Here is a 115,343-nt window from a genome sequence, read left to right as displayed (position 1 = left end):
TTGGCCTGACCAGCACCATCAAGGACTCCGACCGCGCCGTGCTGTCCTTCGCCGTCGTGGCGCTGGCGATCTGCGCCACCATGCTGGTCACTTACCTCTCTTTGGCCTACGCCAACAACATCCTCAAGAAGATTGGCCCGCAAGGCATCGATGCCGCGACCCGCATCGTCGGTTTCTTCGTTTCGGCGATGGGCGTGGGGCTGATCTTTCACGGGACGGTGGAGTTTCTGCAGTCGTATGGGGTGCTACTCAACGGTGTAACAAAGTAGGAGTGAAAGCTCTCCCGCAAAAAAACGGGCGCCTGTTTGGGGAATGTCAGTTAAGGAGATAAACCTGTAGGAGCCGGCTTGCTGGCGATTACGCAGGTACAGTCGACACAATTGTCGTCTGATCAAGCGCTATCGCCAGCAAGCCGGCTCCTACAGTGATTGCCGTTTTCTCACGCTTAACTGGTCGGCCTTACGCCTGTTTAATCGTGCCCGTTATGACCACTCTGCCGCATGGCTTTGAGAATGCCGTCCAGGTTGTAGGTTTCCGGCGCCTGCATGGGTGGGAAATCCTTGTACGACATCAGCTCCTTCTCCCAGAGCAACTGTCCGATCGGCAGCATGTTCCAGTTGTAGACATAGGCGTTACCCGGTGAGCCCAAGGCACCGCCATAGCCGGTGATGGACTTGGCGTCGGCACCGACCGTTGTTTCAAAAGGGTCGCGCTTGAGATTGAGCAGTTGGGTCCAGTGGAAAGTGGTCGCGCCATACAACCCGCCCGTCGCGGTATCCGGCACCATGGTGTAGTACATCTTCCAGTTCTTGTAGCGCACCGCCGAAGGTTGCGAGCCGGTGTAGTAGAAGAAGGTATCGCGCGCCGACTTGTCGGACTTGCCGGTCAGGTAGTCCGTCTGATCCACGCCATCGAGCTTGGTCTTGACGATGCCGGGGTAATTGCCCGCCATGATCTGCTCGTTCAGCTCAGTGCCCTTCTTGCCGCCAGCGATACTGACCAGTGTCGGCACCCAGTCGAGTGAGGCAAAGATGTCGGTCAGGACCGTGCCTGGCTTGATCACCCCAGGCCAGCGGATGACCAGCGGAGCGCGCATGCCACCTTCCCAGGTGGTCAGCTTGCCGCCCTTGAACGGGGTCGTACCGCCGTCGGGGAAGGTAATGGTTTCCGCACCGTTGTCGGTGGTGAAGACGACTATGGTGTTGTCCAGTTGGCCCATGTCCTCGAGTTTCTTCAGGACATAACCAATGTTGTCGTCCAGTTGTTTCATGCCTGCTTCGTTGGTGCCCCAGTCTTTTCCGCCGGGCTCACCGACCATGGCGTCATACTTGGGTGGCAGTACCGTGGTGATGTGCATGCGTGCCGGGTTGTACCAGACGAAGAAGGGTTTACTGGTCTTCTTCGGATCGTTGCGGTCGAGGAAGTCGATGACCTTGGCGGAGATTTCTTCATCCACGGACTTCGAGCGTTCCAGCGTCAGCGGCCCTTCGTCCTTGCACGTGGTGTTCTTCTGCGTACCGTCGCTGGAGACGCAGGACATGACCGGACGAGGTGGCGTCAGGCAGGTACCTTCCCGCGGATCGATGGCGCCGGGCACGTCCGGCAGCCCGTTGATCGGTGTGGCCTTGCAGGGTGGGGCGATGCCCTGCACCTGCGGCGTCTTGTTGATGTCGACAAAGCTCACGCCTTGCATCGCGTCGAGGTGATAGAGGTAACCCCAGAACTCCTGGAAGCCATGGGAAGTCGGCAGTGCCTCAAAATTGTCACCCAGGTGGTTCTTGCCAAATTCGCCCGTGTTATAGCCCAGATCCAGCAGGAACTTGGACAGTGCGGGGGTACCAGGGCGCAGCCATGACGGGCTGCCGGGCAATTGCGGTGGGATCATGCCGGTTCGCAGCGGGTGCATCCCGGTAAAAAAAGCGTTGCGCCCCGCCGTACAACTCTGCTCGGCGTAGTAGGTCATGAATTTCGCGCCTTCCTGGGCGATGCGATCGATATTCGGCGTTTCACCCACCGCCAGGCCCTGGTGATAGATGCTCGGCTGCATCCAGCCGATGTCATCGGCCATGATGAACATGATGTTGGGTTTCTTGTCGGCCGCTTGAGTCACTGTCGACAGGCTGGCTGCACCGGCAAGACTGCTTAACGCCAATCCCGTCAGTACAAGTTTTCTCAGTTTCATGAACTTGATCCTCTTCCAGTTGATTCACATAACTACCCATCTCGGATACGTCGTGCTCTCATCTCTCAAGGCTCAAAAACTTCAACTGCCCCATCCTTAATACTGACGGTCATCCGTCACGGGGGCGGCTTCCTTAAATATGTTGAGCTTTGACCGCAATGGTGTTTGGCTCCAGTCATTTGCATACCCAGAATTCAGCCCTACCACTAACCGGATGGTGAGTATAGACGCGCATTTACAAGGAGTCGGCCACAAGGCCGCCCTCCTTGGATCACCTCATTTCAGCGCTTTGCCTGCGCGACATCGCCGCAGAAAATATCGACGCTGCCATCTTCGGGTGATGTACGCACGACGATGGAATATTTTCCGGAAAGCAACTCTGACGTTGCGATAGGCGCATTACGGTAAAAACTCCAACCATTGGACCCGGCTTCATTTTTTGTATTGACCTTATCGTTCATTGCATAGGCGACAGGTCCGGGTTGCTGACAGCTGCCTTTGTTGATGAAGGTGTAAATGCGCGGCGGCAGGAGGGTTCCGGTCGGAACGCCAGTGATATAGAAATCAAAATTGGTCTGGTTGCCTTCGGCCGTCAATGTGGCGTTACCCGTCTGGCCCGCATTTCTGTGGGTGGCAGCCAGAGGCAGATTCATTGAATGGTTTGAAGCCGTGCTGCAACCGAAGAGACCTGCCATGAGTAGCGCGAGTGGAACGATGCGGGCATTCATAACAACCTCCAAAAGTGGAAGAAGTGCATGGGGGAACATTGGGTATAGCTCATTAATAAATGGGCTGTACCTCAATAAATCCGCATTGGACAACTTCGTACCTGTCACCCGGCGATCAGGCAAAAAATAGAAGAACCGCTGTCATTGCCATCTGCCCCTGGCTTTCACGCCCCCATGATCTTGACCAACAGACTTTCGCGCTGGCAAACGTCGGCCTCCACTGCCCTCACTTCTTTCATGAACACCTCTACCGCGGGTGGCAGCGAACGTTCCTTGAGGTAAATGAAGCCGTACCGGGTACGCAGTGCGAGGTCCTGAACGGGTAACGACGCGATTTCTCCCGCCGACAATTCGCGCTCGAACGTCGACAGATTCCCCAGCGCCAGGGCGTTGCTGTTCTCGACGAACTTCACGATTTGCATGGGGACATCAATTTCGATGGCCGGTACGAAGTCTCCGGTCAGCGCATCATAGGCACCGGCACAGCCCAGTGTTGCCGGAAGCAAGTGGGTCGCCAACCGCAAGGGAATGCGCGAAGCCACCCAGGGGTAATCGAGTGTTTGTGCCAGCGTCAGGGAACGGTTTTGCGCAAGCAGCGGATGGTCCGGGCGGCAGAACAAGCGGCCTTCATGCTCCCCCAACAGCTCGCAGGTGAGTTCTTCCCGGCCTTGCAACGTGCTGATTTCAGCGATGCCCAGATCCACCACGCCGGTTGTGACCTGGTGAGCCACCTCGCGCCACCCGGCCACATGTGCCGTCACCCTGATTTGCGGGTGCCGGGCATGCATCCGCGCGATGCCGGCGTAGCCGCTGATAATGCTGGGGTAAGGACCGAAAGCGACTTTCAGTGCGCCGATATCCCCGCCCGCCAGCAAGGCGATGTCACGCCGCAGATCCTGCTCGGCCACCAACAGGCGCCGACTCTTCTCCCGAAGCAAATGACCAAATGCAGTCAATACAACGCCGTCGGTGCGTCGATCGAACAACGTGACCCCCAGTTCGCGCTCCAGCAACTGGATGCTTTTGCTCAGCGCCGGCTGGGAAACACCCAGAGCCTTTGCCGCCCGGCCAAAGTGTGCGTGCTCGATCAATGCCAAAAACTGACGTAGACGGTTCGGCGTCACCTCATAACCTTTATGTTATCGAATGTCTTTAAAACGGAATTTTTCGGAATTGACTCAATATGCTATTCATGGTTCGACGGGTCAAGCCGAGAACGCAGAACACTTGCGTTGCCTTGGCGCCCTTGGACATTTCATCTGGCGCAGGAACCTTTCATGTACAACAAGACCCTCCATCTGGCACTGGCGATCACACTGGGCGGTGGCATCAGCCCTTGCGTTTTCGCTGCCGATGTAAACGGCGCAGCTTCCGATCCGGCTCTATCGCAAAACGTGCACTTCGACAGCAAGGGCAAGGCGCCTTCGTCCTACACGGTCGATATGCAGAACACTGTGCGCAAGACACTCCCCTTTGCAGACAAGCGCGACCTTGAAGAAGCGAAAAAAGGCTTCATCGCCGCACCGCCCTACAAGAAGATCATGGCCGACGCCGGGAACGTCGCGTGGAACATGGGGAGCTACAACTTCCTGAATGAAGGCAAGGATTACGACAGCATCAATCCGTCGCTGCAGCGTCAGGCGGTGCTCAACACGGCCTATGGCCTCTATGAAGTCGTTCCGGAAAGGATTTACCAGGTGCGCGGGTTTGACCTGGCCAATATCACGTTCATCAAGGGCGACACCGGCTGGATTGTCTTCGACACGCTGCTGTCGAAGGAGACCGCCAGGGCCGCCCTGGACTTCATCAACGAAAAACTGGGCAAGCGCCCGGTCGTGGCGGTGGTGATCTCCCACTCCCATGCCGATCACTTTGGCGGAATCCGCGGCGTGGTGGACGAGGCCGATGTCCGCAGCGGCAAGATCCCGCTGATTGCGCCGCAAGGCTTCATGGAGCACGCCGTGGCTGAAAACGTCTACGCCGGCAACGCCATGAACCGGCGGGCGTTCTTGCAATATGGCGTGCTGTTGCCCCACAGCCCGTACGGTCATGTCGACATGGCCATTGGTAAAAATGCTTCGATTGGCAACATGGGGCTGATCGAGCCCAACCGTTACATTGCCAAAGATTTCGAAACCCTGACCATCGACGGTATCGAAATGGAGTTCCAGAGTACGCCCGGCACTGAAGCGCCTGCGGAGATGAATACCTGGTTCCCACAGTTCAAGGCGTTCTGGGCCGCCGAAAACATCACCGGCACCATTCATAACATCTATACCCTGCGCGGCGCCCTCGTCCGCGACCCGCTGGTCTGGTCGAAGAACATCAACAATGCCCTGTATCGTTACGGTCAAACGGCAGACGTCATGTTCGCCTCCCACAGTTGGCCACGCTGGGGCAATGAGCGGATTCAGGATGTGATGCGCGCGCAACGCGATGCCTATGCCAACCTGAACAACGCCGTGCTGCATGCCGCCAACCAGGGCGTCACCATCAACGAGATTCAAAACGTCTACAAATTGCCCGAAAGCCTGAAAAACAACTGGGCGACCCATAGCTACCACGGCTCGGAAGAGCACAACAGTCGCGCCGTGATCAACCGTTACCTGGGTTACTGGGATGCCAATCCGGCGACGCTGATGCCGTTGTCGCCGAAGGATTCGGCACCCTTGTATGTGGAAATGATGGGCGGCGCCGACAAGATCATGGCCAAGGGGCAATCCTTGTTCGACCAGGGCAAGTACCGCGAAGCCTATGAAATCCTCAACAAGCTGGTGTATGCCGAACCGCAGAACAGCAAGGCCAAGGACTTGCTCGCGGATGTCTATGAGCAAGTCGGTTATCAGAAGGAAAGTGCCGGCGTGCGCAACAGTTTCCTCTCGGCCGCGTATGAACTGCGCCATGGCATGCCCAAGGGACTGCCGCCAAAAACCGGCGGACCCGACATGATCCGCGGCATGAGCACAGAGTTATGGCTCGAATACCTGGGCATCGCCCTCGATGGCAGCAAAGTCGCCGATCAACACTTCATCTTCAATCTCAAGACGCCCGATAACGGCGAGCAGTTCGTGGTGGAGTTGAGCAACTCGACATTGACCAGTATCAAGGGGCAGCAAGCCAGCAATGCCGACCTCACCATCACCCTTGACCGTGCTGATCTGGAAGGCGTGATGGCCCGCAAGACCGGATTTGAGCAACTCGTCGCAACCGGCAAGGCCACTTTCGAAGGCAACCGCAAACCGTTCGAAGTGTTAATGGCGGCGATCACCCCGTTTACCCCGACCTTTGAACTACTGCCAGGCACCCTCCAGTAATCCACCAGGGCTGCGCTTCACCCTGCCCCGGGGTGAAGCGCTTTGGCGTTCTACTTCGCGCCCCTGAATAAACAATAACGAGCAAGGATGGCGCTATTCATAAGTTGCTCCTTCCAATATCGAGAATATGAACTACCACTTATATGTGACCCCACCAGGCCGGTTGAACGTAATTCAGGTTTCTCGACGTTGGTTAATTCACCCTTATTCGAAAATGCACATTTGCCGGGATTTAATCCATGCAAACCAGAATAGGTGCACTGCCTGCCTTTACGGTCGGAGTTCGGCGATGTCGCAGTGCGGGAAGTGTCTTGCCACCCAAAAGCGACTTCATCCAAGGAGCACACAGCATCATGAATCTGTCCCGAAACCTGCTTGTCGGTGCCGCCATGGCCGGGCTTCTGCTCGGCGGTTGCACCTCCAAAGTCACTGAACAGACGCAGTACTCCGGCTACCTGTCCAACTACGACAATCTGCAGGAGGTCACCACGCCCAGCGGCGGCACGGCGATGCGCTGGGTGAGCCCGTCATGGAACCCTAATGCCTATGACACGGTAGCGTTCGAGCGACTGGAACTGTATCCGGCGCCCAAGCCCAATGAGCGGGTCAACCAGCAGACACTCGATGACATCCGGGACTACATGTCCAACAGGGTCAAGGCGACGCTGGGGCAGAAATACCGGATGGTCCACCACACGGGTGCCGCGCCAAGGGGTTCGAAAACCTTGATCCTGCGCGCCGCGATTACCGGCGTGAGCGCCTCCAACGAAGGCATGAAATGGTATGAAGTGGTGCCCGTCGCCGCTGTCGTCGGGGCGACACAGGCGGCCACCGGTCACCGCGATCAGGACACCGAGCTGTATATCGAGGCCGAGCTCGTCGACGCGAAAGACAACCAGACCGTGGTCAGGGTTGTGCGCAAGGTGTTCGGCAAGCAGCTGTCCAACGAAACCCAGAAAATCACCGCCCAGGACTTCAAGGCGGCGATCGACAAGTTGAACGTCGATCTCTGGGCATTCATCCGCAGTTGAATCTCTTCCCGGTAGAGGAATAGCTGACATGGCTTCCCATGCATTGCTTCAACTCACAAATCTGCACAGACCTTTAATCGTCGCAGCGCTCATTGCCAGCGCGCTTGCGTTAAGCGCTTGCGCAACGGTGGATGCCCAGACGACCGCCTACGTGGGGGTCGAGCACCCTGCCCCGACCCTGCCCAGCGAAGTCCAGATACTACGCACGGAACCGACGCGACCCAGTGTGCGTTTGGGCGAAATCCTGATCGATGCCAGTGTCGACCCGGCGCCCCCCATTACCCAGGTCGAACAGAAGCTGCGTGAAGAAGGCGCCAAACTGGGTGCAGACGCGGTGGTGGTGGTTTACGACCGGATCCAACCCGTCGCCGCTTACGTGACCGGTCCTCTGTGGAACCGCGACATCGATACGATCCAGGGTCGCAAGCTCAAAGGCATTGCCATCAAATACCAATGACGAGGTGCACAGCAATGAAAGCAATCCTGTCCTGGCTGACGGTCACGTTGGCGACTGTCTTGATCAGTGCTTGTTCCGCCGTGGGATCGAACGATGGCGGTGCTGGTGAAATGGAGATTCGCTCGGGCAAGATCGAGCAGATATCGCTGACGCAGATGCAGACCAATCACGACAGTGGCGTGGGCGCCGTACTCGGAGGCCTCGGCGGTCTCGGCATCGGCAGCCTGATCGGCAGTGGCACCGGACGCGACGTCGCCATGGTCGCCGGCGCACTCGCCGGTGCGGTGGGCGGCAATTATGCAGAGAAGAAAAAGTATGACCAACCGGTAGCGGCGCAGCAGGTCATCGTGCGGGTGAAAAGTGGCGTGCTGGTATCGATCACCCAGCCGATCAATCCGGCCCTGAGCAAAGGCATGAACGTTTACATCGAAGGCTCGGGGAATAATGCCCGGGTGCTGCCACAGGGTGGGTAGTGGCCACGCCTGGAGCGGTAAACGGCCATTGATCAAGCAACCCAAGGTATCTTCGCTGGCAAGCCAGCTCCCACAGAGAACGCCTATTCACCCTCGTTTTGTGAGCGACGCAAAACCCTGTGTGAGCCGGCTTGCCAGCGAAGGCGTTTTCCAGGCCGGTGCATGACCCGAGGCCGTCTTCGCTGGCAAGCCAGCTCCCACAGAGAACGCCTATTCACCCTCGTTTTGTGAGCGACGCAAAACCCTGTGGGAGCCGGCTTGCCGGCGAAGGCGTTTTCCAGGCCGGTGCATGACCCGAGGCCGTCTTCGCTGGCAAGCCAGCTCCCACAAAGAACGCCTATTCACCCGCGTTTTGTGAGCGACGCAAAACCCTGTGGGAGCCGGCTTGCCGGCGAAGGCGTTTTCCAGGCCGGTGCATGACGCGAGGCCGTCTTCGCTGGCAAGCCAGCTCCCACAAAGAACGCCTATTCACCCGCGTTTTGTGAGCGACGCAATACCCTGTGGGAGCCGGCTTGCCGGCGAAGGCGTTTTCCAGGCCGGTGCATGACGCGAGGCCGTCTTCGCTGGCAAGCCAGCTCCCACAAAGAACGCCTATTCACCCTCGTTTTGTGAGCGACGCAAAACCCTGTGGGAGCCGGCTTGCCGGCGAAGGCGTTTTCCAGGCCGGTGCATGACGCGAGGCCGTCTTCGCTGGCAAGCCAGCTCCCACAAAGAACGCCTATTCACCCGCGTTTTGTGAGCGACGCAAAACCCTGTGGGAGCCGGCTTGCCGGCGAAGGCGTTTTCCAGGCCGGTGCATGACGCGAGGCCGTCTTCGCTGGCAAGCCAGCTCCCACAAAGAACGCCTATTCACCCGCGTTTTGTGAGCGACGCAATACCCTGTGTGAGCCGGCTTGCCGGCGAAGGCGTTTTCCAGGCCGGTGCATGACCCGAGGCCGTCTTCGCTGGCAAGCCAGCTCCCACAAAGAACGCCTATTCACCCGCGTTTTGTGAGCGACGCAAAACCCTGTGGGAGCCGGCTTGCCGGCGAAGGCGTTTTCCAGGCCGGTGCATGACCCGAGGCCGTCTTCGCTGGCAAGCCAGCTCCCACAAAGAACGCCTATTCACCCGCGTTTTGTGAGCGACGCAATACCCTGTGTGAGCCGGCTTGCCGGCGAAGGCGTTTTCCAGGCCGGTGCATGACGCGAGGCCGTCTTCGCTGGCAAGCCAGCTCCCACAGAGAACGCCTATTCACCCTCGTTTTGTGAGCGACGCAAAACCCTGTGGGAGCCGGCTTGCCGGCGAAGGCGTTTTCCAGGCCGGTGCATGACCCGAGGCCGTCTTCGCTGGCAAGCCAGCTCCCACAGAGAACGCGTATTCACCCTCGTTTTGTGAGCGACGCAAAACCTGTGGGAGCCGGCTTGCCGGCGAAGGCGTTTTCCAGGCCGGTGCATGACGCGAGGCCGTCTTCGCTGGCAAGCCAGCTCCCACAAAGAACGCTTATTCACCCGCGTTTTGTGAGCGACGCAAAACCCTGTGGGAGCCGGCTTGCCGGCGAAGGCGTTTTCCAGGCCGGTGCATGACCCGAGGCCGTCTTCGCTGGCAAGCCAGCTCCCACAAAGAACGCCTATTCACCCGCGTTTTGTGAGCGACGCAATACCCTGTGTGAGCCGGCTTGCCGGCGAAGGCGTTTTCCAGGCCGGTGCATGACGCGAGGCCGTCTTCGCTGGCAAGCCAGCTCCCACAGAGAACGCCTATTCACCCGCGTTTTGTGAGCGACGCAAAACCCTGTGGGAGCCGGCTTGCCGGCGAAGGCGTTTTCCAGGCCGGTGCATGACGCGAGGCCGTCTTCGCTGGCAAGCCAGCTCCCACAAAGAACGCCTATTCACCCGCGTTTTGTGAGCGACGCAAAACCCTGTGGGAGCCGGCTTGCCGGCGAAGGCGTTTTCCAGGCCGGTGCATGACGCGAGGCCGTCTTCGCGGGCAAGCCAGCTCCCACAGAGAACGCCTATTCACCCGCGTTTTGTGAGCGACGCAAAACCCTGTGGGAGCCGGCTTGCCGGCGAAGGCGTTTTCCAGGCCGGTGCATGACCCGAGGCCGTCTTCGCTGGCAAGCCAGCTCCCACAGAGAACGCCTATTCACCCGCGTTTTGTGAGCGACGCAAAACCCTGTGGGAGCCGGCTTGCCGGCGAAGGCGTTTTCCAGGCCGGTGCATGACGCGAGGCCGTCTTCGCGGGCAAGCCAGCTCCCACAGAGAACGCCTATTCACCCGCGTTTTGTGAGCGACGCAAAACCCTGTGGGAGCCGGCTTGCCGGCGAAGGCGTTTTCCAGGCCGGTGCATGACCCGAGGCCGTCTTCGCTGGCAAGCCAGCTCCCACAGAGAACGCCTATTCACCCGCGTTTTGTGAGCGACGCAAAACCTGTGGGAGCCGGCTTGCCGGCGAAGGCGTTTTCCAGGCCGGTGCATGACCCGAGGCCGTCTTCGCTGGCAAGCCAGCTCCCACAAAGAACGCCTATTCACCCTCGTTTTGTGAGCGACGCAAAACCTGTGGGAGCCGGCTTGCCGGCGAAGGCGTTTTCCAGGCCGGTGCATGTCCCGAGGCCGTCTTCGCTGGCAAGCCAGCTCCCACAAAGAACGCCTATTCACCCTCGTTTTGTGAGCGACGCAAAACCTGTGGGAGCCGGCTTGCCGGCGAAGGCGTTTTCCAGGCCGGTGCATGACCCGAGGCCGTCTTCGCTGGCAAGCCAGCTCCCACAAAGAACGCCTATTCACCCGCGTTTTGTGAGCGACGCAAAACCCTGTGGGAGCCGGCTTGCCGGCGAAGGCGTTTTCCAGGCGAGCGCATGACATAAGGCCGTCAACCTGATAATTACAACAAAAATGAATTAACTTACCATTGTGTAATATTACACAGCACGATAGATTTATTCGCAATCTGTAATGATCTGGAAAGACAATGAAACCTTGCGTAAAAAGCCTGGTGCTCGAACTGCTGGTCGCTAAAAACGGCGTTCCCTTGCAGGTCAGGGAAGCCATCGTCGCCTGCGAGCTATTCGGCATCAGTGAAAACAACGTCCGGGTCACCTTGGCGCGCCTCACCATCGAAGCATTGCTGGAAGGTGCGGGCCGAGGAAGTTATCAGCTAGGGCCGCAGGCCCGGGACATCTCGGCGCAGTTGTTCGAGTGGCGCAACGTGGAGCAGCATCTGCGGCCGTGGGACGGCAGTTATCTGATGGTGGCGTGCAACGCCCTGGGGCGCAGTGATCGCAATATCTTGCGCCAGCGTGAACGTGCCCTGCACATGCTGGGTTTCGCGGAGCTGGACAAAGACCTGTACGTGCGCCCGAACAATATCTCACCTGATATCGAGTCGTTGCGTCGACGTTTGATCGAACTCGGCCTGGAACCGGCCGCACTGGTTTTCCAGGCCCTGGACTTCGAAGAGGCGCAGGCGCAGCGAATACAAAACCTGTGGAAGGGGGAGTTGCTCGACGACAGCTACCGTCGCCATTGCGAGCAATTGGAAAGCTGGACGCTGCGCGCCGGGCAACTGAAACCGGACATGGCCGCACGCGAATCTTTCATCCTCGGCCGCGAAGGCATCCGCCAGATCGTCTTCGATCCCCTGCTACCGGAACCTATGGTCGATGTGGCGCTGCGCACGGAGTTCTTTGCCTGCACCCAGCGTTTCGTGGATCGCGGCCACCAGATCTGGCGCACCTTTCTGCAACAGCCCTGAAGACTCAACTGACTCATCACCCGGACCGGTACCTGGCCCTTGATGTCGAGGATAGACATGCATAACAAAACCAAAATCAGCGATATTCTCAGCCGCGACGAAATCAAATCCTTCAGCGAACGCTCAGACCTCTGGGGTGCCTGGGCGGTGGTGTCTACCTGGGGTGTGTTGGCCTTGACCTTTACAGGCCTGGCCTGGGCCCGCGAACTCTTGCCCTGGTGGGGATTCAGTCTCGCCCTGATCGTGGCTGTCGTGATAATTGCCGGACGCCAGTTGTGCTTTGGCATTTTGCAGCACGACGCCGCGCACGGGACATTGTTCAAGAGCAAATGGTGCAATGACGTACTGGTCGATTGGTTGTGCGCCCGGCCGATCTGGAACGAGCTGCGCAAATATCGTCCCTATCACCTGACTCATCATGCCAGGACCTCATCCGTCGACGATCCCGATCTCTGCCTGGTTGCCGGATTGCCTACGACGCGCCGCTCCTTGATGCGCAAGTGCCTGCGTGATCTTTCAGGCATTACCGGCCTCAAGTTCCTGGCGGGACGCGTGCTGATGGATGCCGGCGTGCTGCAGTGGTCGCTCACCAGTGATATCCGCCGCCTGCCGCAGGCAGGTCGTCGCTGGTGGGACTACCCACGGACCTTCTTCAGAAATGCCAGCGGCATGCTGCTCACCAACGGCCTGCTCCTTGCCGCATTCTGGATCAGTGGACAGGCGTGGTTGTACGGCGTGTGGGTGCTGGCCTATGTCACGCCGTTCCCGTTGTTCATCCGCATTCGCTCCATGGCGGAACATGCCTGCCTGGAATCAGGCACGGACGTCGTTCGCAATACGCGAACCACACAGGCCGGGTTGATCGCCCGCGCTTGCGTGGCGCCTATCCGGGTCAATTTTCACATCGAGCACCATCTGATGGCATCGGTGCCGTATTTTCGCCTGCCGAAGTTGCATGCTCTTTTGCGGCAGCGCGGCATCGTGCCGCCACCGCCCACTTACTTGCAGGTGCTCAAGCGTGTAAGCCAGCGAACTCACACCGCCTGATGGATGAATACTGTTCGCCTCAGACTCAAAAGCCGAAGTACACAAATGCCGTAGCTGCCGCCATACCCCACGCGAACAACGCCATGACCGTTGAATTTTGCGGTACCCCGGATTCGCTCAATCGCTGCAAACCGGGCTTCGCAACACCGGCCTGTACGTAATAACCCTGCCTGATTGCCCGGTAGGTATACCGCAGGCCGACCAACAGAAACAGGGTGATCAGGCCAAGGGCTAGTCCTCGCCTGATCGCCGGTTTAGCCAATGCGGCAAGGCGATCCTGCTCGCAGGCAACACTATTGAATTGCACAACGGTAATTCGTTGATAGTCCGTCGAAGTGCGCTTTTGCCCCACTTGAATCGCCGCCTGTTGCTCCAGATCCAGCACCTGATACTTCCAGAGTGTTGACGATCCTTCTCGGCAGAAGGTGAACGCGGCAGGACTTGATACGGAGATAATGCAAGCGTCGTTGATATCCAGTTTTTCCAGCGTTTCCATGGCTGACCTGGTGAAGTCCAGGTCGAAGACCGAAGCGGCCCCGGTAGCAGAAGCCGCGACCGAAACCAGTAGGCTGCTCAAGATGCAGATGGCTGAAATGTTCACGGCCAGGTTTCCCCTTTTCCATTTTTTGATTTCGCAGCTCGGTTCCAGCCTGCTTTGTTGAGCTCCAGTCCGCTGCTGGCACCCCGATACACGATGGGTCATTGAGTGGAAAAAAAAGGGAGGGCATCCATTGCCCTCCCCTCCGTGGTCCACGCTCCTTGCGACAGTGTTTGTCAGAACCTCAAGAGGCCAGAATGAAGTCTGCGGCCGAGACGGTGTTCGGGTCGGCCACACCTACCAGGGTGATAGAGCCGGCACCGAAGTTGAGCAACGTATCCGCACCGAGATCGACGACATTGACACTGGTGTTGAAGGTCGCAGCCGTGATGTTGAGTGCGGCGAAATTGAGCAGATCCTGGCCTCCGGCCGCGTTGGCATCAAAGCCGATGATCCGATCGTTGCCGAAGGCCAGTCCGAACACGAAGACATCGTCGCCACTGCTGGCATTCATCGTGTCGTTGCCGGCACCACCCGTAATACTGTCGTTGCCGGCACCGCCATCGATGATGTCGTTGCCAAGGCCGCCCAGCATAAAGTCGTTGCCGTCAGCACCGTTGAGGTTGTCATTGCCCGCTCCACCGGTAATGACGTTGTTCGACGCGTTGCCGGTGCCGACGAAGTTGCCGGCTCCGGTGTAGAGCAGATGCTCGGTATTGGCGCCCAGTGTGTAACTGGACAGCGAGGTCTGGATGGAGTCCTCTCCGCTACCCGCCAATTCGATCACCCCGTCCGCGGCCGAATCGACGTGATAGGTGTCATTGCCAACTCCGCCTTCCAACCGGTCAGCCCCCACACCACCATCGATGTCGTCGTTGCCGAGGCCACCCAGCAATGTGTCGTTGCCGTCACCGCCGTTGAGCGTGTCATTACCGGCCCCACCGGTAATGATGTTGTTCAGCGCGTTGCCGTTGCCGACGAAGTTGCCGACTCCGGTGAAGAGCATGTGCTCGACATTGGCACCCAGCGTGTAGCTGTTCAGCGTCGTTTGTACGGAGTCCGCTCCGTTACCCGTCGTCTCGGTCACCAGGTCCCCGGCTGAATCGACGCGGAAGGTATCGTTGCCGGCTGCGCCGACCATCGCGTCATTACCCGCACCGCCCGTGAGGACGTCGTTGCCGGCGCCACCCATCAATGTGTCGTTGCCGTCACCGCCGTTGAGGGTGTCATTACCCACCCCACCGGTGATGACGTTATTCAACGCGTTGCCGGTACCGGTGAAGTTGCCGGCTCCGAGGTAGAGCAGGTGCTCGACATTGGCGCCCAGTGTGTAACTGGCAAGGGTCGTCTGTACGGAATCGGAACCTTCACCCGCTGCCTCGGTCACCAAGTCCCCGACCGAGTCGACGCGGAAGGTATCATTGCCGGCTCCGCCGACCATTGCGTCATTACCCGCACCGCCAGTGATGACGTCGTTGCCGGCACCACCGATCAATGTGTCGTTGCCGTCACCGCCGTTGAGAATGTCATTACCCACCCCACCGGTGATGACGTTGTTCAGCGCATTGCCGTTACCGGTGAAGTTGGCGGCTCCAAGGTAGAGCAGATGCTCGACATTGGCGCCCAGAGTGAAGCTGGCCAGCGAGGTCTGTACCGAATCCTGCCCCTCACCCGTCAACTCGATCAGCACATCGCCGACTGAGTCGACGCGGTAGGTGTCGTTGCCGACACCGCCCAGCATCAGGTCATTACCCGCACCACCGTTAAGGAAGTCATTGCCTTCCTCGCCATTGAGGAAGTCGTTGCCGTCCCCGCCGCTCAGAGAGTCATCGCCAAGGCCGCCAAACAACTGGTCGACACCACCCAGGCCGTTGAGCGTATCGTTCCCGCCCAAGCCAAACAGCACATCGCTACCTGCGGTACCGTTGAGGGTGTTCGCCAGGGCGTCACCCGTTTGCACCGCACCCAGCAGCACGACCAGCGCCGTCGCCGCAGAGGTCACCGACTCCAGCGTGCCGAAGCCATCGGTGTAGCGCGCGATCACCCGCAGTTGCTGGTTGATCTGCGCCGCACCCGGGGTGAACGTCGCGTTGGTCGCGCCGGCAATATTGGTGAAGGTAGTCCCGGTACCTTGCTGCCACTGGTAGCTGAATGTGCCCAGCCCATCCGGATCGGCAATCCCGGCCGTCTGTGCGGTCAGCACCTGCCCTTGAGTCGGTGTGGTATCGCTGATCAGCAACGCGCCTGTCGGTGCATCGTTGACGTTGACCACCGGTGCCGTGGCATCGGACGCAACGCTTTCGGCGACACCGAAGTCATCGACGTAACTGACCACCACCCGCACCTGATTACCGACCTGAGCCTGGGCAAGCGTGAGCGTGCTACCGGTGGCCCCGGCGATGTTGACGAAGTTGACGCCGTTGGTCACCTGCCACTGGAAGGTGAACTGCGGATTGCTCAGGCCATCGACATCGATGATGGTCGACGGGTCAGCGGTCAACACCTGGTTCTGCGTCGCCAGCCCGAGGATGGTCGGACCTGCCGTCGGTGCGTTGTTCGCCGACGAACTGACGAACTCCAGCGTACCCTTGGCATCCTGATACACCGCCCGAACACGGATATTCAGACCGGCGACATCATCCGCCACCAGATAGGTGGTACCGATCGCCCGCGATGCCTCGCCGGCGGCGATAAAGGTGATGTCTTCATAGATGCCCGAACCGGCAACGTTTTCGACCTGCCAGTAGTAAGACACCGCCCCGGTAACCGCACCGGTCGGATTGGTTGCACTCACGCTGTCCAGATCGCGGATCGACTGATCGCTGACGCGCAACAACTGGCCGGCGACAGGCGTATCCTCACGCGCACCGGTGGCATTATCAAGGATCGCCAGACGCCCCACAGGACCGCTGTTCACCGCGGTGCCGACGCCGGACGCCTGTGCCTGGTCAGCGAACTGCAGACGCTCGATGCCGGTCAGGCGATCGACGCCATCACGGCCCGCCACCAGGTCGGTCACGATGACGGCATTGCCGTCGAGGGTGACGCTGTACTCCGACGCATTACCGGAATACACCGCGGTGTCGAAGTTGTCAGTGCCGGTCAGAATCTCCCGCACGATGACCAACTGGCCCGGGTTGTAAGTACCATTGAGCATCAACGGCACCAGTGGTTCCATGCTGTTGAAGGTGGCGATTTCCGCGCCGCTTCCATCAGCGTTCGCCCGTACGCTGATGCGCACGTTCAGCCACTTGTCACCATCGATGATGTCGTCACCACCGCGACCTTCGATAAGGTCGCTGCCGCTGCCACCGAGGATGATGTTACCGCCGTCGAAGAACGTCGCTCCGACTGGCAACAGACCTGCCAGGCCGTCGATCAGGCTGATGTTGGTCAGCACACTGCCGGTTGCACCCGCCGTAGGCAGCGATGTCGCATCTTCGTTGTCACCGCGCAGGAAGTCACCGTGGGACGACCCCGACAGACCTTCCATGATGTCGAAACGCACCAGCGCCGAGGCTCCCGAACCTGGCATCGGTGGCACATCGAAGAAGCGGTCGCTGTAATCGATGCTCACGCCCTGGGCGAGATCCTTGAAGGTCGCCCAGTCATAGCCGGAGCCGCCGATATAGCGGTCACCCATGCCGAGACTGCCGACCATGATGTCGTCACCGCCTTCGCCGTTGAACTTGTCGTTCTCGTTACCGCCGACGAATACATCGTGACCGATCACAGGGTCGTTGCCGAGTGGGTCGAAGTTGTCGCCAGGTGCACCGTCCGAGGTGCCCTTCTCGATCCAGTCGTCGCCTTCGTTACCCATGTCCTGTTCGTTGGCCTTGCTACCCAGGATGAAGTCGTTGCCCTGGCCACCAATGGCTTCGGAGGCGTCCTCACCGGTCACGATGAAGTCGTTGCCGAACCCGCCAATGATCAGGTTGACGCCGTTGCCTCCGTGCAGCACGTCGTTGCCGTCGCCACCCTGGATGTTATCGTCGCCACCGGTGTCGGTGATGATGTCGTCGCCGGTACCACCACGCAGTTGGTCGTTGCCGTCACCGCCATCGATGCGATCGTTGCCGCCATCGCCCCAGACCGTGTCATCACCTTCACTGGAGATGAGGATGTCGTTGTTATCGGTGCCACCCAGCACGATGTGCTCGGCACCGTTGTAGCGGATGTAGTTGGTGTCTGCCCCCACGGTCAGCGGGTTGTCGCGGAACACCACCTGCTCGCCGTTCGGGCCGAGCGGATCAACGGAGACCAGGCCTTCGTTGAATTGCTTGCCCTGGTCCACTTCCAGGTAGAACCCCGGATCGGAGAACACCAGGCCCGGCAAGTGCGTGGCCGACGTGTTGGCCATGATCAGCTTGGCGAACGAGTTGCTTTCAAGTTCGGCATTCATCGACAGGCCAGAGGTACGCTCCAGGTAGTAGAAGCGATCGCCGTCCTGCAGTTTTTCCAGCTGGTTCTCGAACACGAAGTTGAAGGTCGAGCCGAGCATGCCGCCGAACGGAGTTTTCTGTTCGGCCAGGCCGCCAATCCACATATCGATGGCATCGACGCCCGTGATCGTGACATTTCTCAGGTCATCGGCAGTGCCCGCGATCCCATCCCTGCCGGGCAGCGTCACGTTGGCAAAGGCACCGGTGCTGTTGAGGAAGTCCAGGCGGTCAGCCGGCGCCCCCGCACCACCAAAGACCAGCGCCAGCGCTGCAGCGCGTTTGCCTTCCAGTGTGGTCGCCCCGGTGATCGTGTCATGCGTGCCATAGGCGGCGATGAAGTTGATCAACGACTCCGGATGCTTGAGGTGCTGCACCAGGTCGACCCAGCTGTTGTACGGCTTGAGTTGGGTGTCACCGGTTTGACTGTAGATGTCGCGGCGGAACGCGTTGAGTGAAGGAATCCCCACATCGCGGCCACGGGCGATGTTGAGCGCCGGCAGGTCGAGCGGCAGGCCGAGCAGGTTGTTGCGCAGCGCTTCGGTGACGAACTCATCGATTTCGTTACCGGTTTGCCGAGTCACCCCACGCACGATCGCACTGGTCGCATCCTCTGGGGATACGCCACTGGCGGCGTACGCCAACGGGTTGAGGAACGCCGCGATCAAGCCCATTTGCTGATCGGGATTAGCGCTGGCCGGATCGCCTATCACATTGAAGTCGATATCGTAGCGATCGACAGTCTCGGTCAGCATCGAGTGGCCAAACCGGTACACGGTATGGGCGAACTCGGCGACGATCGAGGCATCGAGGTCGACGTCGTAGACCTGGGTCGGTGCGAAGAACAGGTCGATGTTGGGCTGGATGGTCCGCGCAAACTCCTCGAACACCAGGTGCTGATACTGCATCTCGGTGCCGAACTTGGCAGCCTGGAACAAGCGCTCGCCATTCCACTGCAGCGCATCGAACTCGGCTTGGGTGGCAGGCAATGCGGTCACCGGATTGAGCAGCCACTCGTTGAGGAAGGCCACGTCACCCGAATCGAGCACGGTGTCCTTGGTCTGCTGGACCAGGCGGTTGTGCTCGGAGTGGAAGATCGCATGCACCGCAGTCAGGCCGATGTTCTCGTTGACCCGACCGTCGCCGGCGATGTAGTGAGCGTCGAGCAGTTCGTTGTCATAGGTCAGGTTGTTGCCGCCAGGGCCAACAGGCTGCGCATTGCCGACATCGGCGTCAGCGTCCGCCAGCAGAACCCCACCGACAACGACCGGCACAGCGTTGTGAGCGATGTCGTTAAGGAAGGCATGGCCCGTGCGCACTGCGTTCACGAGGCTGACCGGACTGGCCGGATTGCCTTCGACAAGCGTAGTGACGTCATCGGCGGTGCCGGCAATGCCGTCTACCCCGTTGTTGACCCGAATGACAATCTGCGGGAAGCCGTTCGGCCCCTTGAGGAAATTGCCATAGGCGTCAGTCGCCAGCAGCGGACCGCTGTCGATATCGGCGTCGGTCAGATTGATACCGAGAACGTCACGGGCTTGCGCCTTGACCACCTTCCAGGTCGCCATGCCACCGATTTCGGTGTCGTCTGCGGTTCCATACTTGCCATCCAGCCCCAGGTCAACGTTAGTGATCAACCTGCCGGTCGCGACAGGGCCGTCGGCGGTCAGTTCATAACCGCGCAGGAACACCTGATGCGACGGGTGCGAGCTGTAGGTCTGGTTCTGGTCCACGAACGGCGTGGTGGTGTTGGTGTGCTCATGGATATCGTCGGCCGTGCCGAGAACGCCATCAGGCCCTGGCTGGTTGGTCGCGCGGGTCAGGACCATGAAGTTGGTCGGGCTACCTGGGACAAACAGTGGATCATCCGGCTGAAGCGGAATGAAGACAGTGCCCGAGCCACCTTTGGTCACCAGGTCCAGGCCATGGTCGAAGAACTGCCCGAAGAAGGTCATCCAGGCGTTGAACGGAGCTGACAGCCCCGCATCCGCCGCGGTGTTTTCGAACAGGTACACATCGTGATCATCGGCAGTACCGAACTGACCATCCATGCCTGGGCTTGCGACTATCCGTACGCCATCCTTGAGTACGTCGTCATTACCCGCACCCACCACGCCGAAGTCGAGATGACCGTTCAAGCCCGGGTCGAATGCCGTGGCATAGGCCGCCGGGTTGTTCGACGTCTGGTCGACGATCAGGTTACTGATGGTGCGCGGCTGTGAGTCAATCACAAGGCCGCCGTTGCTCGCATACGTCGTTCCCCCTTCCGCCGGATTGAAGACCGGATCGCTCAAGCGCGGAAAGACGTTGTCGGCAGCACCAAACTCGGTGTGATTGTTGCCGTTGAGGTTCAGCAGGTTGTTGTTCGACCCGTCGACCGCCCGCAGGCCCAATGGCGCGCGAACGTTCGGGATCAGCGAGAGGATGTCCTGACCGGACGCTTCAGCCTCGGCAATCTTGATCTGGTCAAGAATGAAGTTGAGGTCGGAGCGAACCATGTGCAGGCCCGCGCCACCCGCGGTGGCATCCACGACCGGTACTGGCGCCGTCGGTACGACCGGTGTGCCCGGAGCCACCACGGAGGTCGGCTGCGAGAACATCATTTCAGTGGTGCCATGGGCATCCTGGTAGATCGCCTTGACCCGCAACGACAGCCCGGCAAGGTCGGGAGAGACCTTGAACGAGGTGCCATCGGCACTCTGGAACGCCAGGTCACCGGCCGGCAACAGGATGATGTCCTCGAAAATGCCACTGCCTGGAGTTGCCTCGAACTGCCAGTAGTAGGACACGGAGCTGTTGATCAAGCCCAGCGGATTACCCGCCGTGATGTTGTCGGCATCGCGCAGCCCGGCCACGCTGACAGTCAGCGTGTCGCCCACGACGATCGCGCCGCCGTTGCCATCGGTGATAGTCGGACTGCCAGTCGGTTGGGCATTGAGCCCCGGCACCAGCACTTGCTGGTTATCGGCGAACTGCAGGCGTTCGATATGCAGCAGGGTATCGGTGCCGTCACGGCCCGCTACGCTGTCTGTCACCGTATAGACGTCGTCCGCCAGATCGACGGTGCCGCGGTCGTCGACGGTCACCGTGTACTCGTCCTGAAGCCCGGAGTAAATGGCGGTGTCGAAGGCCGCACCGCCGGTCGAGGTGCCGGGCAGGATTTCCCGCACGGCCTTGAGCTGACCGGGGTTAATGGTACCGTCCAGCATGAGCGGAATCATATCGACCATGCTGTCGAAGGAGGCGATTTCGGGACCGGTATGGTTGACGTCAGCCGGATCATAAACGGCAATCCTGACGTTGATCCATTTGTCACCGTCGATCAGGTCATCGCCACCGCGGCCCTCGATCAGGTCGCTGCCATCGCCGCCGAGGATGATGTTGCCAGTGGCAAAGCCAGTGGTCGGCAAACCGGCATCTGTCAGGAACTGGGCCAGTCCGCGGATCAACGCGACATTGGTCAGCGCACTGCCTGTGGCACCACCGTGGTTGATGATGGTGTCGGCATCGACATCATCGCCTTTGAGCACATCGCCAAAACTCGAACCGGACAAGCCTTCGACCTCGGCAAATCGGTCAAGAATCGAGGCCGGCGAGGCGCCGACCGGATTGAACACCCCGGCGTTCTGGTTTGGCGTATTGCCGTGTGGCTGCGCCAGCGCGGCCAGGCTCAGGTCAGCAGTCACGCCGATCTTGTCATTTTTGTAGGTGATCCAGTCGAAACCGGACATGCCGTCCATCTTGTCCTGGGCATCGCTGCCGACAAAGATGTCATCGCCACCCTCGCCGATCATTTCGTCGAAGCCACCGCCGCCGACAAAGATGTCGTTGCCGATCACATCGTCATTGAGCAATGGCGAGAAGTTATCGCCAGGCGCACCGTCCTGGGTGCCCTTCTCGATCCAGTCATCACCTTCGTTGCCGGTTGGAGGCAGGTTGGTCTTGGCACCGAGGATGAAGTCGTCACCCTGGCCGCCGAAGGTAGTGGTGATGTCTTCGGTGGTGATGATGAAGTCCTGACCATCGCCCCCCAGCACCAGGTTGCCCAAGGCAAGCATGCTGCCGACCACGATCACATCGTTACCGGCATTACCTTCCAGACGGTTGTCGCCGAACGAGTCGGAGATGATGTCATCACCCGCGCCGCCAAGCACCGCATCGTTCCCGGCACCGCCTTCGAGGCGGTCGTTGCCGGCGTCACCGTAAACGGTGTCATCGCCTTCGCCGGAAATGATGATGTCATTGCCGGCGGTGCCGCCCATGACAACATGGTCTTCACCGGTGTACTGCAGATAATTGGTGTCCGCACCCGGGGTCTCGGGGTTGTCGCGGATCACCAGCGGCACGATCTCCACGCCGTCGATCATGATGCCGCCTGTCGGATCATCGCGGCCGGCCACGCCCAGGCCGGTGAACTGATGGGTCTGATCCACTTCGAGGGTGAACGTCGGCGTCAGGAACACGGTGTTCGACAGGTGGGTGACATCGGAGTTGAGCATGATCAGCTTGGCAAAGGAGTTGTTCTCAAGCTCAGTGCCGAAGTTCAGGCCCGCGGTACGCGACAGGTAGTAGAAGCGGTCGCCGTTCTGCAACGCTTCCATCTGGGTTTCAAACACGAAGTTGAACGTCGAGCCGAGCATGCCGCCGAACGGCATCTTCTGTTCGGCGAGGCCGCCGACCCAGAAGTCGATGTCGTCGACGCCTGTGATCGTCACACCTGTCTGGTCATCTGCGGTTCCCAGTATCCCGTCCTTGCCGGCCGTCGTTACGTTGGCATAGGCACCGGTGCTGTTGAGGAAGTCCAGGCGGTCAGCCGGCGAACCCGCACCACCGAGTACCAGCGCCATGGCTGCAGCGCGTTTTTCTGCCAGCGTGGTCGCCGCCGTGATCGTGCTATGCGTGCCAAAGGCCGCGATGAAGTTGACCAGTGACTCGGGGTGCTTGAGGCTGTCCGCCAGGTCAGCCCAACTGATGTAGGGCTTGAGTTGGCTGTCACCGGTTGATGCATAGAACTCACGCCGCGCCTCATTCAAGGTGGGAATGCCAGTGTCGCGACCACGCGCCAGGTTCAGGGCCGGCAAATCGAGCGGCAGACCGAGCAGGTTGTTGCGCAAGGCTTCAGTGACGAACTCATCGATCTCGTTGCCGACCTGGCGGGTCACACCGCGAATGATCGCCCCTGCCGCCTGGTCCGCCGTCACCCCGCTGCCGGCGAACGCCAGCGGGTTGAGGAAGGCCGCGATCAGCCCCAGTTGCGAGTCCGGGTTGGCCGGGTTAGTGAGCAGTGGATTGAACGCGGGATCGAAGCGATCGACGGTCTCGGTCAACATCGAGTGGCCGAAGCGGTACACCACGTGGGCGAACTCGGCGAGGATTGCCGGGTTGATCGAAGTGTCATAACCGTTGGGTGCAAGGAATTCGTCGACCTGCGGCTGAACGGTCCGCGCGAACTCTTCGAACACCAGGTGCTGGTACTGCATCTCGGTGCCGAACTTGGCGGCCTGGAACAAGCGTTCGCCGTCCCACACCAACGCCGCGATCCCGGCGGGTGTAGTCGGTATCGCGGTCACGTCGTCAGCCAGCCACTCATTGAGGAAGGCCAGGTCGCCGGAGGCAAGGATGGTGTCCTTGGACTGCTGGACCAGGCGGTTGTGCTCGGAGTGGAACACATGGTGCACGGTGGTCAGGCCGATGTTCTCGTTGACCCGGCCGTCGCCGGCGATGTAGTGGGCGTCGAGCAGTTCGTTGTCGTAGGTCAGATTGTTGCCGCCCGGGCCAACGGGCTGCGCATTGCCGACAGCGATGTCGGCATCCGCCTGCAGAACGCCACCGACGACGACCGGCGCAGCATTGTGGGCGATGTCGTCGAGGAAGGCATGCCCGGTGCTCACTGCGTTGGCCAGGCTGATAGGAGCAGCCCGGTTGCCTTCGACCAGTTGAGTGACGTCATCAGCCGTCCCGGCGATGCCGTCGGCACCGTTGCTGATGCGAATCACCACTTGCGGCATGCCGTTCGGCCCACGGATGAAGTTGCCGTAAGCATCGGTTGCCAGCAGCGGAACGTTGTGTACATCGGCGTCAGTCAGGTCGATGCCGAGCATGTCACGGGCCTGGGCCTTGACCACCTTCCAGGTCGCCATGCCATCACCGGCGCCATCATCGGCAGTGCCGAATACGCCATCGGCGCCGAGATCGCGGTTGGTAATCAAGCGTCCTGTTGCAACAGGATCGCCTGCGGCGTTGAGAACGTACTCACGCAGGAACACCTGATGCGATGGGTGCGAGCTGTAGGTCTGGCTCTGGTCGACGAACGGCGAAGTGGTGTTGGGCTGGCCATCATCGGCAGTGCCGATTACTCCGTCCGCGCCCGCGGTACGCACGGCACGTGACAGCACCATGAAGTTGGTCGGGCTGCCCGGGACGAACAATGGATCGTCCGGCTGCAGCGGAATAAACACGACGTCGGTAGCGCTCTTGGTGACCAGGTCGAGACCGTGGTCGAAGAACTGGCCGAAGAAGGTCATCCACGAGTTGAAACTGGCGGTCAGGCCGACGTCCGGCGACACGTTGGGCATGAAGAACACGTCCTTGTCATCGGCCGTGCCAAACACCCCATCCAGCCCGGGGCTGGTGACTATCTGTACGCCATCCTTGAGTACGTCGTCATTACCCGCACCCACCACACCGAAGTCGAGATGACCGTTCAAGCCCGGGTCGAAAGCTGAGGCATAGGCCGCCGGGTTGTTGGCGGTCTGGTCGACGACCAGGTTACTGATAATCCGTGGTTGCGGGTCGATCACCGTCCCGGTCCCGGCGTATGCCGGCGATAGAAAGGAAGGATCAAGCAGGCGCGGGAAGGCGTTGTCCGCGGCGCCAAACTCACTCTGGCCGTTGACCAGGTTGTTGAAGCTGCCATCGACGGTACGCAGGCCGAATGGCACCTGACTGTTGGGAAGCAAATCACTGAGGCTGGCGCCGTCGGCATTCGCCTCTGCGATGAAGATTTGCTTGAGGATGAACTCCAGGTCCGACTTGTTGAAATTGGCCATTTTGGATTGCCCTCGATCTGTCTGGGTAAAGGCGCGGGACGAGAAGGTCCATCCGCGCCAAGTCACGTGCTGGCTTGTGCAGTTTGTTGGTCTTGTTTTCTAGCGAGAGAGCTGGCGTTACCCGGGACCCGGGATACGCGCCTGGAATTCGCGTAGTGAATGGCTCGCCGAACAGTCAGGCAGAGCGAGTACGCGCCCTGGGCGGGCCATGGAAACAGGAGGTAAAGGCAAACTTGCTGGTAAGCCCCTTCACTCTGCAAAAGAACGCAATGATCGACATGCTCTGCTCCTTCCGGGATATCACCGCACCTTGCGTTGCCAAAACGATGACAAGCTTCAGGCGGGCGGGCCCCCCGATAACTAAGACTAAAGTTCCATAGCAAATCTTTGTCAATATTACGTCGTTAAAACAGACGACTGGTGTTTGGTGATCACAACTAGCTGTTTTTAAAAGACATATAGAAAGTTGAGTGCAGGTATAGAGCGAAATGTTATTTCGGAGTGTTTCAACGCGACCTACGCTCCTGCATAAGGGAGCAACGCAGAGATTTCGGAAGACTCGCCATCCACAGAGCGACCAGCCTGCGCGTGCATAAGTCGTTTAAGGGACTACATTTACTGTTAGCTGTTGCGCCCCTAGGGCAACCGCCTTTTCGAAGTGGGAGGATCACCATGCCCAAGCAGTCGAGCATCCGTTCCGAACTGTCCGACGCCCTTTTTCGCATGCGCCGCAGCTTTTACATGCTGGCGGCGTTCAGCGGCGTCATAAACGTCATGATGTTGACGCCAGCCGTTTATATGCTGCAGGTCTATGATCGAGCCCTGGTCAGTCGCAACGTCACGACACTGACGATGCTGACGGTGCTGGTGGTGGGTCTTTTCTTGCTGATGTCCACGCTGGAAATGATCCGCACCAAGGTGCTGATCCGGGTCGGCAACTGCCTTGACATGGAACTCAACCGACGCATTTTCAACGCGGCATTCGAGCGCAACCTGAGCCGCGCCGGGGGTAATCCGGCCCAGGCCCTGCAAGATCTCTCCCAGGTTCGTCAGTTCGTCACCGGCAATTCCCTGTTCGCTTTCTTCGATGCACCGTGGACGCCGATCTACCTGTTGGTCGCCTATCTGATCCACCCGCTGCTCGGACTGCTCACGCTGATCGGTTCCCTGATTCTGATGGGCCTGGCTTATCTCACCGAAAAGGCGACGCAGAAGCCGTTGGCCGAAGCCAATCAGGCCGCCATGTCCTCCGCCCAATACGCCAATAACAACCTGCGCAATGCTGAGGTCATCGAGGCCATGGGCATGCTGCCGTCGATCAGCAAGCGCTGGTTCCAAAGCCATTTGCGCATTCTGGAAATGCAGACCCTGGCCTCCGACCGCGCCGCCTTGATCAGCAGCACCGGACGCTTCGTGCGTATCACGCTGCAGTCACTGATCCTCGGCGCCGGCGCACTGCTGGCGATCGAAGGCAAGATCACCCCGGGGATGATGATTGCCTGTTCGATCCTCACCGGCCGCGCACTGGGTCCGGTGGAACAGGTCATCGCTTCGTGGAAGCAACTGCTCGGTTGCCGTTCGGCCTGGGGCCGGCTCAACGAAATGCTGCACGACTATCCGCGCCGGCCACCGAGCATGTCGCTGCAGCGGCCGCAGGGCATGTTGGCGGTGGAGAATGTGTATGCCGGTGCCCCTGGTACCACCAACACGATCCTACGCGGCGTGGGCTTCAGCCTGGTTCCCGGTGAAAGCCTTGGCATCATCGGCCCGTCCGCCTCGGGCAAATCCACCCTCGCCCGCCTGCTGGTCGGGGTCTGGCCGGCGCAGGCCGGCAAGGTGCGCCTGGACGGCGCGGACATATTCACCTGGAACAAAGGCGAACTGGGCCCCTGGCTCGGCTACCTGCCACAGGACGTGGAGCTGTTCGAGGGCAACATTGCCGACAACATTGCGCGCTTTGGCGAAGTGGACAGCGAAGCGGTCATCCGCGCCGCCAAGATCACCGGGGTGCACGAGATGATCCTGCGTTTTCCACAGGGTTATGACACCCGCCTGGGCACCGATGGCAGTCCGCTGTCCGGTGGCCAGAAGCAGCGCATTGCCCTGGCCCGCGCACTGTATGGCGAGCCCAATCTGATCGTGCTGGATGAGCCGAACGCCAACCTCGATGACGTCGGCGAAAAGGCCCTGGTCGATGCGCTGGCCGAACTCAAGGGCCGTGGCGCCACCGTCGTCCTGATTTCCCACCGTCCCAACGTACTCTGCGCCGTCGACAAGGTGCTGATGCTGCGTGACGGCGGCGTGCAGATGCTCGGCACGCGCGATGAAGTATTCGCAGCGCTGCGCAAGGCCAGTGTGATGCCTGCAGGCGCGTCGACTCCGCTGGCCTCCGTCAAAGCACGGGAGTGACCGATCATGCAAATGAGCCAACATACCGAAATGATTCCTGCCGATCCCCGTAGCATGGTAGATCTGGACGTCGGCAGACCCGCGCGATGGGGCGTGTGGCTGGTGATCGCCGGCTTCGGCGGCTTCCTCCTGTGGTCCTGGCTGGCACCGCTGGATGCCGGCGTGGTTGCGACCGGCACGGTCAAAGTCACCAACAATCGCAAAGCCGTACAGCACCTCACCGGCGGTACCGTGGAGGCCATTCTGGTTCGCGAAGGCGATTTGGTGAAAAAAGGACAGGAAGTGGTCCGCCTCGATTCGTTGCGGGCCACTGCCGAAGAAGGTGCGATCAGCGCCCAGTACATCGTCAGCAAGACCGTGGAAAACCGCCTGGAAGCGGAACGGGACGGTCGCGATGTGGTGACCTACGATCCCGAACTGCTCAAGCGCTTCAAGGGTGACTACCGCCTGGAGGCCGCCATGGACCTGCAGCAGCGCCTGCTCGACACCCGCCGTGCCGGACTCGCTGGCGAAATCAGCATCCTGCAGGAGAACCTGGCAGCATCGGCAGTGCAGCTCAAGGGCCTGCAGCAGGTCTACAGTGCACGCGCCTCGCAGATCGGTTTCCTCAACCAGGAACTGCAAGGCACCCGCGTGCTGTCGGCTGAAGGCTATGTGCCGCGCAACCGCCTGCTCGAACTGGAGCGCAGCAACGCGGACCTGTCCGCTGGCCAGGCCGAGAACCTCAACAACATCGCCCGTGTGCGTAGCCAGACTACTGAAATCAAGCTGCGCATCCTGCAGCGCCAGCACGATTACCTCAAGGAAGTCGAATCGCAGCTGACTGAAACCGCCAAGGAAAACACTACCCTGGCCGACCGCCTGCGCGCGCTCGACTATGAAGTGACCCACACGGTGATTCGCTCGCCGATCGACGGTATGGTCCAGGGCCTGAGCATTGCCACCGTCGGCGGGATCATTCAGCCCGGCTTCAAGATCATGGAAATCGTTCCGCTCAACGAACCGCTGCAGGTCGACGCGATGATTCCCGTGCAAGCCATCGACAAAATGATCCCCGGCCTGCCCGTGGACATTTCTTTCCCGGCCTTCAACCATGCCAGGACGCCCAACATCCCCGGCCGCGTGATGACCATCTCCGCCGACCGCCTGATGGACGAGGAAAGCAAGCAACCCTTCTATCTGGCCCAGGTGGAAGTCACGCCCGACGGCATGAACCTGCTTGGCACCAATCACATTCGCCCCGGCATGCCCGCCAGCGTCACCATCAAGACCGGCGAACGCAACATGATGAGCTATCTTCTTAAACCAATGCTCGAACGCGTGGACAGCTCATTCAAGGAACAATGAAATGGAACGTCATTGCCTGCTCTTCTGCCTGCTGGGGTTGGCCCTGCCGGCTGACGCCATGGACCTCAAGCAAGCCTGGGACCTGTTGCAGTACCAGGGCCCTATCTACCAGGCCGCCGTGCATGAAAAAGAAGCCGGCGGCGAAAACCGCGCCATCGGCAAGGCCGGCCTGCTGCCGCAGATCAATGCCTCGGCCTACGACAACAAGGTCAACGGTTCCCAAAGCCAGAGCGGCATCGAGAGGGATCTGCACTACGACTCGAAGGGCGCCAACGTGCGCTTGCGCCAGCCGCTGTTCAACAAACAGAAGATGGCCGAGTACCGCCAGGGTCAGCAGCGTGCCGACTACAGCAACGCGGTATTCGATGCCAAGAGCCAGGATGCCGCGGTGCGCCTGGCCGAAAGCTATTTCGACGTGCTCCTGGCCAGCGAAACCATCACCCTGGCCAAGTCCAAGCTGAGCGCCTTCGACGAGCAACTCGCCTCGGCGAAACGGCGCATGGAGTTGGGGGCCGGCACTGTCACCGACATCGACGAGTCGGCCGCCCGCCGCGACCTCGCCGAAGCCGAACTGATCGAAGCGCAGGACAATCTGGTCAACGCGCGCGCCAAGCTTGAGGAATATATCGGTGAGACGCCCGAATCCCTGACCACCTTGCGTCCGAGCTTCGATACACCGCCGCTGCTGCCGAGCAACCTGCAGGACTGGTTGGTCAAAGCCCAGACCGACAGCCCGCTGATCCATGCGCGCCGATATAGCCGCGACCTTGCCGAAGAAGAAGTGAAGCGTGCCAGCGCCGGCCACTGGCCAACGCTGGATTTCATTGCCGGCTACACCGCGGGTGAGAGCCAATCGCTTTCCGAGCTGAACCAACGCAACCACTACGGCTCGATCGGGCTGGAAGTCAATATCCCGCTGTACAGCGGTGGCGGCGTCAGCGCGTTGACACGCCAGGCCAGTGCCAATAGCAACAAGGCCCTGGATGAGCTTGACGCCGCGCGTCAGGAAGTCATCACCGGAACCACCCGTGAGTATCAAGGCATACTGAGTGGCGCCAAACGCATTCGCGCCCTGGAGAAGGCCGTAGTGTCCAACGAACGCTCACTGTTATCGACACGCAAGGGCTTCAAGGAAGGCGGCACCAGCACCAACTCGGACGTCCTCAATGCCGAAGAACTGCTCTTTGTTGCACGTCACGATCTGTTCGAGGCCAAAGTGCGCTATTTGCTGTCGCGTCTGCGCCTCGCTTCTTCGGTGGGCAGCCTGGGCGACGACGATATCGACCAGATCAACAACTACCTCGGCCCGGAACTGCTGGTCACCAAATAACGTTCACCTGCCGGCCGGTCGAGCAACATGATGGCGACCGGCGCCCCCCTCCCCGTCAATTCCCCTCGCGTTCAACCCGGTCATTCATTGCTGCATCTCGATGCGCAAAGGCCGCCGATCGCGAAAAAACCGTCAGCGTTGAAATTTGCCCACCAGGCCCTTGAATCCCTTTATGCTCGATCCGATTCCAAATGAAAAGCCACGCCCGGCTCCAGGCTGTAAACTGTGTCCCCATGCGCAAACTTTTGTACCTGACATTCTCCATGGCATTGCTCGCCGCCCTCACGACCTACGCGATGTGGGCCGCGGACCGGCCGGTAGGTCATTACCTTTCGGACCTGCGGATCAACCTGGCTGTCGACCAGGGTACGCCTGCCGATCGTGGCAATCTGCTGGGCATTCAGCCCGAACTGTTTCCTACCGATTATCAAAGCCCCGAGCGTTTGCACCGCAAACTCGCCGCCTATCTGCAAGCAGCCCGGGACCAGGGTTTGTTGAACGGCAAGACCGTCGTCGTGTTGCCGGAACACGTCGGTACCTGGCTGATGGTCAGCGGCGAAAAGGATGAGTTGTATCAGGCCAGCACCCTCAAGGAGGCCATGAACTGGCTGGCGGTGAGCAATCCCCTGAAGTTCGCCAAAGCGTTGATCAGCGCCGAGGGTGGCAACCGTTTGGACGATGCCCACCTGCGCATGAAAGCCAAGGCGATGGCCAGAGACTACCAGGCACTGTTCGGAGGATTGGCCAGGGAATTCCACGTGACGCTGGTCGCGGGTTCCATCGTGCTGCCCGAACCGAGCATCATTGACGGCACCTTGAAAATCGGTCGCGGCGCGCTGTACAACAGCAGTGTGGTATTCAACAACGATGGCCTGCCGATCGGCCAGCCCCAGCGCCAGATGCACCCGTTCTTCGCAGAACAGAACGGGGTCAAGGCGAACGCCGAACATTCGCTCAATGTCGTGGATACCCCGGCAGGCAAGTTGGGCGTATTGATCGGCCACGACAGCTGGTACCCGGAAAACTACCTCAAGCTCAACGACCAGAGCGTACAGCTGGTTGCGGTACCGGCCTTTGTTCCCGGCCGTGGCACCTGGGAGCAGCCGTGGCGTGGCTACAGGGGGTCATCGGAGCCGGCGTCGGTCAACCTCAAGCCCGGAGAAGTCAGCGAAGGCCAGGCTTGGCAGCGCCTGACCCTCACGACCCGGGTACCGGCCAGTCAGGCTGTCGCAGGCATGAGTGTGTTCCTGCGGGGGCAATTCTGGGATCAGGGCAGCGCCGGGCACAGTTTCCTCAGCCGCAACGGCCAGCAGTTTGCCGACGGCAACGCCCAGGGTGCGCGTTTGCTGAACCTCTGGTTGTAAGCCATGAAACCGCAGCCGATGCGCCTCGGCGATCTGTCGGTGGGCTTTGTTCATAGCCTGGCCGATGCCGTGCGCAGTCATGGCGTCGATCCGCAGCCACTGCTCGATCAATACGGCCTCGATACAGCACGACTGAGCGAGGCCGGTGCCCGCCTGTCAATACCGCGCTACATGCGCCTGGGCCACGGCGCCATTCAACTGACCGACAACCCGGCCCTTGGCTTGCGCATGGGTCAACTCAGTCGCCTGAGCCAGGTCGGCCTCGCAGGGGTCACCGCCGCCCAGGCACCCACAGTACGTGAAGCCGCGCGCTGCCTGATCCGCTTCGAAGCCTTGTACGGTTCCAATTATCGCGGCCAATCGAGTTTTCACGAAGACGCCCAGGGCGCCTGGCTGCGTTTCTATTCGATCAGCCCCTACAACGCCTACAACCGCTTCGTGGTGGATTCGATCATTGCTGGCTGGTTGCAGCAATTATCCAGTGTCAGCGCCATTGCGCTGCGCGCCGAACGTATCGAGATCGAATTCGACGAACCCGATTACCGCGCGGCGTATGACGTCCTGGGGGACTGTCCGATCCAGTTTGGCAGCGAACGCAATCAACTGCGCTTGAGTCTGGCAAGTCTCGCCCAGCGCAACCCCGAGCATTGCCCGAGCACCTGGCGGCATTTGCTGCAACTGTGTGAGCAGGAGCTGGAACAACTGACACGCACCCGCAGCCTGCGTGAACGCATCATCGCGCTGCTGGGACCCTTGCTCAATGGTGGCCGGGAGCCCGACCTGGAAGAAGTAGCGGCACGCCTGAAGCTGCCCACCTGGACCCTGCGCCGCAAACTTGCCGAGGAAGGCACGCAATTTCGCGCAATCCTCAATGAAACCCGTCGCGATCTCGCCATGACCTACATACGCGACACCGAACTGGCGTTCGGGGAAATCGCCTACCTGCTGGGCTTTGCCTCAGCCGAAGCGTTTCAACGCGCATTCAAACGCTGGAGCGGGCAGACGCCCGGCGAATTTCGCCGCAGTCATCGCCAGTCCGCCTGATGCCTACAGCTCGGTAGCGTCTTCCGCCGGCTCCAGTGGGTCCAGTTCGAAAGCCTGGTACTCGAGCAGCTCTTCTTGATAATCGTCCATTTTTGAATCCCCCAACCCGTATTGAAAAACGTCTGAACAAATGACCAATGCCTTGAGCATAAGGTGTCCGCATGAAAGAAAAATGACGCGGACACGACACTCCGTCGCTACTGAATAAAACGTAGCAGTTGGTCAGGAATTTATCATGGGTTTTTTCGCGGGAGGCCGCAGGACAACGGCCTTGTTTGACGCGGATCAATCGATGCGCTCGCTACGGGATCGTGACTCGTCGGCCGATCCCGTAACGCGAACAATCACTGGCCGGAGACGGGCATCGCCGGAATCGCCTCGCTCGGCGGCGGCATGTCGGTCGGATTTGCCGGTGGCGTGATGGTTTCTACCGACGGTGCCGGATCCATGTTCTGAACCGGGGTAATCGGTGCCGCTTCAGGCGGCGGCATGACCGGTTCAGAGACCGTTGGAGCGGGTTCCACTGGAGCAGGCGTCGGGGTTGACGGGGTTGGCTCTGCGGCCGGTGCAGTGGTCGCGGCGGGCGCCAGGGGAGCCGGCGCCACCTTGGCTTCAGGCATGCCCAGGTCTGTTTTCGGCTTTTCGGTGATGTGCGCAGCCTTTTTTGCTTCCGGCGGCAGGAACAGCTCGACCAGTGCGAAGAAACGCTCGTAGAACTTGGCAGACGATACGGTTTCGCTGGCAACCTTGACCATCGAGTCGTCAGAGGATCCGATCGGCATCGACACCGAGCCCAGCACACCCACACCAAGACTGGCGGAGTTGTTGGTTTTCTTCAGCGCGTAACGATCCTGCAGGGCGTTGGCGAACACGGTCGCGTGGTGCCCTTCGCTACCGTCATCGGCACACACCACACTGAAGCTGATCTCCATGTGGTTCTCGCCAGTCTGCTGGAAGCTCTTGTGACCGCTGACCAGCTTCGGATCGTTGCTGGTGATGATGTAACCCTGGCTGAGCAAGGCACGACGGGCGGCTTCACAGCTCTGGGTATCGGTGACCGGGTAATTGCGGGAAAACGTTCCGGAATCGTCGAAGTTCTCATGCTCGTAGATGGCGCTTTTGTTCGATGAACAACCAGCCGCTGTGACGAGCACGGCTGCCAGCCCGACAACCCGCATGGGAAGTGATTTAAACATTGAACATCCTGAGGAAAACGGTTCGGGGCGTATTGTGCAACAGATCGATGCTTAGCGGAGCATCGATCGTGTCTTAAAACGGTTACAGGCTGATTGACCCCGGTTTTGCCTAAAAGTCACCGCGGCAAATGACGTACGGCCAAACAAAAAGACCCCGGCGTTTCGGCCGGGGTCTCCTGTGTAGCGCTAAACCTGGTCAGGCATCAGTATTTCTTGATGTCCGCCTGGCTTTCCAGCTGCTTGCGATACGCCGCAAAGTCTTGCTGGCCGATGCGCGAAGCGAGGTAGCGACGGTACTGCGCTTTCTCTTCTTCGGTCGGTGCCGCTGCTTCGTTCACGCCATTGAGGCGCACGATCATCAGGCTGCCATCCGCCAGCGTTACGCTGGTGAAGGTCGGCTTGTCCTTGGCCACAGGCTTCGCCATGCGGAACAGCGCTTGCAGCACAGCAGGATCAACCCCTTCCTGAGCGCGAGTCGCCGCCTCGGTGACTTTCCAGGCCTGGCCGTCGACGGCCTGATCCAGCGGGGTCTTGCCATCGCGCAGGTTGGCGATCAAGGCTTCAGCCTTGGTCTTGGCATCGGCGCTGGCGTGTTCCTTGGCCAATTGCACGCGGATGGCCGCATCAACGCTTTCCAGCGGCAGCTGCGAAGGCTTCAGGTGCTCCTTGGCACGCAACACGACCACGGTTTCCGGATCGAGCTCGATGGCGGTGCTGTTCGCACCCTCATCCAGGACTTCCGGGCTGAACGCGGCAGTGATCACGGCACGGTTGGCTGCAATACCCTCACCGCCTTCGCGGCCGAACGGCTTGGACGTGTGTACGGTCAGTTTCAGGTCCTGCGCCGGCTGAGCCAGATCGGACGCTTCGAACGAGGCGTCTTCCAGCTGCTTGCTCGCCTCAACGAAACGCTGCTCGACCTGCTGGGTTTTCAGCGCGCGGGTCAGCTTGTCTTTCAGGCTGGCGAAGGTTGGCACTTCAGGTGCTTCCACACCCAACAGCTTGATCAGGTGGAAACCGAAGTCGGTGCGAACCGGCGCCGAAACCTGGTCCTTGGCCAACGAATACAGGGCTTTTTCGAACGCCGGGTCGTAGACGCCAGGACCGGCATAACCCAGGTCACCGCCGTTGTTCGCCGAACCCGGATCCTGGGAGAACTCCTTGGCCAGCGCCTCGAACTGCTCACCCTTGGCCAGACGGGCCTGGATCTCTTCGATCTTCGCCTTGGCTTGCGCCTCGGTGGTCTTGTCGTTCACTTCAATCAGAATGTGCGCAGCCCGGCGTTGCTCGGACAGGTTCGCGATTTCTTTCTGATAGGCCGCTTGCAGCTCTTCGTCGTTGACGCTGACCTGATCGAAGAAGGAAGCCTTCTTCAACTCGAGGTAATCGATGACCACCTGATCCGGCGTCATGAACTCCTTGGCGTGCTCGTCGTAATAGGCCTTGACCTCTTCATCGGTCAGTTTCACAGCCGCCGGGTCAGCCTTGATGTTCAGCGAAGCGAAATCGCGGGTCTGTTTTTCCAGACGGGCAAATGCCAGCACCTGCGCATCGGTCACGAAACCGCTACCGGCCAGACCGGCACGCAGTTGGCCAATCAGCATTTCCTGAGCCAGCATCTGGCGGAATTGCATGCGGGTATAGCCGAGTTGGCGAATCACCTGGTCAAAACGCTCGGAGCTGAACTTGCCATCAACCTGAAATTCCGGTGTTTGCAGGATGACCTGATCAAGTGCCGCTTCGGAAAAGGCAAACTTCGATTGCTCTGCGCCTTGCAGCAGCAGCTTGCGATCGATCAGGCCCTTCAGAGCCGATTCGCGCAACATTTTTTCGTCCAGCAAGGAAGCATCGAAATCCTTGCCCAGCTGTTGCATGAGCTGGCGGCGTTGCATATCGACCGCCTGGCTCAGCTCGTTCTGGCTGATTTCATCGCCGTTGACCTTGGCCGCATCATTACTGTGCGACGTAGCCTTGAAAATGGCGTCGAAACCGGTCAAGGCCATCAGAACAACGATGACCCCGATAATAGTCTTGGCAATCCAGCCTTGTGAATTGTCCCTGATATTCTGCAGCATGCGTCCCCCAGAAACGGTTGAACTTCAAAATTAGGCAACCGTGGAGCGTGGGTAGAATCCGGATAGAAGAAAGGCGCATCCGAGGATGCGCCTTCTCGTAACTGGCGGAGCGGATCAAGGACTCGAACTGGCGACCCTTGGTGTCTTGAACCGGCGACCTGCAGTCAGGACTGCCGCTCCGCTGCCAAGTCAGGCATGACCCCGACCCGGATGGGTAAAAACCTGAATCGAACTTAGTTGACAGCTTCTTTCAGTGCTTTACCGGCTTTGAAACCTGGTTTTTTGGCTGCTGCGATTTCCAGCGTCTTACCGGTCTGTGGGTTACGACCGATGCGAGCTGGACGATCGGTTACGGAGAAGGTACCGAAACCAACCAGAACAACAGAGTCGCCGGCCTTGAGAGCGCCAGTGACGGATTCGATTACAGCGTCCAGCGCACGGCCAGCAGCAGCTTTCGGGATATCAGCGGATGCAGCGATAGCATCAATCAGTTCCGACTTGTTCACTCTAAGTCCCCTTATATCTATTTGAGTATGATTCTAAGTTTTTTTGGTGAAAGCAAAAACGAGTGCTGAATGGCCTACAGACACTTAAGAGCCGCTTTATAACAAGGGCTCTAAAAAACTGTCAAGGAAGCCCCCCAGGCAAATACGTACTAATGCGTGCTAATTCTTTCCTTAGAATCCGCGTCGCGCTTCTCATCCTTCGCGACTATCTCCGGAGCCACGTCCGGCAAGGGCTCCGGCGCGTATTGCAACGCAATTTGCAGGACCTCGTCAATCCATTTAACCGGTTTAATCTGTAGATCCTGCTTGATATTGTCCGGAATCTCTTTGAGATCGCGCACATTCTCTTCAGGAATGATCACCGTCTTGATTCCGCCACGATGGGCCGCCAGCAGTTTTTCTTTCAAGCCGCCAATGGCCAGCACCTGGCCACGCAAGGTGATTTCGCCGGTCATGGCGACATCGGCGCGCACCGGAATGCCGGTCAATGCCGAAACCAGGGCCGTGCACATGCCCACGCCGGCGCTAGGGCCGTCTTTCGGGGTCGCCCCTTCCGGCATATGGATGTGCGTGTCGCGCTTCTCATGGAAGTCCAGGGGAATGCCTAGGCTCTTCGCCCGACTGCGAACAACGGTCAACGCGGCCGTGATCGACTCGACCATCACATCACCCAGAGAACCGGTCTTGATCAACTGGCCCTTGCCCGGTACCACAGCGGCTTCGATGGTCAGCAGTTCGCCACCCACCTGAGTCCACGCCAGCCCGGTCACCTGACCGATCTGATCCTGCTGCTCGGCCAGGCCATAGCGGAATTTACGCACGCCCAGGAAGTGCTCCAGCATGTCTGCGGTGACCTTCACCGAGAAGCGTTTTTCCAGCGCATGCTCCTTGACGGCCTTGCGGCAAACCTTGGCAATCTGCCGCTCGAGGCCACGCACACCGGCTTCACGGGTGTAGTAGCGAATGATGTCGCGAATCGCTTCGGCGTCGAATTCCAGCTCGCCTTTTTTCAAACCGTTGGCAGTGATCTGCTTCGGCGAAAGGTACTTCACGGCGATGTTGATCTTCTCGTCTTCGGTGTAGCCCGGCAGACGGATCACTTCCATCCGGTCGAGCAGCGCCGGCGGAATGTTCATCGAGTTCGAGGTGCACAGGAACATCACATCGGACAGGTCGTAATCGACTTCCAGATAGTGATCGTTGAAATTGTGGTTCTGCTCGGGATCGAGCACTTCCAGCAACGCCGATGCCGGATCGCCGCGCATGTCGCTGCCCATTTTGTCGATTTCATCGAGCAGGAACAGCGGGTTGCGCACGCCCACTTTTGTCATCTTTTGAATCAATCTTCCTGGCATCGAACCGATGTAAGTACGGCGATGACCACGAATTTCCGCCTCGTCACGCACGCCACCGAGGGCCATGCGCACGAACTTGCGGTTGGTGGCATGCGCAATCGACTCCGCCAGGGACGTTTTACCCACCCCGGGAGGACCGACCAGGCACAGCACCGGACCACGAATCTTCTTCACGCGTTTTTGCACGGCGAGGTATTCGAGGATGCGTTCTTTGACTTCTTCGAGGCCATAGTGGTCGGCATCCAGAATGTCTTCGGCACGCGCCAGATCCAGGCGCACCTTGCTCTGGGCCTTCCACGGCACCTGAACCAGCCAGTCGATGTACGAACGCACCACGGTCGCTTCCGCGGACATCGGTGACATCTGCTTGAGCTTGTTCAGTTCGGCCGTCGCCTTGGCCAGGGCATCTTTGGGCAGGCCGGCGGCATCGATACGCTTTTTCAGCTCTTCGACTTCATTGTGACCTTCATCACTGTCGCCGAGCTCTTTCTGAATGGCCTTCATCTGCTCATTCAGGTAGTACTCGCGCTGGCTGCGCTCCATTTGTTTCTTGACGCGGCCGCGAATGCGTTTTTCGACTTGCAGCAGATCGATCTCGGCATCGAGCAACGCCAGAACGTGCTCGACCCGGGCCGACAAATCGATGATTTCGAGGATTTCCTGCTTCTGCTCGATCTTCAGGGCCATGTGCGCGGCCATGGTGTCCACCAGGCGGCCTGGCTCATCGATGCTGTTGAGCGACGAGAGGACTTCAGCCGGGACTTTCTTGCCCAACTGCACGTATTGCTCGAACTGCGACAGCAGGCTGCGAACGAATACCTCCGACTCGCGCTCTGGTGCGTCAACTTCGTCGATCAGGGAGACTTCGGCACGGCAGTGGCCGTCCACTTCGCTGAAGCGCTCGACAGCGCCCCGCTGCTCACCTTCGACCAGGACCTTGACCGTGCCGTCAGGCAGCTTCAGCAGCTGCAAAACGGTGGCAATCGTACCCACGCGATACAGGGCATCTTCACCAGGATCGTCGTCAGCCGGGTTTCTCTGGGCCAGCAGAAGAATCTGCTTGTCACCCGTCATCGCAGCCTCGAGGGCTTCGATGGATTTCTCGCGCCCCACGAACAGCGGGATAACCATGTGCGGATAAACCACGACATCACGCAATGGCAGGAGAGGCAATTCGATGGTTGTCTTCATGATTTCGCCTCTACGGCGGCCGTAAGGCCGTAAACAGATGGAAGTAAGCTTGAAACCAAGATGGGGGCTAGTTTCGAAAAAAACAAGCGGATAAAAAGTACCACTTAAAAGATTGTCCGATTGCGGCCCGCAATCTGTGGCAGCTTCAGAAAATAGTCGATTGCAAGGCCGTCTTCGCGGGCAAGCCACGCTCCCACAAAAGAAAAGGGGCCCGAAGGCCCCTTCTTTGTTCAAGCTGCGTGACGCTTAAGCGTCTGGCGCGGCCTTGGCGGTCGGCTCACTGTTTTCATAGATATACAGTGGCTTGGACTTGCCTTCTATCACGCTTTCATCGATCACTACTTTGCTCACCTCGGATTGCGAGGGGATTTCATACATAGTGTCGAGCAATACACCTTCGAGAATCGAACGCAGGCCACGGGCACCGGTTTTACGCTCCAGGGCACGCTTGGCGACCGATTTCAGAGCGTCGGAACGGAACTCCAGATCAACGCCTTCCATCTCGAACAGCTTGGCATACTGCTTGGTCAGAGCATTTTTCGGCTCGGTGAGAATCTGCATCAACGCAGCCTCGTCAAGCTCGTCCAGCGTCGCAAGCACCGGCAGACGACCAACGAATTCCGGGATCAGACCGAACTTGACCAGATCGTCAGGCTCGACTTCACGCAGGGACTCACCGACTTTCTTGCCTTCTTCCTTGCTGCGCACTTCCGCGTTGAAACCGATACCGCCCTTGGTGGAACGGTTTTGAATAACCTTTTCCAGACCGGAGAACGCACCGCCGCAGATGAACAGGATGTTACGAGTGTCGACCTGAAGGAATTCCTGCTGCGGATGCTTGCGACCACCTTGAGGCGGAACGGAAGCGACCGTGCCTTCGATCAACTTGAGCAGGGCCTGCTGCACGCCTTCACCGGAAACGTCCCGGGTGATCGACGGGTTGTCGGATTTGCGTGAAATCTTGTCGATTTCATCGATGTAGACAATGCCCATCTGGGCCTTTTCCACGTCGTAGTCGCATTTCTGCAGCAGCTTCTGAATGATGTTCTCGACATCTTCACCCACGTAACCCGCCTCGGTGAGGGTGGTTGCGTCGGCGATGGTGAACGGAACGTTCAGCAAGCGGGCCAGGGTTTCGGCAAGCAGGGTCTTACCCGAGCCTGTCGGGCCGATCAGCAGGATGTTGCTCTTGCCGAGTTCGACGTCGTCATTCTTCTTGTCACGCTGATTCAGGCGCTTGTAGTGGTTGTACACCGCTACGGCCAGAACCTTTTTCGCACGTTCCTGACCAATCACATACTGATCAAGGATGCCGCTGATTTCTTTAGGCGAAGGCAATTTATGCGCGCTGCTTTCGGCCTGTGCTTCCTGCACCTCCTCGCGGATGATGTCATTGCACAGGTCGACGCACTCGTCGCAGATAAAGACCGAGGGGCCGGCAATCAATTTGCGTACTTCATGCTGGCTTTTGCCACAGAAGGAGCAATAGAGCAGCTTGCCGTTGTCCTCGCCGTTGCGGGTGTCAGTCATTCGTTCGATCCAAATCCGATAGGCTTGCAACACAAGATGAAGGCTATTGCGGGCTTTTTCAAGCCCGCAGGTGTCGGACCCGCCGACCAACCTTATTTTGAGCTGCTTATTTTAAGCAGGGCGCTGACTGATCACTTCGTCGATCAACCCGTACTCACGTGCGGCTTCCGCACTCATGAAATTGTCGCGGTTGGTATCGCGCTCGATTTCTTCAAGCGTGCGCCCGCTGTGCTTGGCCATCAGCGTGTTGAGACGCTCACGAATGAAGAGGATTTCCTTGGCATGGATTTCGATATCCGACGCCTGGCCCTGGAAACCGCCCAGTGGCTGGTGAATCATCACACGCGAGTTCGGCAGGCAGTAACGCTTGCCCTGGGCACCGGCCGTCAGCAGGAATGCGCCCATGCTGCACGCCTGACCAATACAGGTGGTCGACACATTGGGCTTGATGAACTGCATGGTGTCGTAGATCGACATGCCCGCCGTCACCGAACCGCCCGGGGAGTTGATATAGAGATGGATGTCCTTGTCCGGGTTTTCCGCTTCAAGGAACAGCAGTTGCGCACAGATCAGGTTGGCCATGTAGTCCTCTACCGGACCAACCAGAAAGATCACTCGCTCCTTGAGCAGGCGCGAGTAGATGTCGTAGGCGCGCTCGCCACGAGCGGACTGCTCGACAACCATCGGGACCAGGCCGCCTGCGGCCTGGATATCAGAGTTCTGCTGAATATAGGAATTACGGAACATGCTCTGCAGTCACTCCCAAATAGTTATGTCTTGAATACGCATAAGCCAGCACGAAGGCTGGCTTATGGTGTTTGCTTCTTACCGCAAAAGTGATCAGTCGGCTTGTGGTGCTTCTACCGGCTTGACCGCTTCTTCGTAAGAGACCGATTTGTCGGCCACGCTAGCTTTCTGCAGAACAGTATCCACAACTTGCTCTTCCAGCACAACCGAACGAACTTCGTTCAGTTGCTGGTCGTTTTTGTAGTACCAGGACACAACTTGCTCAGGCTCCTGATAGGCCGAAGCCATTTCCTGAATCATCTCGCGAACGCGGGTTTCGTCTGGCTTGAGGTCGAACTGCTTGACCACTTCAGCCACGATCAGACCCAGCACTACGCGGCGCTTGGCTTGTTCTTCGAACAGCTCGGCCGGCAGCTGGTCAGGCTTGATGTTGCCGCCGAACTGCTGGACAGCCTGCACGCGCAGACGGTCAACTTCGTTGGACAGCAGAGCCTTTGGCACTTCGATCGGGTTGGTGGCCAGCAGACCGTCCATTACCTGATTCTTGACCTTGGATTTGATCGCCTGACGCAGCTCACGCTCCATGTTCTTGCGAACTTCGGCGCGGAAGCCTTCCAGACCGGTTTCCTTGATGCCGAATTGAGCGAAGAACTCTTCAGTCAGTTCTGGCAGCTTTGGCTCGGAAACGGTGTTGACGGTCACGGTGAACTCGGCGGTTTTGCCAGCCAGGTCCAGGTTCTGATAGTCCTCTGGGAAAGTCAGGTTCAGAACGCGTTCTTCACCGGCCTTGGCGCCAACCAGGCCATCTTCGAAACCAGGGATCATGCGGCCGGAACCCAGAACCAGCTGGGTACCCTTGGCGGAACCGCCGGCGAACACTTCACCGTCGACCTTGCCGACGAAATCGATGCTCAGCTGGTCTTCGTTCTGGGCAGCGCGATCGGCCACTTCGAAACGGGTGTTCTGCTTGCGCAGGATTTCCAGCATCTTGTCCAGATCGGCGTCAGTCACGTCAGCGCTCAGACGCTCGACGGTGATACCGTCAAAACCGGCAACGGTGAACTCAGGGAACACTTCGAATACGGCTACGTATTCCAGGTCCTTGCCCGCTTCCAGGGATTTTGGCTCGATCGAAGGCTGACCAGCCGGGTTCAGCTTCTGCTCAACCACAGCTTCATAGAAGGAAGACTGGATCACGTCGCCTACAGCTTCCTGGCGAGCGTCAGCACCGAAACGGCGCTTGATTTCGCTCATTGGCACTTTGCCTGGACGGAAGCCAGCAATCTTGGCCTTTTGGGCGGTCTGCTGCAGACGCTTGTTGACCTGGCTCTCGATGCGCTCAGCCGGCACGGTGACGCTCATGCGGCGCTCAAGAGCAGTAGTATTTTCAACAGAAACTTGCATGGATATTCCTCGTTGCACAGACGTTAGCCGGCCGTTTCCGACCCCAGAATCAAGGGCATGCATTCTAGTGGGTCAAACTCAAGAAGTCACCCTACTGAAAACGGGTAAAAAAGCAGCAGGCAATTTATAGGTGCGAATGCACGAATGCACCTCGCCCCGATGGCAAATACAACCAATCACGCCAGGGCTCTGCGCCGACCGTTCCTATATAGAAGAGGTCGCCAATCATCTCCCTGACAGCCGATCTCACAAGCAGGACCGGCGGACAGGACAGCATCATCGAGAAACATAAATACGACGAAACGCCCCGCCCTTGCGACCCGGAACCTGCGGCCGCTGAAACAAAAAAGGCGCCAGACTTTTCAATCTGGCGCCTTTCGAAATATGGGGTGGACGATGGGGATCGAACCCACGACAACGGGAGTCACAATCCCGTGCTCTACCAACTGAGCTACGCCCACCATATTGCCTGTTAAAGAAGCCAAACAACTTCTTTATCAAGCTCCAGCCAGGCCAACAGCCTGATCGAAGCTTTATTTGGTGCGGATGAAGAGACTCGAACTCTTACGCCTCGCGGCGCTGGAACCTAAATCCAGTGTGTCTACCAATTCCACCACATCCGCGGATGAAGCCGTTAAAGCAAAGGCGCCAGACTGTTAATCTGGCGCCTTTCGAAATATGGGGTGGACGATGGGGATCGAACCCACGACAACGGGAGTCACAATCCCGTGCTCTACCAACTGAGCTACGCCCACCATATCGCGTTACTTGTGCCAAAGCTGCCTAATGGCGCACCCGGCAGGACTCGAACCTGCGACCATCCGCTTAGAAGGCGGATGCTCTATCCAGCTGAGCTACGGGCGCCTTGTTAGCTGTACCCTTGGAGGACTACAAACTAAGTGCTTTCCAGTCTCGCAGAACCGTAATCCCGCTCAACCTTCTTAACCAGTGCTAGGCTGTGCCCGACAAGTGCGACGAATAGTATAGAGCCACCCGAAGGTCGTCAAATCCTTTTTAAAAAAAATTCATTTAATTAAAGGAGTTAGGGGAATTTGCAGACCAAGCGCCTTTGCCCTCACCGCATGACATGCGAGAATGCGTTCTCTTTTTTTCCCCTCTCGATGGTTAATCACGCGCAATGACTGCACAACTAATCGACGGCAAATCGATCGCCGCCAGCCTGCGCCAGCAGATCGCCCAACGTGTCACCGAGCGTCGCCAGCAAGGCCTGCGCACGCCCGGCCTCGCGGTGATCCTGGTCGGTAGCGATCCTGCCTCTCAGGTTTATGTCTCGCACAAGCGTAAAGACTGTGAAGAGGTCGGCTTTCTGTCCCAAGCTTATGACCTGCCTTCCGAAACCACTCAAGAAGCGCTGACCGAGCTGATCGATCGCCTGAACGACGATCCTGCGATCGACGGCGTTCTGCTTCAGCTTCCGCTTCCCGAACACCTGGACGCCTCCAGACTGCTGGAGCGCATTCGTCCGGATAAAGACGTCGACGGCTTCCATCCTTATAACGTCGGTCGCCTGGCCCAGCGTATCCCGCTGCTGCGCCCCTGCACCCCCAAAGGCATCATGACCCTGCTGGAAAGCACCGGGGTCGATCTTTACGGGATGAATGCCGTGGTCGTCGGTGCGTCCAATATCGTTGGCCGCCCGATGGCGATGGAGTTGCTGCTGGCCGGTTGCACCGTGACGGTCACCCACCGCTTTACCAAGGACCTGGCCGGTCATGTCGGCCGTGCGGACCTGGTCGTCGTCGCCGCCGGCAAGCCGGGCCTGGTCAAGGGCGAATGGATCAAGGAAGGCGCAATCGTGATCGATGTCGGCATCAACCGTCAGGACGATGGCAAGCTGGTCGGTGACGTGATCTACGAAACCGCCCTGCCCCGCGCCGGCTGGATCACTCCGGTGCCGGGCGGCGTTGGCCCGATGACCCGTGCCTGCCTGCTGGAAAACACCCTGTACGCCGCTGAAACCCTGCACAGCTGAGTTTCACCGCGGACGCTGACAGCGAATTGAAGAGCCCCGCCCTTGGCGGGGTTTTTTTTGCCTGTGAAACACGCTCGACCACCCGACGGAAAATGACATTTTTTTCATGTTTCTCAGGACTTTCGCCTGTTGTTTGAACAACCATCGACAGTTATTCAGCCATACTCCAGAATGTCGCGCTTTTTAAGAAATAGCCCGTTACAAAACGGCTTATCAACACTTTGTGAGTCTGCCAGCGTGAAAATCCGTCTTTCCATCCTGAGCCTATTTTTTGCAGTTACAGGGACTTTCCTCACGCCCATCGCCAGTGCTGACGAGACCACCGCAGCGCCGCGAGACACGAAGACACTCAAGCTCGCTTCCGGCAGCTCCTTGCTGCTGGACATGCAGACCAACAAAGTCATCTATGCCAGCAATCCTGACGTGGTGGTGCCGATCGCTTCCGTCAGCAAGTTGATGACCGGCCTGGTGGTGGTTGAATCCCGGCAGAACATGGACGAATACATCGACGTCAACATCAGCGACACACCGGAAATGAAAGGCGTGTACTCCCGGGTCAAGCTGCGCAGCGAACTGCCGCGCCGGGAAATGCTGCTGATTGCCCTGATGTCCTCGGAAAACCGCGCCGCCGCGACTCTGGCGCACCACTATCCGGGCGGCTATGCCGCATTCATCGCTGCGATGAACGCCAAGGCCCGGGCACTGGGCATGACCAACACGCATTTCGTCGAACCGACCGGTCTCTCCCCGCGCAACGTGTCCACTGCTCGCGACCTGAGCAAGCTGTTGATCGCCGCGCACAAGTACCCGTTGCTGACCGAGCTGAGTACAACCAAGGAAAAGACCGTTTCGTTCCGTAAACCGAACTACAGCCTGGGTTTCCGCAACACCGACCATTTGGTCCGCAAGCCGGACTGGGACATCCAGCTGACAAAAACCGGCTTCACCAACGAAGCAGGCCACTGCCTGGTGCTGGTGACCCGAATGAGCAACCGCCCGGTGGCCCTGGTGATCCTTGACGCCTATGGCAAGTACACCCATTTTGCCGATGCCACGCGCATGCGTAATTGGGTAGAGAGCGGAAAGAGCGCGCAGGTGCCTTCCGTAGCCTTGCAGTACAAGGCAGACAAGAACCTCAAGCAGCGGCAGACCGGCGTGGTTGAAGCGTCGAAGTAACCTTGCCGCCGACACATGAAAAAGCCCCGATCACTCGGGGCTTTTGTTTGGCAATTCACGGAACACAGATTACGAAACATCTGTAGGAGCGAGCTTGCTCGCGAAAAGCCTGAGAGCACCGCGGGGTGTCAGGCTCCCCGCATCATCGTTGACCTCCATCGCGAGCAAGCTCGCTCCTACAGGCCGGGCGGCGTTCCGTTTTTCCAAGTGCCCCCCCGTAAGAGCGGAACCATAAGTGGCCGTCATCGCCAGCAAGCCGGATCCTACGGGTATCGGTGTTCCCCCGGGTTGCGTGAAGAACCTTTTTTCGCCGGCTATTCAGTCGTTGGGCAGCGGCATCTGGTCGTCATCCGGGATGCCGTCGCCGCTACTTGGATCTCTCCAGCCCTTCGGCTTTTCAGTGGGCACCACCGTTGGTCGCGCCAGCGGATCCCTCAACGGGCTGTCCGGATCCATCACCGGATCGGTGCTTTGCTCGGGGGTCGTGGGGACGGTTTCGGGACGTTTGTCGTCAAAACTGGAATCGGTAGACATACACACCTCCATTGGACCTAATGTTTCAGATCACCCAGTGGATCGTAGGGCTTGGCCGGAGCCTTGGGGTTGTCACCCGGTTTCACGTCCCTCGGCGCCTTGGCGGGCCCGATCGGGTCGACCTGAGGATCGGCAAGGTCCGGGGAATCGGGATCGAAACCCAGCTCATCGCCAGAGGAATGTTCAGACGAGTGCGGACCGACGGGCGTTGTGGAGTGAGCCATGGGTGCCTCCTGATCTCGGCCCGGAACAATGATCCGGGCCTTTGAAGATCAGAGGCTGGCGGCGAGCGATGGTGCCCGTCGGGTGACCAACGGACTCAGTGTGCGGCCAAGGCCTTTTTCGCCTTGGCGGCAGCCTGCTCCTGACCGGCCTGAGCCAGATCGTTGGCGGCGTTGAGCCAACGCTGCTGATCGACCTGCGACGGGATCTGCGTCGGATTCTGGATCAGCACGGCCCAGCCACCGGCGTCCTTGAATGCCGACTCGAAGGCGCTGAAGCTCATCAGTTCGCGGCGATTCATCCCCGCGCGCAACAGGACCGTCTGCTTCTGGCGGTTGTAGCCACCCAGAATGGCGTAACGCGGTTCGGCCCACATCGCCGAGCCCTCGGTGAAGCGCACCATCACCGGATAACCGGCGGCGACCTGCGTCAACAAGGCCGCCAGGTTGCTGTCGAGGGGATAAACCACCATCCCGTACTCGCGGGCCAGGTTCTGCATGTTCTGTTGCAACTGTGCTTCCCCCCCCGGTAAATGCAAGGGCTTTTCGAGCAAGCCCGGGGTAATCACGATGCCCTGCTGGGACAGCATGCTGGCCAGCACCTGCGGCCCGCTTTGATACGCATCGCCCCGATAGAATCGGCCGCTGAGTTCGACACGCTCCGGCAAACGCTTGATCTCGGGCGTAACGCTCCCGGCACAACCCGCCAGACTCGCCACGCAACCGGCCAGCAGCATGGCCGACAAAATTCGAGAAAATACCCGCACCATCAGCTCTCTCTTGTTCAGGTTCAGACGCCAGGCAATCCCATCCCCGGCTCGGTCGTCGATCATAGGTCGCCGCGCTGCCCGGGTATAGCTCTAAACGGTAGTCGAGTGCATTCGATAGAGCGAACGGGTTGGTGACTGCCGACTTTCGGTCAATAGTCTGAAATGCAGTAACGGCTAGACTGTGTTCTAAAGAGACGACAGTGAAGCGTGTGTGCCCGCAGCAGGGCAAAAGAGGAGGCACAGATGAGCCTGACCATGATCCTTGCGATGTTGATTGGCAGCTGGCTGGCGGTCGCCGCCGCCATGCTGTGGGGTGTGCTGCGCATCACTCGCCGCCACCATCACCCTGCCCCGCCCGTCACGGCGCCAGAGGCGGACCAGACGCGAAGCCAACACGCCAACGCTCACTGACTTTCCTCACACAAACGAAAACGGCCGCCTGGGTTCAGGCGGCCGTTTTGCATTCATCTACCGTCAAGCGTCAGCGTTGACCTGCTTCTGCCGGGCCCGACGGGACATCATGTTCAACACCTCGATCGAAGCCGAGAATGCCATGGCCGCATAGACGTAGCCTTTCGGTACATGGGCGCCAAAGCCTTCGGCAATCAGCGTCATGCCGATCATGATCAGGAAGCCCAGGGCCAGCATCACCACCGTCGGGTTGTCGTTGATGAACTTGGCCAGCGGATCAGCCGCAAACAACATCACCAGCACCGACACCACTACCGCGATGATCATGATCGGCAAATGTTCGGTCATGCCGACAGCGGTAATGATGCTGTCGATGGAAAACACCATGTCCAGCATCAGGATCTGGCCGATCGCCGCAGCAAAGCCCAGGGTCACGGTGGATGTCTTCGACGTCGGATCGTCCGGGGCCGGGTCCATGCTGTGATGGATCTCGGTGGTCGCCTTCCACAACAGGAACAGGCCACCGGCGATCAGGATCATGTCCTTCCAGGAAAACGCGTGGCCAAGAATCTCGATCACCGGAGCGGTCAACTGGACGATGAACGCGATGGTGCTGAGCAGGCCCAATCGCAGGATCAGCGCCATGCCGATACCAATGCGTCGCGCCTTCTGCCGGTGTTGCTCGGGCAGCTTGTTGGTCAGGATCGAGATGAAGATCAGGTTATCGATGCCGAGCACGATTTCCATCACCACCAGGGTGGCCAGGGCAACCCAGGCAGTGGGGCTGGCGGCAAGTTGTAAAAGGTAGTCCATGGGTCAGTCCTGACTCGTTGTCATACGGTTTAGATTTCCTGGGAGGAAGATTCGGATTTTTCCGATTCTTTTTCCGATGATTCTTTTTTGCTGATCAACCCGCCGGTGGCATCGCTGAGCGCCTGTTCGGCGGCCTTGTGGGTATCGTCAATCGCCTGTTTGGCGCTTTCGGCGGCCTTGCCCATCAACTGTTGCGCGCTTTTCTCGGCCTGGTCGCAACCGGCCAGTACCAGTAAAGATGTGATCAACAGCGCCGTGGCTTTAATTTTCATGATGCTCCCTCGATAGAACGAACGGGACCGAAACGATGGCCCGTTGATAGCGATGCATTCTAGGGAAGCAAACACTTCAGGAAAATTCGTATTTTTACCGGTTATACTTCGTTTTTTACGAACTGTAGATCGCCATGCTCAATTACCGACAACTGCATTACTTCTGGGTGGTGGCCAAGACCGGCAGCATTGTGCGCGCCTGCGAGCAACTGAACCTCACACCGCAAACCATCAGCGGGCAGATTTCATTGCTGGAACAGACTTTTGGCATCGAGTTGTTTCGGCGAGTCGGACGGCAACTCGAACTGACCGAGGCCGGACGCCAGGCACTGCCCTACGCCGAGCAAATGTTCCAGCTGGGTGGCGAACTGGAACTGATGCTGCGGGCACAACCCAATGAGCAGCAGATTCTGTTTCGTGTCGGCGTGGCCGACGTGGTGCCCAAGTCCATCGTCTATCGCCTGATCGCGCCGACCATGGAGCTGAGCGAACCGCTGCGCATCACTTGTCGCGAGGACAAGCTTGAACGTTTGTTGGCCGACCTGGCGATCCAGCGTCTGGACCTGGTGATCTCCGACAGCCCGATGCCGTCGCACCTGGACATCAAGGGCTACAGCCAGAAACTGGGTGAGTGCGGGATCAGCTTCTTCGCCACCCCTGAGCTGGCGGCACGTTTCGGTCAGGACTTTCCGCGCAACCTGCACGGTGCGCCGCTGTTGATTCCCGGCCCGGAAACCGTGGTGCGCAGCCGTTTGCAGCGCTGGTTCGCCGAGCAGCAGATCCAGCCGCAGATTGTCGGCGAGTTCGACGACAGCGCCCTGATGCAGGCCTTCGGTCAATCCGGCAGCGGGATCTTCATCGGCCCGAGCGTGATTGCCGATGAAGTGCAACGCCAGTATGGCGTGCAAGTGATCGGCCAGACCGACGCGGTGAGCGAGTCGTTCTATGCGATCTCAGTGGAGCGCAAGGTCAAGCACCCCGGCATTGTCGCCATTACCGAAGGTGCCCGACGCGAGCTGTTTACAACGCTGTAACCGCTTCGCGCGGCTTGAACGTCATCAGGGCGATGGCCAGCAGGATCGAAGCCAGGATGAAAGCGGCGGCCGCAAAGCCAAGGCCTTGCAGGCCGACGCTGTCGATCACCCGGCCACCGATCATCGCGCCCAGGCCGATACCGAGGTTGGCCCCGGCGATGTTCAGCGACGCGGCAAATGCCGGCGCTTCGGGCGCGGCTTTCATCAGGCGCACATGGCTGACCAGGAACAACGCCGCCTGAGTCACGCCCCAGATGCCCATCGCCGCCGCCAGACCGAGCGGCGAATGGATGTTCGGCACCAGCGCCACCAGGCCGGCGATCATGAACGCGCAGAACATCATCGACGCCATCAGCGGATGCCGATCCACTGCCCGGCCGCCCAGGGAGTTGCCGATCAACCCGACCGCGCCGAAGCCCATCAGGCACCAGCCGACCACGGTGCCGTTGAAGCCGGCCAGACGCTCGAGGATGTCGGCCAGATAGGTATAGGCCGTGAACATGCCGCTGAACACGATCACCGACAGCAGCACATGACCGAGCATCAGCGGGCTGCGCAGGATCTTGAACTGCGACAGGAAGCTCACCTGATGCTGGTGCAGATTGGTCCTGGGCAGATAGATAAACAGCAGCAACGCCTTGGCAAAGGCGATGACCGCCAGAATCGCAAAGGCACTGCGCCAGCCGAACGCATCGGAAATCAGCGTACCCACCGGAATGCCGAACACCGTGGCGCAGACAATGCCGAAACCGATCTTGGCAATGGCGCGACCGGCGTAATCCGGCCCGACGATGTCCACCGCCGTCTCGCTGGCCAGCGCCCAGAACACCGGCAACCCCAGCGCCGGGATCAGTCGGGCAAACGCCATCACCCAGATGTTCGGCGCCAGCGCCGCCAGCGTATTGGCCAGGCCAAACAGGATCAGTACCGAGATGAACAGCTTGCGCCGCTCGAAGCGGGCGAACCAGGCCGTGAGGAACGGCCCGAACGCGGCCACGGTGAAAGCGAACAAGGTCACCAGCAAACCGGCCTGCGGGATGCTGACCTCCAGGTCCCTGGCGATCGCCGGCAACAGGCCAACAATGATGAATTCCGTGGTCAGCACCGTGAAACCGGCGGCAGACAACAGAAGAATGGGCAACAACCGCATGCACAACTCCAGAAAACGACGACACCAGCGATAGCCCGAAGGCCCACTGGCAGACATGAAAATGAGGATGGCGAATCTTAACAGAGTGTTTTCAATCAGGGTTGCACGAACCTGCCGATCTCGTTGATTGCCCGAGTGGCGGATCGTCACAGGTCTGAAGGATCGGGACGACGTTGTGATAAAGTCCGCGCCCTGAAAAAAGTACACCCTGTGGTTAATGCCGATCGGTTAGCCGAGACACCCGTGGCGAGGGAGCTTGCTCCCTCGCCACGGGTGTCAGCGCTGGCATTGGCCCTGTGTTTCCTTCTCGGTTTCCTGCCTGCGGCCTGCCCTGTTTGTTGCCGCAAACCTGCGAATCCATGCATTAATAAAAAATCAGAGATGCCGTGTTATGACTGCTTCATCCCCTTCTCTATTGCACCGCCTTAAACGCTTGAGCCTGGTCACGCAGATCGTGATCGGCCTGATCGCCGGTATTGCCCTGGCCCTGTTTGCCCCCGACGTGGCGAAGTCCACGGCGTTCATCGGCAAAGTGTTTGTCTCGGCACTGAAAGCCGTCGCGCCGATTCTGGTGTTCGTACTGGTCATGGCGTCGATTGCCAACCACAAGCACGGTCAGGAAACCCACATCCGGCCGATTCTGTTCCTGTATCTGCTCGGCACTTTCGCCGCCGCCGTGGTTGCGGTGGTTGCCAGCATGACGTTCCCGTCGAGCCTGGTGCTGTCGACCCAGGACATCGCGGTCACAGCGCCGGGCGGGATTGGCGAAGTGCTGCAAAGCCTGTTGCTGAGCGTGGTCGATAATCCGGTCAGTGCGCTGATGAACGCCAATTTCATCGGCATTCTGGCGTGGGCCATCGGCATGGGCATCGCCATTCGTCATGCCGGTGACACCACCCGCGAAGTGCTGGGCGACCTGTCCAACGGCGTGACCGTGATCGTGCGCCTGGTGATCAGCTTCGCCCCGCTGGGCATCTTCGGCCTGGTGGCCTCGACCCTGGCCACCTCCGGCTTCGGCGCCTTGATCGGTTATGCGCACCTGCTGGCCGTGCTGCTGGGCTGCATGCTGTTCGTGGCACTGGTGATGAACCCGCTCATCGTGTTCTGGAAACTGCGCCGCAACCCGTACCCGCTGGTGCTGACCTGCCTGCGCGAAAGCGGCATCACCGCATTCTTCACCCGCAGTTCGGCGGCGAACATCCCGGTCAACCTGGAGTTGAGCAAGCGCCTGGGCCTGCACGAAGACACCTACTCGGTATCGATCCCGCTGGGCGCGACCATCAACATGGCCGGCGCAGCGATCACCATCACCGTGTTGACCCTGGCGGCCGTGCACACCCTGGGCATCGCCGTGGACATTCCGACCGCGATCCTGCTGAGCGTCGTCGCGGCGATCTGCGCCTGTGGCGCTTCGGGTGTGGCCGGTGGTTCGCTGTTGCTGATTCCGCTGGCCTGCAGCCTGTTCGGCATCCCGAGCGAAATCGCCATGCAGGTGGTGGCGGTCGGTTTCATCATCGGCGTGTTGCAGGACTCGGCGGAAACCGCGCTGAACTCGTCTACCGATGTGCTGTTCACCGCGGCGGCTTGCCTGGGTGAAGAGCAGAAGGCGGAGCGTCTGGCCTAACCCCGCAGCCCCATGTGGGAGCGGGCTTGCTCGCGAAGGGGCCATCAGCTTCAACATTAATGTTGGCTGGCACACCGCTTTCGCGAGCAAGCCCGCTCCCACAGGATTTGTGGTGTAGCTGAAAAATGCGAGCACATGAAAAAGCCCCCGCAGCCTGAGGTTGCGGGGGCTTTTTTGTACCTGGGCGGTTTAGAACGCGCCCATGTAGTCGCGCTTGCCCACTTCCACGCCATTGTGGCGCAGCAGTGCGTAAGTGGTGGTGACGTGGAAGAAGAACTGCGGCAGGCCGTAGCTCAGCAGGTAAGCCTGGCCACTGAAGCGCTTCTCTTTAGGCGTGCCCGGACGGGTCACGATCTCTATGCCTTCCTTGCCGTTGATCTGCTCCGGCGTGAACTCGCCGATGTAAGCCAGAACTTTGCTCAGCAGCGCTTGCAGTTCGGCGAAAGTGGTTTCGGTGTCGTCGTACTTCGGCACTTCAACTTCAGCCAGACGCGAAGAAACGCCCTTGGCGAAATCAACGGCGATCTGTACCTGGCGCACCAGCGGGAACATGTCCGGGAACAGGCGCGCTTGCAGGAAGGCGTTAGGGTCGATGTTTTTTTCGGTGGCGTGCGCCTCGGCCTTTTTCAGTACATCGCTCAGGGCGTTGAGCATTTGCTGGAAAACAGGCACGGAAGCGTCGTACAGGGAAATGGTCATGGCAGGTCTCGTGTAGTGATGGAGAGAAACGTCGACCCCCTGTAGGAGCGAGCTTGCTCGCGATGGACTCAAGCGCAACGCGTTAATCCGGAAAGAACGCGTTATCGTTAACGACCATCGCGAGCAAGCTCGCTCCTACAGGGGATCGGCTTTGGATCGTGGGCCGATTATAGCCATGCCGCCCTCCCGAGACCGGTCTTTTTCAGCTGCCATACACTTTGGCCGCCGGGACCGCTTGCATCAGCAGTTGCGCAACAGCATCCCCCATCTCGCCAACCGCCCAGCGGCCCTGGCGATCCAGTTGCGGGCCACGGCGCCAGCCATCGGCGATCGACAACTTGCCGCCCTCGACTTCGAACATCTGCCCCGTCACCTCGGCGGACGCCTCGGAACCCAGCCACACCACCAGCGGCGCGACGTTTTCCGGGGCGAAGTAATCGAAGCCCTCGTCAGGCTTTTTCATGGTGTCGGCGAACACCTGTTCGGTCATCCCGGTCCGCGCGGCCGGCGCCAGGGCGTTGGCGGTGATCCCGTAACGACGCAGTTCAGCCGCCTGCACCAGCGTCAGCGAGGCAATACCGCCCTTGGCCGCCGCGTAGTTGGACTGGCCAATGGAACCCTGCAAACCGGCGCCGGAACTGGTGTTGATGATCCGCGCATCGACCTTGGCGCCGCCCTTGGCCTGCTCACGCCAGTACTTCACGGCGTGACTGGAAATGCAGAAGTGGCCCTTGAGGTGCACGGCCACCACGGCGTCCCAGTCGGATTCGCTGAGGCTGGCGAACATGCGGTCGCGACAGATGCCGGCGTTGTTGACCACCACGTTCAGGTCGCCAAAGGTTTCGATGGCCTGGCGCACGATCAGCCCTGCCGAGTCATAACGCGTGATGTCGTCGCTGTTGGCCACGGCACTGCCGCCCTGACCGAGGATTTCGCCGACCACGGCCAGAGCCGCTTCGCGGTTGATGTCGTTGACCACCACTTTCGCGCCTTCGGCAGCGAACGCCATCGCGTAGGCGCGGCCCAGGCCACCGCCGGCACCGGTGATGATCACGACGCGGTTTTCACAGATTTTCATGCGGGTATTCCTTCAATTTCATCTCAAATACACACATCACCTGTGGGAGCTGGCTTGCCAGCGATAGGATCACTGCGGTGCGCCTGATACACCGCGGCGCCTGCATCGCTGGCAAGCCAGCTCCCACAGGATCGATGTGTTTCCTGGAATCAGGTCAACTCACAAACGCTCGATAATCGTCACGTTGGCCTGCCCACCGCCTTCGCACATGGTCTGCAAACCGAAGCGTCCACCGCTGCGCTCCAGCTCATGCAGCAAGCTGCACATCAAACGGGTGCCGGTAGCGCCCAGCGGATGGCCGAGGGCAATCGCGCCGCCGTTGACATTGGTCTGTTCGTGCGGATAGCCCGTCTCTTTCAGCCAGGCCATGGCCACCGACGCGAAGGCTTCGTTGATCTCCACCCGGTCGATGTCTTCCAGCTTCATCCCCGCACGCTTGAGCGCGTAGGCGGTGGCCGGAATCGGCGCGGTGAGCATCCAGATCGGGTCTTCGGCGCGCACGCTCAGGTGATGGATGCGCGCCCGTGGCGTCAGGCCGTAACGCTTGAGCGCCGCCTCCGAGACGATCAGCATCGCGCTGGCCGCGTCGCAGGTCTGGCTCGACACTGCCGCGGTGACCCGGTCGCAGCCGAACAGGAATTCCAGCTCGGCCATTTTTTCCAGGCTGGTCTGGCGTGGCGTTTCGTCGTGCAGCACACCCGCCAACGGCACGATCTCGCGGTTGAAGCGGCCTTGCTCGATGGCCTGCAGGGCCCGTCGATGGGACTCCAGCGAATAGGCTTCGAGCTGCGCCCGGGACAGGTCCCACTTTTCCGCGATCATCTGCGCCGAACGGAACTGCGTCGGCGGTTGCGCGCCGTAGCGCCGCACCCAGCCTTCGGAGCCGCTGAACGGATCAGTGAAGCCCAAGGGCTCGGCAGCGATCATCGCCGAGGAAATCGGGATCTGGGTCATGGTCTGCACGCCACCGGCGATGACGACGTCCTGGGTGCCGCTCATCACCGCCTGGGCGGCGAAGTGCACCGCTTGCTGGGATGAACCGCACTGGCGATCGATGGTGGTGCCCGGCACCGATTGCGACAGGCCGGCCGCCAGCCAACTGGTGCGGGCGATGTCACCGGCCAGCGGGCCGATGGTGTCGACACAGCCGAAGATCACGTCGTCGTAATCCTCGTCGGGAATGGCGTTGCGCTCGACCAGCGCGCGTAATACGTGGGCGCCCAGGTCGGCGGCGTGGATCTGGCTCAGACCACCCTTGCGCCGCCCGGTAGGGGTGCGCAGGGCGTCGACGATATAGGCTTCAGGCATGGTCTACCTCGGTGAAAAAATTGAAAGTGGCACGGTCGGATCTTTGTAGGAGCCGGCTTGCCGGCGATGGCGTATTTGAAACCGACGCGGTTTGGCTTTTTGTAGGAGCTGGCTTGCCGGCGATGGCGTATTTGAAATCGCCATCGCCGGCAAGCCGGCTCCTACAGGTTCGAGTTGCCTAGAAGGTTTGGCCGGCACCCAGCGCCGGGTTGCCGTCGAACAACGCCGCGCGAATCCGCCCTTTGTGACGGCCGCGATCGCCCCAGACCTTGTCCAGCGCCCAGGCGCGTTTCATGAACAGATGCAGGTCGACTTCCCAGGTGTAACCCATGGCGCCGTGGGCCTGGATGGTGTTCTTCGCCGCGAGCATGGCCGCTTCCGCCGTTGCCAGCTTGGCGTGGGACACCAGCACGTCCTGCCCCGGCTGCTGCTCGGCCAGCGCATAAGCGGCGCGGTACAACGGGCCTTTGGCGAACTCGATCTGCACCGCGACGTTGGCCATCAAATGCTTGACCGCCTGGAACGAGCCGACCGGCTTGCCGAACTGCTTGCGCTCGAAGGTGTAGTCCACCGCCAGGTCGACCATGCGTTTGGCCAGCCCCAGCAATTGCGCGGCGCTGGCGAGGGCGCCACGGTTGAAGGCGGCTGCCCACAGGCGCCGTCCTTGTTCACCGCTGGCCACGCAAGTAGCGGGAGTCGGCGTCCATTCGACCTGGAACAGTTGACGGCTCGGGTCGACCGACTCGTTGCGGGTCAGGCGCACGGCGTCGCGCTCCAGCGCATGCACTTCATCGCCATGGGCCAGCAACAGCAGATCGGCAACATGGGCATCGCAGACCAACGGGTTACCCGGTTCGGAAACGGCCAGACGTGCACTGCCCTCGGCGACCCGCGCCAACCAGTATTGCTTGAGCGCCGCGTGTTGCTCATCGAGGGCGGCGAGCAACGGCACGCCCACCAGCATGGTGTCCACCAGCGGTTCGGGCAGACCGGCGTAACCGCATTCCTGGGCAATCAGCACGAAATCCAATTCATTCATGCCCATGCCGTCCTGCGCCTCGGGCACGGTCAGCGCGGTCAGGCCCAGCTCCACCAGTTGCGCCCAGAGTCGCTCACTGCGTCCGCTGTCGCTCTGCCACAGTTCGCGAATGCGTTCCGGGGTGACTTCGTTGATCAGGAAGCTGCGGACGTTGTCCTGAAACAGCAGTTGGTCGCGGCTGAAACTAAAGTCCATGGTCTATTCCTCAGGCACGCGGCATGCCGAGCATGCGTTCGGCAATGATGTTGCGCTGGATCTCGTTGGTGCCGGCGTAGATCGGCCCGGCCTGGGCAAACAGGAAACCGTCCAGCCAATGGCCGACGTCACCGGCGGCCGGGGCTTGTGGCAGCAGCTCGCCACGCAAACCGAGAATGCTCATGGCGGTGTCGTGCATGCGCTGGTCGAGTTCGGACCAGAAAATCTTGTTGGTTGACGACTCCGGCCCGATCTTGCCGCCCTGCACCAATTGCGAGGCGGTCATGTAGGTGCTCAGGGTGTAGGCCTCGGCATCGAGCCAGGCGCGCATCACCGCCTCACCGATAGCCGGGTCGCGGTCGGCCTGCTCACGATTGGCCTGGTACAACTGCACCAGACGCTTGGCGGTTTCCTGGAAACGCGCCGGCGAGCGCAGCAACAAACCGCGCTCGAAACCGGCGGTGGACATCGCCACGTGCCAACCCATGCCTTCGCCACCGAGGGCGTTTTCCACCGGCACCTTGACGTCGTCGAAGAAGATCTCGGCAAAACCCGGCAAGCCGTTGAGCTGCGGAATCGGCCGCACGGTGATGCCCGGCGTATTCAGCGGCAGCAGGATGAAGGTCAGGCCGTGATGGCGCTGGGACTGTGGATCGGTGCGGAAAATACCGAACACCCAATCGGCCCACACCGCGCGGGTCGACCAGGTCTTCTGGCCATTGATCACATAGTGGTCGCCCACCCGTTCCGCCTTGGAACGGATCGCCGCCATGTCGGAACCGGCACCCGGCTCGGACCAGGCCTGGGCCCAGATGTCTTCGCCGGTGGCCATGCGCGGCAGGAAGCGCGCTTTCTGATCGAAGCTGCCGTACTCCATGAGGGTCGGGCCGAGCAGGAAGATACCGTTCTGGTTGACCCGTGCCGGCGCCCCGGAACGGTAGTATTCCTCTTCGAAAATCAGCCATTCGATCAGGTCGCAGCCGCGCCCTCCGAGTTCGGTCGGCCAGGTGACCATGCCCCAACGGCCTTCGTTGAGTTTGGCTTCCCAGGCGCGGTGCTCGGCAAAGCCCTGTTCGGTGTCGAACGATTGCAGCGGTTCACTCGGTACATTGGCCGCCAGCCAGGTCCGCGCCTCGGCACGAAAGGCCTGCTGGGCCGGGGTATAGGTCAGGTCCATGGATATGCCTTCAGCCGTTGAATCGGGCATCGCGTTTCTCGACGAACGAGTCGCGTGCTTCCTGAGAGTCCAGTGAGCGGTAGGCTTCGAGGGTGAAGCCCTGCTCCCAGCGGTATTTGTCTTCCAGATTGCCGTCTTCGATGCCGGTCAGCGCTTCCTTGGCCAGGCTGATCATGCCCGGGCTCTTGGCGGCGATGGTGCGGGCGATCTGCAACGCGGCTTCGCGCAAGTCTTCACGCTTGACCACCTGCTCCACTGCGCCCAGGCGGTAAGCCTCGGCGGCGTCGATCGGCTCGCCCGTGAAGTACATGTGGCGGACCTTCTGCACCGGGAACAGGCGCTGCAAATGCGCGCCGCCGCCCATGGCCCCGCGATCCACTTCCGGCACACCAAAGGTGGCGCACTCGGACGCGACAATGATGTCGGCAGCGCCGCAGATGCCGATGCCGCCGCCCAGCACGAAGCCGTGCACGGCCACGATCACCGGTTTCGGGTTGCGGTGGATGGCCTTGAAGCTGTCGTAGTTGCCCTTGTTCACCGCGACGATCAGGTTGCCGTCGGCGGCCAGTTCCTTGATGTCGACCCCGGCGCAGAAGCCGCGACCTTCGGCGCGGATCAGGATCACCCGCACGTCGTTGTTACGGCCCAGGCCCTCGATCTCACTGGCGATATCAGCCCAGCCCTGGTTGTTGAAGGCGTTGACCGGTGGCCGGTTGAACACCAGTTCGGCAATGCCGTGTTCGATGCTGACGCTAAATGGTTTCATGGTTTCCTTCCTTCACAATGCATGGCCCCTTACGACACACGGCGGCACAGCTCGCCCAGGCGCGCTTCGGCGTCGCGGACGATCTGTTCAATCAATTGGGCGCAGCTGGGCAAGCTGTCGATGGATGCGGCGATCTGCCCGGCGGGCAACACGCCCGCGGCCGGTTGCCCGTCGACCATGGCTTTCTGGATCACCATCGGCGCGTTGGCGGCCATGATGCTTTGCGCGGCGGTCAGCTCTCCGGCACCGCGCATCTTCAGCGCGCTGGTCAGCAGTTGCGTCAGGCTCATGCCCGTATGGCGGCGGTAGGCCAGACCGCTCTGCAACGCCAGCAACAGGCGCTTGAGACCGCCGCTGTTTTCCAGCTGGTTGAGCAACTCGTTGCGGATCATCCGTTGCGGCATGCCGTCGATGGCACGGCTGATGATGATCGCCGCCGGGTCCTTGACCGCCAGGTAACGCGCCAGGGTCGCCTGCGGCACCGGGCTGTCGGCGCACATCAGAAAACGCGTGCCCATGGCGATGCCTTCGGCACCGTAGGCCAGGGCCGACACCAGGCCCTTGCCGTCCTTGAAACCGCCGGCCGCCACCACGGGCACCGACACCGCATTGACCACTTGATCAAGCAGCATCAAGGTCGGCACGGAACCGGTGTGCCCACCGCCCTCGCCGCCCTGTACGGTCACCGCATCGGCGCCCATTTCCACAGCTTTCTGCGCATGCTTGAGCGCACCGACCGTGGGAATGCATACCACCCCGGCGTCCTTCAGGCGGCTGATCATTTGCTTGCCCGGCGAACGGCTGTAGCTGACCGCACGGACTTTATGGCGCAACACCAGCTCGACGATCTCGCCGGCATTGGCCTGGTACATGTGGAAATTCACGCCGAACGGCTGATCGGTCAGGCGCCGGGTTTCGAGGATCGCCGCTTCCATCTGCTGCGGTTCGATGGTCGCCCCGGCGAGAAAACCGAAACCACCGGCATTGCCCGTGGCCGCCACCAGTTTCGGGTCGGCGACCCAGCCCATGGCGGTCTGGATGATCGGGTAGCGGCAACCGAGCAATTCGGTCAAACGGGTATTCAATGAAATCGCCATGCTCACGCCCCGTCCGCTTTGCGCTGGGAACTGGCCATGGCCTTGGCGTCATAGCCGCCGAGGCGGTCGCCGGATACCAGTTCGTTGTGGGCATGGGCGAAGTGATGCAGGCCGAACACCATGTCCATGGTCGCGCGCTTGCCCATCAGGTCTTCGGCGTTGTTCACCGCTTGCTTGCTCAGTTGCAGCCCCAGGCGCGGCATCTGGGCGATGCGCCCGGCGATGTCGAGGGTCTGCTGTTCCAACTCGTCGCGAGCAACCACCCGATTGAGCATGCCCATCTGATAGGCACGCGGTGCCGGCATGCGTTCGCCGAGGAACAGGAATTCCTTGGCAATGCGCGGGTTCAATTCATGCACGTGGGCGAAATACTCGACCCCGGGAATGCCCATGCGCACCACCGGATCGGCGAAGTACGAATCCTCGCTGGCGACGATCAGGTCACACACCCAGGCCAGCATCAGCCCTCCGGCAATGCATGCGCCCTGGACCATGGCGATGGTCGGCTTGGGCATCTCGCGCCAGCGCCGGCACATGCCCAGATAGACTTCCTGTTCGCGGGCATAGAGAAACTCGCCACCCGGTTTGTTCACATGGTCGTACCACAGGCTCGCGCGATCGAAGCTCTTGTCGACGTCACGCCCCGGCGTGCCGATGTCATGCCCGGCGGAGAAATGCTTGCCGGCGCCACGCAACACGATGACCTTCACTTCATCGTCATCGCAGGCCCGGCGAAACGCCGCGTCCAGCGCATAAGTCATCTGCGAGTTCTGTGCGTTGTGATACTCGGGGCGGTTCATGGTGACGATTGCCACCGCGTCGCGCACTTCGTACAGGACCACTTCGGCCTCGTTGTTGTCGTTATGTTCAGCCATCACTTGTCTCCGAAAACGCGGGCGCTCAGCGCTGGCCTGGCGGATTGTCTTTAAGCTGCAGGGCGCGCAGGTTGTGCGGGTCCAGACGCTGGATCAGTTGCAATTGCTCGGCGGTCGGGGCCACGGTGGTCGGGCAGTCGTCCGGCACGTGCAACTCGAAGCCGGTGTTGTCCTGGACCTGCGCCGCCGTCACGCCGGGGTGCAGCGAGCGGATGCGTATCTGCCGTTGCGGGCCCAGGAAATCCAGGACGCAGAGGTCAGTGATGATCAGGCGGATGTCGATGTCGGCCAGCGTCCAGCCCCGTGCCAGGCGGGCCGGGTTGTAGCCGACCGAGGCGACCATATCGACCTCGCCTTCGACGAACACCCGACGGTTGTGGCTCGGCACGCAAAACGAGTTGGCATGGCTGATCGAGTTGCCGGGGAAACCGCGCACACCGAGCATCTGCGCCTTGGGTTTGGCGTAGTCGCCGATGCAGGAAATGTTCGCCTGGCCAAAGCGGTCGATCTGGGTCGGGCCGACCAGTGCATGGCGCTTGCCGCCCCAGACGTTGTCGAAAATCCGCGAGAAACCCATCCAGCTGTCGCGCTTGGGCTCATAGCCCTTGCGTGCGCCCAACGGCACAGGTTCGGCGACCATGTAGGCTTCGGAGTCGGTCATCAGCAGTTGCGGGTTGCTGGTCAGCATGGCCAAGGATGCCGCCAGGCGCGGGATCACGCCGATGCCGGAGGCCAACACTTCGCCGTCTTCGCGCCAGGCTTCAGAGGCGGCGCAGATCATCAGCTCGGCGAGGCTGTAAGTGGTAGTGCTCATCGGAAGGCTCCCTTAGAAAATCGGCAACGGCAGTTCACGGATCGCAGCCAGGCCGCCAACCTTGTCCAGGTACTGTTCGTGGGTGCAGTCGACGTAGTCGCGCACGTAACCTTCCCAGCCATCGGTGGCCTGCACGGTGGCGTTGTAGGCCTTGAAGTGCGCGACATCGAAACCGTACAGCGGCGCGCAGGACGACGGATGCGCACCGCCCGGCACGTGGGCCACGGCGGTGGTCAGGTTGCGTTCCCAGAACACTTGATGGGCGTTGGCGCTGTCCTGATGGAAGTAGTCGCTGTCGACCAGTTCATCGCAGGTCACGTAGCTGTGGGTCGCGGCCCGCACGAACAGGTCGTCCATGTAATGATCGGGACCGCTGATCTGGCACAGGCCGCGCTTGTCGGCGCGGTCGACGTGCACCAGTGCCGCGTCGAGCTTGAGCGCCGGCATCGCCACCCAGTCCTTGCCATCGGCGTAGGGCGAGGCGATCAACTTGATCTGGCGGTTGTGGCGCAGCACATCGGTGCCCAGGCCCACGGCGGTCGGAATGAACGGCACATTCATCGCCGCCGCCCGCAGGCCGAGCAGTAGCATGCCTTCGTCGATCTCCATCACGTCCAGCGCCGCTTCCTGGCGCGCCTTGCGGAAGTATGGCTCCAGCGGAATGAAATCCAGGGAGACGAAGGCGAACACCAGTTTCCTGATCTTGCCGGCCGCGCAGAGCATGCCGACATCGGCGCCGCCGTAGGCAACCACAGTCAGGTCCTTGAGGTCCGAACGCAGAATTTCGCGCACCAGCGCCATCGGCTTGCGGCGCGGCCCCCAGCCACCGATACCGATGGTCATGCCGTCACGCAGTTGGCCGACGATCTCGGCGGTGCTCATTTGCTTGTCCATCGTCATGTTCCTCATTGGCGACCGACACTGAAGTCGTGGCCCCAGTGGCTGACCACGGTGCTTTCGAACGGCGTGTGGCGGTCCCAGTCGACCACCAGGCCATCGCAGCCGTACTCCAGGTCAAACCCGGACGGGGTCTTGATGTAGAAAGAAATCATCTGGTCGTTGGTGTGCTGGCCCAGGGTGGCCGACAGCTTCACGCCGTTGGCGTGGACGCGATCCAGGGCGCGGCCGACTTCGTCCAGCGCGTTGACCTCGACCATCATGTGCACGCAGCCGTGGGGCATCGGGCACTCGAAAATCGCCAGCGAGTGGTGGCGGCCGTTGTTGCAGTGCAGGAAGTGAATGCGTTTTTGCGGCTCGGCCGGGTCCGGGGTGAAGCGGACTTTCATCAGGTCCGACAGGCCAAAACCCATCACCTGTTCGTAAAAGTCGCGGCAGCGTTCGAAGGCGGGTGCCGGCAATACGACGTGGCCCATGCCCAGGTCGTTGGTGACAAAACCTTTGACGCCCACTGGCGAAACAAAGCGAGCGAAGTCCTGCAGCGGGCCCCAGAAAATTTCGTGGCGATTGCCATCCGGATCACTGAAGTGCACCAGTTCCTGAACCTTGCGCAGCTCGGCCTCGGCGGAGGTGCCACGGGTCACTTGCACGTCGGCCTGTTGCAACTCACTGACCGCCTGTTCCAGCGCCGCTTTGCCGGCCACTTCCCAGCCGCAGGCACCGAAGCCGTTCTCGGCACTGTTCTGCACCAGCACGCGGTAATGACGCTCGTCCATTTTCAGGTACAAAAGCTCATCGTCGCCGCTGACCATCATGCCCAGCACCTGGCTTGCGTAGTGGCGCCATTGCGCCAGGTCGCTGGATAACAGGGTGACGTAACCCAGACCGCGGATATCCATGGATGCACTCCTCGTTTTACTCAGGCGGTGCCGCCCTTCGGCTGGTGCCGGGGGAGACTTTATGTAAGGCCTATTCAAACGGGTTCGGGGAGGGGCAACATCGTCCAATGGGACTAGCGGAAATGACGGGGTACACGCATTCAAAACTGTGGGAGCGGGCTTGCTCGCGAAGGCGGCGGGTCAGGTACCATTGATGTTGAATGTGCTGGCCTCTTCGCGAGCAAGCCCGCTCCCACAGGGGTCAGTGGTGTGGCGGGTTTATGCGGCCGGTTCGATTTGATCGAGCACGCGGTTCGCGGTGATTTCCGCGAGCATCACGCTATTGGAAATGCCCAACAGGGCATTGCGGTCACCGCCCTCCAGATGATCCACCAGTTGATGCACCATCACATCGACCGAGGCCAGGGTCTCGACCAGATAGACCACCAGGGTTTCGGTCGTGGCCTCTGGGTCGACGCTGAACAGCGTGCTGATTGTTCGAGGGGTGGCTTTGATGTCGGCGGTTGAAGGGAAGTGGTAAGCGAGGGCTCGCTCGGCGGCTTCGTTGAGTTTTTTTGAATCGGGGCTTTCGTAGGGAGATGTCGGATCAGCGTCCGGAGGATTTGGCGTAGGTTTGATCATAGTGTGGATTCCTGATGTGGGCTGGAACCACTTCTCTACTAAAAGAAGGGGCGGCAGCTGTACGCAGGTTAGTAGACCGGGGAATCCAAGAAGCCGGCGCGCCCAAGGACGCCCTACGTACAGCCACCATCAAAATGCAGGCACACAGCCTGATTGATGCGTTGTACGTCTTGGATTAAGCCTCGGGCTACTAAACCCGATCACTGGGAATCAGTGACGCGAATCAAGTTACCGAGGGGGTCCAAGGCGCACAAGCCGGCGGATTCTGGCGTACCTGTAGGCAACGACGCAAGGCGTTGTAGCTTTCAAGAAGTGATTCCGACAGGCATTAAACAACCCTCACAAACACCCTGTAGGAGCTGCCGAAGGTGCGGTGGCTGTTGGATTAGTACAGGCATAAAAAACGGGCCAGAAATGGCCCGCTTGAGGAAAGTGCGACTGTGTTCGCAGCCGCGGTAAATCCTGCACGCTCAAACGCTGTGCATTGGCTCTGTGATTACTGGGTAGACTTGGCTTCTCGCACTTTCTTTTGCTCTGCCAAGGCTATTTCTTTGAAATCATAGGTCGGAAAGAATTCTGTCCTGTAACTGCCCCACGCGGTGTTTTCAAGAGCGAGGTTGACTGCTGCGAGACGCGAGGCAGGCAGGCGTAGAACGATGACCTGTCCTATCCCCATGGTTATATTCCAGCTGACAACCTCCACCCCGGCAGGAGGGAATACCTTGTAAAATTCCTGTTTGGCAAGTTGCTCTTTCAACTCTCCCAATGGGCGCGATTGATCGTGCTTCAGGAAAACAGTCAGCATGAGTGCATTATCTGGCGTGGCGATAACTTCTTTTGCCGCCGAGGGCGTTGTCGCCTGTGCATTGGCGCTAGCCGAGTAAATTCCGGCCAGCAGTAGCGTAGACATCAAGATCGTTCTGATTTTCATACTCAGGTTGCGCCTTTTATTTTTGGGTTTTTATGGATGCTATTTCAGCGCGGCGCCATTTAACGCCAACGCATTGAAGTATCGAAACAATTACTTAACAAATGACTGTCGAAAGGCGAGGAGCAGGCCTGTAAACATCGCGTTGTATTTTCGCATGGAATAATTCCTTGCCGATTTTAGTGGTGATGCTTGTTTGTTGTTTTGCTATTTATAAAAAAACCGATCAGCACACCCAGCTGATGAAATATAGGAGCGATATCAGCCACTCACAACACCCAGGTATATATTTGCAACAATTGCAGCAACAATGACTTTCAATAAAGGCCAACAAAATAATGGGCGTATGGGCCTCTTCGTCAAGCTCCGGAAATCCCTGTAGGAATTATCGCTGGCCGCGACTTTCTGATCTTGATCTTCTCGGAGTCGATGGAAAATAAAGATCATAGATCGCAAACCGAGGCAGTTCCTGGCGTTGCGTAATGCAGGTGGTGAGATTTGCGGTTCGCCGTGATCTCCGCCAGCATCACGCTATTTGAAATACCCAGCAAAACATTGCGTGAACTGCCCTACAGATGGTCCACCAGGGTTTCAGTCGTGACCAGTGACGCGAACTTGCGCAAAAACCTGTAGGAGCGAGCTTGCTCGCGATGGTCGCCAACGATAACGCTGAAAGCCTGACACCCCGTGGCGCTCTCCGGTTTATCGCGAGCAGGCTCGCTCCTACAAGGGGTATGCGGTGTTCAATCTTATTCGGCAGGCATAAAAAAACGGGCCTTGGGGACCCGTTGGAAAGTTGGCCTGACGTCCGTGCCAGGCCTGAAATGCGATCAAATTGTGGGAGCGGGCTTGCTCGCGAAGGCGGTGTGTCAGGCAGCATAAATATTGAATGTGCCGGCCGCTTCGCGAGCAAGCCCGCTCCCACAGGCGTTGTGGGGTTTGATTCGCATCAACCCTTGCGGAAGTGCGGAATCACCTTCTCGCCAATATTCTTCAACGTCTCCAGTTGCGCCCACTGCGGCACGGTGCCCATCTGGCAGATGAACAGGATTTCGTCGGCGCCGGCATCGATCAGACGCTGCACGTAGCCGATGCAATCCTCGACGGTGCCGTAGGCGTGATTGGGGTTCATCATGGCCATGGTCGGGTCGGAGAAATCAACGCTGACTTCTTCCGAGGCGAAGCGCGACTTGATCACGCTCTGGCCGTTGCCGTCGACGAAGGTATCGTCCTTCCACTTCTCCGGATCCGGACGCTCGCCACCGCCGTACCAGTAGCCCAGGGACTCCATGAAGTAACGCTGGCCACGGATACCGATGCGGCGCGCTTCTTCGTTGTCGTCCAGCACGATGGCCGGGCACAGCGCGGCGATGTGCCGGTTAGGACGGAAGCCCACTTGCTTCTTCTCATCGCGGTTGTCGTAGGCCGTGTGATACACCTCGACCTTCTTGGCGATTTCTTCCGGGCCACCGAAGCCCAGCACCAGCGCGCCCATGCCGCGACCGCCGGCATTCTTCAGCGATTCGGTGTTGGTGCACGCCAGGTACATCGGCGGATGCGGATCCTGGTAAGGCTTCGGATGGATCGGGCGCTTGGGGATCTGCACGAAGTCGCCGTTGTGCTCGATCTCGTCCTGCACGAACATTTTCGGGATCAGGTACATCATCTCGTCGATCTGCGGCTGCAAGGTCGCCAGGTCGTAGCCGAAGGTGCCGGCTTCCTGCTGGGTGCCGCCTTTGCCCACACCGAAATGCACACGGCCCTTGGACAACAGGTCGAGGGTGGCGATGCGCTCGGCGACCTTCACCGGGTGGTTCATCGCCGGAGGCAGGCAGACCACGCCGTGGCCGATACCGATGCGCTCGGTTTTACCGGCCACGAAAGCCAGCATGGTTTCCGGCGCGGACATGTGCGAGTAATTGCTCAGCGCGGTGTGCTCCACGCACCAGAAGGTGTCGAAGCCGAGCTTGTCGGCCAGCACGGCCTGCTCGACCGTGTCTTCGAAAATCTTGCGGTCGCCTTCGCGGCTGGAGTCCACCGTCTGGGCTTCGTAAATCAGGGAAAATTTCATGGTTGATCCTTGTGCTTATTTGGATGCGCAGTCGGCGCCGTAGACCTTCGCCTTACCGTCAATGCTCGTGCATCGACGGGGCGCTCGAATCACGCAAACGGACTAGCCCGATTCATAGAAAAGAGCTGTAGGGAAGCGTCAGAGGAAAAAGTCGCTGCTGTCCTGCCCCATGCTCACACCGCCAAGGTTCCAGGCGTACTTGGCCGGGCTGTTGGCGACGTGGGCGCGACCGGTGTGAATGTCGCGGAAGGCACGGTTAATTGCGTGACTGCGGAAGATCGTCGAGGCACCGCTGTTGAACATCAGGTCGCCAACGGCCTTGGCGCACTTGTCGGCCACCAGCGCCGAGTCGTAACGCATCTTCACCCGTTCGGGCATGCTCAACGGCTCGCCCTTCTGCGCGCGCTCCAGCATCAAGGCGAAGTTGCGATGCAGAACGGTCTTGCACTCGTCGACGCAGACCATGGCATTGGCCAGCGACGATTGCGCGGCCGGGTCCTGGACCATTTTGCGTCCGTCATTGACTCCGACTCGCGCACGGTTGTGCTCGACAAACTGATCCACCGCACCTTGCAGGGCACCGATGGCGGACGACGACACCGCACGCACGAAAATCTGCCCGAACGGCAAACGGAACAAGGGCGCGGTGTTCACCGCATTGCCCGGACTGTTCTGCATGAAACCGTCGAACGCGCGGTGGGTGCGGTACTCGGGAACGAAGGCGTTTTCCACCAGAATGTCGTGGGAGCCGGTGGCTTCCAGGCCCATGACATTCCAGTTGTCGAGAATCTGGTAGTCACTGCGCGGCACCAGGAACGTCCGATAATCCGGCGCCCCTCCCGCCTCCTCCGGCGGCACCAGCGCACCGAGGAACGCCCAGTCGCAGTGCTTGCTGCCGGAAGAAAAGCCCCAGCGCCCGCTCAACTTGAAACCACCGTCAACCCGCTCGACCTTGCCCACCGGCATATAGGAAGACGAGATCAGTACGCTGGAATCGCGACCCCAGACATCCTGCGCCGCGCGATCGTCGAACAGCGCCAGCTGCCAGTTGTGGATCGCCACCACCCCCAGCACCCAGGCCGAAGACATGCAGCCTTCGGCCAGGGTCATCTGCACGTCGAAGAAGTCCTTGGGCTCCAGCTCATAGCCTTCCCAGCGGGACGGTTGCAGGATGCGAAAGAACCCGGCGTCGTGGAAATCCTTCAGGGTTTCTTCAGGTAACTGCCCGGCTTGCGCGGCGTTCAGGGCGCGTTCACGCAGGATCGGCACCAACTCACGGGCACGTTGGCTCAGACGCTGGCGAATCAGGTCTTGGTTGAGCATTTTTATTGTTCTCCTTTGTTCACCCCATCCGCCGGGGCGCGCGTGCAACGGGGCGGGTGTAGTGCCCCTACGCTGGCATTCAAACAATGCGCAAAGCGACGGGCATCCCTCAAACGGACCATGTGGGATTGCGGAACTGGTCTCTGGGGGTGTATCTGAAAGGGATGTGCTTGCTGGCAGGCCGTCTTCGCGGGCAGACCCACATTGAGTTCCCTGTTTTACTCGAGACTTGTGGCCACTGAAGATCACTGTGGGAGCGAGCTTGCTCGCGATGGCTTTGTGTCAGGCGGCATGGATTTTTGAGGGTGTACATATCCGTTTCTGCGGTAACGGACGCTTAGGGTTCCGCTCTTACAGCGGGTCACTTTGAAAAGCGCAAAGTAACCAAACGCTCTTGCCCCTGACATTCGGTGCCTCGCCTAGGCTCGGCATGCCCTCGCTTCGGTCCTGCTCCGTGGGCCCGCCGCCATCGGCCATCCATGGCCGGGGGCGGCTAACCCGGCATCCATGCCGGGTTGCCCACTGCGCAGAACCTGCGCTCGGCCTCACGAGGGGGCGTACACCGCAACAGCGTCCGAGGCGGCCTACCGGCCGACCTGGTTGTTGGGTTCGTTCGTCTGTGAGGTACATGTCGACTGGCCGGCCGCCATCGCGAGCAAGCTCGCTCCCACAGTATTTACGGTGAACACCAATTATTCGAACCACACCAAACCTGTGGGAGCGGGCTTGCCCGCGAAGAGGCCGGCACATCTGACATTGATGCTGGCTGACAGACCGCCATCGCTGGCAAGCCAGCTCCCACAGGGTCGAGGTACATCCGCCAGGTTCAGGTCGGCTGTCAGGCCGCCATCGCTGGCAAGCCAGCTCCTACAGGGGATGGCACTCGCTGCTGCTCTTCACCACTCACCAGGCCGAGCGTTAGCTCGCCTGCAGCTCTTGATCTTGATCCACCCGCCCCCTCGGCAGGCTGAGTGGAGGTGTTCATCCGGGGATGGGCGCGCAGCGCCGTTCGACGCAGTCGAACTCATTGCATGTAGGTCGAAGCGAAGCCGACCGGAGGGCAATGCCCCCGGATGAATACCGCAGCGAAGGAACCCCGAGCCTCAGCGAGGGGCCGTACGTTCGGGGCGAGCGTTTTTTGCTTACTTTTTTAGGCGCTTGTAAAAAAGTGAGTCGCCGTAAGGGCGAAACCGCCAGCCGCCGTTACCGCAGAAACGGATATGTACACAACCCAAACCACCAACCTGGTCGGCCCAGAGGCCGCCAAGGCCTAGTCCCCTCGGACGATGTGACGACTGGACGTCAGAGCAAGAATCCATCGCACTCCACCCCCAACAAAAAAGGCCCAGTGCGATGAACGACGCCAACCTCAAAGCCGACATGCTCCAGGCCATGCGCCGCCTGGCCAAGTCCGTCACCATTATCAGCACCAGCAACGGTTCCGAACGCTTCGCCATGGCCGCCACCGCGGTCGACTCCCTGAGCACCGAGCCGCCATCGCTGCTTATTTGCGTCAACAAGACCGCCTCGCCCCACGCCGCACTGGCGACCGGCGCCGACTTCTGCGTGAACATCCTCGGCGTCGAACAACAAGACCTGGCCAACCTGTGCAGCGGCGCGATCAAGGGCGAAGCGCGCTTCGACCGTGGCAACTGGCTGACCAGTCCCGGCGGCATTCCTTACCTGGGTGACGCACAATCGGCGATCCTCTGCCGCCAGGACGGCCACTTCAGCTACGGCACCCACACCGTGTTCATCGGACGCATCCTGCAGATCCACACCACTGACGCCATCACCCCGCTGGTCTACCTCGACGGCAGCTACACCACCACCGCCAAACCCACACCTTCTCTCGCAGTCGCTGGCTGAGGCCCGAACATGGACAGCCTGAACCGGTTGACGGCGTTGCGAGTGAACAGCGCCGACCCGTTGCCATGGGATGACCGCTGCGACTTGCTGATCGTCGGGTTTGGCGGAGCCGGCGCCTGTGCCGCCATCGAAGCCAGCACTCGCGGACTGTCGGTGCTCGCCCTGGATCGCTTCGAAGGCGGCGGCGCCACGGCACTCAGCGGTGGTGTGGTCTATGCCGGCGGCGGTACGCCGTATCAGCGCCAGGCTGGCTATGAAGATACCAGCGAGGCGATGTTCAATTACCTGCGCCAGGAAGTCGGCGAGGCCGTCAGCCTCGAGACGCTACGGGATTTCTGCGAAGGCAGCCGCGAGCAACTGGCCTGGCTGGAGCGACAAGGCGCGGCCTTCGAAGCCAGCGTGCCGCCGCACAAGACCTCGTACCCGAGCGACCAGTACTACCTTTATTACTCGGGCAACGAAGCCGTGCCGGCCTATGCCGCCAGCGCCAAGCCGGCGCCCCGTGGCCATCGCACCAAAGGCCCGGGCATGTCCGGCGCCAGCCTGTTCGCCCCGCTCAAGGCCAGCGCCTTGCGTCACGGTGCACGCCTGCGCAGCCAGTGCGAAGTGCGCAGGCTGGTGCTCGACCTCGACGACAACGTCCTCGGCGTCGAAGCCTGGCAGTTGCCGTCGGGCAGCCGCGCGGCCAAACAACATGCGCGTCTGTCACGCTGGGCCGCGGCCATTCATATGTACGCTCCGGCCTTGGCCGACCGCTTGCGCGCCCGTCAACGTCGCATCGAACAGACCAGCGCCATCCGCCAATTGATTCGCGCCGAACAGGCAGTGCTGTTGAGCAGCGGCGGTTTCATCTTCAATCGCGACCTGGTGCGCCAGCACGCGCCGCAGTACCTGGCCGGTCTGCCGCTGGGCGCCACCGGGTGCAATGGCAGCGGCATCGCCCTGGGCCAGAGCGCCGGTGGCAGCGTGGCGCGGATGGACAAGGTCAGCGCCTGGCGTTTCATCAATCCACCACTGGCCTGGGCCCGGGGGCTGATCGTCAATGCCCGCGGCGTGCGTTACGCCAACGAAGAAATCTACGGCGCGACCCTCGGCCACGCCATGGTCGAAGAACAGGACGGTCGCGCCATTCTGGTGCTCAACCGTGCGCTGGTACGTGAGGCATTGAGTCAGGTCGGTCCCGGCAAGGTGTGGAATTTCCAGCGCCTGCCGGTGCTGCTCAATCTGCTGTTCAACGCCAAACGCAGCCCCAGCCTGGCCGGGTTGGCCAAGCGCTGCCATCTGCCGCCGGAACTGCTGCGCCAGAGCGTCGAACGCTATAGCCGCGCGGCACGCGGTGAGGTCGCCGACGAGTTCGGCAAGTCTGCGGCGATGCTCGCCAACCTCGACCAGGGCCCGTGGTACGCCCTCGATCTTTCATTCGCCAGCAAACTGTTCCCCTGCCCGGTCATCACCCTGGGCGGGTTGAAAGTCTGCGAGGCCAGCGGTCGGGTGCTGGACCACGCCGGCCAACCAATAAACGGCCTGTACAGCGCCGGCCGCAATGCCGTCGGGGTCGCCTCCAACCTGTATGTCTCCGGCCTGTCACTGGCCGATTGCATCTATTCCGGCCGCCGGGCTGCCGCCCACGTGGCCGACCAATTCGCACTTCAAACCGCACGATCAGGAGAACAACAATGCAACGTGTAGAAGGCAAAGTCTGCATCATCACCGGCGCCGCCAGCGGCATTGGTCGCGAAGACGCCCTGCTGCTGGCCCGCGAAGGCGCCAAAGTGGTACTGACCGACCTCAACGAAGAAGCCGGCCGCCACGTCGCCGCAGAAATCGGCGCCAATGCGCTGTTCATCCGCCACGACATCGCCAGCGAAAGCGACTGGCAACACGTGGTCAAGACCACCGTCGAACACTTCGGCCGCCTCGACGTACTGGTCAACAACGCCGCGATCCTGGCCCTGGGCAGCATCGAAGACACCACCCTGGAGCTGTGGCAGAAGGTGCAGAAGATCAACGGCGACGGCTACTTCCTTGGTTGCAAGTACGCCATCCAGGCGATGAAGGAAAGCGGTGGCGGCTCGATCATCAACATGTCGTCGGTCGCCGCCCTGGGCGCCATGCCGATGTTCTGCGCCTACTCGGCGTCCAAAGGCGCGGTGGCGGCGATGACCCGCTCCATCGCCCTGCACTGCAAGCAGCAGGGCTACCGCATCCGCTGCAACAGCGTGCACCCCGATGGCGTGAACACGCCGATGACCCAGGCCCTGGCCGGTGGTCAGCCGATCCCGCAGGAAGCGCTGGACCAGGACCCGATGAACCGCATGGCCGCGCCACGGGACATTGCCAACGTGGTGCTGTTCCTCGCCACCGACGAGTCGCGGTTCGTCAACGGTGCCGAGATCCGCGTCGACAACGCCCAACTGATCAGCGGGCTCTGAAGTCGAGGTGAACATGGGCACGCAACAACAGAACCTGACCCCGGCCGAATCGACGACGGCAAGCGTCTCATTGCAAGTGTGCGCGGTGATCGACGAGACCGCCGATGCGCGCTCGCTGGTGCTGGACATACCGCCAACCCTGCGTGAGCGCTTTCGCTACAAACCGGGCCAGTTCCTGAGTTTTCGCGTGCCCTTCGCCGGCAAACTGTTGACCCGCTGCTACTCCATGGCCAGCTCGCCCCTCGCGGACGCGCTGCCCAAGGTCACGGTAAAACGGGTCGACGGTGGCCGGGTGTCGAACTGGATGAACGAAGTGCAGGTCGGCGACTGGCTGGAAGTATTGCCACCGGCCGGGCATTTCTGCCTGGACCCGCAGGCGGACACCGAAAAGCCTCTGGTTTTGTTCGGCGGCGGTTCGGGCATCACCCCGGTGTTTTCCATTCTCAAATCAGTGCTCCATGGCAGCCGGCGGCCGATCAAGTTGATCTACGCCAACCGCGATGAAGCGTCGGTGATTTTCAAGGACGAGCTGTGCCATCTGATCAAGGCGCATCCTGATCAACTGCACGTGGTGCACGTCCTCGATTCGGTGCAGGGCTTCCTGACGGACCATCAGGTCCGTCATCTGCTGCACGGATCGGCCGGCGGCGACTACTTCATCTGCGGGCCGGGTCCCTTCATGGACACCGTGGAGCGCACGCTGCTGGCACTGGGCGAAGCGGCCGAACGCATTCATGTCGAGCGTTTCGTCTCGCCACCGGACCCCGATGAACTGCTGGCCGAAGAAGCCCTCGCCCGCGAGGCCGCGATGGGGTCGCACTGTGAGGCGCTAATCGTCGAGCTCGACGGCCAGCAACACGAAATTGCCTGCCAACCCGGCGACACCTTGCTGCAAAGCTGCAAAGCGGCTGGCCTCGATGTGCCGTCGTCCTGTGAAGAAGGTTTTTGCGGGGCCTGCATGTGCGTGGTCAAGGAAGGCGAGGTCCAGTTGGCGCGCAACGACGTGCTGACGCCCAAGGAACTGGCCGACGGCTGGACGCTGGCCTGCCAGAGTCGTCCGACGGGTGCCCGGGTACGCCTGAAATTCCCGGATTGATGTTCAGGACAAACACTGTACCTGTGGCGAGGGGGCTTGCCCCCGTTCGGCTGCGAAGCAGTCGTCGCTTTAAGATTTTGGGGCCGCTTCGCAGCCCAACGGGGGCAAGCCCCCTCGCCACAGAACCCCCTCGCCACAGGTTGCTTCTGTCCGACCAACATGTCGCCTTAGTCTCAACGGACGATCACTCAGGCCAAGTCTGCAGTTAGACTCGGCCACAGCATTAGCCCACAACAATAAAGAGGTGCAGTTATGGCTCGTTTGCAGAACAAGGTCGCGGTGGTCACCGGCGGCGCTTCGGGGATCGGTCTGGCCTGCGTGCGCCGTTTCGCTGCCGAAGGCGCGCAAGTGGTCGGGCTGGACATCGGCAGCGCTCCGGCAGACTTCCCCGGCCTGTTCATGACCCTGGACGTGCGCGACGAAGCGCAGGTGCAGCAGGTCATGCAAGACGTCATCAGCCGCCTCGGGCGCATCGATATTCTGGTCAACGCCGCCGGCGTCGCCGACCAGGGCAGCGTGACCCAGACCACCACCGCCAACTGGCAACGGGTGATGGACATCAACCTGACCGGCAGCATGCTCACCAGCAAGTACGCGCTGGCGTCGATGGTGGAGCAGCGCGGTGGTTCGATCATCAACGTCGGTTCGATCTTCGGCCTGCAAGGCTGTGACGGCAATGTGGCCTACAACGTGTCCAAGGGCGGCATCAACCAGCTGACCCGCTCGATGGCCATCGACTACGGCTACGCCAACATTCGCGTCAACGGCCTGTGCCCGGGCCTGATCGAAACGCCGATGACCAGCATGGTCCGTGACAATGACGCGTTCCACGCTTTCTTCGCCTCGCAACACATGCTCAGCCGCTCCGGGCAACCGGAAGAAGTGGCCAATGTCGCGCTGTTCCTGGCCTCGGACGAAGCGTCCTTTGTCAGCGGCCAGATGATCGCCGTGGACGGTGGTTTCTCCGCCGGTCGCCGTTTCGCCCCGCCCGCCCAGTAATTCGCAATCCGGCCGGGCGCCCTGCCCGGCCTACTCCCTTTTTCGCAACTGTCTTCTAACCGGGGAGGCCCCATGCCGCCTGTCGCCACCGCACTGACCATCGCTCAACTGTTCGCCAACGCTGCCCAGGCCTACGGCGACCGCCCGGCCATCGAGGACGCGGGCCATACCATCAGCTATCGCCAACTCGACCCGTTGCGTCGCCAGGCTGCCCGCGCACTGCTGGCCCTCGACGTACAGGTCGGGGACCGCGTGGCGATCTGGGCGCCCAACGTATGGGAATGGATCGTCGCCGCCGGCGCGTTGCAAAGTGTCGGCGCCGCCCTGGTACCGCTCAATACCCGGATGAAAGGCAGCGAGGCTGGCTACATCCTGCGCGAAAGCGGCACCTGCGTGCTGTTTGCCATCGGCGAATTCCTCGGCGCGGACTACCCCGGCATGCTGGTGTCGGAAGACCTCCCTGAGCTGCGTCACATCGTCAGCCTGCGCGGCGCCAATCCGGGCACCCTGGCCTGGGAACGGTTCATGGATCTGGCGGCCGACGTGCCGCAACTGGCCTTGCGCACCCGCGAGCAAAGCGTTGGCCCGCAAGCCTTGTCCGATGTGCTGTTCACCTCGGGCACCACCGGCAAGCCCAAGGGCGTGATGACCAGCCACGGCCAGAACCTGCGCATTGTGCGCGACTGGAGCGACATCGTCGGGCTGCGCGAAAGCGATCGCTACCTGATCGTCAATCCGTTCTTCCACTCCTTCGGCTACAAGGCCGGCTGGCTGGCAGCGCTGATGCGTGGCTGCACCGTCCTGCCGCAGCAAGTGTTCGACGTGCAGGCCGTGCTCGAATGCGTGCAGCGCGAACGCATCACCGTGTTGCCCGGGCCGCCGACGCTGTATCAGTCGTTGCTGGCCCATCCGCAACGCAGCGAGTTCGACCTGAGCTCATTGCGGGTAGCGGTGACCGGCGCGGCGGCGATTCCCGTGGAGATGATCCACCGCATGCGCGACGAACTCGGATTCGCCACCATCGTCACCGCGTATGGCCTGACGGAAGTCTGCGGTTTCGCCACGATCTGCCGCTCCGGTGATTCCGCAGAGATCGTCGCCAACACCAGTGGCCGGGCGATGCCGGGGGTGGAAGTGCGCTGTGTCGGCAACACGGGTCGCAGTCAACCGGCGAACATTCCCGGTGAAGTGCAGATCCGCGGTTACAACCTGATGCAGGGTTACCTCAACAACCCCGAAGCCAGCCAGGAGATTCTCGACGCCGACGGCTGGCTGCACACCGGCGACATCGGCATGCTCGACGAACAGGGTTACCTGCGCATCACCGACCGCCTCAAGGACATGTTCATCACCGGTGGTTTCAACGTGTACCCGGCGGAGATCGAACAGTGCCTGCTGACCTATCCGGGCGTGGCCCAGGCCGCGGTGATCGGTATTCCCGATGAGCGCATGGGTGAGGTGGCGATGGCGTTCCTGTTGCCTGCACCAGGAATGGAAATCGAGCAGGCGCGGTTCCTCGCCTGGTGCCGTGAGCAGATGGCCAACTACAAGGTGCCGCGCCGGGTGCAAGTGCTGCAGAGCATGCCGATCAATGCCGCGGGGAAAGTGACGAAGAATGTGTTGCGGGAGTGGGCATTGCAGCCGGTCAACTGAACGCAACCTTGTAGGAGCTGGCTTGCCAGCGAAGGGGCCGGCACATTCAACTGTAATGTTGACTGATGCACCGCCTTCGCTGGCAAGCCAGCTCCTACAGGGGTTTTGTGTTTAACCTGATAACGAGTCAGACCACCCGCGCCGGGTGCTGCTGGCGCGGGTCGCCGAGCATGGCGCGGTGCGACGGCGGCTGGCGGCCTTCGGCTTCGCTGATGCCGTAGCCGGGCGCGATTTCGGCGGTGATCAGGGTCTGCCCGGACAGCGCCATCAGCTGCGGATCACTGAGCAAGGCATGGATCACCCGCCCGTTGAACTGCGGGGTTTCGGCATGGGCCAGAAACGCCTGGTACTGCTCGCCATGTTGCTCGCCGGCAATCCGGGTGCGTTCGGTCAGTTGCGGGCCGAGCCACAACGACAACGCCGCCACGCCCTGCCCTTCAAAATCGATTGCCATGTCCGCCGCCAGTTTGTCGACGCCGGCCTTTTGCGCACCGTACGCCGGGCCGTGCATGTAGCACCCGGCCCCGAACGATGAAGTGAAGCAAATCAGTCCTTGGGCACTTTTGAGCAACAGCGGCGCGGCGTAGTAGCTGGCGATGTAGGCCGAGCGCAGGCCGACGTCGAGAATCCGTACCAGCTCCAGCGGTTTGGCCCAGAACGGTCCCGGTTCGATCAACCGGTCATGGATGAAGGCGGCGTTGTTCACCAGCAAATCCAGGTGCCCGCATTCCTGCTCTACCCTCTCGAACAACGCCCGGACCTGCGCATCATCGGCGTGGTCACAGACCACCGCGATACCGCGTCCACCCGCGGCGGTGATCGCGGCGGCGGTGTCCTCCAGCGAGCCGTGCAGGGCATGTCCGTACAGATTCGATCCACCCTGCGCCGGGGCGCGGCCAGTGACGTATACGGTCATGCCGGCCGCCCCGAGGGCCAGGGCAATACCCTGCCCCACTCCGCGACTGGCACCGGTAACTACGGCGATCTGTTGACGTGGCTGATTCATTCAACGCTCCCGAACAAGGTTTTCGCCGAAGCGGTTTCGCTCTGGCGCTTGATGTGATTGGCGGCCAGGTAGCCGAAGGTCATGGCCGGGCCGATGGTCGAGCCGGCACCTGGATAAGTGCGGCCCATCATCGAAGCGGCGCTGTTGCCGATGGCGTACAGGCCGTTGATCGGTTGCCCGTCTTCGTGCAACACGCGGGCGTGCACGTCGGTCAGCAGGCCACCCTTGGTGCCGATGTCGCCGGCGTCGATGCGCACGGCGTAGAACGGTCCCTTGAGCAACGGCGCCAGGCATGGATTGGGTTGCACGTTCGGGTCGCCGTAGTAGCGGTCGAACAGTGAGTCGCCCTTGTGGAAATCCTCGTCGACGCCCTGCACGGCCATGCCATTGAAGCGCTGCACGGTGCGCAGCAGTCCGGCGGCGTCGACACCGATTTTCGTCGCCAGCGCTTCCAGGCTCGACGCCTTGTGGAAGTAGTCGCGCAGATGCTCGGGCAATTGCCAGTCGCGCTGGGCATAGCCCGGCAGCAAGGCACCGCACGGGTACTTGCGGCGGAACTCGGCGTCGAACACCATCCAGCACGGCACGCTCGCAGCGCCTTCGCGGTTGTTGGCGTACATCGCATAAACGATATCGGTATAGGGCGCGGCTTCATTGACGAAACGTTCGCCCGCGGCGTTGACCATCACGCACCCCGGCAAGGTTCGTTCGACGAACAACGCGCGCTGCTTCTCTTCGCCCTTGACGAACGTGGTCGGCGCCCACCAGCTGTGCTCCATCAACGCGGTCCGCGCGCCGATGGCCTGGCCGGCACGAATACCGTCGCCGGTATTGTTCGGCGGCGTGGCACTCCAGTTGGCCCGGGACGGCTGCGGCAGGTACTGCTCGCGCATCGCCTGGTTGCGCTCAAAACCACCGGCGGCAACGATCACCCCGTAGCGCGCCTTGACGTTGAGCAACTGACCGTTGCGATTGACCCGCGCACCGCCGACCCGGTCGCCGACCAACAGCAGTTCTTCGAGTGCACAGTTGAGCCACAGGGATTTGCCGCGATCCTGCAACGAACAGCGCAAGGCACCGATCAAGGCATTACCCAGGGTCAGGTAGCGGTCACGGCGGGACAAACGCCGACCCTTGCGGTCACGCCAGTAGCGCCACATCACCCGCAGGGTCAGGCGCAACCAGCCCGGACCACGGCACAGCAGCACTTGCGCCTCTTTCATGGTCATCGCCATGCGCCCCATCATCAGGGTGCCGGGGGACGGTGCGCGCATGCGCAGGAATTCTTCGCCGAGTTCGGCGGCATCGAAGGGTTGCGGATCCATCGAGCGATAACCCGGTTTGCCGCCCGCGACTTCCGGGTAGTAATCGGCGTAGCGAGGTTGCGCCTCGAAGCGCACCCGGGTGTGTTTTTCCAGGTACTCGACCATCTCCCGGCCGTGTTCGACATAGGCTTCGATACGCCCGTCGTCGATCTCGTCGTGGGTCACGGCGCGGATGTAGGCAATCGCTTCGGCTGCCGAATCACTGCCGCCGAGCGCATTGATCCGGTGGTTGTTGGGGATCCAGATGCCACCGCCGGACACCGCCGAGGTGCCGCCGTACTCGCCGCTCTTCTCGATCAGCAGCGCATTCAATCCCAGGTCGTGGGCGCGCAGCGCTGCGGTCATGCCCCCGGCTCCCGAGCCAATCACCAACACATCACAACACTCGTCCCATTTGATCCCGGCAGCGTTCATGCGATCACCCTTGTTCAGCGCCCATCAGGCAGAAACCGCCACCGCCGGATCTTCGCCCGGTGCAGTCGGTCTCGGGATTGTTCGCCGCACGCGCCGGGTGTTCATCGTCCGATAAGACTAAGGCGAAGACGACTCTCCCTCTGTAGGAGCCGGCTTGCCGGCGATGGCGGCGCATCAATCGATAGGGATGAAACCTGACACCACGCTATCGCCGGCAAGCCGGCTCCTACAGTGCTGTGTCCCGTACAAATCGCTTAGTCCGCTTGGACGATGTTGCGCGCAAGTCGTGACTCCATAGTCGCCCACAGCACCAATCACCCCCCCTGAAATGCAGGTCGGGCAGGTCTGACCTGGGCCATGAGGACGACATGATAAAAACAATAATCGCCCCACCAACACAGCACCCTCGCGTACAGCTGGCATTGCTGTTGCTGGCTGGCGGATTAAGCGCTCACGTTAACGCCATGAGCTTTCAGCCGAGCGAAGACTTGAGCATCGACTGGGACACCACACTGACGTACAGCCTCGCCTGGCGGACCGAGTCTCGCGATCACAAACTGACCGCCGATGCCAACGCCAACGACGGCGACAACGCCTTCGACAAAGGCAGCCTGATCAACAACCGCAGCGGCTTTCTCACCGAAGCCAACATCAAATGGCAAGACAACTACGGCGTGTTCGTCCGGGCAACCGGTTTTTACGACAACGTCTACGATCAGGGCAACGACAACACCACTGGCACCTCGAACTGCTTCGCCGGTGGCCATTGCAGCCAGCCCGACCGTTTCTCCCAGGACACCATCGACCAGCACCGCAATGAATTGCGCATGCTCGACTACTACGCCTACGGCACCTGGGACGTCAGCGGCCATGCCCTCAACGCGCGCCTGGGCAACCAGGTCGTCAGCTGGGGTGAGAGTCTGTTCTACCCGGGCATTTCCGCAGCGCAGAGCCCGGTCGACGCAACCAAGGCGACCACCCCGGGTGTCGAGGTCAAGGAAATCCTGCTGCCGGTCGGCCAACTGTTCACCCAGTTCGCCCTGACCGAAAGCCTGGGTATCCAGGCGTACTACCAATACAAGTGGGAAAAGACCGAACTGTTCGGCGTGGGCAGCTACTTCTCCACCACCGACTTCATCGATGAGGGCGGCTTCAACGACGCCTCCGGTTTCGTCACCCGCCTCAAGGACGACAAGCCGAGCGACAGCGGCCAGTACGGTCTGGCCTTCACCTACGCCGCCGAGTCGTTGAACAACACCGAGTTCGGCATCTACTACTCGCGCTATCACGACAAGACCCCGTCCCTGGACTTCGCGACAACGCTGGGCCGCTACCAGGTGCGCTACTTCGACAACATCGACCTGTTCGGCGCGAGCTTCGCCACCGTGCTGGGCGACGTCAGCTGGGCCGGTGAAGTCAGCTACCGCGACGGCACGCCAGTGATGGTCGACAACGGTTTCTCCAGCCCCGTGCGTGGCAAGACCGTGCAGGCGCAAACATCGATGATCTACGTGCTCGGCCCGACCTCCTTCGCCGACAACACCACCCTGACCGGCGAGGTGGTCTACAACACCGTGGTCAGCAACGACAAGTCCCAGCCGGTCACCCTGGCGCCGGGCTTCGCGCTGCCGGGAACCGACAGCCTGGTCTATGACCGCGATGCCTGGGGCTACACGGTGCAGGCGAACTTTGACTACAACGACGTGTTCAGCGGATGGGACATGTCGGTGCCCGTCACCTTCAGCGCCGCCGCCCACGGCGACAGCTCGATGGTCGGCTCGATCAACGCCGGCCAGAACGATAACCGCGCCAGCATCGGCAGTTCGTGGCGCTACCTGGGCAACTTCACCGTCGAGGCCCGCTACAACGCTTACCTCGGCAACGCCAACAACAGCCCGTTGGCCGACCGCGACAACGTCGCGCTCAACTTCAAGTACCGGTTCTGATTCCCCTGTCGGAGGAGCACAGCATGTCCAGATTCACCCAAACATTATTGAGCACGGCGCTGACCGTCGGCCTGCTTGGCAGTGGGCTGGCCTACGCCAAGGTCAGCCCCGAAGAAGCCGCCCGCCTGGGCCAGGACCTGACCCCGATGGGCGCCGAAAAAGCCGGCAACGCCGACGGCAGCATCCCGGCCTGGACCGGCAAATGGCGCGGCCTGCCACCGGGACTCAAATACGCCGGCCCCGGCACCCCGTATCCGGACCCGTACGCCGCGGAAAAACCGCTGTTCGTGATCGATTCGAAGAACATGGACAAGTACGCCGACAACCTGACCGATGGCCAGAAAGCGCTGCTCAAGCGTTACCCTGACACGTTCAAGATCCCGGTGTACCCGAGCCACCGCGACTTCCGCCTCGATCAGCGCCTGGAAGACCAGGTCAAGAAAAACGCCGTCACTGCCGAACTCGACAATGACAACAACGACACCAAGAACGCCTGGGGAGCTTCGCCGTTCCCGATCCCGAAGAACGGCAGCGAGTTGATGTTCAACCATACCTTGCAGGGGCGCGCCAGCACTGAAGAGGCCACCTACGGCCAGGCAGTGGTTTACTCCAACAAGGAAAAGGTGCTCGAAGAGGTCGACTACAAGATCTTCTCGATCTGGTCGAGTCCGGACAAAGCGCTGGATACCGCCAACGGTGTGTTCACCCACTTCCTGATCACCACCCTGGAACCGGTGCGCAAGAAAGGCGAGATCGTGGTCGGCCACGAGTTCATCAACCCGACCGCTTCACCGCGCCAGGCCTGGCAGTACAGCCCGGGCCAACGCCGGGTACGTCGCGCACCGACCGTGGGCTACGACTCGCCGACCGGTGCGGGCGGTTTTCGCGTGTACGACGAAGACCGTTTGTTCAACGGTGCGCCGGACCGCTACAACTGGACCATCGTCGGCAAGAAAGAGATCTACATCCCGTACCACAATTACAAGATCGACGACCCGAGCGTAACGGCCGACCAGATCCTGGACACCACCGGTCACGTCGATCCGCAGTACATGCGCTACGAGAAACACCGCGTCTGGGTGTTGCAGGCCAACCTCAAGGAAGGTGCCCGCCACGTATACGCCAAGCGCGTGCTGTACCTCGACGAGGACACCTGGTCGGCCACCATGGCCGACAACTACGACAGCCGTGGCCAGTTGTGGCGCACCAACATGCAGACCTCGATCTACGCCTACGAGATGCAGCGTTACCACGCTCGCCTCGGGATCTACCACGACCTGATCGCCGGCTCCTACCTGGTTGACCGCATGCTGATCGATCAGAAACCGGCCAAGCTCAACGCCACCGCCTTCACCGAAGACGAATTCACCCCTGGCAACCTGCGCAAACTCGGCACCCGCTAAACCCGCCGCGCCCCGACCGATTTCTTCGGTCGGGGCGTTGTGCTTTGTAAAATCCGCGCCTCCCACGGAAGAGTCCCCATGAACAAACTCCTCACCGGCGTCATCGCCATGGCCAGCGTTGGCCTGTCGATGCAAGCCAATGCCCTGAACATCCTGCTGACCAACGACGATGGCTGCCGCGCACCCGGCATCGATGCGATGTACCGCGCCCTGTCTGCTGCCGGGCACAAAGTCACCCTGGTCGGCCCGTTGAACGACAGCAGCGGCATCAGCGCCGCCAGCGTGGTCGTACCCGGCCAGGCCCTGGCGGTGACCGAACTGGCGCCAGGCAAATTTTGCGTCGGGCCGCCGCAAGGCTATACGTCGCCCGCCGGCAAGACTTCCGCGATTGGCACGCCGGTGGATGCGGTCAACGTCGGCCTCGACGTGATCCTCAAGGATTCGCCGCCGGACCTGGTGGTGTCGGGCAGCAACTTTGGCGAAAACGTCGGCCCGCTGACACAAATGTCCGGCACCCTCAACGCGGCGGTGCGGGCGATGTTCAAAGGGGTTCCGGCGGTGGCGGTGTCCACGGCCATCGACATGGACCTGATCATCCGCGACCAGCAGGCCGGGTACCGCAAGACCCTCGGCGCGATGGACGACACGGCACAGTTTGCCGTGAAGGTAATCGAGCAAGCGAGCCTGGCCGGTACAGAAGCCAAACAGGCCTGTGCCAGGAGCAAACATCCGTGTGATTTGAACGTGCTGGGCCTGCCGGGTGTCAGCGGCCTGAACCTCAACTACCCGCCGCTGAAACCCGATGAGATCAAGGGCGTGAGCTTTGCCCCGATCGGCAACTGGGACCGGGTGAACTTCACCTCCCAGCGCGGCGCCGACGGCGTGGTCCACGTCAACCTGGCCGCCCCGTCGTCACCGACCGAAGCCCAGCAAAAGGCCGATGCGTACCAACTGTGGCAAGGCCACGCGGTGATCACCGTGATCGACGGCAACATGACGGCACCGGAGGCGGTGCAGGATCAGGCGAGGAAGATGTTGCGCGGGATCAAGCCTTAATCCCGCGCATAACCTGTGGGAGCGGGCTTGCTCGCGAAGGGGCCGGCACAGCCAACATCGATGTTGCCTGATACGCTGCCTTCGCGAGCAAGCCCGCTCCCACAGGGTTACCTGGTGTATTCAATGCCTTGAACGACCAAAATTACTGTAGGAGTGAACCTTCGCTGGCAAGCCAGTTCCTACAGGGCTACATGGACGCTTCAGAGGATGGGCTGAAACGGCACAAATTCGGTCACTTCCAGATCGAACCCGGACACCGCCTTGTAGGGCACCGGTGAGCTCATCAGGCGCATTTTGCGCACGTTCTGGTCGCGCAGGATCTGTGCGCCGATGCCCAGGGTCCGTTGCGGAAACTGCGGTGTGCGCGGCTTGCCGCCGCTGCGCTGGCGCAGTTGTTCGAGCACGCCGTCGGCGGTTTCCTTTTGTGCAAGCAACACCAGTACGCCGTTACCGGCGGCGGCGATGCTCGCCAGCGAGCGTTCGAGGGTCCACTGCTGTGTCCCGCCTTCGCTTTCACAGCCCAGAACGTCGCGCAACGTCTCGATGCTTTGCACCCGCACCAGCACCGGTTGCGTGCTGTCGATCCGGCCCTTGACCAGCGCCAGGTGCAACGCGCCCTGGTAGGTGTCCTGATAGGTGGTCACCTGGAACTCGCCGTGGCGAGTCTGTAACGGATACTCACCGCCGCGCTCGATCGTGCCCTCATGCAGGATGCGATAGTGAATCAGGTCGGCGATGGTGCCGATCCGCAAGCCATGACGTTGGGCGAATTCATGCAACTCGGCACCACGGGCCAGTTCACCGTCCTCGTTGAGAATGCCCACCAGGGTGGCAGCCGGTTGCCGCCCCGCCAGCCGTGTCAGGTCGCAAGCGGCCTCGACATGTCCGGCCCGCTGCATCACGCCACCGGGCAAGGCCTGCACCGGGAAGATATGCCCCGGCTGCACCAGGTCCGCTGGTACGCTGGCCGGGTCGACCGCCACCTGGATCGACCGCGCCCGGTCTGCCGCCGAGATGCCTGTGGACACCCCGGTGGCGGCTTCGATCGAGCGGGTAAACCCCACGCCATGTTGCGCCCGGGAGTTGGGCACCATCAGGTCCAGGCCCAACGCGCGGCAGCGTTGCTCGGTCAGGGCCAGGCAAATCAACCCCCGTGCCTGCACCGCCATGAAGGTGACGGCCTCGGCCCCGGCCTGTTCGGCGGCCATCAGCAGCGAACCTTCGCCGTTGTGCTCATCGTCGGTGATCACCACCATCTGACCGGCACCAATGGCCTCGATCAGTTGCGGCACTGTGTTGAAAGCCAGGCCGCTCATTGGAGTGCTCCACGCAAATCGGCGCAAGCGTCTGTCAACGCTTGTGCTGCGGCTTCAACAAACGGCGCCATGCTGATAAAACCGTGGATCATGCCTTCGTAACGCTGCACGCGCACCGCCACACCGGCTTCGCGCAGGCACTCGGCCAACGCTTCGCCCTCGTCCCGCAGCGGATCGAACCCGGCGCTGAACAATGTGGTCGGCGGCAAGCCTGCCAGGCTTTCGGCTCGCAATGGCGAGGCCAACGGATCGTCCGCTTGTCCATCCTCTTGCAGGTATTGCTGCCAGAACCAGCGCATCGCCTTGGCGGAAAGCAGATAACTTTCGGCGAATTCCTCGAAGGACTGACTGTCGCATCCGGCATCGGTGACCGGGTAGAACAGGCACTGATAGCGGAACTTCGGTCCCTTGCCTTGCGCCGCCAGTTGGCTGACCGCCAGCGCCAGATTGCCACCCGCACTGTCGCCGGCCACGGCCAGCCGGCTGCCATCGACGCGCAGTTCAGCCGCGTGCTCAACCAGCCAGCAGGTGGCCGCATAGCAATCGAGGGGCGCCGCCGGGAACGGGTGTTCCGGGGCCAATCGATAAGCCACGGACACCACCACCGCCTCGGTCTGGCGCGCCAGCGAACGGCAGAGATTATCGTGGGTATCGAGATTGCCCATGACAAATCCGCCGCCATGGAAAAACACCAGCAACGGCAGGTCGGGCGCTTCCGATGGCCGGTACAGCCGTGCATCCAGATCACCGTCCGCGCCGGCCACTTTCAGATCGCGCACCTCGCTCATGGGATCGCCGGGGATGGCCGGCAACAGGTTATCGGAGAACTGCCGATACCGAGCAGCATCGACCTGGCTGAAATCGGGCTCCGGGAGGTCGCGAAATTGCTGGAGAACCCCGGCGATCTGCTTATCGAGCGGCATGGGCATCGTCCTCTACGTCGGTCATTTGAAATTGCGGATTGGTCTCGCCCAGGATGCTTTGAACCCGGCGCTCAAGGGCCGGTTTGAAACCCTTGTGGGGCAAGATCCAGAAGCGTTTTTGCGCGACGGCGGCGAACACTTGCGCAGCCAGTTCCGCCGGGGTCATGCCCTGGCGAATGGTGCTGTCGAGCAGTTGACTGAAGTCGGATCCGGCGCTGTCCACCACCTGGTTCGACGCCATGATTTCGCTGGCCACCGGCCCCGGGCACAGCACCGAAACCGACACCGGTGCACCGAGCATGGCAAGTTCGTAATGCAGGGTTTCCGAGAGGGCGACCACCGCTTGTTTGGTCACGTTGTACGGTGCCATCAACGGGCTGCTGACCAGCCCGGCAAGGGACGCGGTGTTGATCACATGGGCTGCCCGGCCCTGGCTGAGCAACAGCGGCACGAAACTGCGAATGCCGTTGATCACGCCGTTGAGGTTGACGTCGAGCATGCGCTGCCATTGCGCCTCGGTGATCTCCCAACTGAAGCCGGTCTGCATGACACCGGCGTTGTTGAACAGCAGGTCGACCCCGCCAAAGTGCTCGACAGCCCGGTCACGCAAGCGCTCGACCTGCTTCGCCTCACCGACATCGGTGACGCAGGCAATCGCTTGCGCACCACCGGCCTTCAATTCGTCGCACAGGGCTTGCAGGCCCGCCGCATCCCGATCCGCCAGCACCAGGCGCATGCCCAGTGTCGCCGCATGCTCGGCCAGGCCTCGGCCAATACCACTGGCGGCCCCGGTAATCACCGCGACCGGCCCTTGTTCATTACTCATCGCCAACTCCTGCCATGGGTCCAATGGCGCCAGTAGAGCGGGCCTACTTAAAGCAGCCATCGTCCATTCAGACGATGCCCGCTTTTACAGGGGCGGCAGAATCCCTTACATGCGCCAACCCCGTGATCCCTTGGGAGAATAATAAGATGAGTACCCTGCACCGCATCGAAGCCAAACTGCTGGAAGACCGCTACGCCCGTGGCTGGCACTGCCTGGGCCTGGCCGCGCAATACCGCGACGGCAAGGCCCATCGCCTGGAGGTGTTCGGCACCCGCTTGGTGGCGTTCCAGGGTGAAGACGGCGAACTGCATATTCTTGATGGCTACTGCCCGCACATGGGTGCCGACCTGAGCACCGGTTGCGTTGAGGGCAACTCGATCCGCTGCCCATTCCACGCCTGGCGCTGGGGCGCCGATGGCGTGTGCGACGACATCCCCTACGCCAAGCGCATTCCGCCACGGGCCAGGATCAAGAGCTGGCCGATCATGGAAGAGAACCAGCTGCTGTTCGTCTGGAATGACCCCGAAGGTAACCCGCCGCTGCCGGAACAACGCATTCCGCGCATCGACGCCTGCTACAGCGACGAATGGGCCGAGTGGGAAGTCGCCGAATTGCAGATTGGCACCAACTGCCGCGAACTGATCGACAACATCGCCGACATGGCGCACTTCGGTACGGTGCACGGCGCGCCGGTCGATGAGTTCATCAACATTTTCGAAGGCCACCTGGCCACCCAGATCATGCGCGCCCGCAGCGAACGCCTGTCCGGCGACAGCGTGTTGACCACCGAAGCCACCTACTTCGGCCCGGCCTATCAGATCACCGAAATGAACGGCGCCATGAACGGCCAGCCGATCCATTCGATCCTGCTCAACTGCCACGTGCCGATCGATCTGGACAGCTTCACCCTGCGCTACGGCGTGCTGGTGAAAAAAATCCCGGGGCTTAGCGAAGAACAGAATCAGGAAATGGCCAAGGCCTATGTGGCACAGGCCCAGGCAGCCTTCTACGAAGACGTGGCCATCTGGCACAGCAAGACCCGCGTCGACAACCCGCTGCTGTGTGACGGCGACGGTCCGGTCTATCAGCTGCGCCGTTGGTACGAGCAGTTCTACACCGACGTCGAGGCGCTGTCGGCGGACGTTGCCGAACACAAGAAGTTTGTCGTGCGCGCCAGCGAACGGGTCTGACGCCAGCGGCTTTTCGCCCGCCCCGGGCCTGATTGGCAGCCGCCTGTCAGGCCCTGAGCCCGAGCGTTGCAAGGAGTCGATACCGGCGCTTATTCTCGGCCACCGCCAACGCTAATAATAAAAACGGTTTTTCCCTATGCAGCAGAGCCTCAGCCTCGATACGTTCAGTGATTTGATCGGCAACCTCTATCAGGGTCCGCTGGAAAACATTCCCTGGGCGACGTTCCTCAATCAGCTCAATGTGCATCTGAACAGCAAGTACGTGACCTTCATCCTGCGTCCACCCAGCGCCCACGTGGACGGTTTGATGGTCAACACCACCGGCACTTCGACCGAGGCAACCGCGTCGTACAACAAACACTTTTTCAGCCTCGACCCCTTTGTCGACCTGCCCAACCGCCAGGTCGTGACCCTCGCCGAGTTCGTCTCCAACGACGACTGGCAGAATTCCGAGTTCTACAAGAATTTCCTTGAACCGGTGGACGTGTTCCACATCCTCGGTGCCGACATCAACACTGTCGACGGCGCCCAGTGCCGCATTCGCATCAGCCGCGGACGTGACGACAAGCCTTTCGGCAACGAAGAAAAGGCCATGCTCACGCATTTCATTGCGCACCTGGAGCGCTCGATCAAGATCCACATGCAGCTCAACCGCATCGAAGCCGAGCGCAACCTGTACGCCGGCGCGGTGAACCAGATGGCGGTCGGCACGATCATCCTCGACGAGTCCGGCAAGGTGCTGCAGACCAACCAGGTGGCCGACCGGCTGATCCAGGAAAAGGACGGCATCAAACTGGTCAACGATGGCCTGCAGGTCGGTACGGCCCGGGACACCCAGGAGTTCCGCCGCCTGGTCAAGCAGTCGCTATTGTCGCAAAAGAGCAGCAACCCGTCGGTGGTCGAAGCCCTGCGCGTGCAGCGGCCGTCCGGGAAAGCGGACCTGGGGATCATCGTGCGCTCGGTGCCATTGACCGACTGGAGCGAAGGCAAGCAGTGCCCGACCGTGGTGATTTTCATCAGCGACCCGGAACAACAGTCCACCGCACCGCAGGAAATCGTGCGCGCGCTGTTCGACTTCACCCCGGCGGAAACCCAGCTGGCGATGCTGCTGGCCAACGGTCTGACCCTCGACGAAGCCTCGGAAGAGCTGGGCATCAGCCGCAACACCTCGCGGGCACACCTGCGCTCGACCTTCTCCAAGACCGGCGTGACCCGCCAGACCATGCTGGTGCGCCTGATCCTGCGCAGCGTGGCGACCCTCGGCTAGCCCTCATTGCTGCCCTCGTCCGCTCGGACGATGGCGGCCCCCGTTGTACAGCGCACAGTGTCCTCATCCCAAACAGGGGACTGCCCCATGCGCAACTGCCCAACCATCCTCAAGACTGAACTGCTGGCGCAAAGCGGCCACTTTCAGATCGAAGCCCTGCACCTGCAGTTCAGCAACGGCCAGCAGCGAGTTTACGAACGCCTGCGCGGCACCGGTTATCGCTCGGTGATGCTGGTGGCGATGCCTGATCCGGAGCATGTGCTGCTGGTGCGCGAATACGCGGTCGGTGTGGAAAAAACCATACTCGGCCTGCCCAAGGGTGGCGCCGAGCCCGATGAAGACTACTTGCAGGCAGCGCAGCGCGAGCTGAGCGAAGAAGTCGGCATGCGCGCCGAACGCCTCACCGAACTGGGCGAGCTGACCCTGGCACCGGGACATTTGTGCCATCGCTACCGGGTGGTACTGGCCGAACAACTGAGCCCCTGCCAACTCGAAGGCGACGAACCCGAACCCCTGGAATGCCTGCGCATACCACTGGCGCAGATCCCCGAACTAGTGGCCCGCGGCGACCTCCACGAAGCCCGGGCGATTGCCGCGCTGTTCATGGCCATGGGCGCCCTCGCCCGACGCAGCTGACACCCCACAAAACCTGTAGGAGCGGCGGCGCGGCGATCCGACTTGCCCGCGAAGAGGCCGGCACATCCAGCATCCCTGGCGCCTGACCCACCGCCATCGCGAGCAAGCCCGCTCCCACAGAGGATCACGGCCTGACACAGATCCCGGCAACGCCCAATAACGTTGTGGGAGCGGGCTTGCCCGCGAAGAGGCCGCCACATCCAGCACCCCTGGCGCCTGACCCACCGCCATCGCGAGCAAGCCCGCTCCCACAGAGGATCACGGCCAGGCACAGATCCCGGCAACGCCCAATAACGTTGTGGGAGCGGGCTTGCCCGCGAAGAGGCCGCCACATCCAGCATCCCTGGCGCCTGACCCACCGCCATCGCGAGCAAGCTCGCTCCCACAGAGGATCACGGCCTGACACAGATCCCGGCAACGCCCAATAAACCTGTGGGAGCGGGCTTGCCCGCGGCGAGGCCGGCACATCCAGCACCCCTGGCGCCTGACCCACCGCCATCGCGAGCAAGCCCGCTCCCACAGAGGATCACGGCCTGACACAGATCCCGGCAACGCCCAATAAACCTGTGGGAGCGGGCTTGCCCGCGAAGAGGCCGCCACATCCAGCATCCCTGGCGCCTGACCCACCGCCATCGCGAGCAAGCCCGCTCCCACAGAGGATCACGGCCTGACACAGATCCCGGCAATGCCCAATAACGTTGTGGGAGCGGGCTTGCCCGCGAAGAGGCCGCCACATCCAGCATCCCTGGCGCCTGACCCACCGCCATCGCGAGCAAGCCCGCTCCCACAGAGGATCACGGCCTGACACAGATCCCGGCAACGCCCAATAAACCTGTGGGAGCGGGCTTGCCCGCGAAGAGGCCGCCACATCCAGCATCCCTGGCGCCTGACCCACCGCCATCGCGAGCAAGCCCGCTCCCACAGAGGATCACGGCCTGACACAGATCCCGGCAACGCCCAATAAACCTGTGGGAGCGGGCTTGCCCGCGATGAGGCCGGCACATCCAGCATCCCTGGCGCCTGACCCACCGCCATCGCGAGCAAGCCCGCTCCCACAGAGGATCACGGCCTGACACAGATCCCGGCAACGCCCAATAACGTTGTGGGAGCGGGCTTGCCCGCGAAGAGGCCGGCACATCCAGCATCCCTGGCGCCTGACCCACCGCCATCGCGAGCAAGCTCGCTCCCACAGAGGATCACGGCCAGGCACAGATCCCGGTAACGCCCAATAAACCTGTGGGAGCGGGCTTGCCCGCGATGAGGCCAGCACAGCCAATATCCCCTTCGCCTGACACACCGCCATCGCGAGCAAGCTCGCTCCCACAAGGGACGGAGCAGCTTCAAATTGATCGGCTAGTCCATTCGGACGAAGTCACCCTCGCGCTACCGCCATAACCTGTCTCTACAACAATAAAACCGTGTCGAGACCCATCATGCGCAAAACTACTTGTGCCTTGTTCATCATCCTCTGTGCGGGTACTTCCACCAGCCTGTGTCAATTGTTCAAAAATGAAGCCTACCGACCGACCACGGCCTATTTCAGCTGTTCGAGCGCGGCCATCAACTGTTACCCGCCCGTGGTGCGCAATCTGCTGCCTTGAGCGCGGTTTGCACCAGCCATAAAAAAACCACCGAATCATCGGTGGTTTTTTTGTTTCCCCGGGATCAGGTCGGCAACCCCCCTCTTGCCCGGGACAAAGTCAACGCCAAGTCCTCAATCATGTCCTCCTGCCCCCCCACCGTCCCGCGTCGGCCCAGCTCCACCAGCAGCTCACGGGCGGCAATCCCGTACTTCTGCTCGGCACGCTTGGCGAACAGCAGGAACGAGCTGTAGACCCCGGCGTACCCCAACGTCAGGGCATCGCGGTCCAGGCGGATCGGCTGGTCCATCATTGGCACCACCAGGTCTTCGGCCACGTCCATGATCTTGTACAGATCCACACCACTGTTGACGCCCATGCGCTCCAGCACCGCGACGAACACTTCCAGCGGCGTGTTGCCCGCACCCGCGCCAAGGCCCGCAACAGACCCGTCGATGCGTGCAGCACCGGCCTCGATGGCGGCCAGGGAGTTGGCGATGGCCATGCCCATGTTGTGGTGGCCGTGGAAACCGACTTCGGTTCCGGCGTTCAGGCCGGCGCGCAACGCGCCGATCTTCTGCGTCACTTCATCGGGCAGCATGTAGCCGGCCGAGTCGGTGCAGTAGATGCAGTTGGCGCCGTAGCTTTCCATCAGGCGCGCCTGCTCCAGCAGTTTCTCCGGGCTGACCATGTGCGCCATCATCAGGAAGCCAACGGTGTCCAGGCCCATCTTCGCCGACATGCCGATGTGCTGGCCGGACACGTCCGCTTCGGTGCAATGGGTCGCCACGCGAATGGTCGAGACCCCATGCTCATGGGCCATTTTCAGGTGGTCGAGGGTGCCGATCCCCGGCAACAACAGGGCCGAAACCCTGGCCTGTTTCATCTGCGGGATCACCGCAGCGAAGTACTCCTCATCGCTGTGGGCGGGGAAGCCGTAGTTCAGCGACGCACCGCCCAGGCCATCGCCGTGGGTGATTTCGATCAGCGGCACACCGGCCGCATCGAGGCCGGTGGCCACCGAGACCATTTGTTCAATGCTGATTTGATGCTGTTTGGCGTGCATGCCGTCGCGCAGGCTCATGTCATGCAGACGGACGCTCTTACCTTGCAAATTCATGGCAATTCTCCACTCAACGGACGGGCAGTTGCAGGGTGCCCTTGTGGGCTTCTTCGGCAAACATCTCGGCCGTGCGCAAACCGGCGGCGGTCATGATGTCGAGGTTGCCGGCGGACTTGGGCAGGAAATCGCCGAGGCCTTCGACCTCGATGAAGATCGACACCTTGCGCCCGTCGAACACCGGCCCGTTGATCAACTTGTAGCCGGGCACATAGCGCTGCACCTCGCGAACCATGTCCAGCACCGAGGTGCGGATCGCATCCTGGTTCGGCTCGTCATCGGTCAGGCAGTGGATGGTGTCGCGCATCATCAGCGGCGGCTCGGCCGGGTTGATGACGATGATCGCCTTGCCGCGTCGGGCGCCGCCGATCTTCTCCACCGCACCGGCGGTGGTGCGGGTGAATTCGTCGATGTTCTGCCGGGTGCCCGGGCCGACCGAACCGGACGACACGGTGGCAACGATTTCGCCGTAGCTCACCGGTTGCACCCGCGACACCGCCGCCACCATCGGGATGGTCGCCTGGCCACCGCAGGTGACCATGTTGACGTTCATCGCCAGGCTCGACGCGTGCTCCTTGAGGTTGACCGGCGGCACGCAGAACGGGCCGATGGCCGCCGGCGTGAGATCGATCATGATCACCCCGAGCTCGTTGAGCTTGCGGCTGTTTTCCGCGTGCACGTAAGCCGAGGTGGCGTCGAAAGCGATGCGAATATCATCGTCGAGCACGTGCGGCAGCAAGCCATCGACACCGCCGGCGGTGGTTTTAATGCCCATTTCCCGGGCACGTTTCAGGCCTTCGGATTCGGGGTCGACGCCAACCATCCATACCGGCTCGATCCATTGCGATCGGCACATTTTCATCAGCAGATCGGTGCCGATATTGCCCGGGCCGATAATGGCCGCTCTGAGTTTTTTGCTCATGGGGTCAAACTCCAAAAGTCAGGCGCAGAAAGACACCCGGGCACTGCCCAGGCCATCGATGGTCAGAGAAAAACGGTCGCCGGCACGGGCCGGCTCCAGTGGCACCAGGGAGCCGGACAGGATGATTTCCCCGGCCTTGAACGGAATGCCGAAGGCGCCCAGGGTGTTGGCCAGCCAGGCCACCGCCGTCAATGGATTGCCCTGAACCGCTGAACCCAGGCCTTCGCTCAGGGGCTCGCCGTTCTTGAACACACGCATGCGCAAGTTCGGCAGGTCCAGCTCGCGGGGGTCGACCTTGCTGTCGCCCAGCACGAATACGCCGCAGGAGGCGTTGTCAGCGACCGTGTCCTGGATGCGAATGCGCCAGTCGTGAATCCGTGAGTCGACGATCTCGAAGCACGGCATCACGTATTCGGTGGCGTCCAGCACATCGGCTTCGGTGATGCCGGGGCCGACCAGGTCGTGCTTGAGCTTGAAGGCGATCTCGCCCTCGGCACGGGGCTGGATCAGTTTGTTGGCGGACAGGGAAATCCGCGCATCGTCATCGAACGACATCCGCCGCGTGATGAAGCCGAAATCCGGCTGATGCACGTTGAGCATCTGCTGCACCGCCGCCGAGGTCACGCCGATCTTCTTGCCGACGATCTGGTCACCGGCCGCCACCCGACGCTCAATGGCGTACAGGGAAATGTGATAGGCGTCTTCGATGCTGATTGACGGCCAACGCTCGGTCAGCGGCGCCAGGGTGGAGCCGCTGAGCAGCGCCTGATAAAGCTCTTCGCCGAACTCACGGCGCAATTGCACGCTCATCCGCGGGCCTCCTGAAGAAACGCCAGGCACTGGCGGTTGAAATAGTCACGGTGCTCGACCTGGACCCAATGCCCGCACTCGCTGAGCATCACGAAGCGGATTCCGGAGCAGTTTTCGAGCATGGTCCGGGCACCGGAGGACGGGCAGAACTTGTCGTTCATGCCCCAGAAACCGAGGATCGGGCACTGCAACTCCCCCAGGCGCGACGTCATGTTCGGCACCTGCATGGTCGACAGCACGCACACCGGCTGCTGTTGCACCACCGCCACGCGCTCGTTGACCGTCTCGTCGCTGATCAGGCTATCGTCGAACAGCTGCAGCGCCAGCAGGCGACGCATGCCCGCCGCATCGTTCAGCTCGCCCTTGGCGAAGGCCGCCCCCATTTTCTGGATGCCTTCCATTTGCAGGTAATACTGTTCCTTTTCCATCAGGCCACCGGGCGCCATCAGCACCAGACGGCTGACACGTTGCGGTTGGTCGAGGGCCAGTTTGATCGCGATCGCGCCACCCAACGAGTTACCGACCAGCACACAACGCTGGATGTCGAGGGCATTGAGCAAACCGCTCAGGGCTGCGACAAAGAAGTCCAGGGTGTAGAGGGTGTCGGGTTTGTCCGAGGCGCCGTAGCCCGGCAGATCCGGGACGATCACCCGGTAACCGGCCTCGGCGAACACTGGGTAGTTCTGCTTGAAGTTGCTGTGACCGCTGGCGCCCGGCCCGCTGCCATGGATGAAAATCACCGGTTCGCCGTTGCCGGTGCCTTGCCCGCCGATGTCTTTGTAGTGCAGCTGCAAACCATCCGGCAGCGTAACGAAGTGCCCTTGCGCTGAAGCGCCCATAAGGTGTCCTCCCGGCCTGTTGTTGTAGCCGGATTATTCAGACGGGCCGGGTGCGCAACATCGTCCGACAGGACTACGCCCCCTGTAGGAGCGAGCCTGCTCGCGAAAAACGCCAGGACACCGTGGGGCATCAGGTTTTACGCGTTATCGTTGACGTCCATCGCGAGCAGGCTCGCTCCTACAGAAGGCTCTAGTCTCATCGGACGTTGGATTACAGGGACCACAGACCTAGCATCGACGGCATTCCCGAGCGGCAAAAAGAGAATTCCCATGCTTGATCCAATGGACTTTCGCGGCAAAGTGGTACTGGTCACCGGCGGTGGCAAAGGTGTGGGTCGCGGCATCAGCCAGCGCTTTCTCGAGTGCGGCGCCGAGGTGGTGATCTGCGGTCGCGAAGCCCCGCCACTCTTGCCTGCCAGCGGCGGGCGCGAGGCGCTGTTCGTGCCCTGCGACCTGCGGGACGTCGAACAATCCGGGCGCTTGATCGCACAGATCGTCAAGCGTTTCGGCCGCCTCGACGTGCTGGTCAACAACGCTGGCGGTTCGCCGAATGCCGACGCCGCCACCGCGTCTCCCCGTTTCAGTGAAGCGATCATCCGCCTGAATCTGATCGCGCCACTGAACCTGTGCCAGCAAGCCAACCAGGTGATGCAGGCCCAGGCCGACGGCGGTGTGATCATCAACATCTGCAGCGTCAGCGCCACCCGCCCCTCCCCCGGCACCGCCGCCTATGGTGCGGCCAAGGCCGGCCTGCTGAACCTGACCACTTCGCTGGCAGTGGAATGGGCGCCGAAGGTGCGGGTTAACGCCGTGACCGCCGGGCTGATTCTCACCGAGCAGGCCGCCATGCATTATGGAGACGACGCGGGCATTGCCCGGGTGGCGGCGACCATTCCATTGCAACGCCTGGCGACCCCGGAGGACATTGGCGATACCTGCCTGTACCTGGCGTCGTCTTTGGCCCGTTATGTCAGCGGCGCGGACATTGCGGTGCATGGTGCCGGCGAGCGACCGGCGTTTCTCGATGCGGCTCAATCCCATTCATAAGACCCATTCACAAGAGGAGCTCCGACATGTCCGCGATTGCCAGTCACAGCGTGGTGCTGAACCTCACGCCACAAGCGGCGTGGGCCAAACTGCGCGACCTGAGCCTCGCCCCGCACTACGTGCCAGGGCTGACCGGTTGCCAGTTTCATCCTGGGCCAAAGGAAGGCCTCGGCGCCAGCCGCCGGGTGCTGCGCAAGGGCGGTCAGTATCTGGACGAAAGCGTGATGCAGTGGCAGGAAGGCAGTGGGTTCGTACTGCTATTGCACAAAGGCAGCAATGGTTCGCCCTTTCCGTTTCGCGAGGCCAGCTTCAGCTATGCCCTGCAAGCCGAAGGCGACGTGACCCGCATCACCCTGCAAATGCGTTACAGCCTGCGCGGTGGCAGGCTGTTTGAAAGGTTGCTGGCCAAGGCCTTCAACAAGGTGGTGCAGCAGATTGCCGAGTACCTCAAGGCCTTCTACGAAACCGGCCGCACGCAGAATTCTGATATGGCTTTGAGCACCTCCAACATTGATGTCGCCTGACACACCTCATCGCTGGCAAGCCAGCTCCTACAAGGATTCGGGTCATCCGCAAATGCCAGGCTCACCCACAAAACTGTAGGAGCTGGCTTGCCAGCGATGGGGTCGGAACATCCAGCATTAATGTCGCCTGACACACCGTCATCGCTGGCAAGCCAGCTCCTACAGGGAAATGAGGTGTTTGCAAATGCCGGGGTCACCATAAGACCTGTAGGAGCTGGCTTGCCAGCGATGGGGTCGGAACATCCAGCATCAATGTCGCCTGACACACCGTCATCGCTGGCAAGCCAGCTCCTACAGGGAAATGAGGTGTTTGCAAATGCCGGGGTCACCCTAAGACCTGTAGGAGCTGGCTTGCCAGCGATGGGGTCGGAACATCCAGCATCAATGTCGCCTGACACACCGTCATCGCTGGCAAGCCAGCTCCTACAGGGAAATGCGGTGTTTGCAAATGCCGGGGTCACCCTAAGACCTGTAGGAGCTGGCTTGCCAGCGATGGGGTCGGAACATCCAGCATCAATGTCGCCTGACACACCGTCATCGCTGGCAAGCCAGCTCCTACAGGGAAATGCGGTGTTTGCAAATGCCGGGGTCACCCTAAGACCTGTAGGAGCTGGCTTGCCAGCGATGGGGGCGGAACATCCAGCATCAATGTTGCCTGACATGCCGCCTTCGCGGGCAAGCCAGCTCCTACAGGGAAATGAGGTGTTTGCAAATACCGGGGTCACCCTAAAACCTGTGGGAGCTGGCTTGAACTGGCCTAATGATCCCGGACACCTCTTAAGGGCGATATGATTCGTCCAATCAGGAGGTTCCATGCAAGAACGAAAGACCTACACCCGCGAGTTCAAGCAACGTGCTGCGAGCATGGTTCTTGATGACAACTGCTCAATTACTGATGTCTGTGCGTCGATGGATGTCGGCCCTACGGCTCTGCGCCGCTGGGTTGATCAGGTTCGCAAAGAGCGTCAGAAAGGCCAGCCACTAGCCGGTACCAAGGCCATCAGCGACGAACAGCGAGAGCTCCAACAGCTGCGAGCCAAGGTCAAGCGTCTGGAGACCGAGGCTGAAATCTTAAAAAAGGCTACTGCTCTCTTGATGTCGGATCCCGATCGTTTTTCCTGATCGAGGAGCTGAGGGAGTCAGGCTCGTATCCGACTAGCCTGCTTTGCAGTGCGCTGAACGTATCCCGTAGCGCGTTTTACGACTGGCTTCGCCGCCGTTCAGCGCCGAATACCAAGCGTGACGTGCTCAGAGCCAAAGTCGTGCAATTGCATATTGAAAGCCGGGGAAGCGTAGGCGCGAGAATGCTCTCTGAGCATTTGAAGGCCCAGCAGCTCAAGGTAGGACGGTATCTGGCCGGAAAACTCATGGAGGAGGCAAATCTGGCCAGCCGACAGCGCCGCAGGCATCAGTATCGCTCCAGAGGCGTCGAAGCTTTTGTGGTCAAGAACCTGCTCGAGCGCAACTTCGAGCCGACCTCAATAAACCAGGTCTGGTGCGGCGACGTTACCAGCTTGTTGGTCGCAAAGCGCTGGTACCACCTGGCAGTCGTGATTGATCTGTTCGCCCGCCGGATCGTTGGTTGGGCGTTTTCTCTGATCAATGACGCCAACCTGGTTAGCAGGGCGTTGAGAATGGCGGTGGGGGTTCGAGGCAAGCATACGGGCTTGATGTTTCATTCAGATCAAGGCTGCCAATACACCAGCCAGCGCTTCCAGTCCGAGCTGCTTGAGCACGGGATAACGCAAAGCATGAGCCGCAGAGGGCAATGCTGGGACAACGCTCCAACGGAGCGATTCTTTGGGACACTCAAGTCAGAGTGGGTACCCACCAAGGGCTACAAGGAAATTGAAGAAGCCAGGCGAGATATGACCAGCTTCTTCATGCGATACAACCGAATTAGGCTCCATAGCTACAACAAATACCTGTCGCCGATAGCCATGGAGCAGCAGGCGGCTTGATCACCGTAAATGGTGTCCGGCAAAACTTGACCAGAACAGCTTGCCAGCGATGGGGTCGGAACATCCAGCTTCAATGTCGCCTGACACACTGTCATCGCTGGCAAGCCAGCTCCTACAGGGATCGCGGCGACCCTCAGGGGCGCGCCACTTCCGAGTGAGCGGTAAAACGGGTGGCGACGATCTTCCATTGGCCGGCGATACGCTGGTAACGGTCCTGATAAAAGCCGCCCAACTGCCGCGTCGCCCCGCTCTCGCCATCCAGGTTGAAATACCACAGGGCCCAACGGCCCTGGGCCTGATCCTCGTTCAGCACCTCGATTTCCGGGTTGGCGCCATGATGCAGGTCGATCACCCGCTCATGGCACGCCAGTTCGCGGTACAGCGCGACGAAACTGTCGCGCTCACGAAAGATCCCCAACGGACCGTAATCGATCAGCACTTCACCCTCGGCAAAGCAGTCGGCAATCACCTCGACCTGCTTGAGGTCGCAGGCATTGAGGTAGCGATGCTTGAGCTGGCGGATGTCCTCCAGCGCTTCCAGGCGGGCGATCCGCTGTTCCAGGTTCATGATTCACCTCGCGCAGTTACGTTAACTTCACTCCAGTAGGCTTTCATCGAGCGGATCTTTCCGTCGGCATCGAACTCCATCACGTCGATCACATGCAGCGAGCACGGTTGCCCGCCCCACTCCATGTCGACCCGGAACGGTATCGCCCCGCAACCGTTGAGCGTCGCGCGCACCGGTCCGGTCCGGGTTGCCGAGACCTTCATCGCCCCCAGTCCTTCACGGTAAAAGCGCGCGATGGCGTCGATGCCCTGCAACGGCGCGTGGCCGACCGGGTCTTCAACGGTGGCGTCTTTGGCGTAGAGTGCGAGGATGCCCTCGATGTCGCCGGCATCCACCAGCTCCACGTAACGCGCCATGGTCGCCTGGATCTGCTCTGCGCTGATCATTCAGACCACCTCGAACAGGGCGGCGGCACCCATGCCGCCACCGATGCACATGCTCACCACCACATAGCGCAAACCGCGACGCTGGCCTTCGATCAGCGCATGTCCAACCATCCGCGCCCCGGACATGCCGAACGGATGACCGATGGAAATCGCCCCGCCGTTGACGTTCAGGCGCTCGGCGGGAATGCCCAGGGTGTCGCGGCAGTACAGCACCTGACAGGCGAACGCTTCGTTCAACTCCCACAGGCCGATGTGGTCCATGGTCAGGCCGTGGCGCTTGAGCAGCTTGGGAATGGCATACACCGGGCCGATGCCCATCTCGTCGGAATTGCAGCCGGCGACGGCCATGCCGCGATAGATCCCCAACGGTTCCAGGCCACGCTTCTCGGCCAGTTTGGCGCTCATCAACACCGAGGCCGACGCACCGTCGGACAACTGCGAAGCATTGCCGGCGGTGATGAAACGCCCCTTGTCGCTCCACTGACCGCCCGGCCATACCGGCTCCAGCGCTTTCAGGCTTTGCAGGGTGGTGTCGATACGGTTGCACTCGTCGCGCAGCAAGGTCACGGATTCATGGCGAGTTTCGCCGGTCGCCTTGTCGACGATCATCTGGCGGCTGGTCAGCGGCGCCAGTTCGCGGTCGAAGCGCCCGGCGCTCTGGGCCTGTGCGGTACGCAGCTGGCTCTGGTAGCTGTACTCGTCCTGCTCGTCGCGGGAGATGCCATAGCGCGCGGAGACGATCTCGGCGGTTTCGATCATCGGGATGTAGGCGTGCGGGTCCAGCTCGATCACCGATGCCGACTGGTTGCGATAGAGGTTCTTGTGCTTGTTCTGCACCAGGGAAATCGACTCCAGGCCACCGGCCACGGCGATGTCGATTTCGTCGCACATGATGCCTTTGGCGGCCATGGCGATGCTCATCAGGCCCGACGAGCACTGGCGCTCGACGGCCATCCCGGCAACCGATGCCGGCAACCCGCCGGCAATCGCGCACAGGCGTCCCAGGTTATAGGACTGCGTACCCTGCTGCGCCGCGGCGCCAATGATCACGTCGTCCACTTCACCCGGCTCGATGCCCGCGCGGCGCACGGCTTCGCGCACCACGTGGCCGCCCAGTTGCGGCGCCTCGGTGTCATTGAACGCACCGCGAAAGGCCTTGCCGATCGGAGTACGGGCGGTCGAAACGATGACGGCTTCTTTCATGCTGGATTCCTCGAAAATGCTGTTGAAGGTCAGGCCGGGTAATAACGACTGATGGTGTCGACCACGCAGCCGGGACGTTCCTCGCCGTCGATGTCGACGCTGACGCGGATGGTCGCCTGCACGCCGCCCTTCACTTCCTCGACCGCGATCAGTTGCGCACTGCCGCGTACCCGCGAACCGACGCGCACCACCGAGGGGAAGCGCACCCGCTCGCAACCGTAGTTGACGCCCATGGCCAGGCCACGGACTTCGACGATCTGCGGCAGGAACAGGTTGACCAGCGACAGGCTCAGGTAGCCATGGGCGATGCAGGTGCCAAACGGGCCATCGGCGGCCTTGAGCGGATCGACGTGAATCCACTGGTGATCGCCAGTGGCGTCGGCGAACCGGTCGATGCGGTCCTGCTCCAGCAGCAGCCAGTCGCTGACGCCGAGCGATTGGCCAACGGCCTCGAACAGGGCCATCGGCGTGTCGAAAATACGCGGCATGGTCACGCCCTCTGGCTGGATACCGACAACACTTCGCCGGTCATGTAGGAGCTGTAGTCGCTGGCCAGGAACATCATCACGTTGGCCACTTCCCAGACTTCGGCGGCGCGGCCGAAGGCTTCGTTGGCGGCGAGTTGATCGAGCACCGCCTGGGGCGCGGATTTGCGCAGGAAATCGTGCAAGGCGATGCTCGGGCTTACCGCATTGATGCGGATGCCGTAGTCCGCGGCTTCGACCGCTGCACAGCGAGTCAGCGCCATGACGCCGGCCTTGGCCGCGGCGTAGTGCGACTGTTCTTTCTGTGCGCGCCAGCCCAGCACCGAGGCGTTATTGACGATGACCCCGGCACGCCGCTCCATCATCTTCGGCAGCATGGCGCGGGTCATGCGCATGGTGCCGGTGAGCGTCACATCCAGCACCCGGTTCCACTCCTCGTCGCCCATGTCCACCAGCAGGCGCGAGCCGCCGAGGCCGGCGTTGTTGATCAGCACGTCGACGCCTTGCAGGTCGCGCTCGGCGCAGGCGATCAACTGCTGCACCTGGGCTTCGTCGGCGACGTTGCAGACCTGGCCGAAAACCTGCTGCAACCCGGTGGTTTCGCGAATTTTCAGCACTGCCTCGGCCAGCCGGCCTTCATGGATATCGCTGATCATCAGCGCCCGGCAACCTTCCTCGGCAGCACGCACGGCGGCGGAAAAACCGATGCCGGCACCGGCGGCGGCGGTGATCAACACCGACTTGCCGCGCAGCAGGCCGCGACCTTCAACATATTGAGGTACAGACATGAACTCTCTCCTTTCAGGTGCGCGGACGCGGCTCTTTGGGCATGCCCAAGGCACGCTCGGCGATGATGTTGCGCTGGATTTCGTTGCTGCCGCCGTACAGGGTGTCGGCGCGGCTGAACAGGTACAGCGACTGCAATCGGGTCAGTTGGTAAGGCGCCGCTTCGAGCAATTCCGCTTCGGCGCCGAGCACGTCCATCGCCAACTTGCCGAGGCTGGCGTGCCAGGTCGACCAGAACAGCTTGTAGATGGTCGCTTCCTTGCGCAGCGAACCGTCCTGGCTACCCGAAAGCATGCGCAGCGAGTTGTAGCGCATGATCCGCAACCCGCTCCAGGCTTCCGCCAGGCGCTGGCGCAGGATCGGATCGCGGTCGGCGCCGTTGGCTTTAGCGATGGCGATGATTTCGTTGAGTTCGTTCTGAAACTGCATCTGCTGGCCGAGGGTCGACACACCGCGCTCGAAACCCAGTAGCGCCATGGCGATCTTCCAGCCGTCGCCCGGCGCGCCGATGATGTTGGCGGCGTCGGTGCGGGCATCGTCGAAGAACACTTCGTTGAACTCCGAGGTGCCGGTCAGTTGCTCGATAGGCCGCACGGTGATTTGCGCCTGGGCCATCGGCACCAGCAGGAACGACAGGCCGCGATGACCGACGCTGCCCGGTTCAGTACGGGCGATGACAAAGCACCAGTCCGACTCGTGGGCCAGGGAGGTCCAGACTTTTTGCCCGTTGATCACCCATTGGCCGGTCGCTTCATCCAGGGTGGCGCGGGTCTTGACGTTGGCCAGGTCGGAACCGGCGCCCGGCTCTGAATAGCCCTGGCACCAGAACGACGTGCCGCTGACGATCCCCGGCAAAAAGCGCTGTTGCTGTTCGACCGTGCCGAACGCGGCAATGGTCGGCCCGGCCAGCCCTTCGCCGATATGGCCCATGCGACCGGGGCCACCGGCGCGGGCGTATTCTTCGTGGAAAATCACTTGCCGGGTGATCGACAAGCCGCGCCCGCCATGCTCCGGCGCCCAGCCGACGCAGGTCCAGCCACCCTCGGCAAGTTTGCGTTCCCAGGCTTTGCGCGCTTCGGGGAACATGTGCTCGTCACCCGGACCGCCGCGAAAGCGCAGGGCCTCGAATTCGCCGCAGAGGTTGGCGCTCATCCAGTCGGCCACTTCCTGGCGGAAGCGTTCGTCCTGCGCACTGAAACTGATTTTCATGGCTGCTCTCCAAGAATCACCGCGGCAATCCGCTCGCGATGCCAGGCCGGTAGCCCGAGGAAGCTTTCGCTGGCGCGGGCGCGCTTGAAGTAGAGGTGGGGGTCGTATTCCCAGGTGAAACCGACGCCGCCGTGCAACTGGATCGACTCGGACGCGCAGTGGAAATAGGTCTCGGAGCACTGCGCCTTGGCCAGCGCCGCCGCCAGCGGCAATTCGGCTGCGACCTGCGGATCGCCCTGCGGATCAAGGACTTCCTGGGCCACGCACGCGGCGTAGTAGCTGGCCGAACGCGCGCACTCGACCTGCAGCATCATGTCGGCGGCGCGGTGTTTGAGGGCCTGGAAACTGGCAATCGGGCGCCCGAACTGCTGGCGTTCCTGCATGTAGGCCACGCTGAGGTCGAGCACCTGCTGCGCGCCGCCGGTCTGCTCGGCAGCCAGGCCGATGCAGGCCAGTTGCAGGACGCGCTCAAGGTGCGGCCAGCCGTGACCGAACTCACCCAGCAGTGCGTCAGCTTCAAGGTACAGGCCCTTGAGCTGGATCCGCGCCTGGCGTCGGGTCTGATCCATGGTCGGCAGCATTTGCCGCTCGATGCCGGCCTGAGCCGCGTTGACGACAAACAGGCTGATGCCCTTTTCGCCAGAGGTTCCGGGTTGTCGTACGGCAATGATCAACAGATCAGCACCATGCCCGTCGAGCACGTGCTTGAGGGTGCCGTCGAGGATGAACCCGTCGCCTTCGGCCACCACCGTTGCCTGGACATCGTCGGCCGACCAGCCGTTGGCACTGCTGAACGCCAGGGTCGCCGTCACGCTGCCATCGGCGATCGACGGCAACCAGCGCTGTTTCTGCTCATCATTGGCGGCCAGCAGCAGCGCGGGTGTGGCCATGCAGGCGGTGGCGAAAAACGGCGAGCACAGCAAACGCCGGCCCATCTGCTCCAGCAGGATCGTCAGCTCGACAAAGCCGAGGCCAAGGCCGCCATAGGTTTCGGGGATATGAATGGCGGGCCAGTACATTTCCTGGCACAACCGCTGCCAGAGGGCTTCGTCGAAACCCCGTTCACTGACCATTGCCGCCCGCACGGCGGCAGAATCCGAGACATCGGCGAGGAAACCCTCGGCCGATGCGCGGATCATTTCCTGTTCGTCGCTGAATGCAAACTCCATCGCGGCGCCTTCTGCTCGTTTGGCGGGGCGCGCGTGGCGCAACACCCCTTTGAGCATGAAGTTTGGCGCCGCCCGGACGCGGCAGAATCGTTAGCCCTGCCTAGTCCGAACGGGTGATGTGCTGCGGTGACTGCTCAGCCGGGAAGCCGATCAGCGGCAATCGCCCCCCATGCGCACGAGCAGCGCTGAACGGTGCGGCTTGAGGTACGGGTTGATTTCACCGACCTGGCACGACGCCAGGTTCTGCAATTCAGCCGCGAGAGGTTCTTGCAGGAACAGCAACCCTGCCGGACGGGACTCGGATTGCAACTGCGCCACCGTCAGCGGCGCCACCGGCCGGCCCATGTAATAGACCAGGCGGATATCCGGCTCACCGAGGGTATAAGCCTTCTGCCCCGGCTGCCCGTCGGCCAGCGTGGCCACCTGCTCAAGACCGCCGACCCGGTGCGACAGCACCCGCGCTTCGACGAACATGTAGAACACCACGAACCCGGCCAGCATCACGTAGGGCACAACGGCCAGGGTCGTGCGCCAGCGCCCCTTCATCTCGTCGAGCAGCGCCGACCAGTGCATCGCCAGCAGCAACGCCATGGACGGATAGACCGGCAACAGGTACTTGCCATGCTTTTCGGTGAACAGGGAAAACACCAGCAGCGGCAACAGGCTGCAGCACAGCAGCATGCCGGCCTCGCGGCGCGCGCGGATCATTGCCCAGAACTTGCGCGGCTGTACAAACACGATCAGCCAGAACGGGAAGAAATCACCGGCCAGGTACAGCAGATAGGCATACCAGGCCTCGGCGCCCTGCCCGTCGATCTTCTTCACGATGTCTTCGCTGATGATCGAGGCCCAGATGCCCCAGCCCTGGCTCACCGACACCGCCACGTACCAGGAACTGCCCAGCACCAGGGCAATCAGCCAGCCCCAACCGTCACACAGATAAGCCTTGGCCCGGGCATCGCGGTAGATCAAGGCATAGGCCAGGATCGGTGCCGTCACCCACAACAGGCAGACCGGCCCTTTGGTCAGCAGCGCGCAACCCAGCAGTACGTAGCTCAATCGACTCCACAAGGCCCGCCCCTGCAGGAAGATGAACTGCCAGGCCGCCAGCAGAGCGCCGCAGCACAGCAGGGTCAACAGCATCTCGATTTCCGAGCGCCGTGCGAACAGGCTGAAAGCACCGTTCGCGGCCAGGAACACCACGGCGAACAATCCGACCTGCCGCCCCGCCTGCCGGACGCCGTACAGATAGGTGCCAACACAGCACAAGGCGGCGGCCAGCGCCGAAGGCAGGCGCACGCTCCACTCGGACAAGCTGCCCAGCACCGCCGTTGAAACCAGGCCCGCCCAATAGAAAAACGGCGGCTTGGAGAGATACAAGTCGCCGTTCATGTAAGGCAGCAGCCAGCTACCCGCCTCGCGCATTTCGCGCACGGTAACGGCGCGGCGGGCCTCGTTGACACTGAGGAACGGCACGCTGCCCAGTCCCCAGAAAAACAGCAACGCAACCGCGATGGCCACGAGCAACGTAATATTTCGGGTCGATAACGATCCGCGCATGACCTACTCCTTCAGGCTTTTACTTTTGGCGATCAACTGCAGGTTGCGAAAATAGACAAGGGAGCCGAAGGCCTGCCCGACGATGAACACCGGGTCCTCGCGGTAAATGGCATAAGCCAGCAACAAAGTGCTGCCGACGATGCTCAGGTACCAGAAGCTCACCGGGATCACGCTGCGTTTCTTGTACTCGCTGTACAGCCACTGCAGGACAAACCGCCCGGTAAAGGCGATCTGGCCAATAAAACCGACGGCCAGCCAAAGGGCTTCGCGGGAGAGATTCATCCTTCTATCTCCTGGGCAATGGTGTTCAGCCGCGTGCGCTTGATCAGCCACCAGACGCCGAACAAATCGAGAATGCCGACCAGCGCGCGGTCGAGGTTGCCGTATTTCGACACCCCGGCCGTGCGTGGTCGGTGGTTGACCGGGTGCACGATCATGCGCCCGTTGTGACGCTGGATCAGCGCCGGAATGAAGCGGTGCATGTGGTCGAAGTAAGGCAGGCGCAAGAACGCCGCGCGCTCGATCAGTTTCAGGCCGCAACCGGTGTCCGGGGTGGCGTCCTTGAGCAGGCGCCGGCGCAGGTTGTTGGCGAACCGCGAGGCGTAGCGTTTGCTCGCGGTGTCGCGGCGATTGACCCGGTGCCCGGCGACCAGTTGCACATCGACCTTGCCCGGTTCGCCGCGCACCAGCGCCAGCATGCCGGGGATGTCCGCCGGGTCGTTCTGGCCGTCGCCATCGAGGGTCGCCAGCCATTGCCCGCGCGCCTCGCGGGCGGCGTGGTACAGCGAGGTGCTCTGCCCCAGCGACCGCTCGTGATGGAGGATGCGCAGGGTGTTCAGCCCGCTCTGGCGGATCTGCCGCAGTTCCTGCAGGGTCGAATCGGTGCTGCCATCGTCGACGACGATGATTTCGTACGACTCATCAACCAGCGCCACGCGGATTTCCTCAATGAGCGGCTTGAGGTTGTTCGCTTCGTTCTTGGCGGGAATCAGTACGGATACAAAAATGTCTTGGCTCATGGAGTCACTCTCGCCTTTATTGGATTTCTTTTATCAGAGGCGAATCAAGGTGTCGTACACCGGCCGACTCGATGCAGTACTCAGCTTTTCCCGGCGATGACGCCAACAGTGCCCCGTTCCTGTGGACACACTCGCGCGACCTCGCACACGGTGCACGGCCGTTTGTAAAAATCGCGTCAATATTCCATGCACTTTTTGTCATCATTGCCCTGATGACACAGCGAATTCTATTGCGATTGGCGCCTGCCCATCTAAAGTGCACCCACGCAAGTGAAAAACATGAATCGGCTAAGGATGCAGAACCATGAGCACTGAGCAAGAGACGACTTTTGACGAACCACGGCTCAACAGCACGGAAATCCGCATTCTGGGTTCGTTGATCGAGAAAAAGGCCACCAGCCCGGAAACCTATCCCCTGACCCTCAATGCGCTGGTGATCGCCTGCAACCAGAAAACCAGCCGCGAGCCGGTGATGAACCTGACGCCGGGCCAGGTCGGCCAGAGCCTGCGCGCGCTCGAAGGGCGCGGCTTCGCCAGGCTGGTGATGGGCAGCCGTGCCGACCGCTGGGAACACAAGGTGGACAAGGCCCTGGAACTGGTACCGGCGCAGGTGATCCTGACCGGGCTGATGTTTCTGCGCGGCCCGCAGACCGTCAATGAACTGCTGACCCGCAGCGGCCGCATGCATGAATTCGAAGACGCCGAACAGGTCGTACATCAACTCGAACGCCTGATTGCCAGGGGCCTGGCCGTGCTGATACCGCGTCAGGCCGGCCAGCGCGAAGACCGCTATACCCACGCCCTCGGTGATCCGGCAGATATCGAGGCAATCATGGCGGCCCGGCAGAACCCGTCCGAGCGCGGCAGCAGCGGTGTTTCGGTAGAACGGATCGAAGAACTGGAAGCGCGGATTGCGGCGCTGGAAGAGCGGTTGGCACGGCTGGAATAGCCTGGATGTTTGCCTGGCACAAAACCTATGGGCTGACTGACATTTGAGATTGACACAAAACCTGTGGGAGCGGGCTTGCTCGCGAAAGCGGATTGTCAGTCACATCAATGCTGGATGTGCCGACGCTTTCGCGGGCAAGCCCGCTCCCACAGTGGATCGGTGGACCGACTGGCATTTGTGATTGACACAAAACCTGTGGGAGCGGGCTTGCTCGCGAAAGCGGTTTGTCAGTCACATCAATGCTGGATGTGCCGACGCTTTCGCGGGCAAGCCCGCTCCCACAGTGGAGCTGTGGACTGACTGGCATTTGTGATTGGCACAGAACCTGTGAGAACTTACTCCCCGTCCCAGTAATCCACCCCATCGGCCTGCCGGGCCACCGCAACAAATCCCGAAGCATTGCCCTCGGCATCGACATTGAAGTCATCCATCACGGCATATTTGCCGGAATCCGGGTATTCGCAGATCTCCGGCGATTGCTGGGTGCTGACGGCCAGATACCGCAACTCGCCGTTGCTGGTATTGATGATCTGATGCGCCTGTTCAGGCCCACCCGGTGGACAGGCGATCACATCACCGGCGCGGATTGGAAAGCGCTCGTCTCCCAGGCGGACCTGCCCTTCCCCGGCCACGACGTAGAACATTTCCTCATTGACCCGATGGCTGTGAAACGGACTGCCGCGCATGCCCGGCTCCAGCACATACAGGCGATAACCCAGCTTTTTCGCCCCCAGTTGCTGACCGACACGGGCCAGGCGCTGCTGATAGCGACCGGCGGTTTCACCGGTCGGCGCAAACGCTTCGGGCAGCGGTTCAAGCTCGACAGTGTTCAGATTGAGAATGGGCGGATGCATGGACACCTCCTAGCTGCGGGCAAACGCCACGGCCTTCTGGAACTGCTCATCCGTCGGCCGTACACCGGTATAGAGCACAAATTGCTCCAGTGCCTGGATCGCGATCACTTCCAGCCCCGTGATGACCCGCTTGCCTTCGGCGCGGGCACGCACGATAAGCGGCGTTTCCGATGGGATCGCCACCACATCGAAGACAGTGTCTGCTTTTTCGATCACATCGCCCTCAAAGGCCAACTGGTCGGCCTCCGGCCCTCCCGTCATGCCGATCGGGGTGACATTGACCAGCATCTGCGGGCGACGACTGCCCAGTTCTGCCTGCCACTCATAGCCCAACGACTGCGCCAGCGCCTGCCCGGCGCGCTGGTTGCGGGCCACGATCAGGCCGTTCTCGTAGCCGCCATCGCGCAAGGCGCTCGCCACGGCCTTGGCCATGCCGCCGCTGCCGCGCAGGGCAAAGGTCGAGTCCTTGGGCACCTGGTGTTTTTCCAGCAACTGGGCAACGGCGATGTAATCGGTGTTGTAGGCCTTGAGATGACCGTCGGTGTTGACGATGGTGTTGATCGATTGAATGGCGGCGGCAGAGGCGTCGAGGTCATCCACCAGGGCAATGCAGGCTTCCTTGAACGGCATCGACACGCCACAACCACGAATGCGCAGGGCGCGAATGCCGGCGACGGCGCCCGGCAGGTCCTGGCTGGCAAAGGCCTTGTAGTAGAAGTTCAGGCCCAGTTGTTCATACAGATGATTATGAAAACGCAGGCCAAAGTTCCCGGGGCGCCCTGAAAGGGACATGCACAGTTGGGTGTCTTTGTTGGGGTTCATCTGCATGGCATAGCTCCTTCAAATGCACTTTTCGGATGGACGGGATTAGCCCTCCATCGGGATCTGATCGATCATGAAAGCCTGGACGCACGGGCTTGAACAGGTCGGTAAGAAAGTCGGTACAGACCTTACACAAAATTTACCTGGCGGCCGTGCTGTTTTTCGAAAAAACGCTGTCTTAGTAGTATCCCCGCGACAATCCCTGGGTCTATCGCAGACACAGGCGCCGGGCTGAAGAACCGAGGAACTATCATGATCCGTAAAATCCCCACAGTAGCCTTGCTGATCGGCGCCCTCGCTATCGCGGGACAGGCGCAAGCCCATGGTGGTGGCAATTACTGGCAGGGTCCGGCGGTGTTTGGCGCGATCGTCGGTACTGCCATCGTAGGTTCGGCTCTGATCAACGCCAACCGCCCGGTCTATGTCGCGCCGCAACCGGTCTACGCCCCACCGCCTCCGGTTTATTACGCGCCACCGCCCCCGGTTTACTACCAGCCGGCCCCGGTCTACGTGCAGCAACCGATCTACTACCGCCCGGCCCCGGTTTACTACGGACCACCCCGTGGCTACTACGGCCCGCCACGCGGCTACTACGGCCCTCACTACGGCCGCTGGTAACGAACTCATCAAGCCCCGCTGAACCAGCGGGGCTTTTTTTGGGGCTTTCGCTGGTTTTGACTCGGACGCGGCCTCTTGTAGGAGCTGGCCTGCCAGCGATGGTCGTTAACGATAACGCGTGTAAACCGGATAAACGCGGCGCGCTTGAGCCCATCGCCAGCAAGCTGGCTCCTACAGTTTCAGCGTGGGCTCGCTTCCGTGTAGGAGCTGGCTTGCCAGCGATGGTCGTTAACGATAACGCGGGTTAACTGGATGAACGCGGCGCACTGGAGTCCATCGCCAGCAGGCTGGCTCCTACAGTTTCAGCGTGGGCACGGTCCTTTGTAGGAGCTGGCTTGCCAGCGATGGTCGTTAACGATAACGCGGGTGAACTGGATTAACGCGGCGCACTGGAGTTCATCGCCAGCAAGCTGGCTCCTACAGGTAGTGCGTTATCGGTGTTTTCCCGGGTTGCGTGAGGATCCTTTTTTGTGCCCGTTGATCGGTGCAGGTCTGGATAAATCTCGCCAAGGTCGCTATCGGGACAGTGCGCGCGGCAGAAACGGGCAAGATGGACTCGACCGGTTTTCTGCCGTGTGGCGAAAAACGGTCATATTTTTGTCATGACAGATCCGCAAGCTCGGTGCTGTCCGTCGAAAACAGCTTGATAACAACAAGGACGACCACATGCCAACGCAAAACCCGCACCGCATCGTCGGTCTGTGCACCTCCAGCAAGGTGTACAACGCACTGACCGAACTCAAGCACCTGGAAGGTCATCGCAGCGCCAAGTTTCTCTCGCTGCTGACGCAAAACCTGGTGCGCAAGGGCCTGCTCAACGAGCAGGAAGTGGTGAACATGCTCGATCAGGTGGTCAACTGACCGACCAACGGTCGTTTGCCCCCGCTGGCATCAATGACCACTATTGAAAGCGTTGATTACTCCTCGAGGCACCCGGACTTTAAAGTAGCTCCACAGATTGATGGAGGTACTTTTCATGTCCCAGGTTCAGATCATGTCCGTTATCGGCAGCGCCGTCCCCGCACAGCTCAGAGAGCTGGGCATGCTCGCCTGCTGGTATCTGGTGCAGGACGGTGTGCAGATCAGCGGCCCGCTCACTTCGCTGCCCGCCGCCCGGGAGCTGTCGCAACGCATCGGCACCGGCCAGTCCGGCAGGCTCAGCGCCTAAGGCAGCTGCACCCGCGGTTTGGTTTCGATGAAAATGTCCCAACTGGCCATGAACAGGGCGGCGATCAACGGGCCGATGACAAAGCCGTTCAGCCCGAAAATCGCCAGGCCGCCGAGGGTCGAGATCAGGATCATGTAATCCGGCATCCGGGTGTCCTTGCCCACCAGAATCGGTCGAAGCACGTTATCCACCAGGCCGATCACGAAGATCCCGAACAAGCCCAGCACCACGCCCTGCCAGATCGCCCCGGTGAGCAGGAAAAACGCCGCCACCGGCACCCAGACAATCCCCGCCCCCACCGCCGGCAACAGTGACAGAAACGCCATCAACACCGCCCAGAGCAATACGCTGGGAATGTCCAGAAACCAGAAAATCAGGCCACCCAGCGCGCCTTGTGTGATCGCCACCAGCAGGTTGCCCTTGACCGTAGCCCGTACCACACGATTGAACTTGAGCTGCAAACGACGTTTCTGCTGTTCCTCCAACGGCACCGCCGCACGCACCTTGCGCGCCAGTTCCGCGCCGTCGCGCAGGAAGAAGAACAGCAGGTACAGCATGATGAAGAAACTGACGATGAACTCGAACGTGCCCTGGCCAAAAATGAAGGCCTGGGCGGCCAGTTCCTGTCCACCGGTCATCGCACTCTTGACGATTTTTTCTCGCAACCCGTTCAGCTCGCCCATGCCGAAGCGATCCAGCAGGTGCTGGAAATACGGCGGCAGGATGTGCTTGAACTGCGCCACGTACCCGGCGATGTCCAGTTCGCCGCTCTCGATGTTCTTGTAGAGCGCGGCCCCCTCCTGGATCAGGAGGATGCTGAGGAATATCACCGGCAGGATCGCGATCAACAGGCAGATGCTCAGCGTGAGCAGTGACGTGAGGTTGCGCTCCCAGCCGAACTTCAGCTGCAGCCGCCGTTGCAGCGGAGCAAAGAGAATGCCGAGGATTACCGCCCAGAACACAGCGCCGTAGAACGGCAGCAGGATCCAGATGAAGGCGACGCTCACCAGGGCCAGAAGGACGGTCAACGATCTGTCTTTCAGGGTTTCTTCGTTCATATCAGATCCATGCCCGCCGGGACGAAACACTTGGGCCCTGATGTTTAGTCCGCGACCGCTCGCGCGAGTGCCATCAGTTTGTTGATCAGACATGGATCCAGGTCAATAAACGCTCGGCACGGGGCGTTTACCCTGCGCGGCTTTTGCGACGACACCGCCATGAACCTCACCGCGCCAGAACTGCTCGCCCCCGCAGGCACCCTGAAAAACATGCGTTATGCCTTCGCCTACGGTGCCGATGCCGTGTACGCCGGCCAGCCGCGCTACAGCCTGCGGGTGCGCAACAACGAATTCGACCACGCCAACCTCGCCCTCGGCATTCGCGAGGCCCAGGCGCAGGGCAAGCGCTTCTACGTGGTGGTGAACATCGCGCCGCACAACGCCAAGCTCAAGACCTTCCTCAAGGACCTTGAACCGGTGATCGCCATGGCCCCCGATGCGCTGATCATGTCCGACCCCGGCCTGATCATGCTGGTGCGCCGGCACTACCCGCAGATGCCGGTCCACCTTTCGGTGCAGGCCAATACGGTGAACTGGGCAAGCGTCGAGTTCTGGCAGCAACAGGGCGTGAGCCGGATCATCCTGTCGCGGGAGCTGTCGCTGGAAGAGATCGCCGAGATCCGCGGGCAAGTGCCCGCCATGGAACTGGAAGTGTTCGTGCATGGCGCGTTGTGCATGGCCTACTCCGGGCGCTGCCTGCTGTCGGGGTACATGAACAGGCGCGACGCCAATCAGGGCTCCTGCACCAACGCCTGTCGCTGGAAATACACGGCGCAGCCGGCCACGGAAAACCAGCTGGGCGAGATCGTGCAGACATTCGATCCCGAACCGACCCTGGGCATCGGCGCACCCACCGATCAGGTGTTCCTGTTGCAGGAAGCCAATCGTCCCGGCGAACAGATGCCCGCCTTCGAAGACGAACACGGCACGTACATCATGAACGCCAAGGATCTGCGTGCCGTGCAGCACGTCGAACGCCTGACGCAGATGGGCGTGCACTCGCTGAAAATCGAAGGCCGGACCAAATCGCACTTTTATTGCGCGCGCACTACCCAGGTTTATCGCCGGGCCATCGACGACGCAGTGGCGGGCCGGGCCTTCGACCGCGGCCTGATGAGCGACCTGGAATCCCTCGCCCAGCGCGGCTACACCGAAGGTTTTCTACGCCGGCATGTGCATGACGAATACCAGAACTACCAGAACGGCAGCTCAGTGTCGGAACGACAACAGTTTGTCGGTGAACTGACCGGGCAGCGCCGGGATCGCCTGGCCGAGGTCAAGGTGAAAAACCGTTTCGGCGTGGGCGACCACATGGAGCTGATGACGCCCAAGGGCAACTTCCACTTCGATCTGCATCAGCTGCAAAACGCTAAAGGTGACGCGATCGACGTTGCACCCGGCGATGGGCATACGGTGTATTTGCCGATACCGGATGCGGTGGATCTGAGTTTTGGCCTGCTGATGCGAGATATCAACATGCCGTAATCCCTGTGGGAGCGGGCTTGCTCGCGAAGGCGGTGTGTCAGTCAATATTGACTTTGAATGTGCCGCCCCCTTCGCGAGCAAGCCCGCTCCCACAGGTACTGCGTCAGGCAAACTCTTCGCGGAGCATCGCCACGAACGCCTCGCGCGCCGGGTGCACCCCGGCGTTTTCGTGCCAGTAAAACAGGTTGTCGACGGCGGTCAGTTCAGGGAACTCAAACCCCGCGCACCCCGCGCCTTTGGCGTATTGGTCGAAGATCCCCTTGGGCACCAGCGCCACGCCGGCCCCGGCGCTGACGCAACCGACAATCGCGCCATAACTGGCCAGGCTGACAATCGGCAGTGCCTGCCCCTGTCGCAGCAACCAATGCTCCAGCGCCGCCCGGTACGGACAACCCTGGGGCCACATGAACACGGTCTGGTCCTGCAAATCGCTGATGTCGCGCAACGGCCCCAGGGATGTCGAGGCGATCAGCAGCAACTCTTCGCGGTACATCGGCGTGCGCTTGAGGTGCGAACGTTCGACATCCACCGCCACGATGGCGCCGTCAAGCTTGTGATTGAGCGTGTCGTCGAGCAACTGCCCCCAGGCGCCGGTGGTCAGCTCCAGCGCCACCTGCGGGAAACGCTTGTGGAATTTCGCCAGCAGGCGCGGCAAACGCCCGGTGGCCGACGATTCGATGGCGCCGATGCGCAACGGCCCTGAGGGTTCGGCCGAAGGGTCGACCGCCCGCTTGGCCTCGGCGGTCAGGGCGAGAATTTTCGAGGCGTAGGCCAGGAAGGTCTGCCCCGACGGGCTGATGCGCAACCCTCGGCCTTCGCGCAGGAACAGCGCGACACCCAGCTCAGCCTCGAGGGCCTTGATCCGTGCCGTGATGTTGGACGGCACGCAATGCAGCAATTCGGCCGCGCGGGCAATGCTGCCGACGTCGGCCACGGTCTTGAACATGCGAATCTGTGCCAGCTCCATACATCACCCATAGTGAACGGTTAGCGCAGTATAAGTCAGTTGTGGCGAACGATGCGCTTTCTGATACTCCGTGCATCAGCCCACAGGTGCACGACCATGACGCCGCTCACATCCTCCCCCGTTTCACCCTGGAAAATCATTCTGGCCATGGCGTTTGTCGTGGCGTGCTGGGGCTACTCCCCGACCGGTATTCATATCGGCTTGCAGGCCTACGACCCCGTGCACCTGGCACTGCTGCGCTTCCTGCTGGCCTCCGTGTTCATGGCCGGGGTCGCGGTCATCAAAGGCATCCGCCTGCCCAGCCTGCGAGACTTGCCGCTGATGTTCGGCCTGGGTTTCTTTGCCGTGAGCCTGCATCACGTGGCGATCAACTTCGGGCAGCAGGGAGTCAGCGCTGGCGCTTCGAGCGTCCTGGCCCAGACCACGCCGCTGTTCAGCACATTGATCGCGCGCTTCGTGTTCAAGGATCAGGTGAGCCTTTGGCGCTGGGGTTGTGTGCTGCTCGGGTTGTTTGGCGTGGTGATCGTGGTGGCGGGCGATCATGGCCTGGGCAGCATTGACGCCCACGGCTTGCTGATCCTGCTGGCGGCGGTGTCCTGGAGCCTCTACTTTGCC

97 protein-coding genes, 4 tRNA genes and 3 pseudogenes (2 of these 104 cut by a window edge) are annotated in these 115,343 nt (G+C 61.0%); 41 read left to right on the top strand and 63 right to left on the bottom strand.

All coding sequences use genetic code 11. The annotated features are described in order from the left end of the window. Nucleotides 1-269, top strand: the 3' end of a protein-coding gene (locus AB7M25_RS10480) for a MarC family protein (RefSeq protein ID WP_429383195.1). It extends 391 nt beyond the left edge of the window; only the last 269 of its 660 coding nucleotides appear in the window; its start codon lies off the left edge, out of view; it ends in the stop codon at nt 267-269. 200 nt (nt 270-469) lie between these two features. Here AB7M25_RS10480 and AB7M25_RS10475 read toward each other — a convergent pair whose 3' ends face one another. The 3 genes from AB7M25_RS10475 to AB7M25_RS10465 form a co-directional block, all read right to left on the bottom strand. Further along, nucleotides 470-2,182, bottom strand: coding sequence for an arylsulfatase (locus AB7M25_RS10475; protein ID WP_429383197.1), 1,713 nt, complete (start codon nt 2,180-2,182; stop codon nt 470-472). A gap of 281 nt (nt 2,183-2,463) precedes the next feature. Further along, nucleotides 2,464-2,910, bottom strand: coding sequence for a hypothetical protein (locus AB7M25_RS10470; RefSeq protein ID WP_429383199.1), 447 nt, complete (start codon nt 2,908-2,910; stop codon nt 2,464-2,466). A 164-nt stretch (nt 2,911-3,074) separates the two neighbouring features. Then, nucleotides 3,075-4,034, bottom strand: coding sequence for a LysR family transcriptional regulator (locus tag AB7M25_RS10465; protein WP_429383201.1), 960 nt, complete (start codon nt 4,032-4,034; stop codon nt 3,075-3,077). A gap of 153 nt (nt 4,035-4,187) precedes the next feature. On the opposite strand from AB7M25_RS10465, the gene AB7M25_RS10460 reads away from it, so the two are divergent. From AB7M25_RS10460 to AB7M25_RS10435, 6 genes are all read left to right on the top strand, one after another. Continuing rightward, nucleotides 4,188-6,224: an alkyl/aryl-sulfatase gene (locus tag AB7M25_RS10460; protein WP_429383203.1), complete on the top strand. Its 2,037-nt coding sequence runs from the start codon at nt 4,188-4,190 to the stop codon at nt 6,222-6,224. Nucleotides 6,225-6,577: 353 nt separating this feature from the next. After that, on the top strand, nt 6,578-7,255 hold the full coding sequence (locus tag AB7M25_RS10455) for a DUF3313 domain-containing protein (protein WP_429383205.1): 678 nt from the start codon (nt 6,578-6,580) through the stop codon (nt 7,253-7,255). Between the two features lie 28 nt (nt 7,256-7,283). Continuing rightward, entirely contained in the window at nt 7,284-7,712 is a 429-nt protein-coding gene (locus tag AB7M25_RS10450) for a hypothetical protein (protein ID WP_429383207.1), read from the top strand. A gap of 14 nt (nt 7,713-7,726) precedes the next feature. Next, on the top strand, nt 7,727-8,185 hold the full coding sequence (locus AB7M25_RS10445; RefSeq protein WP_104447842.1) for a glycine zipper 2TM domain-containing protein: 459 nt from the start codon (nt 7,727-7,729) through the stop codon (nt 8,183-8,185). Nucleotides 8,186-11,123: 2,938 nt separating this feature from the next. After that, nucleotides 11,124-11,906 carry a PaaX family transcriptional regulator C-terminal domain-containing protein gene (locus AB7M25_RS10440; RefSeq protein WP_429383228.1) on the top strand — a complete coding sequence of 261 codons (783 nt, stop codon included), beginning with the start codon at nt 11,124-11,126 and terminating at the stop codon, nt 11,904-11,906. 57 nt (nt 11,907-11,963) lie between these two features. Beyond that, nucleotides 11,964-12,953 carry a fatty acid desaturase family protein gene (locus tag AB7M25_RS10435; protein ID WP_454237257.1) on the top strand — a complete coding sequence of 330 codons (990 nt, stop codon included), beginning with the start codon at nt 11,964-11,966 and terminating at the stop codon, nt 12,951-12,953. 25 nt (nt 12,954-12,978) lie between these two features. On the opposite strand, the gene AB7M25_RS10430 is transcribed toward AB7M25_RS10435, so the two are convergent. Together AB7M25_RS10430 and AB7M25_RS10425 are read right to left on the bottom strand one after the other, a co-directional pair. Continuing rightward, nucleotides 12,979-13,554, bottom strand: a complete 576-nt coding sequence (locus tag AB7M25_RS10430) for a hypothetical protein (RefSeq protein ID WP_429383232.1) — start codon at nt 13,552-13,554, stop codon at nt 12,979-12,981. Nucleotides 13,555-13,735: 181 nt separating this feature from the next. After that, nucleotides 13,736-24,979, bottom strand: a complete 11,244-nt coding sequence (locus tag AB7M25_RS10425; RefSeq protein ID WP_429383234.1) for a peroxidase family protein — start codon at nt 24,977-24,979, stop codon at nt 13,736-13,738. 672 nt (nt 24,980-25,651) lie between these two features. Between AB7M25_RS10425 and AB7M25_RS10420 the strand changes: the two genes are divergently transcribed. The 5 genes from AB7M25_RS10420 to AB7M25_RS10400 all read left to right on the top strand — a co-directional run bounded on the left by AB7M25_RS10420 (nt 25,652) and on the right by AB7M25_RS10400 (nt 32,473). Further along, nucleotides 25,652-27,388, top strand: a complete 1,737-nt coding sequence (locus AB7M25_RS10420; RefSeq protein WP_429383236.1) for a type I secretion system permease/ATPase — start codon at nt 25,652-25,654, stop codon at nt 27,386-27,388. A 6-nt stretch (nt 27,389-27,394) separates the two neighbouring features. Further along, nucleotides 27,395-28,735: an HlyD family type I secretion periplasmic adaptor subunit gene (locus AB7M25_RS10415; protein ID WP_429383238.1), complete on the top strand. Its 1,341-nt coding sequence runs from the start codon at nt 27,395-27,397 to the stop codon at nt 28,733-28,735. Between the two features lies 1 nt (nt 28,736). Next, nucleotides 28,737-30,065 carry a TolC family outer membrane protein gene (locus AB7M25_RS10410; protein ID WP_429383240.1) on the top strand — a complete coding sequence of 443 codons (1,329 nt, stop codon included), beginning with the start codon at nt 28,737-28,739 and terminating at the stop codon, nt 30,063-30,065. Between the two features lie 233 nt (nt 30,066-30,298). Continuing rightward, nucleotides 30,299-31,429 (top strand): carbon-nitrogen hydrolase family protein, encoded by a 1,131-nt coding sequence (locus AB7M25_RS10405; RefSeq protein WP_429519300.1) that lies wholly within the window; start codon nt 30,299-30,301, stop codon nt 31,427-31,429. Between the two features lie 3 nt (nt 31,430-31,432). Continuing rightward, nucleotides 31,433-32,473: an AraC family transcriptional regulator gene (locus tag AB7M25_RS10400; RefSeq protein ID WP_429519302.1), complete on the top strand. Its 1,041-nt coding sequence runs from the start codon at nt 31,433-31,435 to the stop codon at nt 32,471-32,473. Between the two features lie 3 nt (nt 32,474-32,476). Here AB7M25_RS10400 and AB7M25_RS10395 read toward each other — a convergent pair whose 3' ends face one another. The 12 genes from AB7M25_RS10395 to AB7M25_RS10340 form a co-directional block, all read right to left on the bottom strand. Next, the gene (locus tag AB7M25_RS10395) at nt 32,477-32,623 is read right to left on the bottom strand and encodes a hypothetical protein (protein WP_173900858.1); all 147 of its coding nucleotides are present in this window, start codon (nt 32,621-32,623) and stop codon (nt 32,477-32,479) included. 194 nt (nt 32,624-32,817) lie between these two features. Beyond that, the gene (locus AB7M25_RS10390; protein WP_429561601.1) at nt 32,818-33,669 is read right to left on the bottom strand and encodes a DUF2242 domain-containing protein; all 852 of its coding nucleotides are present in this window, start codon (nt 33,667-33,669) and stop codon (nt 32,818-32,820) included. Between the two features lie 203 nt (nt 33,670-33,872). Then, nucleotides 33,873-35,744, bottom strand: coding sequence for a SurA N-terminal domain-containing protein (locus AB7M25_RS10385; RefSeq protein ID WP_429561602.1), 1,872 nt, complete (start codon nt 35,742-35,744; stop codon nt 33,873-33,875). A gap of 233 nt (nt 35,745-35,977) precedes the next feature. Then, nucleotides 35,978-36,250 (bottom strand): HU family DNA-binding protein, encoded by a 273-nt coding sequence (locus tag AB7M25_RS10380; protein ID WP_002552737.1) that lies wholly within the window; start codon nt 36,248-36,250, stop codon nt 35,978-35,980. A gap of 149 nt (nt 36,251-36,399) precedes the next feature. After that, nucleotides 36,400-38,796: an endopeptidase La gene (lon, locus tag AB7M25_RS10375; RefSeq protein WP_104447853.1), complete on the bottom strand. Its 2,397-nt coding sequence runs from the start codon at nt 38,794-38,796 to the stop codon at nt 36,400-36,402. Between the two features lie 246 nt (nt 38,797-39,042). Beyond that, the gene (clpX, locus tag AB7M25_RS10370) at nt 39,043-40,326 is read right to left on the bottom strand and encodes an ATP-dependent Clp protease ATP-binding subunit ClpX (protein WP_007982210.1); all 1,284 of its coding nucleotides are present in this window, start codon (nt 40,324-40,326) and stop codon (nt 39,043-39,045) included. A gap of 111 nt (nt 40,327-40,437) precedes the next feature. Further along, complete coding sequence (gene clpP, locus AB7M25_RS10365; protein ID WP_007970761.1) at nt 40,438-41,073, bottom strand: ATP-dependent Clp endopeptidase proteolytic subunit ClpP; 636 nt, start codon at nt 41,071-41,073, stop codon at nt 40,438-40,440. A 93-nt stretch (nt 41,074-41,166) separates the two neighbouring features. Further along, on the bottom strand, nt 41,167-42,477 hold the full coding sequence (gene tig, locus AB7M25_RS10360) for a trigger factor (RefSeq protein WP_454237256.1): 1,311 nt from the start codon (nt 42,475-42,477) through the stop codon (nt 41,167-41,169). A 385-nt stretch (nt 42,478-42,862) separates the two neighbouring features. After that, nucleotides 42,863-42,938, bottom strand: a tRNA-His gene (locus AB7M25_RS10355). A 77-nt stretch (nt 42,939-43,015) separates the two neighbouring features. Continuing rightward, nucleotides 43,016-43,100 (bottom strand) — tRNA-Leu (locus AB7M25_RS10350). A 56-nt stretch (nt 43,101-43,156) separates the two neighbouring features. Then, nucleotides 43,157-43,232, bottom strand: a tRNA-His gene (locus AB7M25_RS10345). 32 nt (nt 43,233-43,264) lie between these two features. After that, nucleotides 43,265-43,341 (bottom strand) — tRNA-Arg (locus AB7M25_RS10340). Between the two features lie 274 nt (nt 43,342-43,615). On the opposite strand from AB7M25_RS10340, the gene folD reads away from it, so the two are divergent. Next, entirely contained in the window at nt 43,616-44,470 is an 855-nt protein-coding gene (folD, locus tag AB7M25_RS10335; RefSeq protein ID WP_008001570.1) for a bifunctional methylenetetrahydrofolate dehydrogenase/methenyltetrahydrofolate cyclohydrolase FolD, read from the top strand. Nucleotides 44,471-44,707: 237 nt separating this feature from the next. Beyond that, nucleotides 44,708-45,646, top strand: coding sequence for a D-alanyl-D-alanine endopeptidase (pbpG, locus tag AB7M25_RS10330; protein WP_218485181.1), 939 nt, complete (start codon nt 44,708-44,710; stop codon nt 45,644-45,646). An 81-nt stretch (nt 45,647-45,727) separates the two neighbouring features. Here the strand turns inward: pbpG and AB7M25_RS10325 are convergent. The 4 genes and pseudogenes from AB7M25_RS10325 to AB7M25_RS10310 all read right to left on the bottom strand — a co-directional run. Next, nucleotides 45,728-45,805 (bottom strand): annotated as a pseudogene (locus AB7M25_RS10325) (outer membrane lipoprotein carrier protein LolA); the annotation flags it as partial. Between the two features lie 159 nt (nt 45,806-45,964). Next, the gene (locus tag AB7M25_RS10320) at nt 45,965-46,180 is read right to left on the bottom strand and encodes a hypothetical protein (protein ID WP_429383254.1); all 216 of its coding nucleotides are present in this window, start codon (nt 46,178-46,180) and stop codon (nt 45,965-45,967) included. Between the two features lie 17 nt (nt 46,181-46,197). Next, the gene (locus AB7M25_RS10315) at nt 46,198-46,404 is read right to left on the bottom strand and encodes a DUF6021 family protein (protein ID WP_007977129.1); all 207 of its coding nucleotides are present in this window, start codon (nt 46,402-46,404) and stop codon (nt 46,198-46,200) included. 95 nt (nt 46,405-46,499) lie between these two features. Then, complete coding sequence (locus AB7M25_RS10310; RefSeq protein WP_429383256.1) at nt 46,500-47,234, bottom strand: peptidase C39 family protein; 735 nt, start codon at nt 47,232-47,234, stop codon at nt 46,500-46,502. A gap of 180 nt (nt 47,235-47,414) precedes the next feature. Between AB7M25_RS10310 and AB7M25_RS10305 the strand changes: the two genes are divergently transcribed. Continuing rightward, complete coding sequence (locus tag AB7M25_RS10305) at nt 47,415-47,582, top strand: hypothetical protein (protein WP_429383258.1); 168 nt, start codon at nt 47,415-47,417, stop codon at nt 47,580-47,582. Between the two features lie 63 nt (nt 47,583-47,645). On the opposite strand, the gene AB7M25_RS10300 is transcribed toward AB7M25_RS10305, so the two are convergent. Then, on the bottom strand, nt 47,646-48,395 hold the full coding sequence (locus AB7M25_RS10300; RefSeq protein WP_007977136.1) for a TerC family protein: 750 nt from the start codon (nt 48,393-48,395) through the stop codon (nt 47,646-47,648). A gap of 29 nt (nt 48,396-48,424) precedes the next feature. Then, on the bottom strand, nt 48,425-48,667 hold the full coding sequence (locus tag AB7M25_RS10295; RefSeq protein ID WP_104447857.1) for a hypothetical protein: 243 nt from the start codon (nt 48,665-48,667) through the stop codon (nt 48,425-48,427). 134 nt (nt 48,668-48,801) lie between these two features. Between AB7M25_RS10295 and nhaR the strand changes: the two genes are divergently transcribed. Further along, the gene (gene nhaR, locus AB7M25_RS10290; RefSeq protein ID WP_429383261.1) at nt 48,802-49,701 is read left to right on the top strand and encodes a transcriptional activator NhaR; all 900 of its coding nucleotides are present in this window, start codon (nt 48,802-48,804) and stop codon (nt 49,699-49,701) included. Here nhaR and AB7M25_RS10285 read toward each other — a convergent pair. After that, on the bottom strand, nt 49,688-50,851 hold the full coding sequence (locus AB7M25_RS10285) for an MFS transporter (RefSeq protein WP_104447859.1): 1,164 nt from the start codon (nt 50,849-50,851) through the stop codon (nt 49,688-49,690). The genes nhaR and AB7M25_RS10285 overlap by 14 nt on opposite strands. A 391-nt stretch (nt 50,852-51,242) precedes the next feature. Here AB7M25_RS10285 and sstT point away from each other — a divergent pair, with 391 nt between their 5' ends. Beyond that, nucleotides 51,243-52,475, top strand: a complete 1,233-nt coding sequence (gene sstT / locus AB7M25_RS10280) for a serine/threonine transporter SstT (protein WP_429383265.1) — start codon at nt 51,243-51,245, stop codon at nt 52,473-52,475. 189 nt (nt 52,476-52,664) lie between these two features. On the opposite strand, the gene AB7M25_RS10275 is transcribed toward sstT, so the two are convergent. From AB7M25_RS10275 to AB7M25_RS10210, 14 genes and pseudogenes are all read right to left on the bottom strand, one after another. Continuing rightward, the gene (locus AB7M25_RS10275) at nt 52,665-53,174 is read right to left on the bottom strand and encodes a DUF1993 domain-containing protein (protein WP_429519306.1); all 510 of its coding nucleotides are present in this window, start codon (nt 53,172-53,174) and stop codon (nt 52,665-52,667) included. A 202-nt stretch (nt 53,175-53,376) separates the two neighbouring features. After that, nucleotides 53,377-54,252, bottom strand: coding sequence for an SDR family oxidoreductase (locus AB7M25_RS10270; RefSeq protein ID WP_429383269.1), 876 nt, complete (start codon nt 54,250-54,252; stop codon nt 53,377-53,379). A gap of 159 nt (nt 54,253-54,411) precedes the next feature. After that, the gene (locus tag AB7M25_RS10265) at nt 54,412-55,560 is read right to left on the bottom strand and encodes an acetyl-CoA C-acetyltransferase (RefSeq protein ID WP_429519309.1); all 1,149 of its coding nucleotides are present in this window, start codon (nt 55,558-55,560) and stop codon (nt 54,412-54,414) included. A gap of 178 nt (nt 55,561-55,738) precedes the next feature. Beyond that, complete coding sequence (locus AB7M25_RS10260; protein ID WP_454237255.1) at nt 55,739-56,794, bottom strand: acyl-CoA dehydrogenase family protein; 1,056 nt, start codon at nt 56,792-56,794, stop codon at nt 55,739-55,741. 10 nt (nt 56,795-56,804) lie between these two features. Continuing rightward, nucleotides 56,805-57,971, bottom strand: a complete 1,167-nt coding sequence (locus AB7M25_RS10255) for an acyl-CoA dehydrogenase family protein (RefSeq protein ID WP_258681829.1) — start codon at nt 57,969-57,971, stop codon at nt 56,805-56,807. A 10-nt stretch (nt 57,972-57,981) separates the two neighbouring features. Then, nucleotides 57,982-58,737 (bottom strand): enoyl-CoA hydratase family protein, encoded by a 756-nt coding sequence (locus AB7M25_RS10250; protein ID WP_108230212.1) that lies wholly within the window; start codon nt 58,735-58,737, stop codon nt 57,982-57,984. Between the two features lie 29 nt (nt 58,738-58,766). Further along, nucleotides 58,767-59,834 carry an NAD(P)H-dependent flavin oxidoreductase gene (locus tag AB7M25_RS10245; protein WP_126050373.1) on the bottom strand — a complete coding sequence of 356 codons (1,068 nt, stop codon included), beginning with the start codon at nt 59,832-59,834 and terminating at the stop codon, nt 58,767-58,769. Nucleotides 59,835-59,836: 2 nt separating this feature from the next. After that, nucleotides 59,837-60,709: an enoyl-CoA hydratase gene (locus tag AB7M25_RS10240; RefSeq protein ID WP_454237254.1), complete on the bottom strand. Its 873-nt coding sequence runs from the start codon at nt 60,707-60,709 to the stop codon at nt 59,837-59,839. 25 nt (nt 60,710-60,734) lie between these two features. Beyond that, nucleotides 60,735-61,523 carry a CoA-transferase subunit beta gene (locus tag AB7M25_RS10235; protein ID WP_454237253.1) on the bottom strand — a complete coding sequence of 263 codons (789 nt, stop codon included), beginning with the start codon at nt 61,521-61,523 and terminating at the stop codon, nt 60,735-60,737. A gap of 12 nt (nt 61,524-61,535) precedes the next feature. Further along, entirely contained in the window at nt 61,536-62,417 is an 882-nt protein-coding gene (locus AB7M25_RS10230; RefSeq protein WP_454237252.1) for a CoA transferase subunit A, read from the bottom strand. Nucleotides 62,418-62,428: 11 nt separating this feature from the next. Next, a complete protein-coding gene (locus AB7M25_RS10225; RefSeq protein ID WP_454237251.1) occupies nt 62,429-63,319 on the bottom strand; it encodes a VOC family protein in 891 nt (296 codons plus the stop codon). A gap of 258 nt (nt 63,320-63,577) precedes the next feature. Further along, nucleotides 63,578-63,940: a DUF6124 family protein gene (locus tag AB7M25_RS10220; RefSeq protein WP_429519318.1), complete on the bottom strand. Its 363-nt coding sequence runs from the start codon at nt 63,938-63,940 to the stop codon at nt 63,578-63,580. A gap of 496 nt (nt 63,941-64,436) precedes the next feature. After that, a complete protein-coding gene (locus AB7M25_RS10215) occupies nt 64,437-64,871 on the bottom strand; it encodes a hypothetical protein (protein ID WP_429383287.1) in 435 nt (144 codons plus the stop codon). Between the two features lie 440 nt (nt 64,872-65,311). Further along, a pseudogene (locus tag AB7M25_RS10210) lies at nt 65,312-65,470 on the bottom strand (DUF6124 family protein); the annotation flags it as partial. A 48-nt stretch (nt 65,471-65,518) separates the two neighbouring features. Here AB7M25_RS10210 and AB7M25_RS10205 point away from each other — a divergent pair. Further along, a pseudogene (locus AB7M25_RS10205) lies at nt 65,519-65,596 on the top strand (YqgE/AlgH family protein); the annotation flags it as partial. Nucleotides 65,597-65,817: 221 nt separating this feature from the next. On the opposite strand, the gene AB7M25_RS10200 reads toward AB7M25_RS10205, so the two are convergent. Next, complete coding sequence (locus AB7M25_RS10200) at nt 65,818-66,939, bottom strand: LLM class flavin-dependent oxidoreductase (RefSeq protein WP_116581264.1); 1,122 nt, start codon at nt 66,937-66,939, stop codon at nt 65,818-65,820. 138 nt (nt 66,940-67,077) lie between these two features. Next, a complete protein-coding gene (locus tag AB7M25_RS10195; protein WP_429561680.1) occupies nt 67,078-68,262 on the bottom strand; it encodes an acyl-CoA dehydrogenase family protein in 1,185 nt (394 codons plus the stop codon). Between the two features lie 1,353 nt (nt 68,263-69,615). Here AB7M25_RS10195 and AB7M25_RS10190 point away from each other — a divergent pair. The 6 genes from AB7M25_RS10190 to AB7M25_RS10165 all read left to right on the top strand — a co-directional run bounded on the left by AB7M25_RS10190 (nt 69,616) and on the right by AB7M25_RS10165 (nt 76,311). After that, nucleotides 69,616-70,131, top strand: coding sequence for a flavin reductase family protein (locus AB7M25_RS10190; RefSeq protein WP_454237250.1), 516 nt, complete (start codon nt 69,616-69,618; stop codon nt 70,129-70,131). A gap of 9 nt (nt 70,132-70,140) precedes the next feature. Next, nucleotides 70,141-71,820, top strand: coding sequence for an FAD-binding protein (locus AB7M25_RS10185; protein WP_454237249.1), 1,680 nt, complete (start codon nt 70,141-70,143; stop codon nt 71,818-71,820). Next, nucleotides 71,808-72,563: a glucose 1-dehydrogenase gene (locus AB7M25_RS10180; RefSeq protein WP_454237248.1), complete on the top strand. Its 756-nt coding sequence runs from the start codon at nt 71,808-71,810 to the stop codon at nt 72,561-72,563. The genes AB7M25_RS10185 and AB7M25_RS10180 overlap by 13 nt, the downstream gene beginning before the upstream one ends. Before the next feature lie 13 nt (nt 72,564-72,576). Beyond that, a complete protein-coding gene (locus tag AB7M25_RS10175; protein ID WP_429561682.1) occupies nt 72,577-73,659 on the top strand; it encodes a 2Fe-2S iron-sulfur cluster-binding protein in 1,083 nt (360 codons plus the stop codon). 252 nt (nt 73,660-73,911) lie between these two features. Next, entirely contained in the window at nt 73,912-74,658 is a 747-nt protein-coding gene (locus AB7M25_RS10170) for an SDR family NAD(P)-dependent oxidoreductase (protein ID WP_429519325.1), read from the top strand. Nucleotides 74,659-74,730: 72 nt separating this feature from the next. Then, a complete protein-coding gene (locus AB7M25_RS10165) occupies nt 74,731-76,311 on the top strand; it encodes a FadD3 family acyl-CoA ligase (protein ID WP_454237247.1) in 1,581 nt (526 codons plus the stop codon). 127 nt (nt 76,312-76,438) lie between these two features. On the opposite strand, the gene AB7M25_RS10160 is transcribed toward AB7M25_RS10165, so the two are convergent. Then, the gene (locus AB7M25_RS10160) at nt 76,439-77,317 is read right to left on the bottom strand and encodes an SDR family NAD(P)-dependent oxidoreductase (protein WP_454237246.1); all 879 of its coding nucleotides are present in this window, start codon (nt 77,315-77,317) and stop codon (nt 76,439-76,441) included. Next, complete coding sequence (locus tag AB7M25_RS10155) at nt 77,314-79,056, bottom strand: FAD-binding protein (RefSeq protein ID WP_454237245.1); 1,743 nt, start codon at nt 79,054-79,056, stop codon at nt 77,314-77,316. The genes AB7M25_RS10160 and AB7M25_RS10155 overlap by 4 nt, the downstream gene beginning before the upstream one ends. 368 nt (nt 79,057-79,424) lie before the next feature. Between AB7M25_RS10155 and AB7M25_RS10150 the strand changes: the two genes are divergently transcribed. The 3 genes from AB7M25_RS10150 (at nt 79,425) to surE (ending at nt 83,461) form a co-directional block, all read left to right on the top strand. Next, nucleotides 79,425-81,002, top strand: coding sequence for a DUF1302 domain-containing protein (locus tag AB7M25_RS10150; RefSeq protein WP_429383307.1), 1,578 nt, complete (start codon nt 79,425-79,427; stop codon nt 81,000-81,002). Nucleotides 81,003-81,025: 23 nt separating this feature from the next. Beyond that, entirely contained in the window at nt 81,026-82,405 is a 1,380-nt protein-coding gene (locus AB7M25_RS10145; protein WP_429519328.1) for a DUF1329 domain-containing protein, read from the top strand. Nucleotides 82,406-82,483: 78 nt separating this feature from the next. Then, nucleotides 82,484-83,461: a 5'/3'-nucleotidase SurE gene (surE, locus tag AB7M25_RS10140; protein WP_454237244.1), complete on the top strand. Its 978-nt coding sequence runs from the start codon at nt 82,484-82,486 to the stop codon at nt 83,459-83,461. A 200-nt stretch (nt 83,462-83,661) separates the two neighbouring features. On the opposite strand, the gene AB7M25_RS10135 is transcribed toward surE, so the two are convergent. The 3 genes from AB7M25_RS10135 to AB7M25_RS10125 are packed head-to-tail and all read right to left on the bottom strand — an operon-like array spanning nt 83,662 to nt 86,526. After that, complete coding sequence (locus tag AB7M25_RS10135) at nt 83,662-84,777, bottom strand: 3,4-dihydroxy-2-butanone-4-phosphate synthase (RefSeq protein ID WP_454237243.1); 1,116 nt, start codon at nt 84,775-84,777, stop codon at nt 83,662-83,664. Beyond that, nucleotides 84,774-85,700: an alpha/beta hydrolase gene (locus AB7M25_RS10130; protein WP_454237242.1), complete on the bottom strand. Its 927-nt coding sequence runs from the start codon at nt 85,698-85,700 to the stop codon at nt 84,774-84,776. Before AB7M25_RS10130 ends, AB7M25_RS10135 begins: the two co-directional genes overlap by 4 nt. Then, on the bottom strand, nt 85,687-86,526 hold the full coding sequence (locus AB7M25_RS10125) for an SDR family NAD(P)-dependent oxidoreductase (protein ID WP_429383317.1): 840 nt from the start codon (nt 86,524-86,526) through the stop codon (nt 85,687-85,689). Before AB7M25_RS10125 ends, AB7M25_RS10130 begins: the two co-directional genes overlap by 14 nt. Before the next feature lie 146 nt (nt 86,527-86,672). Here AB7M25_RS10125 and AB7M25_RS10120 point away from each other — a divergent pair, with 146 nt between their 5' ends. From AB7M25_RS10120 to nudE, 3 genes are all read left to right on the top strand, one after another. After that, nucleotides 86,673-87,716 carry a Rieske 2Fe-2S domain-containing protein gene (locus AB7M25_RS10120; protein ID WP_429561603.1) on the top strand — a complete coding sequence of 348 codons (1,044 nt, stop codon included), beginning with the start codon at nt 86,673-86,675 and terminating at the stop codon, nt 87,714-87,716. A gap of 136 nt (nt 87,717-87,852) precedes the next feature. Beyond that, nucleotides 87,853-88,983, top strand: a complete 1,131-nt coding sequence (locus tag AB7M25_RS10115; RefSeq protein ID WP_429487250.1) for a helix-turn-helix transcriptional regulator — start codon at nt 87,853-87,855, stop codon at nt 88,981-88,983. Nucleotides 88,984-89,070: 87 nt separating this feature from the next. Next, nucleotides 89,071-89,619, top strand: a complete 549-nt coding sequence (gene nudE / locus AB7M25_RS10110) for an ADP compounds hydrolase NudE (protein ID WP_429383323.1) — start codon at nt 89,071-89,073, stop codon at nt 89,617-89,619. 1,665 nt (nt 89,620-91,284) lie between these two features. On the opposite strand, the gene dmpG is transcribed toward nudE, so the two are convergent. From dmpG to AB7M25_RS10090, 4 genes are read right to left on the bottom strand one after another with little or no spacing between them, the layout of a single operon-like run. Beyond that, entirely contained in the window at nt 91,285-92,319 is a 1,035-nt protein-coding gene (gene dmpG, locus AB7M25_RS10105; protein ID WP_454237241.1) for a 4-hydroxy-2-oxovalerate aldolase, read from the bottom strand. A 13-nt stretch (nt 92,320-92,332) separates the two neighbouring features. Next, a complete protein-coding gene (locus AB7M25_RS10100; RefSeq protein ID WP_102702277.1) occupies nt 92,333-93,241 on the bottom strand; it encodes an acetaldehyde dehydrogenase (acetylating) in 909 nt (302 codons plus the stop codon). Between the two features lie 18 nt (nt 93,242-93,259). Next, entirely contained in the window at nt 93,260-94,051 is a 792-nt protein-coding gene (locus AB7M25_RS10095) for a fumarylacetoacetate hydrolase family protein (RefSeq protein ID WP_454237240.1), read from the bottom strand. Further along, the gene (locus tag AB7M25_RS10090) at nt 94,048-94,890 is read right to left on the bottom strand and encodes an alpha/beta fold hydrolase (RefSeq protein WP_429383332.1); all 843 of its coding nucleotides are present in this window, start codon (nt 94,888-94,890) and stop codon (nt 94,048-94,050) included. Before AB7M25_RS10090 ends, AB7M25_RS10095 begins: the two co-directional genes overlap by 4 nt. A 270-nt stretch (nt 94,891-95,160) precedes the next feature. On the opposite strand from AB7M25_RS10090, the gene AB7M25_RS10085 reads away from it, so the two are divergent. The 4 genes from AB7M25_RS10085 to AB7M25_RS10070 all read left to right on the top strand — a co-directional run bounded on the left by AB7M25_RS10085 (nt 95,161) and on the right by AB7M25_RS10070 (nt 98,422). Continuing rightward, entirely contained in the window at nt 95,161-95,937 is a 777-nt protein-coding gene (locus AB7M25_RS10085; RefSeq protein WP_429383334.1) for an SDR family oxidoreductase, read from the top strand. A 26-nt stretch (nt 95,938-95,963) separates the two neighbouring features. Beyond that, complete coding sequence (locus AB7M25_RS10080) at nt 95,964-96,461, top strand: SRPBCC family protein (RefSeq protein ID WP_454237239.1); 498 nt, start codon at nt 95,964-95,966, stop codon at nt 96,459-96,461. A gap of 813 nt (nt 96,462-97,274) precedes the next feature. Then, nucleotides 97,275-97,583 (top strand): transposase, encoded by a 309-nt coding sequence (locus tag AB7M25_RS10075; protein WP_007981026.1) that lies wholly within the window; start codon nt 97,275-97,277, stop codon nt 97,581-97,583. Continuing rightward, the gene (locus AB7M25_RS10070) at nt 97,580-98,422 is read left to right on the top strand and encodes an IS3 family transposase (protein WP_429561740.1); all 843 of its coding nucleotides are present in this window, start codon (nt 97,580-97,582) and stop codon (nt 98,420-98,422) included. Before AB7M25_RS10075 ends, AB7M25_RS10070 begins: the two co-directional genes overlap by 4 nt. A gap of 133 nt (nt 98,423-98,555) precedes the next feature. Here the strand turns inward: AB7M25_RS10070 and AB7M25_RS10065 are convergent, their stop codons facing one another. From AB7M25_RS10065 to AB7M25_RS10020, 10 genes are all read right to left on the bottom strand, one after another. Continuing rightward, on the bottom strand, nt 98,556-98,990 hold the full coding sequence (locus AB7M25_RS10065; RefSeq protein ID WP_429383338.1) for a nuclear transport factor 2 family protein: 435 nt from the start codon (nt 98,988-98,990) through the stop codon (nt 98,556-98,558). Then, the gene (locus AB7M25_RS10060) at nt 98,987-99,376 is read right to left on the bottom strand and encodes a steroid Delta-isomerase (protein WP_454237238.1); all 390 of its coding nucleotides are present in this window, start codon (nt 99,374-99,376) and stop codon (nt 98,987-98,989) included. The genes AB7M25_RS10065 and AB7M25_RS10060 overlap by 4 nt, the downstream gene beginning before the upstream one ends. Beyond that, complete coding sequence (locus AB7M25_RS10055; RefSeq protein ID WP_429392944.1) at nt 99,377-100,579, bottom strand: acetyl-CoA C-acyltransferase; 1,203 nt, start codon at nt 100,577-100,579, stop codon at nt 99,377-99,379. Between the two features lie 29 nt (nt 100,580-100,608). Further along, nucleotides 100,609-101,067 (bottom strand): MaoC family dehydratase, encoded by a 459-nt coding sequence (locus AB7M25_RS10050; protein WP_429383344.1) that lies wholly within the window; start codon nt 101,065-101,067, stop codon nt 100,609-100,611. A 2-nt stretch (nt 101,068-101,069) separates the two neighbouring features. Further along, nucleotides 101,070-101,852 (bottom strand): SDR family oxidoreductase, encoded by a 783-nt coding sequence (locus tag AB7M25_RS10045; protein WP_429383346.1) that lies wholly within the window; start codon nt 101,850-101,852, stop codon nt 101,070-101,072. A gap of 13 nt (nt 101,853-101,865) precedes the next feature. Then, nucleotides 101,866-103,059 carry an acyl-CoA dehydrogenase family protein gene (locus AB7M25_RS10040; protein ID WP_454237237.1) on the bottom strand — a complete coding sequence of 398 codons (1,194 nt, stop codon included), beginning with the start codon at nt 103,057-103,059 and terminating at the stop codon, nt 101,866-101,868. Next, entirely contained in the window at nt 103,056-104,228 is a 1,173-nt protein-coding gene (locus AB7M25_RS10035) for an acyl-CoA dehydrogenase family protein (RefSeq protein ID WP_429561610.1), read from the bottom strand. The genes AB7M25_RS10040 and AB7M25_RS10035 overlap by 4 nt, the downstream gene beginning before the upstream one ends. Nucleotides 104,229-104,378: 150 nt before the next feature. Next, on the bottom strand, nt 104,379-105,788 hold the full coding sequence (locus AB7M25_RS10030) for an ArnT family glycosyltransferase (RefSeq protein WP_454237236.1): 1,410 nt from the start codon (nt 105,786-105,788) through the stop codon (nt 104,379-104,381). Between the two features lie 3 nt (nt 105,789-105,791). After that, nucleotides 105,792-106,070 (bottom strand): lipid-A-disaccharide synthase N-terminal domain-containing protein, encoded by a 279-nt coding sequence (locus AB7M25_RS10025; RefSeq protein WP_116581579.1) that lies wholly within the window; start codon nt 106,068-106,070, stop codon nt 105,792-105,794. Next, nucleotides 106,067-106,807 carry a glycosyltransferase family 2 protein gene (locus AB7M25_RS10020; protein WP_429561612.1) on the bottom strand — a complete coding sequence of 247 codons (741 nt, stop codon included), beginning with the start codon at nt 106,805-106,807 and terminating at the stop codon, nt 106,067-106,069. The genes AB7M25_RS10025 and AB7M25_RS10020 overlap by 4 nt, the downstream gene beginning before the upstream one ends. 304 nt (nt 106,808-107,111) lie before the next feature. Here AB7M25_RS10020 and AB7M25_RS10015 point away from each other — a divergent pair, with 304 nt between their 5' ends. Next, nucleotides 107,112-107,756 (top strand): YceH family protein, encoded by a 645-nt coding sequence (locus AB7M25_RS10015; protein ID WP_116581577.1) that lies wholly within the window; start codon nt 107,112-107,114, stop codon nt 107,754-107,756. Between the two features lie 335 nt (nt 107,757-108,091). On the opposite strand, the gene AB7M25_RS10010 is transcribed toward AB7M25_RS10015, so the two are convergent. Together AB7M25_RS10010 and AB7M25_RS10005 are read right to left on the bottom strand one after the other, a co-directional pair. Beyond that, entirely contained in the window at nt 108,092-108,610 is a 519-nt protein-coding gene (locus AB7M25_RS10010; RefSeq protein ID WP_429383357.1) for a cupin domain-containing protein, read from the bottom strand. Nucleotides 108,611-108,619: 9 nt separating this feature from the next. Then, on the bottom strand, nt 108,620-109,438 hold the full coding sequence (locus AB7M25_RS10005; protein ID WP_454237235.1) for a shikimate 5-dehydrogenase: 819 nt from the start codon (nt 109,436-109,438) through the stop codon (nt 108,620-108,622). A 246-nt stretch (nt 109,439-109,684) separates the two neighbouring features. Here AB7M25_RS10005 and AB7M25_RS10000 point away from each other — a divergent pair, with 246 nt between their 5' ends. From AB7M25_RS10000 to AB7M25_RS09985, 4 genes are all read left to right on the top strand, one after another. Beyond that, the gene (locus AB7M25_RS10000; protein ID WP_007976847.1) at nt 109,685-110,050 is read left to right on the top strand and encodes a hypothetical protein; all 366 of its coding nucleotides are present in this window, start codon (nt 109,685-109,687) and stop codon (nt 110,048-110,050) included. Between the two features lie 98 nt (nt 110,051-110,148). Further along, the gene (locus AB7M25_RS09995) at nt 110,149-110,298 is read left to right on the top strand and encodes a hypothetical protein (RefSeq protein WP_454237234.1); all 150 of its coding nucleotides are present in this window, start codon (nt 110,149-110,151) and stop codon (nt 110,296-110,298) included. 418 nt (nt 110,299-110,716) lie between these two features. After that, nucleotides 110,717-110,911: a hypothetical protein gene (locus AB7M25_RS09990; protein ID WP_007976845.1), complete on the top strand. Its 195-nt coding sequence runs from the start codon at nt 110,717-110,719 to the stop codon at nt 110,909-110,911. 115 nt (nt 110,912-111,026) lie between these two features. Beyond that, the gene (locus AB7M25_RS09985; RefSeq protein WP_095967442.1) at nt 111,027-111,218 is read left to right on the top strand and encodes a hypothetical protein; all 192 of its coding nucleotides are present in this window, start codon (nt 111,027-111,029) and stop codon (nt 111,216-111,218) included. Here the strand turns inward: AB7M25_RS09985 and AB7M25_RS09980 are convergent. Further along, on the bottom strand, nt 111,215-112,276 hold the full coding sequence (locus AB7M25_RS09980) for an AI-2E family transporter (protein WP_429389970.1): 1,062 nt from the start codon (nt 112,274-112,276) through the stop codon (nt 111,215-111,217). The genes AB7M25_RS09985 and AB7M25_RS09980 overlap by 4 nt on opposite strands. A gap of 159 nt (nt 112,277-112,435) precedes the next feature. Between AB7M25_RS09980 and trhP the strand changes: the two genes are divergently transcribed. Further along, nucleotides 112,436-113,761, top strand: a complete 1,326-nt coding sequence (gene trhP, locus AB7M25_RS09975; RefSeq protein ID WP_429561613.1) for a prephenate-dependent tRNA uridine(34) hydroxylase TrhP — start codon at nt 112,436-112,438, stop codon at nt 113,759-113,761. Between the two features lie 103 nt (nt 113,762-113,864). Here the strand turns inward: trhP and AB7M25_RS09970 are convergent, their stop codons facing one another. Continuing rightward, nucleotides 113,865-114,728, bottom strand: a complete 864-nt coding sequence (locus tag AB7M25_RS09970) for a LysR substrate-binding domain-containing protein (RefSeq protein WP_104447912.1) — start codon at nt 114,726-114,728, stop codon at nt 113,865-113,867. A gap of 96 nt (nt 114,729-114,824) precedes the next feature. Between AB7M25_RS09970 and AB7M25_RS09965 the strand changes: the two genes are divergently transcribed. Further along, nucleotides 114,825-115,343, top strand: the 5' portion of a protein-coding gene (locus AB7M25_RS09965) for a DMT family transporter (protein ID WP_454237233.1). The gene runs 393 nt beyond the window's last position; 519 of the gene's 912 nt are visible here — the first part of the coding sequence; the start codon lies at nt 114,825-114,827; the stop codon falls past the right edge of the window.

This window comes from Pseudomonas sp. AP3_22 TE3818, from assembly GCF_053628995.1.
The sequence above is the reverse complement of the archived record's forward strand: the minus strand, read 5'-3'. Positions and strand labels throughout refer to the sequence as shown.

What these genes read in the sequence shown, in the direction of transcription:
- AB7M25_RS10475 (WP_429383197.1), bottom strand. Translation starts at nt 2,182, where the DNA reads ATGAAACTGAGAAAACTTGTACTGACGGGATTGGCGTTAAGCAGTCTT.
- AB7M25_RS10470 (WP_429383199.1), bottom strand. Translation starts at nt 2,910, where the DNA reads ATGAATGCCCGCATCGTTCCACTCGCGCTACTCATGGCAGGTCTCTTC.
- AB7M25_RS10460 (WP_429383203.1), top strand. Translation starts at nt 4,188, where the DNA reads ATGTACAACAAGACCCTCCATCTGGCACTGGCGATCACACTGGGCGGT.
- AB7M25_RS10455 (WP_429383205.1), top strand. Translation starts at nt 6,578, where the DNA reads ATGAATCTGTCCCGAAACCTGCTTGTCGGTGCCGCCATGGCCGGGCTT.
- AB7M25_RS10450 (WP_429383207.1), top strand. Translation starts at nt 7,284, where the DNA reads ATGGCTTCCCATGCATTGCTTCAACTCACAAATCTGCACAGACCTTTA.
- AB7M25_RS10445 (WP_104447842.1), top strand. Translation starts at nt 7,727, where the DNA reads ATGAAAGCAATCCTGTCCTGGCTGACGGTCACGTTGGCGACTGTCTTG.
- AB7M25_RS10440 (WP_429383228.1), top strand. Translation starts at nt 11,124, where the DNA reads ATGAAACCTTGCGTAAAAAGCCTGGTGCTCGAACTGCTGGTCGCTAAA.
- AB7M25_RS10435 (WP_454237257.1), top strand. Translation starts at nt 11,964, where the DNA reads ATGCATAACAAAACCAAAATCAGCGATATTCTCAGCCGCGACGAAATC.
- AB7M25_RS10425 (WP_429383234.1), bottom strand. Translation starts at nt 24,979, where the DNA reads ATGGCCAATTTCAACAAGTCGGACCTGGAGTTCATCCTCAAGCAAATC.
- AB7M25_RS10420 (WP_429383236.1), top strand. Translation starts at nt 25,652, where the DNA reads ATGCCCAAGCAGTCGAGCATCCGTTCCGAACTGTCCGACGCCCTTTTT.
- AB7M25_RS10415 (WP_429383238.1), top strand. Translation starts at nt 27,395, where the DNA reads ATGCAAATGAGCCAACATACCGAAATGATTCCTGCCGATCCCCGTAGC.
- AB7M25_RS10410 (WP_429383240.1), top strand. Translation starts at nt 28,737, where the DNA reads ATGGAACGTCATTGCCTGCTCTTCTGCCTGCTGGGGTTGGCCCTGCCG.
- AB7M25_RS10405 (WP_429519300.1), top strand. Translation starts at nt 30,299, where the DNA reads ATGCGCAAACTTTTGTACCTGACATTCTCCATGGCATTGCTCGCCGCC.
- AB7M25_RS10400 (WP_429519302.1), top strand. Translation starts at nt 31,433, where the DNA reads ATGAAACCGCAGCCGATGCGCCTCGGCGATCTGTCGGTGGGCTTTGTT.
- AB7M25_RS10395 (WP_173900858.1), bottom strand. Translation starts at nt 32,623, where the DNA reads ATGCTCAAGGCATTGGTCATTTGTTCAGACGTTTTTCAATACGGGTTG.
- AB7M25_RS10390 (WP_429561601.1), bottom strand. Translation starts at nt 33,669, where the DNA reads ATGTTTAAATCACTTCCCATGCGGGTTGTCGGGCTGGCAGCCGTGCTC.
- AB7M25_RS10385 (WP_429561602.1), bottom strand. Translation starts at nt 35,744, where the DNA reads ATGCTGCAGAATATCAGGGACAATTCACAAGGCTGGATTGCCAAGACT.
- lon (WP_104447853.1), bottom strand. Translation starts at nt 38,796, where the DNA reads ATGAAGACAACCATCGAATTGCCTCTCCTGCCATTGCGTGATGTCGTG.
- clpX (WP_007982210.1), bottom strand. Translation starts at nt 40,326, where the DNA reads ATGACTGACACCCGCAACGGCGAGGACAACGGCAAGCTGCTCTATTGC.
- clpP (WP_007970761.1), bottom strand. Translation starts at nt 41,073, where the DNA reads ATGTTCCGTAATTCCTATATTCAGCAGAACTCTGATATCCAGGCCGCA.
- tig (WP_454237256.1), bottom strand. Translation starts at nt 42,477, where the DNA reads ATGCAAGTTTCTGTTGAAAATACTACTGCTCTTGAGCGCCGCATGAGC.
- folD (WP_008001570.1), top strand. Translation starts at nt 43,616, where the DNA reads ATGACTGCACAACTAATCGACGGCAAATCGATCGCCGCCAGCCTGCGC.
- AB7M25_RS10320 (WP_429383254.1), bottom strand. Translation starts at nt 46,180, where the DNA reads ATGTCTACCGATTCCAGTTTTGACGACAAACGTCCCGAAACCGTCCCC.
- AB7M25_RS10315 (WP_007977129.1), bottom strand. Translation starts at nt 46,404, where the DNA reads ATGGCTCACTCCACAACGCCCGTCGGTCCGCACTCGTCTGAACATTCC.
- AB7M25_RS10310 (WP_429383256.1), bottom strand. Translation starts at nt 47,234, where the DNA reads ATGATCGACGACCGAGCCGGGGATGGGATTGCCTGGCGTCTGAACCTG.
- AB7M25_RS10305 (WP_429383258.1), top strand. Translation starts at nt 47,415, where the DNA reads ATGAGCCTGACCATGATCCTTGCGATGTTGATTGGCAGCTGGCTGGCG.
- AB7M25_RS10300 (WP_007977136.1), bottom strand. Translation starts at nt 48,395, where the DNA reads ATGGACTACCTTTTACAACTTGCCGCCAGCCCCACTGCCTGGGTTGCC.
- AB7M25_RS10295 (WP_104447857.1), bottom strand. Translation starts at nt 48,667, where the DNA reads ATGAAAATTAAAGCCACGGCGCTGTTGATCACATCTTTACTGGTACTG.
- nhaR (WP_429383261.1), top strand. Translation starts at nt 48,802, where the DNA reads ATGCTCAATTACCGACAACTGCATTACTTCTGGGTGGTGGCCAAGACC.
- AB7M25_RS10285 (WP_104447859.1), bottom strand. Translation starts at nt 50,851, where the DNA reads ATGCGGTTGTTGCCCATTCTTCTGTTGTCTGCCGCCGGTTTCACGGTG.
- sstT (WP_429383265.1), top strand. Translation starts at nt 51,243, where the DNA reads ATGACTGCTTCATCCCCTTCTCTATTGCACCGCCTTAAACGCTTGAGC.
- AB7M25_RS10275 (WP_429519306.1), bottom strand. Translation starts at nt 53,174, where the DNA reads ATGACCATTTCCCTGTACGACGCTTCCGTGCCTGTTTTCCAGCAAATG.
- AB7M25_RS10270 (WP_429383269.1), bottom strand. Translation starts at nt 54,252, where the DNA reads ATGAAAATCTGTGAAAACCGCGTCGTGATCATCACCGGTGCCGGCGGT.
- AB7M25_RS10265 (WP_429519309.1), bottom strand. Translation starts at nt 55,560, where the DNA reads ATGCCTGAAGCCTATATCGTCGACGCCCTGCGCACCCCTACCGGGCGG.
- AB7M25_RS10260 (WP_454237255.1), bottom strand. Translation starts at nt 56,794, where the DNA reads ATGGACTTTAGTTTCAGCCGCGACCAACTGCTGTTTCAGGACAACGTC.
- AB7M25_RS10255 (WP_258681829.1), bottom strand. Translation starts at nt 57,971, where the DNA reads ATGGACCTGACCTATACCCCGGCCCAGCAGGCCTTTCGTGCCGAGGCG.
- AB7M25_RS10250 (WP_108230212.1), bottom strand. Translation starts at nt 58,737, where the DNA reads ATGAAACCATTTAGCGTCAGCATCGAACACGGCATTGCCGAACTGGTG.
- AB7M25_RS10245 (WP_126050373.1), bottom strand. Translation starts at nt 59,834, where the DNA reads ATGGCGATTTCATTGAATACCCGTTTGACCGAATTGCTCGGTTGCCGC.
- AB7M25_RS10240 (WP_454237254.1), bottom strand. Translation starts at nt 60,709, where the DNA reads ATGGCTGAACATAACGACAACAACGAGGCCGAAGTGGTCCTGTACGAA.
- AB7M25_RS10235 (WP_454237253.1), bottom strand. Translation starts at nt 61,523, where the DNA reads ATGAGCACTACCACTTACAGCCTCGCCGAGCTGATGATCTGCGCCGCC.
- AB7M25_RS10230 (WP_454237252.1), bottom strand. Translation starts at nt 62,417, where the DNA reads ATGGACAAGCAAATGAGCACCGCCGAGATCGTCGGCCAACTGCGTGAC.
- AB7M25_RS10225 (WP_454237251.1), bottom strand. Translation starts at nt 63,319, where the DNA reads ATGGATATCCGCGGTCTGGGTTACGTCACCCTGTTATCCAGCGACCTG.
- AB7M25_RS10220 (WP_429519318.1), bottom strand. Translation starts at nt 63,940, where the DNA reads ATGATCAAACCTACGCCAAATCCTCCGGACGCTGATCCGACATCTCCC.
- AB7M25_RS10215 (WP_429383287.1), bottom strand. Translation starts at nt 64,871, where the DNA reads ATGAAAATCAGAACGATCTTGATGTCTACGCTACTGCTGGCCGGAATT.
- AB7M25_RS10200 (WP_116581264.1), bottom strand. Translation starts at nt 66,939, where the DNA reads ATGAAATTTTCCCTGATTTACGAAGCCCAGACGGTGGACTCCAGCCGC.
- AB7M25_RS10195 (WP_429561680.1), bottom strand. Translation starts at nt 68,262, where the DNA reads ATGCTCAACCAAGACCTGATTCGCCAGCGTCTGAGCCAACGTGCCCGT.
- AB7M25_RS10190 (WP_454237250.1), top strand. Translation starts at nt 69,616, where the DNA reads ATGAACGACGCCAACCTCAAAGCCGACATGCTCCAGGCCATGCGCCGC.
- AB7M25_RS10185 (WP_454237249.1), top strand. Translation starts at nt 70,141, where the DNA reads ATGGACAGCCTGAACCGGTTGACGGCGTTGCGAGTGAACAGCGCCGAC.
- AB7M25_RS10180 (WP_454237248.1), top strand. Translation starts at nt 71,808, where the DNA reads ATGCAACGTGTAGAAGGCAAAGTCTGCATCATCACCGGCGCCGCCAGC.
- AB7M25_RS10175 (WP_429561682.1), top strand. Translation starts at nt 72,577, where the DNA reads ATGGGCACGCAACAACAGAACCTGACCCCGGCCGAATCGACGACGGCA.
- AB7M25_RS10170 (WP_429519325.1), top strand. Translation starts at nt 73,912, where the DNA reads ATGGCTCGTTTGCAGAACAAGGTCGCGGTGGTCACCGGCGGCGCTTCG.
- AB7M25_RS10165 (WP_454237247.1), top strand. Translation starts at nt 74,731, where the DNA reads ATGCCGCCTGTCGCCACCGCACTGACCATCGCTCAACTGTTCGCCAAC.
- AB7M25_RS10160 (WP_454237246.1), bottom strand. Translation starts at nt 77,317, where the DNA reads ATGAATCAGCCACGTCAACAGATCGCCGTAGTTACCGGTGCCAGTCGC.
- AB7M25_RS10155 (WP_454237245.1), bottom strand. Translation starts at nt 79,056, where the DNA reads ATGAACGCTGCCGGGATCAAATGGGACGAGTGTTGTGATGTGTTGGTG.
- AB7M25_RS10150 (WP_429383307.1), top strand. Translation starts at nt 79,425, where the DNA reads ATGATAAAAACAATAATCGCCCCACCAACACAGCACCCTCGCGTACAG.
- AB7M25_RS10145 (WP_429519328.1), top strand. Translation starts at nt 81,026, where the DNA reads ATGTCCAGATTCACCCAAACATTATTGAGCACGGCGCTGACCGTCGGC.
- surE (WP_454237244.1), top strand. Translation starts at nt 82,484, where the DNA reads ATGAACAAACTCCTCACCGGCGTCATCGCCATGGCCAGCGTTGGCCTG.
- AB7M25_RS10135 (WP_454237243.1), bottom strand. Translation starts at nt 84,777, where the DNA reads ATGAGCGGCCTGGCTTTCAACACAGTGCCGCAACTGATCGAGGCCATT.
- AB7M25_RS10130 (WP_454237242.1), bottom strand. Translation starts at nt 85,700, where the DNA reads ATGCCGCTCGATAAGCAGATCGCCGGGGTTCTCCAGCAATTTCGCGAC.
- AB7M25_RS10125 (WP_429383317.1), bottom strand. Translation starts at nt 86,526, where the DNA reads ATGAGTAATGAACAAGGGCCGGTCGCGGTGATTACCGGGGCCGCCAGT.
- AB7M25_RS10120 (WP_429561603.1), top strand. Translation starts at nt 86,673, where the DNA reads ATGAGTACCCTGCACCGCATCGAAGCCAAACTGCTGGAAGACCGCTAC.
- AB7M25_RS10115 (WP_429487250.1), top strand. Translation starts at nt 87,853, where the DNA reads ATGCAGCAGAGCCTCAGCCTCGATACGTTCAGTGATTTGATCGGCAAC.
- nudE (WP_429383323.1), top strand. Translation starts at nt 89,071, where the DNA reads ATGCGCAACTGCCCAACCATCCTCAAGACTGAACTGCTGGCGCAAAGC.
- dmpG (WP_454237241.1), bottom strand. Translation starts at nt 92,319, where the DNA reads ATGAATTTGCAAGGTAAGAGCGTCCGTCTGCATGACATGAGCCTGCGC.
- AB7M25_RS10100 (WP_102702277.1), bottom strand. Translation starts at nt 93,241, where the DNA reads ATGAGCAAAAAACTCAGAGCGGCCATTATCGGCCCGGGCAATATCGGC.
- AB7M25_RS10095 (WP_454237240.1), bottom strand. Translation starts at nt 94,051, where the DNA reads ATGAGCGTGCAATTGCGCCGTGAGTTCGGCGAAGAGCTTTATCAGGCG.
- AB7M25_RS10090 (WP_429383332.1), bottom strand. Translation starts at nt 94,890, where the DNA reads ATGGGCGCTTCAGCGCAAGGGCACTTCGTTACGCTGCCGGATGGTTTG.
- AB7M25_RS10085 (WP_429383334.1), top strand. Translation starts at nt 95,161, where the DNA reads ATGCTTGATCCAATGGACTTTCGCGGCAAAGTGGTACTGGTCACCGGC.
- AB7M25_RS10080 (WP_454237239.1), top strand. Translation starts at nt 95,964, where the DNA reads ATGTCCGCGATTGCCAGTCACAGCGTGGTGCTGAACCTCACGCCACAA.
- AB7M25_RS10075 (WP_007981026.1), top strand. Translation starts at nt 97,275, where the DNA reads ATGCAAGAACGAAAGACCTACACCCGCGAGTTCAAGCAACGTGCTGCG.
- AB7M25_RS10065 (WP_429383338.1), bottom strand. Translation starts at nt 98,990, where the DNA reads ATGAACCTGGAACAGCGGATCGCCCGCCTGGAAGCGCTGGAGGACATC.
- AB7M25_RS10060 (WP_454237238.1), bottom strand. Translation starts at nt 99,376, where the DNA reads ATGATCAGCGCAGAGCAGATCCAGGCGACCATGGCGCGTTACGTGGAG.
- AB7M25_RS10055 (WP_429392944.1), bottom strand. Translation starts at nt 100,579, where the DNA reads ATGAAAGAAGCCGTCATCGTTTCGACCGCCCGTACTCCGATCGGCAAG.
- AB7M25_RS10050 (WP_429383344.1), bottom strand. Translation starts at nt 101,067, where the DNA reads ATGCCGCGTATTTTCGACACGCCGATGGCCCTGTTCGAGGCCGTTGGC.
- AB7M25_RS10045 (WP_429383346.1), bottom strand. Translation starts at nt 101,852, where the DNA reads ATGTCTGTACCTCAATATGTTGAAGGTCGCGGCCTGCTGCGCGGCAAG.
- AB7M25_RS10040 (WP_454237237.1), bottom strand. Translation starts at nt 103,059, where the DNA reads ATGAAAATCAGTTTCAGTGCGCAGGACGAACGCTTCCGCCAGGAAGTG.
- AB7M25_RS10035 (WP_429561610.1), bottom strand. Translation starts at nt 104,228, where the DNA reads ATGGAGTTTGCATTCAGCGACGAACAGGAAATGATCCGCGCATCGGCC.
- AB7M25_RS10030 (WP_454237236.1), bottom strand. Translation starts at nt 105,788, where the DNA reads ATGCGCGGATCGTTATCGACCCGAAATATTACGTTGCTCGTGGCCATC.
- AB7M25_RS10025 (WP_116581579.1), bottom strand. Translation starts at nt 106,070, where the DNA reads ATGAATCTCTCCCGCGAAGCCCTTTGGCTGGCCGTCGGTTTTATTGGC.
- AB7M25_RS10020 (WP_429561612.1), bottom strand. Translation starts at nt 106,807, where the DNA reads ATGAGCCAAGACATTTTTGTATCCGTACTGATTCCCGCCAAGAACGAA.
- AB7M25_RS10015 (WP_116581577.1), top strand. Translation starts at nt 107,112, where the DNA reads ATGAGCACTGAGCAAGAGACGACTTTTGACGAACCACGGCTCAACAGC.
- AB7M25_RS10010 (WP_429383357.1), bottom strand. Translation starts at nt 108,610, where the DNA reads ATGCATCCGCCCATTCTCAATCTGAACACTGTCGAGCTTGAACCGCTG.
- AB7M25_RS10005 (WP_454237235.1), bottom strand. Translation starts at nt 109,438, where the DNA reads ATGCAGATGAACCCCAACAAAGACACCCAACTGTGCATGTCCCTTTCA.
- AB7M25_RS10000 (WP_007976847.1), top strand. Translation starts at nt 109,685, where the DNA reads ATGATCCGTAAAATCCCCACAGTAGCCTTGCTGATCGGCGCCCTCGCT.
- AB7M25_RS09995 (WP_454237234.1), top strand. Translation starts at nt 110,149, where the DNA reads ATGGTCGTTAACGATAACGCGTGTAAACCGGATAAACGCGGCGCGCTT.
- AB7M25_RS09990 (WP_007976845.1), top strand. Translation starts at nt 110,717, where the DNA reads ATGCCAACGCAAAACCCGCACCGCATCGTCGGTCTGTGCACCTCCAGC.
- AB7M25_RS09985 (WP_095967442.1), top strand. Translation starts at nt 111,027, where the DNA reads ATGTCCCAGGTTCAGATCATGTCCGTTATCGGCAGCGCCGTCCCCGCA.
- AB7M25_RS09980 (WP_429389970.1), bottom strand. Translation starts at nt 112,276, where the DNA reads ATGAACGAAGAAACCCTGAAAGACAGATCGTTGACCGTCCTTCTGGCC.
- trhP (WP_429561613.1), top strand. Translation starts at nt 112,436, where the DNA reads ATGAACCTCACCGCGCCAGAACTGCTCGCCCCCGCAGGCACCCTGAAA.
- AB7M25_RS09970 (WP_104447912.1), bottom strand. Translation starts at nt 114,728, where the DNA reads ATGGAGCTGGCACAGATTCGCATGTTCAAGACCGTGGCCGACGTCGGC.